This window comes from Streptomyces sp. ISL-96 (assembly GCF_018614035.1).
Classification (GTDB): Bacteria; Actinomycetota; Actinomycetes; order Streptomycetales; family Streptomycetaceae; genus Streptomyces.
Map to the genome: position 1 here is coordinate 1 of NZ_JAGGPA010000015.1, position 115,343 is coordinate 115,343.

At 69.7% G+C, this 115,343-nt stretch carries 98 protein-coding genes, 4 tRNA genes and 2 pseudogenes (1 of these 104 running past the window's edge); 26 read left to right on the forward strand and 78 right to left on the reverse strand.

Going from position 1 to position 115,343, the window contains the following annotated elements:
* Nucleotides 1-72: 72 nt before the first annotated feature.
* From J7E96_RS10450 to J7E96_RS10460, 3 genes are all read right to left on the reverse strand, one after another.
* Nucleotides 73-303: a DUF6243 family protein gene (locus J7E96_RS10450; protein ID WP_215129830.1), complete on the reverse strand. Its 231-nt coding sequence runs from the start codon at nt 301-303 to the stop codon at nt 73-75.
* A gap of 176 nt (nt 304-479) precedes the next feature.
* The gene (locus tag J7E96_RS10455; protein WP_215129832.1) at nt 480-692 is read right to left on the reverse strand and encodes a hypothetical protein; all 213 of its coding nucleotides are present in this window, start codon (nt 690-692) and stop codon (nt 480-482) included.
* A gap of 89 nt (nt 693-781) precedes the next feature.
* On the reverse strand, nt 782-2,167 hold the full coding sequence (locus tag J7E96_RS10460) for a glycine--tRNA ligase (protein ID WP_215129834.1): 1,386 nt from the start codon (nt 2,165-2,167) through the stop codon (nt 782-784).
* 168 nt (nt 2,168-2,335) lie between these two features.
* Here J7E96_RS10460 and J7E96_RS10465 point away from each other — a divergent pair, with 168 nt between their 5' ends.
* The 4 genes from J7E96_RS10465 (at nt 2,336) to J7E96_RS10480 (ending at nt 5,560) form a co-directional block, all read left to right on the forward strand.
* Nucleotides 2,336-3,322: a metal ABC transporter substrate-binding protein gene (locus J7E96_RS10465; RefSeq protein WP_215129836.1), complete on the forward strand. Its 987-nt coding sequence runs from the start codon at nt 2,336-2,338 to the stop codon at nt 3,320-3,322.
* Between the two features lie 47 nt (nt 3,323-3,369).
* Nucleotides 3,370-4,152: a metal ABC transporter ATP-binding protein gene (locus tag J7E96_RS10470; RefSeq protein WP_215129838.1), complete on the forward strand. Its 783-nt coding sequence runs from the start codon at nt 3,370-3,372 to the stop codon at nt 4,150-4,152.
* A complete protein-coding gene (locus tag J7E96_RS10475) occupies nt 4,152-5,072 on the forward strand; it encodes a metal ABC transporter permease (RefSeq protein ID WP_215130021.1) in 921 nt (306 codons plus the stop codon). The genes J7E96_RS10470 and J7E96_RS10475 overlap by 1 nt, the downstream gene beginning before the upstream one ends.
* Before the next feature lie 65 nt (nt 5,073-5,137).
* A complete protein-coding gene (locus tag J7E96_RS10480; protein WP_215129840.1) occupies nt 5,138-5,560 on the forward strand; it encodes a Fur family transcriptional regulator in 423 nt (140 codons plus the stop codon).
* 64 nt (nt 5,561-5,624) lie between these two features.
* Here the strand turns inward: J7E96_RS10480 and J7E96_RS10485 are convergent, their stop codons facing one another.
* The 4 genes from J7E96_RS10485 to J7E96_RS10500 form a co-directional block, all read right to left on the reverse strand.
* On the reverse strand, nt 5,625-6,152 hold the full coding sequence (locus J7E96_RS10485; RefSeq protein WP_215129843.1) for a YcxB family protein: 528 nt from the start codon (nt 6,150-6,152) through the stop codon (nt 5,625-5,627).
* Between the two features lie 44 nt (nt 6,153-6,196).
* The gene (locus J7E96_RS10490; protein ID WP_215129844.1) at nt 6,197-7,024 is read right to left on the reverse strand and encodes an isoprenyl transferase; all 828 of its coding nucleotides are present in this window, start codon (nt 7,022-7,024) and stop codon (nt 6,197-6,199) included.
* Nucleotides 7,025-7,048: 24 nt separating this feature from the next.
* Nucleotides 7,049-7,795, reverse strand: coding sequence for a DNA repair protein RecO (recO, locus tag J7E96_RS10495; RefSeq protein WP_215129846.1), 747 nt, complete (start codon nt 7,793-7,795; stop codon nt 7,049-7,051).
* Nucleotides 7,796-7,859: 64 nt separating this feature from the next.
* Nucleotides 7,860-8,081 (reverse strand): hypothetical protein, encoded by a 222-nt coding sequence (locus J7E96_RS10500; protein ID WP_215129848.1) that lies wholly within the window; start codon nt 8,079-8,081, stop codon nt 7,860-7,862.
* A 129-nt stretch (nt 8,082-8,210) separates the two neighbouring features.
* Between J7E96_RS10500 and J7E96_RS37200 the strand changes: the two are divergent.
* Nucleotides 8,211-8,300: pseudogene (locus J7E96_RS37200) on the forward strand (transcriptional regulator); the annotation flags it as partial.
* A 189-nt stretch (nt 8,301-8,489) separates the two neighbouring features.
* Nucleotides 8,490-9,863 carry an FAD-dependent oxidoreductase gene (locus J7E96_RS10505; protein ID WP_215129850.1) on the forward strand — a complete coding sequence of 458 codons (1,374 nt, stop codon included), beginning with the start codon at nt 8,490-8,492 and terminating at the stop codon, nt 9,861-9,863.
* 12 nt (nt 9,864-9,875) lie between these two features.
* Here the strand turns inward: J7E96_RS10505 and J7E96_RS10510 are convergent, their stop codons facing one another.
* The 4 genes from J7E96_RS10510 to leuA form a co-directional block, all read right to left on the reverse strand.
* On the reverse strand, nt 9,876-10,250 hold the full coding sequence (locus tag J7E96_RS10510; RefSeq protein ID WP_215129852.1) for a DUF6256 family protein: 375 nt from the start codon (nt 10,248-10,250) through the stop codon (nt 9,876-9,878).
* A gap of 31 nt (nt 10,251-10,281) precedes the next feature.
* The gene (locus J7E96_RS37205) at nt 10,282-10,518 is read right to left on the reverse strand and encodes a DUF6186 family protein (protein WP_215129854.1); all 237 of its coding nucleotides are present in this window, start codon (nt 10,516-10,518) and stop codon (nt 10,282-10,284) included.
* Nucleotides 10,519-10,709: 191 nt separating this feature from the next.
* A complete protein-coding gene (locus J7E96_RS10520) occupies nt 10,710-11,405 on the reverse strand; it encodes a TerB family tellurite resistance protein (protein WP_308295901.1) in 696 nt (231 codons plus the stop codon).
* Nucleotides 11,406-11,574: 169 nt separating this feature from the next.
* A complete protein-coding gene (gene leuA, locus J7E96_RS10525) occupies nt 11,575-13,332 on the reverse strand; it encodes a 2-isopropylmalate synthase (RefSeq protein WP_215129856.1) in 1,758 nt (585 codons plus the stop codon).
* Between the two features lie 306 nt (nt 13,333-13,638).
* Between leuA and J7E96_RS10530 the strand changes: the two genes are divergently transcribed.
* The 4 genes from J7E96_RS10530 (at nt 13,639) to J7E96_RS10545 (ending at nt 17,346) form a co-directional block, all read left to right on the forward strand.
* Entirely contained in the window at nt 13,639-14,700 is a 1,062-nt protein-coding gene (locus tag J7E96_RS10530) for a M4 family metallopeptidase (RefSeq protein WP_215129858.1), read from the forward strand.
* A 26-nt stretch (nt 14,701-14,726) separates the two neighbouring features.
* A complete protein-coding gene (locus J7E96_RS10535) occupies nt 14,727-14,993 on the forward strand; it encodes a protealysin inhibitor emfourin (protein ID WP_215129860.1) in 267 nt (88 codons plus the stop codon).
* A gap of 42 nt (nt 14,994-15,035) precedes the next feature.
* The gene (locus J7E96_RS10540) at nt 15,036-15,857 is read left to right on the forward strand and encodes a GNAT family N-acetyltransferase (protein ID WP_215129862.1); all 822 of its coding nucleotides are present in this window, start codon (nt 15,036-15,038) and stop codon (nt 15,855-15,857) included.
* 121 nt (nt 15,858-15,978) lie between these two features.
* A complete protein-coding gene (locus tag J7E96_RS10545) occupies nt 15,979-17,346 on the forward strand; it encodes a GH1 family beta-glucosidase (protein ID WP_215129864.1) in 1,368 nt (455 codons plus the stop codon).
* A gap of 3 nt (nt 17,347-17,349) precedes the next feature.
* On the opposite strand, the gene era is transcribed toward J7E96_RS10545, so the two are convergent.
* The 3 genes from era to J7E96_RS10560 form a co-directional block, all read right to left on the reverse strand.
* The gene (gene era, locus J7E96_RS10550; protein WP_215129866.1) at nt 17,350-18,291 is read right to left on the reverse strand and encodes a GTPase Era; all 942 of its coding nucleotides are present in this window, start codon (nt 18,289-18,291) and stop codon (nt 17,350-17,352) included.
* A 106-nt stretch (nt 18,292-18,397) separates the two neighbouring features.
* Entirely contained in the window at nt 18,398-18,760 is a 363-nt protein-coding gene (locus tag J7E96_RS10555; RefSeq protein ID WP_215129867.1) for a cytidine deaminase, read from the reverse strand.
* Nucleotides 18,761-18,787: 27 nt separating this feature from the next.
* On the reverse strand, nt 18,788-19,609 hold the full coding sequence (locus J7E96_RS10560) for a helix-turn-helix transcriptional regulator (RefSeq protein ID WP_215130026.1): 822 nt from the start codon (nt 19,607-19,609) through the stop codon (nt 18,788-18,790).
* A 150-nt stretch (nt 19,610-19,759) separates the two neighbouring features.
* Between J7E96_RS10560 and J7E96_RS10565 the strand changes: the two genes are divergently transcribed.
* On the forward strand, nt 19,760-21,211 hold the full coding sequence (locus J7E96_RS10565; RefSeq protein ID WP_215129869.1) for an MFS transporter: 1,452 nt from the start codon (nt 19,760-19,762) through the stop codon (nt 21,209-21,211).
* A 3-nt stretch (nt 21,212-21,214) separates the two neighbouring features.
* Here J7E96_RS10565 and J7E96_RS10570 read toward each other — a convergent pair whose 3' ends face one another.
* The 13 genes from J7E96_RS10570 to hrcA form a co-directional block, all read right to left on the reverse strand.
* On the reverse strand, nt 21,215-21,571 hold the full coding sequence (locus J7E96_RS10570; protein WP_215129871.1) for an MmcQ/YjbR family DNA-binding protein: 357 nt from the start codon (nt 21,569-21,571) through the stop codon (nt 21,215-21,217).
* Entirely contained in the window at nt 21,568-22,851 is a 1,284-nt protein-coding gene (locus J7E96_RS10575) for a hemolysin family protein (protein ID WP_215129873.1), read from the reverse strand. Before J7E96_RS10575 ends, J7E96_RS10570 begins: the two co-directional genes overlap by 4 nt.
* Entirely contained in the window at nt 22,848-23,351 is a 504-nt protein-coding gene (ybeY, locus tag J7E96_RS10580; RefSeq protein ID WP_215129875.1) for an rRNA maturation RNase YbeY, read from the reverse strand. Before ybeY ends, J7E96_RS10575 begins: the two co-directional genes overlap by 4 nt.
* A 27-nt stretch (nt 23,352-23,378) precedes the next feature.
* On the reverse strand, nt 23,379-25,463 hold the full coding sequence (locus J7E96_RS10585) for a PhoH family protein (protein WP_215129877.1): 2,085 nt from the start codon (nt 25,461-25,463) through the stop codon (nt 23,379-23,381).
* Between the two features lie 173 nt (nt 25,464-25,636).
* On the reverse strand, nt 25,637-26,764 hold the full coding sequence (locus J7E96_RS10590; RefSeq protein WP_215130028.1) for a carbohydrate kinase family protein: 1,128 nt from the start codon (nt 26,762-26,764) through the stop codon (nt 25,637-25,639).
* Nucleotides 26,765-26,905: 141 nt separating this feature from the next.
* Complete coding sequence (locus J7E96_RS10595) at nt 26,906-28,207, reverse strand: glucarate dehydratase family protein (RefSeq protein ID WP_215129878.1); 1,302 nt, start codon at nt 28,205-28,207, stop codon at nt 26,906-26,908.
* 103 nt (nt 28,208-28,310) lie between these two features.
* Nucleotides 28,311-29,300 (reverse strand): adenosine deaminase, encoded by a 990-nt coding sequence (locus J7E96_RS10600; RefSeq protein ID WP_215129880.1) that lies wholly within the window; start codon nt 29,298-29,300, stop codon nt 28,311-28,313.
* An 18-nt stretch (nt 29,301-29,318) separates the two neighbouring features.
* Nucleotides 29,319-30,224 carry a ribonuclease Z gene (locus tag J7E96_RS10605; RefSeq protein WP_215129882.1) on the reverse strand — a complete coding sequence of 302 codons (906 nt, stop codon included), beginning with the start codon at nt 30,222-30,224 and terminating at the stop codon, nt 29,319-29,321.
* A 10-nt stretch (nt 30,225-30,234) separates the two neighbouring features.
* On the reverse strand, nt 30,235-30,594 hold the full coding sequence (locus tag J7E96_RS10610; protein WP_215129884.1) for a histidine triad nucleotide-binding protein: 360 nt from the start codon (nt 30,592-30,594) through the stop codon (nt 30,235-30,237).
* A 670-nt stretch (nt 30,595-31,264) separates the two neighbouring features.
* On the reverse strand, nt 31,265-32,008 hold the full coding sequence (locus J7E96_RS10615; RefSeq protein ID WP_215129886.1) for a 16S rRNA (uracil(1498)-N(3))-methyltransferase: 744 nt from the start codon (nt 32,006-32,008) through the stop codon (nt 31,265-31,267).
* On the reverse strand, nt 32,005-33,087 hold the full coding sequence (locus tag J7E96_RS10620) for a nitronate monooxygenase (RefSeq protein WP_215129888.1): 1,083 nt from the start codon (nt 33,085-33,087) through the stop codon (nt 32,005-32,007). The genes J7E96_RS10615 and J7E96_RS10620 overlap by 4 nt, the downstream gene beginning before the upstream one ends.
* Nucleotides 33,088-33,133: 46 nt before the next feature.
* On the reverse strand, nt 33,134-34,267 hold the full coding sequence (gene dnaJ, locus J7E96_RS10625; RefSeq protein WP_215129890.1) for a molecular chaperone DnaJ: 1,134 nt from the start codon (nt 34,265-34,267) through the stop codon (nt 33,134-33,136).
* Nucleotides 34,268-35,284 carry a heat-inducible transcriptional repressor HrcA gene (gene hrcA / locus J7E96_RS10630; protein WP_214979493.1) on the reverse strand — a complete coding sequence of 339 codons (1,017 nt, stop codon included), beginning with the start codon at nt 35,282-35,284 and terminating at the stop codon, nt 34,268-34,270. It lies immediately after the preceding gene.
* A 196-nt stretch (nt 35,285-35,480) separates the two neighbouring features.
* Between hrcA and J7E96_RS10635 the strand changes: the two genes are divergently transcribed.
* Nucleotides 35,481-36,209: an MBL fold metallo-hydrolase gene (locus J7E96_RS10635; protein ID WP_215129892.1), complete on the forward strand. Its 729-nt coding sequence runs from the start codon at nt 35,481-35,483 to the stop codon at nt 36,207-36,209.
* Between the two features lie 41 nt (nt 36,210-36,250).
* Entirely contained in the window at nt 36,251-37,081 is an 831-nt protein-coding gene (locus J7E96_RS10640) for a DUF3097 domain-containing protein (protein WP_215129894.1), read from the forward strand.
* A gap of 103 nt (nt 37,082-37,184) precedes the next feature.
* Here J7E96_RS10640 and hemW read toward each other — a convergent pair whose 3' ends face one another.
* The 4 genes from hemW to lepA all read right to left on the reverse strand — a co-directional run bounded on the left by hemW (nt 37,185) and on the right by lepA (nt 44,632).
* Nucleotides 37,185-38,417 (reverse strand): radical SAM family heme chaperone HemW, encoded by a 1,233-nt coding sequence (gene hemW, locus J7E96_RS10645; protein ID WP_215129896.1) that lies wholly within the window; start codon nt 38,415-38,417, stop codon nt 37,185-37,187.
* A 36-nt stretch (nt 38,418-38,453) separates the two neighbouring features.
* Nucleotides 38,454-40,448: a SpoIIE family protein phosphatase gene (locus J7E96_RS10650; RefSeq protein WP_374196654.1), complete on the reverse strand. Its 1,995-nt coding sequence runs from the start codon at nt 40,446-40,448 to the stop codon at nt 38,454-38,456.
* A 193-nt stretch (nt 40,449-40,641) separates the two neighbouring features.
* The gene (locus J7E96_RS10655) at nt 40,642-42,531 is read right to left on the reverse strand and encodes a long-chain fatty acid--CoA ligase (RefSeq protein ID WP_215129898.1); all 1,890 of its coding nucleotides are present in this window, start codon (nt 42,529-42,531) and stop codon (nt 40,642-40,644) included.
* Nucleotides 42,532-42,766: 235 nt separating this feature from the next.
* Nucleotides 42,767-44,632 carry a translation elongation factor 4 gene (gene lepA, locus J7E96_RS10660; protein WP_215129900.1) on the reverse strand — a complete coding sequence of 622 codons (1,866 nt, stop codon included), beginning with the start codon at nt 44,630-44,632 and terminating at the stop codon, nt 42,767-42,769.
* Between the two features lie 182 nt (nt 44,633-44,814).
* Here lepA and rpsT point away from each other — a divergent pair, with 182 nt between their 5' ends.
* Nucleotides 44,815-45,081 carry a 30S ribosomal protein S20 gene (rpsT, locus tag J7E96_RS10665; protein ID WP_214979475.1) on the forward strand — a complete coding sequence of 89 codons (267 nt, stop codon included), beginning with the start codon at nt 44,815-44,817 and terminating at the stop codon, nt 45,079-45,081.
* A 246-nt stretch (nt 45,082-45,327) separates the two neighbouring features.
* On the opposite strand, the gene holA is transcribed toward rpsT, so the two are convergent.
* Nucleotides 45,328-46,311 carry a DNA polymerase III subunit delta gene (holA, locus tag J7E96_RS10670; RefSeq protein ID WP_215129902.1) on the reverse strand — a complete coding sequence of 328 codons (984 nt, stop codon included), beginning with the start codon at nt 46,309-46,311 and terminating at the stop codon, nt 45,328-45,330.
* Between the two features lie 57 nt (nt 46,312-46,368).
* Here holA and J7E96_RS10675 point away from each other — a divergent pair, with 57 nt between their 5' ends.
* Together J7E96_RS10675 and J7E96_RS10680 are read left to right on the forward strand one after the other, a co-directional pair.
* Entirely contained in the window at nt 46,369-46,614 is a 246-nt protein-coding gene (locus J7E96_RS10675) for a hypothetical protein (protein ID WP_215129904.1), read from the forward strand.
* 70 nt (nt 46,615-46,684) lie between these two features.
* Nucleotides 46,685-47,143 (forward strand): pyridoxamine 5'-phosphate oxidase family protein, encoded by a 459-nt coding sequence (locus J7E96_RS10680; protein WP_215129906.1) that lies wholly within the window; start codon nt 46,685-46,687, stop codon nt 47,141-47,143.
* Here the strand turns inward: J7E96_RS10680 and J7E96_RS10685 are convergent.
* The 5 genes from J7E96_RS10685 to leuS form a co-directional block, all read right to left on the reverse strand.
* Nucleotides 47,140-49,647: a ComEC/Rec2 family competence protein gene (locus tag J7E96_RS10685; RefSeq protein ID WP_215129908.1), complete on the reverse strand. Its 2,508-nt coding sequence runs from the start codon at nt 49,645-49,647 to the stop codon at nt 47,140-47,142. The two genes, J7E96_RS10680 and J7E96_RS10685, sit on opposite strands and share 4 nt — an antisense overlap.
* Nucleotides 49,644-50,306: a helix-hairpin-helix domain-containing protein gene (locus J7E96_RS38715; RefSeq protein ID WP_374196655.1), complete on the reverse strand. Its 663-nt coding sequence runs from the start codon at nt 50,304-50,306 to the stop codon at nt 49,644-49,646. Before J7E96_RS38715 ends, J7E96_RS10685 begins: the two co-directional genes overlap by 4 nt.
* Nucleotides 50,307-50,774: 468 nt before the next feature.
* Nucleotides 50,775-51,620: a DegV family protein gene (locus J7E96_RS10695; protein ID WP_215129912.1), complete on the reverse strand. Its 846-nt coding sequence runs from the start codon at nt 51,618-51,620 to the stop codon at nt 50,775-50,777.
* An 88-nt stretch (nt 51,621-51,708) separates the two neighbouring features.
* A complete protein-coding gene (locus J7E96_RS10700; protein ID WP_215129914.1) occupies nt 51,709-52,494 on the reverse strand; it encodes a hypothetical protein in 786 nt (261 codons plus the stop codon).
* Between the two features lie 127 nt (nt 52,495-52,621).
* Nucleotides 52,622-55,486, reverse strand: a complete 2,865-nt coding sequence (gene leuS / locus J7E96_RS10705) for a leucine--tRNA ligase (protein WP_215129916.1) — start codon at nt 55,484-55,486, stop codon at nt 52,622-52,624.
* Between the two features lie 481 nt (nt 55,487-55,967).
* Between leuS and J7E96_RS10710 the strand changes: the two genes are divergently transcribed.
* Both J7E96_RS10710 and J7E96_RS10715 read left to right on the forward strand, forming a co-directional pair.
* Nucleotides 55,968-57,344, forward strand: coding sequence for a hypothetical protein (locus J7E96_RS10710; protein ID WP_215129918.1), 1,377 nt, complete (start codon nt 55,968-55,970; stop codon nt 57,342-57,344).
* The gene (locus tag J7E96_RS10715; protein WP_215129920.1) at nt 57,341-58,918 is read left to right on the forward strand and encodes an NADH-quinone oxidoreductase subunit NuoF family protein; all 1,578 of its coding nucleotides are present in this window, start codon (nt 57,341-57,343) and stop codon (nt 58,916-58,918) included. Before J7E96_RS10710 ends, J7E96_RS10715 begins: the two co-directional genes overlap by 4 nt.
* A 63-nt stretch (nt 58,919-58,981) precedes the next feature.
* Here J7E96_RS10715 and J7E96_RS10720 read toward each other — a convergent pair.
* Nucleotides 58,982-59,054, reverse strand: a tRNA-Ala gene (locus J7E96_RS10720).
* Nucleotides 59,055-59,181: 127 nt separating this feature from the next.
* Here J7E96_RS10720 and J7E96_RS10725 point away from each other — a divergent pair.
* Nucleotides 59,182-60,408: a glycosyltransferase 87 family protein gene (locus J7E96_RS10725; RefSeq protein WP_308295902.1), complete on the forward strand. Its 1,227-nt coding sequence runs from the start codon at nt 59,182-59,184 to the stop codon at nt 60,406-60,408.
* On the opposite strand, the gene J7E96_RS10730 is transcribed toward J7E96_RS10725, so the two are convergent.
* The 7 genes from J7E96_RS10730 to J7E96_RS10760 form a co-directional block, all read right to left on the reverse strand.
* Complete coding sequence (locus J7E96_RS10730; protein ID WP_028813478.1) at nt 60,377-60,610, reverse strand: hypothetical protein; 234 nt, start codon at nt 60,608-60,610, stop codon at nt 60,377-60,379. The two genes, J7E96_RS10725 and J7E96_RS10730, sit on opposite strands and share 32 nt — an antisense overlap.
* Before the next feature lie 538 nt (nt 60,611-61,148).
* A tRNA-Ala gene (locus J7E96_RS10735) sits at nt 61,149-61,221 on the reverse strand.
* A 69-nt stretch (nt 61,222-61,290) separates the two neighbouring features.
* Nucleotides 61,291-61,989: a histidine phosphatase family protein gene (locus J7E96_RS10740; RefSeq protein ID WP_215130036.1), complete on the reverse strand. Its 699-nt coding sequence runs from the start codon at nt 61,987-61,989 to the stop codon at nt 61,291-61,293.
* Nucleotides 61,986-62,423: a ribosome silencing factor gene (gene rsfS, locus J7E96_RS10745; RefSeq protein ID WP_308295903.1), complete on the reverse strand. Its 438-nt coding sequence runs from the start codon at nt 62,421-62,423 to the stop codon at nt 61,986-61,988. Before rsfS ends, J7E96_RS10740 begins: the two co-directional genes overlap by 4 nt.
* A 68-nt stretch (nt 62,424-62,491) precedes the next feature.
* Entirely contained in the window at nt 62,492-64,120 is a 1,629-nt protein-coding gene (locus J7E96_RS10750) for an LCP family protein (RefSeq protein WP_215129922.1), read from the reverse strand.
* 53 nt (nt 64,121-64,173) lie between these two features.
* Nucleotides 64,174-64,788: a nicotinate-nucleotide adenylyltransferase gene (nadD, locus tag J7E96_RS10755; protein ID WP_215129924.1), complete on the reverse strand. Its 615-nt coding sequence runs from the start codon at nt 64,786-64,788 to the stop codon at nt 64,174-64,176.
* Nucleotides 64,789-64,826: 38 nt separating this feature from the next.
* Nucleotides 64,827-64,994: a hypothetical protein gene (locus tag J7E96_RS10760; protein ID WP_215129926.1), complete on the reverse strand. Its 168-nt coding sequence runs from the start codon at nt 64,992-64,994 to the stop codon at nt 64,827-64,829.
* A gap of 218 nt (nt 64,995-65,212) precedes the next feature.
* Between J7E96_RS10760 and J7E96_RS10765 the strand changes: the two genes are divergently transcribed.
* Complete coding sequence (locus J7E96_RS10765; protein WP_215129928.1) at nt 65,213-66,304, forward strand: M48 family metallopeptidase; 1,092 nt, start codon at nt 65,213-65,215, stop codon at nt 66,302-66,304.
* Nucleotides 66,305-66,334: 30 nt separating this feature from the next.
* On the opposite strand, the gene J7E96_RS10770 is transcribed toward J7E96_RS10765, so the two are convergent.
* The 11 genes and pseudogenes from J7E96_RS10770 to rplU form a co-directional block, all read right to left on the reverse strand.
* Nucleotides 66,335-67,438, reverse strand: coding sequence for a hypothetical protein (locus tag J7E96_RS10770; RefSeq protein WP_215129930.1), 1,104 nt, complete (start codon nt 67,436-67,438; stop codon nt 66,335-66,337).
* 78 nt (nt 67,439-67,516) lie between these two features.
* Nucleotides 67,517-68,144, reverse strand: a pseudogene (locus J7E96_RS10775) (hypothetical protein).
* Between the two features lie 68 nt (nt 68,145-68,212).
* Entirely contained in the window at nt 68,213-69,538 is a 1,326-nt protein-coding gene (locus J7E96_RS10780; RefSeq protein ID WP_251069702.1) for a glutamate-5-semialdehyde dehydrogenase, read from the reverse strand.
* A 120-nt stretch (nt 69,539-69,658) separates the two neighbouring features.
* Nucleotides 69,659-70,144 carry a hypothetical protein gene (locus tag J7E96_RS10785; protein ID WP_215129932.1) on the reverse strand — a complete coding sequence of 162 codons (486 nt, stop codon included), beginning with the start codon at nt 70,142-70,144 and terminating at the stop codon, nt 69,659-69,661.
* A gap of 136 nt (nt 70,145-70,280) precedes the next feature.
* Nucleotides 70,281-71,408, reverse strand: coding sequence for a glutamate 5-kinase (proB, locus tag J7E96_RS10790; protein WP_215129934.1), 1,128 nt, complete (start codon nt 71,406-71,408; stop codon nt 70,281-70,283).
* Nucleotides 71,409-71,600: 192 nt separating this feature from the next.
* Entirely contained in the window at nt 71,601-72,839 is a 1,239-nt protein-coding gene (locus J7E96_RS10795; protein WP_215129936.1) for a glycosyltransferase family 2 protein, read from the reverse strand.
* Nucleotides 72,840-73,002: 163 nt separating this feature from the next.
* On the reverse strand, nt 73,003-75,126 hold the full coding sequence (locus J7E96_RS10800) for a hypothetical protein (RefSeq protein WP_308295904.1): 2,124 nt from the start codon (nt 75,124-75,126) through the stop codon (nt 73,003-73,005).
* A gap of 141 nt (nt 75,127-75,267) precedes the next feature.
* Nucleotides 75,268-76,767 carry a bifunctional cytidylyltransferase/SDR family oxidoreductase gene (locus J7E96_RS10805; RefSeq protein WP_215129938.1) on the reverse strand — a complete coding sequence of 500 codons (1,500 nt, stop codon included), beginning with the start codon at nt 76,765-76,767 and terminating at the stop codon, nt 75,268-75,270.
* Nucleotides 76,768-77,189: 422 nt separating this feature from the next.
* Nucleotides 77,190-78,623 carry a GTPase ObgE gene (gene obgE, locus J7E96_RS10810; RefSeq protein ID WP_215129940.1) on the reverse strand — a complete coding sequence of 478 codons (1,434 nt, stop codon included), beginning with the start codon at nt 78,621-78,623 and terminating at the stop codon, nt 77,190-77,192.
* 132 nt (nt 78,624-78,755) lie between these two features.
* The gene (rpmA, locus tag J7E96_RS10815) at nt 78,756-79,013 is read right to left on the reverse strand and encodes a 50S ribosomal protein L27 (protein ID WP_069928781.1); all 258 of its coding nucleotides are present in this window, start codon (nt 79,011-79,013) and stop codon (nt 78,756-78,758) included.
* Nucleotides 79,014-79,025: 12 nt separating this feature from the next.
* Entirely contained in the window at nt 79,026-79,346 is a 321-nt protein-coding gene (gene rplU / locus J7E96_RS10820; protein ID WP_028813461.1) for a 50S ribosomal protein L21, read from the reverse strand.
* A gap of 420 nt (nt 79,347-79,766) precedes the next feature.
* On the opposite strand from rplU, the gene J7E96_RS10825 reads away from it, so the two are divergent.
* Nucleotides 79,767-81,770: a glycosyltransferase gene (locus J7E96_RS10825; protein WP_308295905.1), complete on the forward strand. Its 2,004-nt coding sequence runs from the start codon at nt 79,767-79,769 to the stop codon at nt 81,768-81,770.
* A 95-nt stretch (nt 81,771-81,865) separates the two neighbouring features.
* Here J7E96_RS10825 and J7E96_RS10830 read toward each other — a convergent pair whose 3' ends face one another.
* From J7E96_RS10830 to J7E96_RS10840, 3 genes are all read right to left on the reverse strand, one after another.
* Nucleotides 81,866-85,978: an Rne/Rng family ribonuclease gene (locus tag J7E96_RS10830; RefSeq protein WP_215129942.1), complete on the reverse strand. Its 4,113-nt coding sequence runs from the start codon at nt 85,976-85,978 to the stop codon at nt 81,866-81,868.
* A gap of 231 nt (nt 85,979-86,209) precedes the next feature.
* On the reverse strand, nt 86,210-86,992 hold the full coding sequence (locus J7E96_RS10835) for a TIGR03936 family radical SAM-associated protein (protein ID WP_215129944.1): 783 nt from the start codon (nt 86,990-86,992) through the stop codon (nt 86,210-86,212).
* 212 nt (nt 86,993-87,204) lie between these two features.
* Complete coding sequence (locus J7E96_RS10840; RefSeq protein WP_215129946.1) at nt 87,205-88,506, reverse strand: hypothetical protein; 1,302 nt, start codon at nt 88,504-88,506, stop codon at nt 87,205-87,207.
* A 247-nt stretch (nt 88,507-88,753) separates the two neighbouring features.
* Between J7E96_RS10840 and J7E96_RS10845 the strand changes: the two genes are divergently transcribed.
* On the forward strand, nt 88,754-90,316 hold the full coding sequence (locus J7E96_RS10845; protein WP_215129948.1) for a recombinase family protein: 1,563 nt from the start codon (nt 88,754-88,756) through the stop codon (nt 90,314-90,316).
* A gap of 88 nt (nt 90,317-90,404) precedes the next feature.
* On the opposite strand, the gene J7E96_RS10850 is transcribed toward J7E96_RS10845, so the two are convergent.
* The 10 genes from J7E96_RS10850 to J7E96_RS10895 form a co-directional block, all read right to left on the reverse strand.
* The gene (locus J7E96_RS10850; protein WP_215129950.1) at nt 90,405-92,327 is read right to left on the reverse strand and encodes a TIGR03960 family B12-binding radical SAM protein; all 1,923 of its coding nucleotides are present in this window, start codon (nt 92,325-92,327) and stop codon (nt 90,405-90,407) included.
* 51 nt (nt 92,328-92,378) lie between these two features.
* Nucleotides 92,379-93,908, reverse strand: a complete 1,530-nt coding sequence (locus tag J7E96_RS10855; RefSeq protein ID WP_215129952.1) for a CYTH and CHAD domain-containing protein — start codon at nt 93,906-93,908, stop codon at nt 92,379-92,381.
* 39 nt (nt 93,909-93,947) lie between these two features.
* Complete coding sequence (rodA, locus tag J7E96_RS10860) at nt 93,948-95,147, reverse strand: rod shape-determining protein RodA (RefSeq protein ID WP_215129954.1); 1,200 nt, start codon at nt 95,145-95,147, stop codon at nt 93,948-93,950.
* Entirely contained in the window at nt 95,147-97,315 is a 2,169-nt protein-coding gene (gene mrdA, locus J7E96_RS10865; RefSeq protein WP_215129956.1) for a penicillin-binding protein 2, read from the reverse strand. Before mrdA ends, rodA begins: the two co-directional genes overlap by 1 nt.
* On the reverse strand, nt 97,312-97,983 hold the full coding sequence (mreD, locus tag J7E96_RS10870; protein ID WP_215129958.1) for a rod shape-determining protein MreD: 672 nt from the start codon (nt 97,981-97,983) through the stop codon (nt 97,312-97,314). The genes mrdA and mreD overlap by 4 nt, the downstream gene beginning before the upstream one ends.
* A gap of 12 nt (nt 97,984-97,995) precedes the next feature.
* On the reverse strand, nt 97,996-98,949 hold the full coding sequence (mreC, locus tag J7E96_RS10875; protein WP_215129960.1) for a rod shape-determining protein MreC: 954 nt from the start codon (nt 98,947-98,949) through the stop codon (nt 97,996-97,998).
* A 114-nt stretch (nt 98,950-99,063) separates the two neighbouring features.
* Nucleotides 99,064-100,083 carry a rod shape-determining protein gene (locus J7E96_RS10880; RefSeq protein WP_093800865.1) on the reverse strand — a complete coding sequence of 340 codons (1,020 nt, stop codon included), beginning with the start codon at nt 100,081-100,083 and terminating at the stop codon, nt 99,064-99,066.
* A 290-nt stretch (nt 100,084-100,373) separates the two neighbouring features.
* The gene (gene ndk, locus J7E96_RS10885; protein ID WP_215129962.1) at nt 100,374-100,787 is read right to left on the reverse strand and encodes a nucleoside-diphosphate kinase; all 414 of its coding nucleotides are present in this window, start codon (nt 100,785-100,787) and stop codon (nt 100,374-100,376) included.
* 87 nt (nt 100,788-100,874) lie between these two features.
* On the reverse strand, nt 100,875-101,231 hold the full coding sequence (locus J7E96_RS10890) for a DUF4233 domain-containing protein (RefSeq protein WP_215129964.1): 357 nt from the start codon (nt 101,229-101,231) through the stop codon (nt 100,875-100,877).
* Between the two features lie 5 nt (nt 101,232-101,236).
* Nucleotides 101,237-102,760 carry a folylpolyglutamate synthase/dihydrofolate synthase family protein gene (locus J7E96_RS10895; RefSeq protein ID WP_215129966.1) on the reverse strand — a complete coding sequence of 508 codons (1,524 nt, stop codon included), beginning with the start codon at nt 102,758-102,760 and terminating at the stop codon, nt 101,237-101,239.
* Between the two features lie 161 nt (nt 102,761-102,921).
* Here J7E96_RS10895 and J7E96_RS10900 point away from each other — a divergent pair, with 161 nt between their 5' ends.
* Nucleotides 102,922-103,944 (forward strand): rod shape-determining protein, encoded by a 1,023-nt coding sequence (locus tag J7E96_RS10900; RefSeq protein ID WP_215129968.1) that lies wholly within the window; start codon nt 102,922-102,924, stop codon nt 103,942-103,944.
* A gap of 75 nt (nt 103,945-104,019) precedes the next feature.
* On the opposite strand, the gene J7E96_RS10905 is transcribed toward J7E96_RS10900, so the two are convergent.
* Complete coding sequence (locus J7E96_RS10905) at nt 104,020-106,644, reverse strand: valine--tRNA ligase (RefSeq protein ID WP_215129970.1); 2,625 nt, start codon at nt 106,642-106,644, stop codon at nt 104,020-104,022.
* A gap of 136 nt (nt 106,645-106,780) precedes the next feature.
* Here J7E96_RS10905 and J7E96_RS10910 point away from each other — a divergent pair, with 136 nt between their 5' ends.
* Nucleotides 106,781-107,743 carry a hypothetical protein gene (locus J7E96_RS10910; RefSeq protein ID WP_215129972.1) on the forward strand — a complete coding sequence of 321 codons (963 nt, stop codon included), beginning with the start codon at nt 106,781-106,783 and terminating at the stop codon, nt 107,741-107,743.
* A gap of 75 nt (nt 107,744-107,818) precedes the next feature.
* On the opposite strand, the gene clpX is transcribed toward J7E96_RS10910, so the two are convergent.
* The 5 genes from clpX to J7E96_RS10935 form a co-directional block, all read right to left on the reverse strand.
* Nucleotides 107,819-109,114 (reverse strand): ATP-dependent Clp protease ATP-binding subunit ClpX, encoded by a 1,296-nt coding sequence (clpX, locus tag J7E96_RS10915; protein ID WP_215129974.1) that lies wholly within the window; start codon nt 109,112-109,114, stop codon nt 107,819-107,821.
* A 151-nt stretch (nt 109,115-109,265) separates the two neighbouring features.
* Nucleotides 109,266-109,937: an ATP-dependent Clp protease proteolytic subunit gene (locus J7E96_RS10920; protein WP_285439341.1), complete on the reverse strand. Its 672-nt coding sequence runs from the start codon at nt 109,935-109,937 to the stop codon at nt 109,266-109,268.
* Nucleotides 109,938-109,979: 42 nt separating this feature from the next.
* Nucleotides 109,980-110,585, reverse strand: a complete 606-nt coding sequence (locus tag J7E96_RS10925; protein WP_215130043.1) for an ATP-dependent Clp protease proteolytic subunit — start codon at nt 110,583-110,585, stop codon at nt 109,980-109,982.
* A 258-nt stretch (nt 110,586-110,843) separates the two neighbouring features.
* Nucleotides 110,844-112,256, reverse strand: coding sequence for a trigger factor (tig, locus tag J7E96_RS10930; RefSeq protein WP_215129976.1), 1,413 nt, complete (start codon nt 112,254-112,256; stop codon nt 110,844-110,846).
* 207 nt (nt 112,257-112,463) lie between these two features.
* Nucleotides 112,464-112,540 (reverse strand) — tRNA-Pro (locus tag J7E96_RS10935).
* 138 nt (nt 112,541-112,678) lie between these two features.
* Here J7E96_RS10935 and J7E96_RS10940 point away from each other — a divergent pair.
* A tRNA-Gly gene (locus J7E96_RS10940) sits at nt 112,679-112,752 on the forward strand.
* Between the two features lie 66 nt (nt 112,753-112,818).
* On the opposite strand, the gene J7E96_RS10945 is transcribed toward J7E96_RS10940, so the two are convergent.
* Nucleotides 112,819-113,013 carry a hypothetical protein gene (locus J7E96_RS10945; protein ID WP_215129978.1) on the reverse strand — a complete coding sequence of 65 codons (195 nt, stop codon included), beginning with the start codon at nt 113,011-113,013 and terminating at the stop codon, nt 112,819-112,821.
* Between the two features lie 528 nt (nt 113,014-113,541).
* Here J7E96_RS10945 and J7E96_RS10950 point away from each other — a divergent pair.
* Nucleotides 113,542-114,798: an acyltransferase family protein gene (locus tag J7E96_RS10950; protein WP_215129980.1), complete on the forward strand. Its 1,257-nt coding sequence runs from the start codon at nt 113,542-113,544 to the stop codon at nt 114,796-114,798.
* Here the strand turns inward: J7E96_RS10950 and J7E96_RS10955 are convergent.
* On the reverse strand, nt 114,795-115,262 hold the full coding sequence (locus tag J7E96_RS10955) for an HD domain-containing protein (RefSeq protein WP_215129982.1): 468 nt from the start codon (nt 115,260-115,262) through the stop codon (nt 114,795-114,797). The genes J7E96_RS10950 and J7E96_RS10955 overlap by 4 nt on opposite strands.
* 34 nt (nt 115,263-115,296) lie before the next feature.
* A protein-coding gene (locus J7E96_RS10960) for a PP2C family protein-serine/threonine phosphatase (protein ID WP_215129984.1) crosses the window boundary here: on the reverse strand, nt 115,297-115,343 show its final stretch. Its footprint extends 1,099 nt past the window's final position; only the last 47 of its 1,146 coding nucleotides appear in the window; its start codon lies off the right edge, out of view — the gene reads right to left on this strand; its stop codon occupies nt 115,297-115,299.

The following is a 115,343-nucleotide window of genomic DNA, read 5'->3' on the forward strand; positions in this document are numbered from 1 at the left end:
GAATTAACCAACAGCGTCCGCTGTCTGTGGTCCGGGCCCTGCGGCAGCTGTACGTATAGCCGCCTACGTGCGTCAGCTCTGCGCGTCCTGCGTGTCCTGGGCGTCCTGACCGCCGTCGGCGGCCGCCTCGACGCCCTCTTCCCCGGCGGCGCGCTCACGCATCTTGCGCAGCAGCTCCTCCTTGTGGTCGGACGCGAGCTTGCGGTCGGCGTTGCGCGTGGGGCCGTTGTCCGCGACCTCGGCGCGGGACATCCTCTTGCGCTGCCCGCCTACACCGAGAAGGTTGTTGCGGCTCTTTGCCACGGGGTTCTCCCGAAAGTGATGAGAAGTGATCTGCGGATTCGTCTGGTGGGGGGCGGACGTGGGATCCGCCGCGCGCTCACTCGTAGATCTGGAAGAACATGCATGCGACATTACCGGGCGGTGGGACCGCCGGGCACCAGATTTTTCTTTCGCGGGGGCGGGAGCGGCCCGCCGGCTCAGGTCCGCGAACCCGCCGGGTCCACCGTCGCCTGGTGAGCATCCGCGAGGTGCTCCTCGGCCTTGAGCCACGGCAGGAACTGTACCCCCTTGCGCCAGCCGCACGTCCCGCAGTTCAACGAGCGCTGTATGCCGATGCGTTGGACCTCGACCACATGCTCACGGCCGTGCTGATCCCATTTGCGGACCTTGCTGCCGGTCGTCGGCGACATCACGCCTCCCTGCTGTGCGTCGGCCCCAGTGTGCCCGAAGACCCCGGCTCCGCCGTGCGGAACCGGGGTCTTCGGGACGTACGCCCAGGTCAGCAGCCGAGGAGGCGGCCGCCCAGGTACGACTGGATCTGGTCCAGCGAGACGCGCTCCTGCTTCATGGTGTCGCGCTCGCGCACCGTCACCGCGTTGTCGTCGAGGGTGTCGAAGTCGACGGTCACGCAGAACGGCGTACCGATCTCGTCCTGACGGCGGTAGCGGCGGCCGATGGCGCCGGCGTCGTCGAACTCGATGTTCCAGTTCTTGCGCAGGTCGGTCGCCAGGCCCTTGGCCTTCGGCGACAGCTGCGGGTTGCGGGACAGCGGCAGAACGGCGACCTTGACCGGCGCCAGACGCGGGTCGAGGCGCATCACGGTGCGCTTCTCCATGACGCCCTTGGCGTTCGGCGCCTCGTCCTCGATGTACGCGTCGAGCATGAAGGCGAGCATGGCGCGGTTCACACCGGCTGCCGGCTCGATGACGTACGGAGTCCAGCGCTCGCCGGCCTCCTGGTCGAAGAACGACAGGTCCTGGCCCGAGGCCTTGGAGTGCGCCTTGAGGTCGAAGTCGGTGCGGTTGGCCACACCCTCCAGCTCCGAGAACTCACTGCCGCCGAAGTTGAAGCGGTACTCGATGTCGGCGGTGCGCTTCGAGTAGTGCGACAGCTTCTCCGCCGGGTGCTCGAACCAGCGCATGTTCTCCTCACGGAGACCAAGCTCGCGGTACCAGCTCCAGCGCTGCTCCATCCAGTATTCCTGCCACTGCTCGTCCTCGCCCGGCTTGACGAAGAACTCCATCTCCATCTGCTCGAACTCGCGCGTGCGGAAGATGAAGTTGCCCGGAGTGATCTCGTTCCGGAAGGACTTGCCCATCTGCGCGATGCCGAACGGCGGCTTCTTGCGCGAAGTCTGCTGGACCTGGGCGAAGTTGGTGAAGATGCCCTGCGCGGTCTCGGGACGCAGGAAGGCGCGCGAGCCGGTGTCCTGGGTCGGGCCGAGGTGCGTCTCCAGCATGCCGGAGAACTGCTTGGGCTCGGTGAACTGGCCCTTGGTGCCGCAGTGCGGGCAGTTGATGTCGGCAAGACCGTTCTCGGGGGCACGGCCGTTGTGCTTGGCCTCGTACGCCTCGATCAGGTGGTCCGCGCGGTGACGCTTGTGGCAGGCGGTGCACTCGGTGAGCGGGTCGGAGAACGTCGCGACGTGACCGGACGCCTCCCACACCTCGGGCGCCAGGATCACCGAGGAGTCGAGACCGACGACGTCCTCGCGCGCGATGACCATGGAGCGCCACCACTGGCGCTTGATGTTCTCCTTGAGCTCGACACCCAGCGGTCCGTAGTCCCAGGCGGCCCGGGAGCCGCCGTAGATCTCACTGCACGGGTAGACGAAGCCACGGCGCTTGCTCAGGCTGACGATGGTGTCGATCTTGTCGGCGGCCACGGTGCTCTCTTCATTACGACGACGACGAACGCGAATGATTCAGATTACCGGCGCTCGTACCCCCAGTATCAAATCGATACCCGGGTAAGGGATCACAGCGGCGGTCCGGGCCCAGATCACATCCCACTTTATTGACAATCGTTTCCAGTTTAGTTGAAAATGGGAGTCATGAACGTACGTCGACTCCGCCTCATACCCACCGCCGCGACCGCCGCAGCCGCAGCGCTCGGCCTGCTCTCCGTGAGCGCCTGCTCCTCATCCTCCGGCGCCGCCGACAAGAACGGCGAGGGCAAGCTCGACGTGGTCGCGTCGTTCTACCCCATGCAGTACCTGGCCGAGGAGATAGGCGGCGAACACGTCGACGTATCGACCCTCACGAAGCCCGGCGTGGAGCCGCACGACCTGGAGCTCAGCCCGAAGCAGACCGCCGGGCTCGGCGAAGCCGACTTCATCCTCTACCTCAAGGGCCTCCAGCCCGCCGTCGACGAGGCCGTCGCGCAGTCCGGTGTGAAGAACACCGTCGACGCCGCCGGACTCACCCACCTCGAAGAGCACGGCACCGAGGCCGGCCACGACGAGCACGGCGCGGAAGAAGAGCACGCCGAAGAAGAAGGCCACGAGCACTCCGAAGCCGCCGGCGACCCCCACATCTGGCTCGACCCCGTGAAGTACGCCGAAGTCGCCAAGGGCGTCGGCAAGGCCCTGGAGAAGGCCGACCCCGACAACGCGGCGGCGTACAAGAAGAACACCGACGCCCTGGTCGGCAAGCTCGACGGCCTGCACACGAAGTTCGAGAAGGGCCTGAAGAACGCCGACACCCGGACGTTCATCACGACCCACGCCGCCTTCGGCTACCTCGCCGAGCGCTACGACCTCAAGCAGGAGGGCATCAGCGGCCTCGACCCCGACTCCGAGCCCAGCCTCTCCCGCATGAAGGACCTCCAGAAGATCGCCAAGGACGACAAGGTCACCACGGTCTTCTTCGAGACGCTCGTCAGCGACAAGACCGCCAAGACCCTCGCGGGCGACACCGGCCTCAAGACCGACGTCCTGGACCCGCTGGAGGGAATCACGGACAAGTCCAACGGCGATGACTACATCGAGGTCATGGAGTCGAACCTCGCCGCGCTGGAAAAGGCACTCGGCGCGAAGTGAAGCAGCCCACCCCGGCGGCACCGTCGGCAGCATCGGAGGCACGAGCCATGAAGCCACAGCAGCACCCCACAGCGGACCCCGTCATATCCCTGCGCGGTGCCACGGCGACGCTCGGCTCGCGCCCCGTGCTGCGCGGCATCGACCTCACCGTGCACCGCGGTGAGGTCGTCTCGCTGCTCGGCGCCAACGGCTCCGGGAAGTCGACGGCCGTACGCTCCGTGATCGGCCAGGTGCCGCTCACCGGCGGCTCCGTCGACCTCTTCGGTACGCCGCTGCGCCGCTTCCGCGACTGGTCGCGCGTCGGGTACGTACCGCAGCGCACGACCGCCGCGAGCGGCGTCCCCGCGACCGTGTACGAGGTCGTCTCGTCCGGCCGCCTCTCCCGCGCGAAGCTGCGCTGGCCCTCCAGGGCCGACCGCGCCGCCGTGCACCGCGCGATAGAGCTCGTCGGCCTCGCGGACCGCACCAAGGACTCCGTGAACGCCCTGTCCGGCGGCCAGCACCAGCGCGTCCTCATCGCGCGGGCACTCGCCTCCGAGCCGGAGTTGCTGATCATGGACGAGCCGATGGCGGGCGTCGACCTGGTCAGCCAGGAGGTCCTCGCCGCGACCCTGCGCGAGCAGGTCATCGCGGGTACGACCGTCCTCCTCGTCCTGCACGAACTCGGCGCCCTGGAGCCGCTGATCGACCGCGCGGTGGTCCTGCGCGACGGCTGCGTCACCCACGACGGCCCGCCCCCCGAGTCGCTGGGCCAGCACGCGCTGCCCGGCCACGACCACGTACATCCGCACTCGGATTCCGAGCCTGTCCGGACGGGACTGCTGACGTGATCATCATCGAGATGCTCGAAACGCCCATGATGCAGCGGGCCCTGCTCGCCGCCGTCCTCGTCGGCATCACCGCCCCCGCCGTCGGCATCTACCTGGTGCAGCGCCGTCAGGCCCTGATGGGCGACGGCATCGGCCACGTCGCGATGACCGGCGTAGGCCTCGGCTTCCTCCTCAGCACCAACCCGGTGTGGATGGCCGCGCTCGTCTCGATCGCCGGCGCCGTCGCGATGGAACTGATCCGCTGGTACGGCCGCATGCGCGGCGACATGGCGCTGGCGATGCTGTTCTACGGCGGCATGGCGGGCGGCGTCATGCTGATGCACCTGGCGCCGAACGGCTCCAACTCCAACCTCACCTCGTACCTCTTCGGCTCGCTGGCGACCGTCTCGGCCGAGGACGTCACCGCGATCTGCCTGCTCGCCGGCTTTGTGATGCTGGTCACCATCGGTCTGCGGCGCCATCTCTTCGCGGTCAGCCAGGACGAGGAGTTCGCGCGGGTGACCGGTCTGCCCGTACGCGCCCTGAATCTGCTGATCGCCGTCACGGCGGCCGTCACGGTCACCGTGGCGATGCGCGTCGTCGGACTGCTGCTGGTCAGCGCGCTGATGGTGGTGCCGGTGGCGGCGGCGCAGCAGATCACCCGGTCGTTCAAGGTCACGTTCGTTGTGGCCGTGGCCATCGGCACTCTCGTGACACTCACGGGCACGGCCGCCTCGTACCAGTACGAGGTGCCGCCGGGCGCGACCATCGTGCTGCTGGCCATCGCCGCCTTCTTCGTACTGACGGCACTCGCCGCACCGCTCGCCAGGCGGCGGGCGCGGGCGCTGAGCGCGGCGGAGGAGGCGGCCGCGGCCGGCTGTAGCGTGGAGGCGGGCGGACTGCCGGACGGCTCCCGCCCCGCCAACGGCGTCAAGGTCTGACCGCCGCTCGGCAACGACCTGGCAGAATGGCCCGACATACGTACGGGCGACCAGAGGAGGCACCTGTGACCACTGCGGGAACCCCATCCCCGGTGCGTGGCCGGTCCACCCGGCAGCGGGCCGCCGTAGCGGCGGCGCTCGACGAGGTGGACGAGTTCCGCAGCGCGCAGGACCTTCACGACATGCTCAAGCACCGGGGCGACTCGGTCGGGCTGACCACTGTCTACCGCACCCTGCAGTCCCTCGCCGAGGCCGGTGAGGTCGACGTACTGCGCACCAGCGAGGGCGAGGCGGTGTACCGGCGCTGCTCGACCGGCGAGCACCATCACCACCTGGTGTGCCGGGTCTGCGGCAAGGCCGTCGAGGTCGAGGGCCCCGCGGTGGAGAAGTGGGCCGAGGCGATCGCGGCCCAGCACGGCTACGTGAACGTGGCGCACACCGTGGAGATCTTCGGTACGTGCGTGGAGTGCGCGGCGGCGGCTGCCTGAGGCGATACGAGAGCGGGCCCGCACCGAACCTTCGGTGCGGGCCCGCTCTCGTACCCGAGGCGTCTCAGAGCCGCCGCAGGTTCCGATCGAGGATCGCCAGCAGCCGCTCGGCGTCTTCCGGGGCCCCGAGCCCTCGCTTGGGAAGGACCTCCAGGCAGAGGATGTTCGGATCCCGGCTGAGCAGCACGACGTGGTCGCGGGTCTCCCGGTAGCCCCGGAAGAGCGACCAGCGCACGGTCAGGGTGACGTACTCGTTGGTGGCCGAGACGCCCGCCTCGGTGACGGTCGTACGGTATTCGCCCTGCCATTTCACGATGCGCAGCACCTGGTTGGCCTGGAGGTGCGGAACCGACCAGAGGAACAGGACGAGCAGTCCGCACAGCAGGACGTTCGACGCCTGCGGCCCGCCGGGTGCCACCACCAGCAGCAGGCCGAAGCCCGTGAACAGCGCCATCACCGCCCCCCGGAGCACATTGAGCCGCCGGATGGCGTCGCGCACTCGGATGCCCGCCAGAATGTCGCCGCGCGTCGGCCGGTAGGTCAGCTCGACGATCTCCGCGGCTTGAGTGGTGTCCCGCCCCTGATGATCCATGGGGCGGGATCCTAGCCACGTCCTCCGACAGGCCCTGCGCCGCCCTACATGCTGCCCGCGGCGAGCTGCTCCTCGTTCGGGACGGCGCCGCCGAAGCGGCGGTCGCGGGAGGCGTATTCGGCGCAGGCGCGCCACAGGTCGCGGCGGTCGAAGTCCGGCCACAGGACGTCCTGGAAGACCATCTCGGCGTACGCGCTCTGCCAGATCAGGTAGTTGGACGTGCGCTGCTCGCCACTCGGGCGTACGAAGAGATCCACATCCGGCATGTCCGGGTAGTACATGTACTTGGCGAAGGTCTTCTCATTGACCTTCGACGGGTCCAGCTTGCCCGCCGCGACATCCCGCGCAATCGCCTGCGCCGCGTCCGCGATCTCCGCGCGCCCGCCGTAATTGACGCAGAAGTACAGAGTCATGGCGTCGTTGTTCTTGGTCTGCTCCTGGGCGACCTGGAGCTCCTGGACGACGGACTTCCACATCTTCGGCATCCGCCCGGTCCACCGAATGCGAATCCCGAGCTCGTCCATCTCATCCCGGCGGCGGCGGATGACGTCCCGGTTGAAGTTCATGAGGAAGCGCACCTCGTCGGGCGAGCGCTTCCAGTTCTCAGTGGAGAAGGCATACAGAGACAGGTTCTTGACGCCCATTTCGAGGCAGCCCTTGAGTACGTCGAGAACGACGCCCTCGCCCACCTTGTGGCCCTCCGTGCGCGGCAGCCCGCGCTCCTTCGCCCAGCGGCCGTTGCCGTCCATGACGACCGCCACATGCTCCGGCACCAGCTCGCCGGGGATCTTCGGCGGCCGCGCACCGGACGGGTGCGGCTCCGGCGTCTTGTATTCGCGCCGGTTACGGCCGAGAATCCCGCGTCGTGCCATGAGCTTGTCTCCCTCTACCCGTCTCTACTTCTCTACGTACCGCAGCGAGCGCAGTCCGCGCTCCAAGTGCCAGTGGAGATACGCCGACACCAGCCCGCTCCCCTCCCTGACGTGCCTGGGCTCGCAGGCGTCCGCCGTCGCCCAGTCCCCCGTGAGGAGCGCGCTGAGCAGACCGATGGCCTCGCCCGAGGGTACGACGCTTCCGGGCACCCGGCAGTCGCCGCATATGACGCCGCCGGCGGCGACCGAGAAGAACCGGTTCGCCCCGTCGAGGCCACAGCGCGCGCAGTCGGTGAAGCTGGGCGCGTAGCCGTTGACGGCGAGGGAGCGCAGCAGGAAGGCGTCCAGGATCAGATTGGGGGCGTGCTCGCCGCGCGCGAGGGTGCGCAGGGCGCCGACGAGCAGCAGGTACTGCTGTACGGCCGGTTCGCCCTCGTGGTCGGTGAACCGCTCGGCGGTCTCCAGCATCGCGGTGCCGGCGGTGTACCGGCCGTAGTCGGTGACGATCCCTCCACCGTACGGAGCGATGGTTTCGCTCTGCGTACACAGCGGCAGGCCGCGCCCGACGAGTTCGCTGCCGCGCGAGAAGAACTGCACGTCGACGTGCGAGAAGGGTTCGAGCCGCGCCCCGAATTTCGACTTGGTCCGCCGGACGCCGCGCGCGACGGCGCGTACGCGGCCGTGACCGCGAGTGAGCAGGGTGATGATCCGGTCCGCCTCACCCAGTTTCTGGGTGCGCAGCACGATGCCGTCGTCGCGGAACAGGCTCATGAGCCCATTCTCGCCCACGCCACGCACCCCCTCATCCACGCCCTCCCTGGCTCCGCCATCCCGGTCACCGCCCGCGCCGGCTGAGGGCGTTTGCCGCCGCGACCTTGGCATGCATGATCTCGACGACGGTGGCGGGCCGTGCGTCGTCCGGGTCGCAGCCCCATTCCCGGCCCCCACCGACGGGCCGCAGCTGAAGACAAGGCCCGTCGTGGCCCATGACGCATCCGACACGTCCGGTGCACGTATCGATGACGAAGTCGCCTTCTTCCATTCCTACTGACACCATGCGGCCCCTCTTTCTTCTTTCCTGTACTTCGGCTGTTCCGCTCTCCACATTGAGGCCGCGAATCTAGAATCGGCAGAGCGGAAGTTTCTACAACTCACCAGTAGCCCAAGGGAGTTGCCCCAGGCATAGCTGGGCATGCGGGTGTTTGTGTCGGGGGCGTACATCGGGCAGTTCGAATTGGCGATTCGAAAGCCGCAATTTGACGCGGCGGAACGGATCGCCCTCCTCGCCAGCGCCGCCAGCTGGGCCGCGTTCATCAAGGGAACCTATGAGCGGCCATAAGTACCGCTTATGAGGTCATAGGCCGGGGTCAGGTACCTGAACGGGCATTTCGCTGCCTAGGGTGACGCAGGAGACAGTTGTCCGACTGTCGGTTTGTCCAGTACTCGCCGCTCGAAGGGAACCCCCATGCCCCGCCCCCTCCGGATAGCCATCGTCGGTGCCGGCCCCGCCGGTATCTACGCCGCCGATGCTCTGCTGAAATCCGAGGCGGCCGCCGAGCCGGGCGTGTCCATCGACCTCTTCGAACGGATGCCGGCGCCCTTCGGGCTGATCCGTTACGGCGTCGCACCCGACCACCCCCGCATCAAGGGCATCATCACCGCCCTGCACCAGGTGCTCGACAAGCCGCAGATCCGCCTCTTCGGCAACGTCGACTACCCCTCCGACATCGGCCTGGACGACCTCCGCGCGTTCTACGACGCCGTGATCTTCTCCACCGGCGCCAGCGCCGACCGTGCGATTGACATACCCGGCATCGACCTCGACGGCTCCTACGGCGCCGCCGACTTCGTCTCCTGGTACGACGGCCACCCGGACGTCCCCCGCACCTGGCCGCTGGACGCCGAGAAGGTCGCCGTACTCGGCGTCGGCAATGTCGCCCTCGACGTGGCCCGCATCCTCGCGAAGACGGCCGACGAACTCCTCCCCACCGAGATCCCGCCGAACGTCTACGACGGCCTCGCCGCCAACAAGGCCCGCGAGATCCACGTCTTCGGACGGCGCGGACCGGCGCAGGCGAAGTTCAGTCCGATGGAGCTGCGCGAGCTGGACCACTCCCCCACCATCGAAGTCATCGTCAACCCCGAGGACATCGACTACGACGACGGCAGCATCGCCACCCGCCGCGCCAACAAGCAGGCCGACATGGTCGCGAAAACGCTCGAAAACTGGGCGATCCGTGACGTGGGCGACCGCCCCCACAAGCTCTTCCTGCACTTCTTCGAGTCGCCCACCGAGGTCGTCGGCGAGGACGGCAAGGTGGTCGGACTCCGCACCGAGCGCACCCGGCTCGACGGCACCGGCAACGTCACAGGAACCGGCGAGACCCAGACCTGGGACGTACAGGCCGTCTACCGTGCGGTCGGCTACCTCTCCGACGAGCTCCCGAAGCTCCCCTTCGACTTCACCACCGGCACGGTCCCGCACGAGGGCGGCCGCGTCATCGAGGCGGGCGAGCACCTTCCGTCGACGTACGTCACCGGGTGGATCAAGCGCGGCCCGGTCGGCCTCATCGGCCACACCAAGGGCGATGCGAACGAGACGGTCGCCAACCTGCTGGCGGACCACAACGCGGGCCGTCTGGCGGCCCCCGCCGCGCCCGCCGAGGACGCCGTCGTGGCCTTCCTCGACAGCAGCAGTGTCCAGTACACAACCTGGGACGGCTGGCACCACCTCGACAGCGCCGAGCGCGCGCTGGGCGCCGCAGAGGGCCGCGAGCGCGTGAAGATCGTCGACCGCGAGGCGATGCTGAAGGCGAGCGAGGCCCCGACCGAGGCCTGACACGACCGCAGGTCAAAGCCGCCTTCCGGCTCTCCGGGAGGCGGCTTTGCCGTACCCCCGCCGTACGACCACCCACGACACCACGAAGAACACCGGCAGGCTGATCCCCAGCAGCGTCGCGGCACCAGTGAACGCACTCGTCACAAGGTCACCGTCCAGGTGGGCCACACCCTGGTAGTAGCCGGCCACGACGACCATCAGCAGCACGTATCCGCCGACCGCGGTGCCGACCACCTGACGGACCACGCCGGGCCATCCCCGTCTCCTGGCAGCCCGAGCGGGCCTTACCGACTGTCGGCGCTGCAGGCGCAGGCCGACGGCGAGGTACCCCACGACCAGCAGGTAGCCGATCAGCATGAGGGCGATGTTCAGCGCGAGGGGAAGCACGGGAGGCGCCCTCCGACCCACTGATGAGGTGTCAAGACGGGTCCTGGAGGAGGAAGTGCCAGCCGCGTACGAAGGTGTGCCACCCCCACCACAGCCACAGCGCGAAGAGCGTCCACCGCCCCACGGGATAGCGCATGACGGCGTCAACGGCGTCGCTGAGGGTGGGAAAGCTGTCACCGGCCCGGATCAGACCGATGCCCTCCCAGGCGAAGATGGCGCCGAACAGAACCGCCCAGACGAGATACCCGATCACCGGATGCGCCGCCACCGCCGACCTCCCACGCTCATACGAGTTCGCGCACTGCCAGACCGATCATCCGCCACGACTGGCAGGAACGGCCGGATGCGGCGCGCGATACGTGAGGTGCCCTCCGGGGGGCGTCGTGGCGGGCGGGCGGCTGACGGTACGCGGGCTCCCTTACTCCCTGGGGAGTAAGGAGGGATCGATTCAGGATCGATTCAGGAAGGTGTACGCGCCGTCGCCAGCAGCCGGGCCGTGTCATCCGGGCAGATCAGCAGCGCGCCGCCGACGATCGCCAGTACCTCCCGCTCGGCCGGGCTGTACGGGCCGTCGGCGAGGGCGATCCGGGCACCTTGCAGCAGGATCGATTCGCGGCCGCCGGGGGCGAGGTGCGGGGCCAGCGGTTCCAGGGCCTCGTGCAGTTCGATCGCGAGCGCGGCGCCGCAGGGCTCACTGGTGCCCTCGTACGCCCCGGGAAGGCGGCCGGTGTCGGCGGCGAGGGCGTCGATGAGGGTGGTGAGCTGGTCCTCGGTGCATTCGTCGTACCCGGCGGCGCGCACCGCGGCGACGGCGGTCACCCTGACCGTACGGGAGGACGTGCCGCCCGCGGCGAGGACGGCGAGGGCGACGGTGTGGACGGCGTCGCGGAGCATCGCGGAGAAGCGGACGGTGGTGGGGTGGTCGAGCGCCTCGGTGCCGAAGCGGCCCTGACAGGCGGCGCATTCGATGACCGGGCCGGCGTAACCGCGCGGCAGCAGCGGGATGCCGAGGACGGTGAAGCGTCTGCGCCCGGTCCGGCGGCGGTAGTTGCGGTCACCGCCGCAATCCGGGCAAAAGAAGTCACCGTCGCCGACGGTGTTCCATGCGGTGCGAATGCCCCATACGCATTGTTTCCGCCCTCGGGCTGGCAGCACTTCGCACCTCCGTAACGCTCCGGCAACACTGCCGCGTTGCCGTGATGTTAGCCACATCACCGACGCCGCGTCAGCACCCTCCCGCGCCAAGAGGAACGCAAAACGCCGGGCGTGGCCGAAAATCGACCCGCCCGGCGCTTGAGAACCGGAGCCTGGAAGCCTTAGCCCCTTAGCGCGTGGCCCTGTTCACGGCCGAAACGACCGCCTTCAGCGACGCGCGCGTGGTGTTGGCGTCGATACCGATGCCCCACATGACCTTGCCGTCGATCGCGCACTCGATGTACGACGCGGCCTGGGCGCTCGCGCCCTCGCTCATCGTGTGCTCCTGGTAGTCCAGCAGCCTGGCGTCGACGCCGACCGCGCTCAGCGCCTCGAAGAAGGCCGAGATCGGGCCGTTGCCGGTGCCGGTCAGCACCGTTTCCACGCCGTCCACGACCGCCTCGACGGTCAGCGTGTCCTGGCCGTCCGTGTCGGTCGTGGTCTGGCCGGAACGCAGCTGGATCCGGCCCCACGCGTTCTCGGCGTTCGGCAGGTACTCGTCCTGGAAGACCGACCAGATCGCCTTCGGCGTGACCTCGCCGCCCTCGGCGTCCGTCTTGGCCTGGATGATCCGCGAGAACTCGATCTGCATGCGGCGCGGCAGGTCCAGCTTGTGGTCGTTCTTCAGGACGTACGCGATCCCGCCCTTGCCGGACTGCGAGTTGACCCGGATGACCGCCTCGTACGAGCGGCCCACGTCCTTCGGGTCGATCGGCAGGTACGGCACGGCCCACTCGATGTCGTCGACCGTCTTGCCCGCGGCGGCCGCCTCGGCCTCCATCGCGTCGAAGCCCTTCTTGATGGCGTCCTGGTGGGAGCCGGAGAAGGCGGTGTAGACCAGGTCGCCCGCGTAGGGGTGGCGCGGGTGGACCTCCATCTGGTTGCAGTACTCGGACGTCCGGCGGATGTCGTCGATCTGCGAGAAGTCGATCTGCGGGTCGACGCCCTGGGAGAAGAGGTTCATGCCCAGCGTCACCAGGTCGACGTTGCCCGTCCGCTCGCCCTGCCCGAACAGGCAGCCCTCGATACGGTCGGCGCCCGCCATGATCGCCAGCTCGGCGGCGGCGACGGCGGTGCCCCGGTCGTTGTGCGGGTGCACGGACAGGCAGATGTGCTCACGCCGGGACAGATTCCGCGACATCCACTCGAACCGGTCCGCGTGCGTGGACGGCGTGGAGCGCTCGACGGTGGCCGGCAGGTTCAGGATGATCTCCCGGCCCTCCTCCGGCTGCCATACGTCGCAGACGGCCTCGCAGATCTCCAGGGCGAAGTCCAGCTCGGTGTCGGTGAAGATCTCCGGGCTGTACTGGTAACCGAAGATCGTCTCCGGGCCCAGCAGCTTGTCGGCGTACTCCATGACCAGCCGCGTGCCGTCCACGGCGATCTGCTTGACCTGCTCCTTGGAGCCGCGGAAGACCACGCGGCGGAAGGTCGGCGCGGTGGCGTTGTACAGGTGCACGGTGGCGCGCCGCGCACCGACCAGCGATTCGACGGTCCGCTCGATCAGCTCTTCGCGCGCCTGGGTCAGGACGGAGATCGTCACGTCCTCGGGGATCGCGCCCTCTTCGATGATGGAGCGTACGAAGTTGAAGTCGGTCTCGCCGGACGACGGGAAGCCGACCTCGATCTCCTTGTAGCCAATGCGTACGAGCAGGTCGAACATCTCGCGCTTGCGGGCGGGGCTCATGGGGTCGATCAGGGCCTGGTTGCCGTCGCGCAGGTCGGTGGACAGCCAGCGGGGCGCCTTGGTGATGCGGCGGTCCGGCCAGGTGCGGTCGGGGATGTCCACGGCTTCGTACTTGCCGTACTTGTGGACCGGCATCCCGGACGGCTTCTGCAGCTGCGTCGCGTTGGTGATCGGCGTGGGGCGGCCAACAGGGGCGTTCATCGCGTAGGGCTCCTCGGTGTCCTGCAAAGGGGACGGCCGACGGTGTCGCTGCAGCACCAGACTCCGCGGGGAGGGGGTCGGCCTATAACTACAGACCCTCGCCGCGGCAGCTAAGGAGGAGCAGCCCGTAACGCATGATGTGCCGCAGCCTAGCCGAGGGAAGCCGGAATTGCCGGTCCCGTATCAGTATGCGGGACCGCTTCCCCGATAACGGGCGGGTAACGGGCGAAAGTGATCCATCACTCGATTTCATCAATCATGGTCGCAAGTAGTGACAGTGAGGTGACGCAGTGCCACATTGCGGCCATGAAGGCCACACACCCCGTGTTCTGCACCATCGTGCCGCCCCACGTCCTCGACAAGCTCGCCCAGGCCCAGGACCCCGCGCTCGCGGGCCCCGCCCGCCGGACCCTCGAAGCGGACGCCGCGCAGCGCACCCATCGCCGGCTCACCACGGTGCTCGGCGCGCCGCCGGCCGCCGCGCCGGACGGCGGCGCGGCCGCGAACACACCGCACCGCACGCTCTACGACGCGCAGCACCGCGAGCAGCTGCCAGGGATCAAAGTCCGCGGCGAGGGCGACGAGCCCGGTCAGGACGCGACGGTCAACCGGGCGTACGCGGGGCTGGGTGCGACGTTCGAACTCCTGCTGAAGGCCTTCGAGCGCGACTCCATCGACGGGAACGGGCTGCCGCTCGTCGCGACCGTCCACTACGGCGAGAACTACGGAAACGCCTTCTGGAACGGCGAGCAGATGGTCTTCGGCGACGGCGACGAGATCTTCCGCGACTTCACCCTCCCCGTGGACGTCATCGCCCACGAGCTCGCGCACGGCCTGACGCAGTACACGGCGAACTTCACGTACTTCGGGCAGCCCGGCGCGCTGAACGAATCCGTGTCGGACGTCTTCGGCTCCCTGGTCAAGCAGTACGTCAACGAACAGACCGCCGACCGGGCCGACTGGCTGATCGGCGCGGGCCTGCTGGCCGAGCGCGTCACCGGTGTGGCCCTGCGCTCCATGAAGGCTCCCGGCACGGCGTACGACGACGACGTACTCGGCAAGGACCCGCAGCCCGCGACGATGGACGAGTACGTCCGCACGGGGCGGGACAACGGCGGCGTCCACATCAACTCCGGCATCCCCAACCACGCCTTCTACCTGCTGGCCACCGCCCTCGGCGGCAAGGCGTGGGAGGAGGCCGGCCAGATCTGGTACGACACCCTGACCGCCGGGACCCTCCAGGTCGACGCGAGCTTCGCCGACTTCGCCCGCGCCACGGTGGCCGCCGCGCGCGGCCGTTTCGGTGACGGCAAGGAGCTGGAGGCTCTGCTGAAAGCGTGGTCCACGGTCGGGGTGCCTACCGGCTGAGCCCTATCCGTACTAGAACGGGACGCATGCGAATTGGGGTAAGGCGTACAGGCGGATTCGCCGGCATCGAGCGGTACGCCGAGGTGGACACCTCGGAACGGCCCGACGCGGGCGAGTGGCACGCCCTGGCCGAGGAGGCGGCCGCCGACGGCCGGGGCACGCCGCCCATCGGCGTACCGGACGGATTCAGCTACCAGATCACGATCGACGGGAAGACCGTCTACTGCGCGGATCCACGACTGACCGAGGCGCAGAGCCGGCTCATCTCGCAGGTCTTGAAGGAAGGGGCCTAAAAGGAGGGGCGTGACGGGTCAGCCGGATGATCTGATGCGCGGATGACTTCTGCCACCACCGACCTCCTCACCCGGCTCGAGCGCTACTACGACGCCGTGCCGCGCTCCGTGGCCCGCGCCGAGGACTTCGGGCCGCTGACCCTGTTCGTACGGAACGGGCCGGGCCACCCGTACTACGCCCGGCCGACGCCGGGATGGACCGGCGCTCCGGTGACCGCCACCGATGTGCACAGGGTCCGGGCGCGGCAGCGGGAGCTGGGCGTACCCGAGGCGTTCGAGTGGGTGCCGGAGACGACTCCGGACCTGGGCGCCGCTCTGGAGGAGACCGGCCTGGTGCTGCGGGAGCGCCCGCTGATGCTCCTGGAGGACGAGGGGCTCGCGGCGGCGCCGCACCCGCTGGTACGCGTGCTCGCCGCCGACGATCCGGCACTCCCGGGCGCGCTCGCCGTCCCGCACCTCGCCTTCGCCGACCTCGGTACGGCGGTGGGAGTGGCCGGACCGGACGAACTCGCCGCCATGATCGCAACCCTGAAGGCCGACGACGCCGGCTCGGTGGAGCGCGTCGCGGGGCGAATCCTGGCCGGCGAGTCAGTCGTGGCCGCCGCGGTCGAGGACGGCGTGGTGCTCTGCGCGGGCCAGTACCTTCCGGTGCGTACGGCCACCGAGATAGTCGGCGTGGGCACGCTGCCGTCGGCCCGCCGCCGGGGCCTTGCGGTCGCGGTCACGGCAGCACTGGCCGCGGACGCACGCTCACGCGGCATCGACACGGTTTTCCTGACCGCGACGGACGACGCGGTCGCCCGGATCTACGCCCGGGTGGGCTTCCGGCGCATCGGCACGGCGATGGAGGCGTCGGCCGAATAAGGCCGGACATGGCGAAGCTCTGCGGCGGCCGCGTCCGGCTCATCGCCATCTGACACTTCTCACTCCCCCACTCCCCCCACTCCCCATTGACAGGGTTACCGGCGGTACAGAGCATCTCTGCATGACGACGCCGCCGCGCCAGCTGCCCCGCTTCCCCGTCAACTTCCTCTGGGGAGTGTCGACTTCGGCCCAGCAGATCGAGGGCGCGGTGGACGAGGGCGGGCGGGGGCCGTCCTCGTGGGACGCGTTCGCCGCCGAGCCGGGGCGGTTCAAGGACGGCTCGGACGCGTCCGTGGCGACCGACCACTACCACCGGTATCCCGAGGACGTGGCGCTGCTCAAAGACCTCGGCGTCGGGGCGTACCGCTTCTCCGTGGCCTGGTCGCGGGTGCTGCCGACGGGCGCCGGGGCGGTCAGTAAGGCCGGGCTCGGCTTCTACGACCGGCTCGTCGACGAGCTGTGCGCGGCGGGCGTACGCCCCGTGCCGACCCTCTTCCACTGGGACACCCCGCTCGCGCTGGAGCAGGCCGGTGGCTGGCTGGAGCGGGACACGGCGTACCGGTTCGCGGAGTACGCCGAGGTGGTGGCCGCCAGGCTCGGGGACCGCGTGGAGCGCTGGATCACCCTGAACGAACCGGCCGAGCTGACGCTGCTCGGGTACGGGCTGGGGGAGCACGCCCCCGGCAAGCGGCTGCTCTTCGACGCGCTGCCCGTGGCCCACCACCAGCTCCTGGGGCACGGTCTGGCCGTACAGGCGCTGCGGGCCCGGGGCGGCGGCACGTACAGCATCGGGATCGCGAACTCGCACGGGCCGGTGTGGTCGGCGTCGGAAAGCGACGAGGACAAGGGTGCGGCCGACTTCTACGACCTGCTGCTCAACCGCTTGTTCGCGGATCCGCTGCTGCTCGGACACTATCCGGACGGAATCGACGAGATGCTGCCCGGCCCGGTGGCCGAGGACCTCGGCGTCATCGCGCAGCCGCTCGACCGGTACGGGATCAACTACTACCAGCCGACGCTGGTGGGGGCTCCCGGCCCGGACGCGCCGACCCACTTCGCGGGCATCGGGATACCGCCGGAAATGCCCTTCTCCGTACGGGAGATCGAGGGCCACCCGCGTACCGCCTTCGGCTGGCCGGTCGTCCCCGCCGCGCTGACCGAGCTGCTGACGTCCTTCCGGGACCGGTACGGCGACCGGCTGCCACCCGTGGTCATCACGGAGAACGGCTGCTCGTACGACGGCCTGGACGACCAGGAGCGGATCGCCTTCCTCGACGGCCATCTGCGGGCGCTGCACCGGGCCATGGAGGCGGGCGTCGACGTACGCGGCTACTTCGTCTGGTCGCTGCTGGACAACTTCGAGTGGGCCGAGGGGTACGCCCAGCGCTTCGGCCTCGTCCATATCGACTACGAGACGCTCGCCCGGACGCCGAAGGCGTCGTTCCGCTGGCTGCGGGACGCCTTGCGCGAGCAGCGGGCGCGGGGGTGAGGATCAGAAGCCGAGCTTGCGCAGCTGCTTCGGGTCCCGCTGCCAGTCCTTGGCGACCTTCACGTGCAGGTCGAGGAAGACCGGCGTACCCAGCAGCGCCTCGATGTGCTTGCGCGACTTCGTACCGACGTCCTTCAGGCGCTTGCCCTTGGGGCCGATGATGATGCCCTTCTGGCTGGGGCGCTCGATGTAGACGTTCGCGTGGATGTCGAGGAGCGGCTTGTCGGCCGGGCGGTCCTCGCGGGGCAGCATCTCCTCGACGACGACCGCGATGGAGTGCGGCAGCTCGTCCCGTACGCCTTCGAGGGCGGCCTCGCGGATCAGCTCCGCGACCATCACCATCTCGGGCTCGTCGGTGAGGTCGCCCTCGGGGTAGAGCGGCGGGCTCTCGGGGAGGAGCGGGATGAGCAGGTCGGCTAGGAGCGAGACCTGGCTGCCGGCGACGGCGGACACCGGGACGATCTCCTGCCACTCGAAGCCGAGCTCCTTGGAGAGCTGGTCGATGGCGATGAGCTGTTCGGCGAGCTGCTTGGAGTCGACGAGGTCGGTCTTGGTGACGATCGCGACCTTCGGCGTCTTCTTGATGCCCGCGAGTTCCTTGGCGATGAATTTGTCGCCGGGGCCGAGCTTCTGGTCGGCGGGCAGGCAGAAGCCGATCACGTCGACCTCGGCCCAGGTGGTGCGTACGACGTCGTTGAGGCGCTCGCCCAGCAGCGTGCGCGGCTTGTGCAGGCCCGGGGTGTCGACCAGGATCAGCTGCGCTTCGGGGCGGTGCACGATCCCGCGCACGGTGTGGCGGGTGGTCTGCGGCCGGCTGGAGGTGATGGCGACCTTCTGGCCGACCAGAGCGTTCGTCAGGGTGGACTTGCCCGCGTTCGGGCGGCCGACGAAGCAGGCGAAGCCGGCCCGGTGGGGGGCCTCGGAAGACTGGGTGCGAGCGCTCATGCGTGCCATTCTCCCCGATGTACGCCGTCGGCCCGACCAGTGCCGCCGGGGAGCGCCCCTGCGGGGCCCGCCGGCAGGGCGTCCCGGAGGCTGCTGGGCTCAGAGGTCAGCCCGCCGTCACGCTCACCCGCAGCGCCCCATCCGGCCCCGCCACCAGCACCGGCGTCCCGGGACCGCCAAGGTCACGCACCGCCGCGCGGTCCTCCTCCGACGCCGTGTCCGCGTCCGTCACCACCGCCGCCGCCTCCAGCGACTTCGCCCCGCTCGCGACGGCCATCGCGACCGCCGTCCGCAACGCGCTCAGCTTGAGGGAGTCCAGCTCGACACTCCCGGCGACATACGTCCGCCCCGTCTCGTCCCGCACCGCCGCCCCCTCCGGCACCTCATTACGCGCACGCGCACTGCGCGCCAGCGTGATGATCTTGCGGTCCTCAGGGTCGAGTTCAGTGCTCGGCGTCGTCTCAGTCATGCCCAGAGCATAAGGAAGGAAGCCTGATCAGCCCGCGACCGGGTACAGCGACCCGCGCCGCCCCTCCGGCGATGCCAGCCACTCCAGCTTCGCCGCCGTCTCCGCCTCCGGGAGCGCCGTGTGCAGCACGATCGTCAGGTCGGGGCGGGCCGGCACGCGCAGCTGGGTCGACTCCACGACGAGCGTGCCGACGACCGGATGCTCCATCTCCTTGCGGACCTGCCCGCCGGGCGCGATGTCGCGCCGCTCCCACAGTTCGGCGAACTCCGGCGAGAGTTCCCTCACCTCGTCGACGACCGCGCGAAAGCCCTCGTCGTCCGGCCGGTCCGAGCACGCCGCCCGGTACTGGGCCACGACATTCGCCGCGTTCTGGCTCCAGCTCTTCGCCCTGGAGCGGTAGATCGGGTCGGTGAAGAAAGCGACCAGGCAGTTCTGGGTGATCCCGGGCCGCATGCCCAGGACCGCGCCCGCCGCGTCGTTGTACATGATCGTGTTCCAGTACGCGTCCATGATGTGCGCGGGGTACGGCATCCAGGCCTCGATCAGCCGGCGCAGCCCCGCGCACATGTCGGCATTGCGCGGATCGACCTCCGGCGCGGGCGGGTTCAGCCCGGCCAGGACGTACAGGTGACGGCGCTCCACGCTGCTGAGCCGCAGCACCCGCCCCACCGAGTCGAGCACCTGCGCCGAGACCGTGATGTCCCGGCCCTGCTCCAGCCACTGGTACCAGGAGACGCCGACGCCCGCGAGCACCGCGACCTCCTCCCGGCGCAGTCCGGGCGTACGCCGCCGGGCGCCGCCGTCCGGAAGTCCCGCCTCAGCGGGGCTGACCCTGGCTCGCCTGCTCATGAGGAACTCGCGCAGTTCGCCGAGACGGTGCGCCTTGAGATCGACCGGTGTAGCCACGTACTCCCCCTGTTCTGCGGCTGCCTGGTGGTGGCACCAACAGGATAAGTTCCCGCTCCCCACGGCTATTCCTGCGGCCGCAAGGTGTCGACCATGGCAATCGACACCCCTGTCCCCAGCTCAACTGCCCCCGAAGCGACCGCGACCGCGACGGTGACGGCGACTGCGACCGCGACGCCGCCCAAACTCTCCGGCCGCGCCAAGCTGATCCTTTTCGTGCTGTGCGCCGCCCAGTTCATGGTGGCCCTCGACTTCTCCGTACTGAACGTGGCCCTGCCCGTCCTCGGCAAGGACCTCGGTATGAGCCAGTCCGCGCTCCAGTGGGCAGTAACCGCCTTCGCTCTGCCCTCCGGCGGATTCCTGCTCCTCTTCGGCCGGATCGCCGACCTGTTCGGACGCCGGAAGCTGTTCCTCACCGGCCTCGCCGTCTTCGGCGCGGCCTCCCTCCTCGCCACCTTCGCCTGGGACCCGGCGTCCTTCCTGGCCGGGCGCGCCCTCCAGGGCCTCGGCGCGGCCGCGATCGTGCCGACCGGCATGTCGCTGCTGACCACCACGTTCCCCGAGGGGCCGCAGCGTGACCGCGCGCTGGGCATCAGCGGCACGCTGCTCTCGCTCGGCTTCACCGTCGGCATGGTGCTCGGCGGCGTCATGACCGACACCCTGGGCTGGCGCTCCACGATGGGCCTGCTGGCCGTCGCCGCCGTGATCGTGCTCGTACTCACGCCGGGTCTGCTGTCGGAGTCCCGCCACTCCGAGCGCCCGCGCCTCGACATCCCGGGCGCGGTCACCGTCACGGCCGGTCTGCTGGCACTGATCTACGCCCTGTCGACCGCGGCCGAGCGCGGCTTCGGCGGCGCGGACGTCCTCGTCACCCTGGTCGCCGGCATCGCCCTGCTCACCGCCTTCGTGTACGTCGAGTCCCGTGCCGCAGCGCCCCTCGTCTCGCTGCCGATGCTGCGGCGCCGGACCGTGGCCTGGGGCAACCTCGGCGGCCTGGTCACCTTCTCGATGATGAGCACCGTCGTCTTCGTCCTGACCCTGTACCTCCAGGAAGTGCTCAAGCTCTCCGCCCTTCAGACCGGTCTGATCTTCGGCGTCCAGGGTGTGCTGTCCGCCGTCGCCGGTACGTACGCCCCCAGGCTCATCGGCCGCATCGGCGCCCGCCGCACTCTCGTCGGCTCGCTGCTCGGCCAGGGCCTGTTCGTCGCCGCGCTGCTGGGCATCGGCACCGGGTCGGGGGCGCTGCTGGCGACCGCCGCCGTCTCGCTGGCCAGCATGTGCCACCTGGGCGCGATCATCTCGTACGGCCTGATCGTCACGTCCGGGGTGCCGGACGAGGAGCAGGGGCTGGCGACCGGTCTGGTCACCACGACCCAGCAGGTCGGCCTCACGATCGGCATCCCGCTGCTCGGTGTGCTGGCCACGACGCGGGGCGCGCTCTTCGACGGCGTACGCACGGTCCTCGCCCTGGACGCGGCGCTCGTGGTGGTGGCGGCGGTGCTGGTGGGCGTCGGCCTGCGGACGCGACGGGTGAAGGGCCAGTAGGTGTCAGGCCCGGTCGAGTCGCAGGCGCTCCGCCTTCGGGAGGCCGGCCACCACCAGGTCGTACGAGTCCTCGATCAGCTCCCGGACCATGCGGTCCGGGAGCCGGCCGTCGACGGTGACGGTGTTCCAGTGGCGCTTGTTCATGTGCCAGCCGGGGGCGATCGCGTCGTGGTCGTCGCGGAGTTGGACAGCGATCTCGGGTTCGCACTTGAGGTTGACCTTCAGCGGGCCCGCGTCCAGCGCGCTGAGCGCGAAGAGCTTCCCGAGGACCTTGAAGACCGACATCTCGGGGCCGAAGGGGAATTCCTCCGTCGCCGCGTTGAATTCCAGACAGAACGCCCTGAGCTCTTGCGGCGTCATGCCGCCTCCTTCTCCTCCGGCTCCACCAGGACCGTGACGATCTTGTTCCGGCGGCCGGCCGGGGACTCGGCGGTCAGGCGCAGTGAGCGCCCGTCGGGCAGGTCCACGGTCGCGGACGCGCCCGCGATCGGCACCCGGCCGAGCGCCTTGGCGAGCAGTCCGCCGACGGTCTCGACGTCCTCGTCGTCGTACTCGTCGAAGCCGAAGAGCTCGCCGAGGTCACCGATGTCGAGCCGGGCGGTCACCCGGTAGCAGCCCTCGTCCAGCTCCTCGATCGGCGGCAGTTCACGGTCGTACTCGTCCGTGATCTCACCGACGATCTCTTCGAGGATGTCCTCGATGGTGACGATGCCGGCCGTGCCGCCGTACTCGTCGATGACGACGGCGACGTGATTGCGCTCCTGCTGCATCTCGCGCAGCAGGTCGCCCGCGTTCTTCGTGTCGGGGACGAAGACGGCCGGGCGCATCGCGGTGGAGACCAGGTCGCTCTCCGACTCGCGGTTGATGTGGGTCTTCCTCACCAGGTCCTTGAGGTAGACGATGCCGACGATGTCGTCCTCGTTCTCGCCGGTCACCGGGATACGGGAGAAGCCGGAGCGCAGGGCCAGGGTCAGGGCCTGGCGGATCGTCTTGAAGCGCTCGATCGAGACGAGGTCGGTCCTGGGGACCATGACTTCGCGTACGAGCGTGTCGCCGAGCTCGAAGACGGAGTGCACCATGCGGCGCTCGTCGTCCTCGATCAGGGACTCCTGCTCGGCCAGATCGACCATCGCGCGCAGCTCGGCCTCGCTGGCGAACGGTCCCTTGCGGAAGCCCTTGCCGGGGGTCAGCGCGTTGCCGATGAGGATCAGCAGCTGCGGGATGGGGCCCATGATGCGGGCGAGGGGGAGGAGGACGTACGCGGAGGCGGTGGCCGTGTTCATCGGGTGCTGGCGGCCGATGGTGCGCGGGGAGACGCCTACGGCGACGTACGAGACGAGGACCATCACCCCGATGGCGATGGCCAGCGCCTCCCAGGTCTCGTCGAACTCGCGCAGGCAGGCGTACGTGACGAAGACACCGGCGGCCGTTTCGCAGGCCACCCGTATCAGCAGCGCGACGTTCAGGTAGCGGGTCGGGTCGGAGGCGACCTGCGCCAGCTTGGCGCCGCCGCGCCGGCCGGAGCGTACGGCCTCGGCGGCCCGGAAGGTGGAGACACGGGCGATACCGGCTTCCGCGCAGGCCGCCAGCCAGGCGACCACGACCAGCAGTACGGCGCCGGTGATCAGCTGGGCGGTCATGAAACGGTCGGCGCGGGGGACGGACCGGTCAGGCCCTTCTCCGCTCGCCAGCCGTCGACGATGGCCGCCTGGAGGCCGAACATCTCGGCCTTCTCGTCCGGCTCCTCGTGGTCGTAACCCAGCAGGTGCAGCACGCCGTGGACGGTGAGGAGCTGGAGCTCCTCGTCCATGGAGTGCTGCGTGTCGGCGTCCTCGCCCTGCTTCTTGGCGACTTCGGGGCAGAGCACGATGTCACCGAGGAGCCCCTGCGGGGGCTCCGCGGCGTCATCGTCCCGTGACGGCGGACGCAACTCGTCCATCGGGAAGGACATGACATCGGTCGGGCCCGGGAGGTCCATCCACTGAATGTGGAGCTGCTCCATGGCGGCCGTGTCCACGACGATCACCGAGAGTTCGGAGAGCGGGTGGATCCGCATCCGGGTGAGTGCGTAGCGGGCGATGTCGAGAATCGCCTGCTCGTCGACCTCGGTGCCGGATTCGTTGTTGACGTCGATCGACATGGTGCTGGATCTACCCCTGGTTCAAAGTCACAGCCCGTTTTGGCTGTCGTCGTACTGCTCGTACGCGTCGACGATACGGCCGACCAGCTTGTGCCGTACGACATCCTGCGACGTGAGCCGGGAGAAGTGGACGTCGTCGAGGCCCTCCAGGATGTGCTGGACCTGCCGCAGACCGCTCTTCGTACCGCCCGGCAGGTCGACCTGCGTAACGTCACCCGTGACGACGATCTTCGAGTCGAAGCCGAGCCTCGTCAGGAACATCTTCATCTGCTCGGCGCTGGTGTTCTGCGCCTCGTCCAGGATGATGAACGCGTCGTTCAGGGTGTTGTGGGTCAGCAGGTAGTCCTGGGTGACGTACAGCGAGTCCTCGGCCGCGACCTGGATGCATACCGCCTCCTCACGGCCTGCGGGTTCGATGCTGTCGATGAAGCGCATGGGGCGGCCTCCGCCCCCGGCGGCGTGGTAGGTGTCGCACTTGCGAGCGAGACGGAAGGGCTCGATGCCCTCGGGAAGACGGATATCGACGACGTGGGCGTCGTAGCGGTGCTGGACCTTGCGGCCCTTGGCGAGACCCGGCGTGCGCCCCTCGGCTGCCCGACGGCGGGTGTATGCGACACCGCCCAGCGACTGCACCAGGGAGATGACGTCGTCGCGGAGCACGATCGACGTCGTCGTGTACTGGATGCGGCAGGTGCGGTCCGCCTGCGTGACCGGGCCGCCGTCGGCGTCGAGGAGCCCCTGGAGGACACCCAGCCGTACCTCGGCGGAGTTGTACAGGTACTGATCCGGAACGAACTTGGAGTGCGAACGGGTACGCAGGATGTCCAGCTCACGCAGGATCCGGGTGACCGGGTTTTCCAGAGTTACCACGTCGCCCGGGGCCTTCACGCGGTTCAGGACGTAGTTGGGCCCGCCTCTGTGCCGCACAACGACACCCGTGAGCGAGGCTTCCAGTGCTTCGGCCAGCTCCGCATCCTCCGTGGAGAAGGAGGGTGTGGTGGAGCCCGTCAGGCAGCCGTCGCCCAGCAGCAGGCCCAGCGCGTACGGATCCATGGGGACCTCGCGCTCGGGGAAGCAGACAGGTGCAGTCAGCAGCGGCAGCTCGTACCGGCGTGCGTGTGCCGCGCGGAGGTTGCCGATCATCTCCTTGGTTTCGAGGACCCTCCAGGGCTTGTCGCGGCGACGGTCCGCGGCCGTGCGGACGGTCCAGAGGTGCTCGCCACAACACAGGGTCCAGGAGCCGTCCTGAGCGGTGACGCGGTAGATGTCCTTCTCGCCCTGCGGGAAAACGCCGAGTACCGGGGTCGGCTCACCATTGGAGCCGATGACCAGGTCGCCCACCTGAAGGTCACCGATGGGGCGCCAGCCTTCGGGAGTCAGCACGTTCGTGAAGATCGGCTGCGCCCTACCGCGCATGTATGCCAGCGGCGCGACCTCGATCGTGCCCGCGGCCATCAGGCGCGGGATCGAGTCGGGGTCGAGCATGTCGTGCAGGGCGTCGTAGAGCGGGCGCAGGTACGGGTCGATCTTCTCGTAGAGCGTGCCGGGGAGGAAGCCGAGGCGCTCGCCCGCCTCCACCGCCGGCCTGGTCAGGATGATCCGGGTGACCTGCTTGGACTGCAGGGCCTGGACCGCCTTGGCCATGGCGAGATAGGTCTTGCCCGTACCGGCGGGGCCGATGCCGAAAACGATGGTGTGCTTGTCGATGGCGTCGACGTACCGCTTCTGGTTGAGCGTCTTGGGACGAATGGTGCGACCGCGCGAGGAAAGGATGTTCTGGGTGAGAACTTCCGCCGGGGTCTCGTCCAGGACATCCCCGTTCTCACTCGCTCTGAGCATGGCGATCGAGCGTTCCACTGCGTCCTCCGTCATCGGCAGTCCGGTGCGGAGCACCAGCATCATCTCGGCCAGCAGGCGCTGGATCAGTGCGACCTCCGTCGGGTCGCCGACCGTGCTGACCTCATTCCCCCTGACGTGGATGTCCACATCGGGGAAGGCGTTTTCGATCACGCGCAACAGGGAATCACTGGAACCCAGAACCATCACCATGGGGTGCGTGTCCGGCACGGTGAACTGGGCGCGGGCCTGCGGCTGTGTGGGTGTCTGAGTCATGGGCCGGCACTGTGGCCTGCACATACCTCCCGTTGCAGGGTTCTCGCTGCTCGACAACCTCTGGAACACCAAGCCTACGTCGGTGCACTGACAAGACCGAAGGCTTTTCGGGCGCGGGCCGACAGCCGGTTACCGAGCGGTTGCGTGAGGCCTACGTGGGCCTTACGCAGGCCTCACGCCGGCCTGCGGAAGCCGATCGTGGGCACCGCCCGGCGCAGCGGCCACACGCGGGCGCCCGCCGTGGGCAGCAGTCCGTCGAGGAAGGCGTACCGGCGCAGGGCCTGCGGGTCCTGCCCGTCGACGGCCTGCACCTGCTGCCACCAGGCCGCGATCTCCGACCAGCCGGGCGCCGACAGCGAGCCGCCGAACTCCTGTACCGACAGGGCGGCGGTCAGCCCGGCGAAGGCCAGGCGGTCGGCGAGTGGCCAGCCCGCGAGCGTACCGGTGACGAATCCGGCGACGAAGACGTCACCGGCACCGGTCGGGTCCAGTGCCTCGACTGCGATGGCGGGGACCTCGGCGGTCTCCCCGGTCGAGCCGTCCACGGCGTACGCCCCCTCCGCGCCCAGCGTGACGACGGCGACCGGCACCTTCTCGGCCAGGGCCCGGGCGGCGGCGCGCGGGCATTCGGTGCCGGTGTAGCGCATCGCCTCCTCGGCGTTGGGCAGGAACGCCTCGCAGTGCTCCAGGTCGGTGAGGCCGGCGAGGTCCCAGCGGCCCGTGTCGTCCCAGCCCACGTCGGCGAAGACCTTGGCGCCGCGGCCGGCGGCGGAGGCGATCCACTCCTCGGTCCGGCCGGGGATGAGGGCGGCGATGGCGGCCCGCGCGCGGGGCGGGCAGTCGGGGAAGGGGCCGGGTTCAGCGGGCGGCGGGGCCTCGTGGCCGTGGGAGACCATGGTCCGCTCGCCCTCGTACGCCATGGAGACGGTGACCGGCGAGTGCCAGCCGGGGACTGTCCGTGACATGCGCAGGTCGATGCCTTCGCCGTCGGCCAGCGCGTCCCAGCAGTACTCGCCGTAGTGGTCGTCGCCGAACGCGGCGGCCAGCGACGTACGCAGGCCGAGGCGGGCCAGGGCGGTGGCCATGTTGGCTACGCCGCCTGGGCTGGAGCCCATGCCGCGTGCCCAGGACTCGGTGCCGCGGACGGGGGCGCTGTCAAGGCCGGTGAAGATGATGTCGAGGAAGACCGTTCCGGTGAGGAACACATCGCAGCAGGGTCCGTCGGGCGCGCGGAGCCCGTCCAGGGGGTCGAGGTGCGTGGCCTGGTCCTGCTGCCGGCTGATGTCCGTGGCCGCTGACATGCCCGCCGACGTGCCCGCTGCGTGCTTTCTCACCGTGCTCACCCTGCGCTCCTGTGGTGTGGTGCGGATCCAGGCCAGTGTGCCCGATACGCGTCCATGGGAGCTCGCGGCGATACGACGGCGACTTGCCGGCCGGCGTTGTTACCAGCGGGGCAGCGCGGGCACCTGCCAGTTCTCGTGACCGTCCGCCCTGCGCATCGCGGCGGCGTCGTCGCGGTCACGCATCGCGGCGTACGACGCCTCGTCGAGCCAGCGGCGGTGCAGCCGGTCCAGGGCGTCGCGGTCGATCTCGACACCGAGCCCGGGGGCGTCGGAGACGGGCAGCCGGCCGCCGGTGAAGGTGTGGCGGCGGGTGATGACGTCCTCGGTCTGCCAGGGGTAGTGGCTGTCGCAGGAGTGGTCGAGGTTGGGGACGGTGGCGGCGACGTGGGTCATCGCGGCGAGGCTGATGCCCATGTGGGTGTTGGAGTGCATGGACAGGCCGACGCCGAAGGCGCGGCAGACGGCGGCCAGTTCGCGGGTGGCCCGCAGACCGCCCCAGTAGTGGTGGTCGGAGAGAACGACCTGCACGGCGTCGGTGAGGAACGCCTCGCGGATCTCGGGAACGGTCGTTACGCACATATTGGTGGCGAGCGGAACATCCGTCCCGGCGGACACCTCCGCCATGGCGGCCGTCCCGGGTGCCGGGTCCTCCAGGTATTCGAGGACCCCTGCCAGCTCCCCCGCGACCTTCAGGGAAGTCTGCGGCGTCCAGGCACCGTTGGGGTCCAGCCGCAGGGGCTGTCCCGGGAACGCTTCGGCGAGCGCCCGTACGGCGGCGATCTCCTGGTCGGGCTCGAAGACGCCGCCCTTGAGCTTGAACGAACGAAAGCCGTGCTCGGACACGAACCGCCGCGCCTGCGCGACGATCCCCGCCGGGTCGAGCGCGGCCCCCCAGTCGTCGCTCTCGCCCGCGTTGGCCGGGTGCCGCTCCCAGCGATAGAAGAGATACGCGCTGTACTCGACGTGATCGCGCACCTTGCCGCCCAGGAGTGCGTGCACGGGCAGCCCGTACGCCTTCCCGAGCGCGTCCAGGCAGGCCACCTCGAAGGCGGACACGACGGACAGCCGCAGCTTGTCCGCCGTCTGCACGCCGCGCAGCCCGCCGACGTCGATGGCGTGCTCCACACGCGCGTGGTCGACGCCGACCCGCTGCGCGAGCGTGAACAGCCCGTTCAGATCCGCGACCGAGTGGCCGGGGAGCAAATCGGCGTAAGGACGGGCCAGTTGGAGGTACTTGGTGTCGCCGTACGTCTCGCCGACGCCGGTGATCCCGTCCGCCGTGACCACCTCTACGACCAGGCGGGGCGTGTATGGCTGGTGCACGCCTTGGACGTTGAAGAGCGGTGGGTCGGAGATGAGGACGGGGGTCAGCCGGACGTCGGTGATGGTCAGGTCCGCCACAACAACTCATCTCCGTATGCAGACGACGTCCACGTATGAGAATGCAGCGTAGAGAGGCGCCCGCGAAGGCGTCAACGGCCGTGACGCGGGCGCCTGGAGAAACTCAGAAGACGTACGCGTCCACCTCGGCGAGATACGCCGCCCTGCGCTCCTCGTCGTGGTCGAGGAAGGCCGCCAGGAAGGAGTTGCGGGCGAGCTCGCGCAGCTGCTCCTGCCCGAGACCGAGCGCTTCGTGCACGGCGTAGAAGGTGTCGCCGACGTAGCCCCCGAAGTAGGCGGGGTCGTCCGAATTCACGGTTACCAGCAGCCCGGCTTCCATCATGTCGCGCAAGGGGTGCTGCTCCAGGATGTCGATGGCCCGCAGCCGTACGTTCGACAGCGGACACAGCGTCAGCGGCACCCGGTCGCGCACCAGTCGCTCCACGAGTGCCGGGTCCTCCATGGCACGCAGCCCGTGGTCGACGCGCTCGACGCCGAGGATGTCCAGCGCCTCCCAGATGTACGCCGGCGGCCCCTCCTCCCCCGCGTGCGCGACCTTCCGCAGCCCCAGGGCCTCGGCAGCCTCGTACACCTCGCGGAACTTCGACGGCGGGTGCCCGACCTCCGCCGAGTCCAGGCCGACGGCCGAGATCCGGTGCAGATACGGCTTGGCGGCGTCCAGCGTCTCCAGCGCCGACTCGGCGGACTGGTCACGCAGGAAGCACATGATCAGCTGCGTGGAGATCCCGTGCCGCTCCTCGCTCCGGTCCAGGGCGCGGGAGAGCCCCTCGACGACCGTGCCGATGCCCACACCGCGCGCGGTGTGCGCCTGCGGGTCGAAGAAGATCTCCGCGTGCCGTACGCCCTGTGCGGCGGCCCGCGCCAGGTAGGCGTCGGCGAGCCGGTCGAAGTCGTCCTCGGTGCACAGGACGGCCATCAGCGCGTAGTAGAGGTCGAGGAAGGACTGGAGGTCGTCGAAGAGGTAGGCGCGGCGGAGCTCTTCGGTGGTGGAGTAGGGCAGTACGACGGCGTTGCGGGCGGCGAGCTCGAAGGCCAGCTCGGGTTCGAGGGTGCCTTCGATGTGGAGGTGGAGTTCGGCCTTGGGGAGGTGCATGAGGGGTCGTCTTCTCGTTCAGTGGCGCTTGGGGAGGGGCACCCGCAGCAGGTCGGCGGCGATGGTCAGCTCGCCGTCGAACCCGGCCGCGCGGGCCTGCTGTTCGAAGGCTTCGGGATCGTGGTAGCGCTGCGAGAAGTGGGTGAGGACGAGGTGGCGTACGCCGGCTTCGTGCGCAACGCGGGCGGCCTGGCCGGCCGTCAGGTGGCCGTGCTCGGCCGCGAGTCGTACCTCCTCGTCGAGGAAGGTCGACTCGATGACGAGCATGTCGCAGCCTTCCGCGAGGGCGTACACGCCGTCGCAGAGCCTGGTGTCCATGACGAACGCGAAACGCTGCCCGCGCCGCTCCTCGCTGACCTGGTCGAGCGTGACACCGCCGAGCTGCCCGTCGCGCTGGATGCGGCCGACGTCGGGCCCCTTGATGCCGTGCTCGGCGAGCAGGGAGGGCAGCATGCGGCGGCCGTCGGGCTCGGTGAGCCGGTAGCCGTACGACTCGACGGGATGGGACAGCTTGACCGCGTCGAGGACGTACGAAGAGCCGTTGGCCAGCGGCCCGTCGGCGGCGACCGGCGATTCGTTCAGCAGGACCGTCTCGCGGTAGGCCGTGGCGTACCGCAGCCGGTCGAAGAAGCGCTGCCCGCTCGCCGGGTAGTGCGCGGTGACGGGGTGCGGGACGCGGTCGAGGTTTATCCGCTGGATCACGCCGGCGAGGCCGAGGGAGTGGTCACCGTGGAAGTGGGTGACGCAGATCCGGTTGATGTCATGCGCGGCCACGCCGGCGCGCAGCATCTGGCGCTGGGTGCCCTCGCCGGGATCGAACAGGATGCCCTCGCTGTCCCAGCGCAGGAGGTAGCCGTTGTGGTTGCGGTGCCGGGTGGGGACCTGACTGGCGGTGCCGAGGACGACCAGTTCTCGTGCGGACACTTGGGCTGCCTTATCCGGGGGGCCAGTTGAGGCCGCGTCCGCCGAGGACGTGGGCGTGCGCGTGGAAGACGGTCTGGCCCGCTCCGGAGCCCGTGTTGAAGATGACGCGGTAGCCGGTACGGTCGACCTTCTCGTCGGCGGCGACATTGCCGGCCTCGGTCAGCAGGTCCGCGAGGACCTGCGGCTCGGCGGCCGCCAGTGCGGCGGCGTCCGGGTGGTGCTCCCTGGGGATGACCAGGACGTGCGTCGGCGCCTGGGGGTTGATGTCGCGGAACGCGACGGTCGTGGGCGTCTCACGGACGACGTCCGCGGGCACCTCCCCGGAAGCGATCTTGCAGAACAGGCAGTCTGCCTGCGGTTGTCCCGCCATGGTCCTGGCCTCCTCGAATGCGGCTGGATCAGGATGTACCGATACCGATCAAGTATGGCCGCATGCTATCCGCCGGTGGCGGCGGGCCAGCCGTGGCGGGCTCCGAAGCGGGTCGGCCTTGCGGCCATGGCTGCGCGCATGCCGCGCATGCCGCGCATGCCCCTCGGGCCATTTCCCCACCCCAGCAGCGCCGCCCACGGCCGGGAGGCGGCTCCGGTTGTCCTGGAGCGTTGATCGCGTCTGCGATGGGGGCCGCCCACGGGGAAACTCCGGCAAGTGGCCGTTCATCGTTGCCGGGTGGCAGGCTCGGTGAGTGGGGCGCGGAAGGTTGAGGGGGCGGCTCGGCCCCGGGCTCAGCGACTGCGGCAACGGCCGCTGGTGCGGGCATCCCCATTCCCACGCACACGCGCACCCACGCCGGAGGGCGGCCGAAGTCTCCGGTCGACCTGCGGACTCGTGTCTGCGCGGGTGGGGCGCGCGAAGTTGTTTCCGGGCTTGCGGATGCGATGAACCCAACACATGACGCATGTGGAGGCCTTGCCGATACGTCGAAAGTGGGGCAAATGGTGTGGGCGGGTTCGTCTTTTGGTGGGTTCGTCGCATTCGGCCGGGTCGAGAGGGTCCAGCCGACGCGCGAGCGGGAAAGCCCCGCAGGGCCCCAGCATCCGTCTCAGGACCAGCGGCCCGTGCGCCCCAGGAGCAGCGCCGCCGCCGCGGTACCGGCAGTCGACGTACGCAGCACACTGCTCCCCAGCCGGTACGGCTTCGCCCCCGCCTCGGCGAACACCGCCAACTCCTCCGGTGACACGCCCCCTTCCGGTCCCACGACCAGCACGATGGAACCCGTGTCGGGCAGTCCGGCCGTGGCGAGCGCGGCACTGCCCGCCGACGCGTCCTCGTGGAGGACGGCAGCGAAGTCGGCCGTGGCCAACAGCGCGGCCACCTGCTTCGTCGTCAGCACGTCCGCGACCTCCGGGAAGCGCAGCCTGCGCGACTGCTTGCCCGCCTCCCGCGCCGTCGCCCGCCACTTCGCGAGGGACTTCGCGCCCCGGTCGCCGCGCCACTGCGTGATGCACCGGGACGCCTGCCACGGCACGATCGCGTCGACGCCGGTCTCCGTCATCGTCTCGACGGCCACCTCACCCCGGTCGCCCTTGGGCAGCGCCTGTACGACGGTGATGCGCGGCTCCGGCTCCGGCTCCGCCGTCACGTCCGTCACCTCGACGGTCAGGCGGTCCTTGCCCTCGGCCGCCAGCACCACGGCCGCCGCGCCCCTGCCGAGTCCGTCCGTCAGTACGACGTGCTCCCCCGCGTGCAGCCGCCGCACCGAGACTGCATGCCGCCCCTCGGGACCTTCGAGTACGAACTGGCCCTTCGCCGGTACGGCGTCCACGACGAACACCGGCGCCGTCATGCCGCACCGCCCGGGCCCCGCAGCGCCAGCGCCGCGCGCGCGGCGTCGCTCTCGGCGGCCAGGACCTCGACCAGCTGCCCGGCCGGCATCTCGCGCGCCATCCGGTGCCCCTGCCCCGCCCACAGCGCCATGCCCTGGGCGTCGCCCGCCTTGGCCGCGGCCTTGCGCAGGCCGGAGGTGATGTGGTGCACCTGCGGATAGGCGGCGGGGGCGTACGGCCCGTGCTCGCGCATGAAGCGGTTGACGAGGCCGCGTGCGGGGCGTCCCGAGAACGCCCGGGTGAGTTCGGTGCGTACGAAGAGTGGATTGGTCATGGCTTGCTTGTGGAGAGTGTTCGCGCCGGATTCGGGGCAGACCAGGAACGCCGTGCCGAGCTGCGCGGCGTCGGCGCCCAGCGCGAGGACTGCGGCGATCTGCGCGCCGCGCATCACGCCGCCCGCCGCGATGATCGGCAGCTGCACGGTCTCGCGTACCTGCGCGACGAGGGAGAGAAGGCCGATGCCGGTGCCGTCGTTCTTGGGATCGTCGCGGTGCGTTCCCTGGTGGCCACCGGCCTCTATGCCCTGTACGCACACGGCGTCGGCGCCGGTCCACTGCGCGGCCTGGGCCTCTTCGGGCGTGGTGACGGTCACGACGGTGAGCGTGCCGGCCTTCGCGAAGGCGTCGAGGACGGGGCGCGTGGGGCAGCCGAAGGTGAAGGAGACGACCGGGACGGGGTCGTCGATGAGGATGGCCAGCTTGGCTTCGTAGCCGTCGTCGGCGCAGTTGTCGGGTTCGCCGAGGGGGGTGTCGTACCAGTCGGCCTCGCCGGCGAGCTGGTGACGGTAGACCTCCACGGCGGCCGGGTCGACCTGGCTCGGCTGCGGCATGAAGAGATTGACGCCGAAGGGGCGGCTCGTGAGCCCCCGCAGCTGCTTGATCTCCTCGTACATGCCGTCCGCCGTCTTGTACCCGGCGGCAAGAAACCCGAGACCGCCGGCCTCGGAGACGGCGGCGACGAGCTGAGGACTGGATGCGCCGCCCGCCATGGGGGCCTGCACGATCGGATAACGGCAAAGATCGGTCAGTGCGGAGGACATGAACGCATAGTTTCATGCCCTCCGCACTGCGCCCGAATCGAGTCGCCTAGCGGCCGTTGAAGGCGTCCTTCAGACGCGAGAACAGGCCCTGCTGGCCGGGCTGGAACTGACCCGTCGGGCGCTCCTCGCCGCGCAGCTTCGCGAGCTGGCGCATCAGGTCCTCCTGCTGCGGGTCCAGCTTCGAGGGGGTCAGCACCTCGACGTGCACGATCAGGTCGCCACGGCCGCCGCCCCGCAGGTGCGTGATGCCGCGCCCGTGCAGCGGGATCGACTGACCGGACTGCGTGCCCGGGCGTACGTCGATCTCCTCGATGCCGTCGAGCGTTTCCAGCGGGCACTTCGTGCCCAGCGCGGCCGCCGTCATGGGGATCGTGACCGTGCAGTGCAGGTCGTCGCCGCGCCGCTGGAACACGGAGTGCGGCAGCTCGTGGATCTCTACGTACAGGTCACCGGCGGGGCCGCCACCGGGGCCGACCTCACCCTCGCCCGCGAGCTGGATCCGCGTGCCGTTGTCGACACCGGCCGGGATCTTGACCGTCAGCGTCCGGCGCGAACGCACGCGCCCGTCACCGGCGCACTCCGGGCACGGAGTCGGTACGACCGTGCCGAAGCCCTGGCACTGCGGGCAGGGGCGCGAGGTCATGACCTGGCCCAGGAAGGACCGGGTGACCTGCGAGACCTCGCCGCGTCCGCGGCACATGTCACAGGTCTGGGCGGAGGTGCCGGGTGCGGCGCCCTCGCCCGAGCACGTCGTACACACGACGGCCGTGTCGACCTGGATGTCCTTCGTCGTACCGAAGGCCGCCTCGTTGAGGTCGATCTCCAGCCGGATCATCGCGTCCTGGCCGCGGCGCGTGCGCGAGCGCGGGCCGCGCTGCGACGCCGTACCGAAGAAGGCGTCCATGATGTCCGAGAAGTTCCCGAAGCCACCCTGGCCGAAGCCGCCGGCTCCAGCGCCCGCCTGCGAGAGGGGGTCGCCGCCGAGGTCGTAGACCTGCTTCTTCTGCGGGTCCGACAACACCTCGTACGCGGCGTTGATCTCCTTGAAGCGCTCTTGCGTCTTGGGATCGGGATTCACGTCCGGGTGGAGCTCACGCGCCAGCCGCCGGAATGCCTTCTTGATCTCATCCTGGGAAGCGTCGCGGCGTACGCCTAGTACGGCGTAATAGTCGGTGGCCACTTACGACTCCGCCAGGATCTGTCCGACGTAACGTGCCACTGCGCGTACCGCTCCCATCGTTCCGGGGTAGTCCATGCGGGTCGGTCCGACCACGCCGAGTTTCGCGACTGCTTCGTCGCCCGAACCGTAGCCGACTGCGACGACGGACGTGGAGCTGAGCCCTTCATGGGCGTTCTCGTGACCGATTCGTACAGTCATGCCTGAGTCCGTTGCCTCACCCAGCAGCTTGAGGAGCACGACCTGCTCCTCAAGGGCCTCCAGCACCGGCCGGATGGTGAGGGGGAAATCGTGTCCGAAGCGCGTGAGATTGGCGGTGCCGCCGATCATCAGGCGCTCCTCGGTCTCCTCGACCAGAGTCTCCAGGAGGGTGGACAGGACCGTCGAAACGGTGCCTCGGTCCTCCTTGTCGAAGGAGTCGGGAAGGTCCTGCACCAGCTGCGGTACGTCCGCGAAGCGGCGCCCGACGACCCGGCTGTTGAGCCGGGCGCGCAGGTCCGCGAGCGACGTCTCGCCGAAGGGTGCCGGACAGTCGATCATGCGCTGCTCGACCCGGCCGGTGTCCGTGATGAGCACGAGCATCAGGCGGGCGGGAGCCAGCGCGAGCAGTTCCACGTGCCGCACCGTCGAGCGGGTCAGCGACGGGTACTGCACGACGGCGACCTGCCGGGTCAGCTGCGCGAGCAGCCGGACCGTACGGGCCACGACGTCGTCGAGGTCGACCGCCCCGTCCATGAAGTTCTGGATGGCGCGGCGCTCGGGCGACGACAGGGGCTTGACGCCGGCGAGCTTGTCGACGAAGAGGCGGTAGCCCTTGTCGGTGGGGATGCGGCCCGCGCTCGTGTGCGGCTGGGCGATGAAGCCCTCGTCCTCCAGGGCGGCCATGTCGTTGCGGACGGTGGCCGGTGAGACACCGAGCTTGTGGCGCTCGGTGAGCGCCTTGGAGCCGACGGGCTCCTCGGTGCCCACGTAGTCCTGGACGATGGCGCGCAGCACCTCAAGTCTGCGTTCGCTGAGCATCTCGCACCACCTCCAGATGGTCGGTCGTTCGGTGTCTTCTGGCACTCACCGCGGGGGAGTGCCAGCAGTCCCCGCCCAGTGTACGGCTGGCAGGTACGCCCCTAGCAAGGGCGGCCGGTCACGTTACCGCGCCAGTCGTCGTGCGACGGCCCTGTTCAGCGGGCGCCTGCACCGGGGGTGGGTCTAGCGTCGGGGTATGGACCTCAGTTGGGAAGAGGCAGGCTGGGAGCGGCTCGCACTGGGCGTGGGGCGGCGGCGTATGCCCGTCTGGGACGCCACGGTGGGCCTGGTGGCCGGGGGTGACGGCGGGGCGCTGCTCATCGACACAGGGGCGACGCTGCGCGAGGGCGCGCAGTTGCGCGCCGAGGCGCAGCGCCTTCTGGGCCCCGGCCGAAGAGTGACGCATATCGCGCTCACCCACCCGCACTTCGACCACGTCTTCGGCACGGCGGCGTTCGCGGGAACGGAGGTGTACGGGGCGGTCGGCATCGACGATCTGCTGCGGCGGGGCAGGGAGGCGCTGCGGGACGACGCGGTACGGCACGGTGTCGACCGGGGCGCGGCGGCGGAGGCGGCGGACGTACTGGTCGCGCCGCACCACACGGTGTGCGGCGAGTGGACGCTGGACCTGGGCGGCGGCCGCCAGGTGCTGCTGGCGAACGTCGGCCCGGGGCACAGCGGTCACGACCTGGCGGTGCTGGTGCCGGGCAGTCCCGTGGTCGTCTTCTGCGGCGACCTGGTGGAGGAGTCGGGCGCTCCCCAGGCGGGCCCGGACGCGCACCCCGCCTTCTGGCCGGCGGCCCTGGACCGGCTGCTCGCGCTGGGCGGCGAGAACGCGGCGTACGTGCCGGGGCACGGGGCGGTGGTGGACGCGGCGTATGTGCGGGCGCAGCGTGACGCGTTGGCGGCGCGATTCGAGGTGTGACGCTGGGGCGTGACGCCGTGGTGTGACGTCAGAATGGCCCCATGCGCAGCCGACAGTACGGGCCGGATCTGACTCCGCCCTGGAAGAAGCCCGTCCCCGTTCCCGAAGTCCCCGCCGAGACCGATCTTGTCGTGGAGGAGGTCGGCACCGGATTCTGCGGGGCGGTGATCCGGTGCGAGAAGACGGCGCAGGGGCCGACCGTCACCCTGGAGGACCGCTTCGGGAAGCACCGGGTGTTCCCGATGGAACCCCGCGGCTTCCTCCTGGAGGGCCGCGTGGTCACCCTGGTACGCCCGCCTTCCGCTGCGACGCCCCGGCCGACCCGTACGGCGTCGGGCTCGGTGGCCGTACCGGGGGCGCGGGCGCGGGTCGCGCGTGCGGGGCGTATCTACGTGGAGGGGCGCCACGACGCGGAGCTGGTCGAGCGGGTCTGGGGCGACGACCTCCGCATCGAGGGCGTGGTCGTCGAATACCTGGAGGGCATCGACGACCTTCCCGCGATCGTCGCGGACTTCGCCCCGGCGCCGGACGCACGCCTGGGCGTCCTGGTAGACCACCTGGTCCCCGGCTCGAAGGAGTCCCGCATCGCGGGGCAGGTCTCGGACGCGAACGTCCTGGTCGTCGGCCACCCGTACATCGACGTGTGGGAGGCGGTGAAGCCGTCGGCGGTGGGGATCTCTGCCTGGCCGAGGGTGCCGAGGGGGCAGGACTGGAAGACGGGGGTGTGCGGGGCGCTGGGATGGCCGGGGAACACGGGGGCGGCGTGGCAGCGGATTCTGGCCTCTGTCCACTCGTACAGGGATCTGGAGCCGGCGCTGCTGGGGCGGGTGGAGGAGCTGATCGATTTCGTTACGGCCCCTGAATTCGGCTGAGCCCCCGGGCAACTCCAGCCCCTCCGGCGTTTGAGGAGCGGGGTCTGGGGCAGCGCCCCAGGTGCCCCCGGCGCAGCGGCCCGGCGCACCCCGGCGCCCCTGGTCAGTCCACCAGGTCCCGGACCACCGCATCCGCCAGCAACCGCCCGCGCAGCGTCAGCACTGCCCGCCCAGCGGCGAACGGCTTCCCCGCCAGCAGCCCCTCGTCCAGCGCCTGCTCCGCCGCCGCCAGGCCGGCCGGCGCCAGCAGCGACAGCGGGCAGCCGTCCGCGAGCCTGAGCTCCAGCAGGATGCGCTCCACGCGCCGGTCCTCCGCCGGGAGCACCTCGCGCCCGGCCCCGGGAGAGCGCCCCTCCCCCAGCGCCTGCGCGTACGCCCCCGGGTGCTTCACGTTCCACCACCGCACCCCGCCCACATGGCTGTGGGCGCCAGGCCCCGCGCCCCACCAGTCCGCTCCGCGCCAGTACAACTCGTTGTGCAGGCACCGCGCATCCGCCGAAGTGGCCCAGTTCGACACCTCGTACCACTCAAACCCCGCCGCCGACAGCGCCGACTCCGTCATCAGGTACCGGTCGGCGTGCACGTCGTCGTCCGTCATCGGCACCTCACCGCGCCGGATCCGCCGCGCCAGCTGCGTCCCCTCCTCCACGATGAGGGCGTACGCACTCACATGGTCGGGACCCGCCCCGATCGCCGCGTCCAGCGACGCCTGCCAGTCCGCGTCGGACTCCCCCGGCGTGCCGTAGATCAAGTCGAGGTTTACGTGCTCGAAGCCCGCCGCCCGCGCCTCCGCGACGCACACCTCCGGCCGCCCCGGCGTATGCGTACGGTCCAGAATCTTCAGCACGTGCTGCTTCGCGCTCTGCATGCCGAACGAGACTCGGTTGAAGCCGCCGGCCCGCAGCTCCTCCAAGTACGCCGGATTCACCGACTCCGGATTCGCCTCCGTCGTGATCTCCGCGTCGTCCGCGATCCCGAATTCGTCCCGGATCGCCCCCAGCATCCGTACGAGATCACCCGCCGCCAGCAGCGTCGGCGTACCCCCGCCCACGAAGACCGTCCGTACTTCACGCCGGTCGTCGCCGAGCACCTTCCTCGCCAGGCGCACCTCCTCCACCAGCGTGTCCGCGTAGTTGTCGCGCGAGGCCAGCGCACCGCCCGAACCGCGCAGCTCGGTCGCCGTGTAGGTGTTGAAGTCGCAGTAGCCGCAGCGGGTCGCGCAGTACGGAACGTGCAGGTAGAAGCCGAGCGGCCGCTCGGCCGCGCCGGCCAGGGCGTGCGGTGGCAGCGCCCCGTCTTCGGGCATGGGCTCACCGTCGGGCAGTACAGAAGGCATGCCCCCATTGTCACAGCTCCGGTCACATTGCCGGGGTCACACTGCCTGGAGGACCAGCAGCGCGACGTCGTCGTCCGGCGGCGTCGGCGAGAAATCGTGCACCTCGCGCATGATCCTTTCTGCGACCCCCTGCGCGCTCAGCCCCACGCACCGCCCGAGCGCCGCCGCCAACCCGTCCGCGTCGTCGAACATGCGCCGCCCGGAACGCCGCTCGGTCACGCCGTCCGTGACGCAGAGCAGGGTGTCGCCCGCCTGGAGGACGAAGGTCTCGCTGTCGTACGTCACGTCGTCGAGGACGCCGAGCAGCATCTGGGAGACGGCGGCCGGCCGTACGCTCCCGTCGGGCCGGAGCACGAGCGGCAGCGGATGCCCGGCGCAGGCGAGCGTGCAGCGGACACCGCCGCCGTCCTCGGCCGCGAGCGGCACCAGCTCGCCGTACAGGAGCGAGAGGAAGCGGGGCTGCGGCGGCGCGTCACGCAGGCCGACGAGGCCCCCAGTAGTCCCAGCAGCCCCTGAAGCCCCGGCCACCGCCATCCTGGCCGTCGCCTCCGCGGCCTCCACCGCGTCGTCCAGCAGCAGCCCGTTGAGCCGCCCCAGCACCTCCCCGACCGCCCGGCCCTCGCGCCCCAGCAACCGCAGCCACGGCCTGACGAGGCCGGTGACGACCGCCGCCTCGGGCCCGTTGCCCTGGACGTCGCCGAGCGAGAAGGACCAGCTGCCGCTCGCGCCGGGGAAGACGTCGTAGAAGTCGCCGCCCGCGACGCCCTGCCCGCGCGGCTCGTAGACGAGGGCCTTCTCGATGCCCGGGATGTCGGCCATCTGGCCCGGCAGCAGCGCCCGTTGCAGAACACGGCTGATGGTGGCCTGCCGGGTGTACTGGCGGGCGGCGGCGACAGCCAGCGCGACCCGGCGTACGAAGTCCTCGATCAGGCCGGTCACTTCGTCGGGCATCTGCGCCAGTCCCGCTCGCCCCAGCATCAGCGTCCCGAGCCCGCGCCCGCCCGCGATCAGCCGGTACGCCACGGCGGCGCCGTCACCACCGTCAGCACCCTCAGTACCGGCAGTACCTTCAACGCCCCCCAGATCCTCCACGCCCGGCCACGGCACCGGCACCGGGCCGCCGCGAGCGGAGTCCGGCACGGCGGGCGGCTCCTTCTCGACGCGCCCGCGCAGTTCCTCGATGCTGCACTCGCGCTGGTGCCAGACGCGGGCGAGGCGAGGCACCGCGCCCTCCTCCTCCAGCCACACAGCGCACCAGTCCGCGAGCCTCGGCACCAGGAGCTGGGCGGCGAGCGCCGCGATCATGTCCTCGTCGAACTGGCCCGTCAGCAGGTCGGACGCCTCGGCGAGGAACGAGAGCGCACCCCGGTTGATCCAGTCGCTGTCGTACTCGCGCGCGGCCCGCCGCGGTACGGGCGCGAGGATCTCGACGGCGCGCAGCCCGCGCTGGAGCGCCTGGTCGGCGATGTCGGCCGGTCCTGTAGCCATGGCCGAGTGCACGGCCGGGAGCATGGCCGGGAGTACGCCGTCGATCGCGATCCGGGCCCAGATGGTCTTGAGGCCGGTGCGGTAGGTGACGCCCCAGCACGCGGAGAGGGCGGCGACGAGGTGCAGGCCGCGCCCGAACTCGTGCCCGCCGACCGCGGGCGATCCGCCGGGTTCGTTCCGTACCACGCGGGCGGGATGGTGGTCGGAGACCTCGACGACGAGAGCGGCGGGATCGTCCTCGGTCGCTTCCTCCAGGTGGCACACCAGCTCGACGTTGGTACCCGCGTGGACGACCGCGTTGGTCACCAGCTCGTTGACGAGGATCACGGCGTCGTCCGCGAGCTGGTCGGTGAAACCGCCGGCGGCGGGCAGCCCGAGCCCGGTCCATTCGGCGAGCGCGGCCCGCACGAAGCGCCGCGCGGCGGCGGGCGCGAGCGGGTTCCCCGGCAGGCTGGTCCAGGCGGCCGAGTGCGGGTCGGACAGGCCGCCCGGCAGGTGCGTCGAGCGGTACGTACTCTCCCGCTGCCTAGGAATGGACCCCACTGGCCGGCTCCCCGTCGGTTCTCTGTTGACGCCGCCGCTGGCGACATGGAACAGAGTGACAGACTGAGGCCGCACATAAGCGCGGAGTCACCGAAGTGGTCGAAATGTGCCGGAGTTGTGAACGAACCGCGCGGGCGAAGCCGTTGCCGGCCCCGCCCGCGCCACCGCCCTGTCAGCCGTCAGGCCTCGCGCCTCACGCCTCGCGCGAGCCCGCGTACATCTCCTCGATGAGGTGCTTGTACTCGCGCTCGACGACCGGCCGCTTGAGCTTGAGGCTCGGCGTCAGCTCACCGTGCTCGATGTCCAGGTCGCGCGGCAGCAGCCGGAACTTCTTGATCGTCTGCCAGCGCTGCAGGCCCTCGTTGAGCCGCTGCACGTAGCCCTCGATGAGCTCCTGGGTCTTCTTGTCCGCGACGACCTCGGCGTACGACTTGCCCTCCAGGCCGTTGTCCTTGGCCCAGCCGAGGATCGTCGGCTCGTCGAGCGCGATCAGCGCGGTGCAGTAGTTACGGTCCGCGCCGTGCACCAGGATGTTGGAGACGAACGGGCACACCGCCTTGAACTGGCCCTCGACCTCGGCCGGCGCGATGTACTTGCCGCCCGACGTCTTGATCAGGTCCTTCTTGCGGTCCGTGATGCGCAGGTATCCGTCGGCCGACAGCTCGCCGATGTCCCCGGTGTGCAACCAGCCGTCCGGCTCCAGCACTTCGGCGGTCTTCTCGGGCAGCTGGTGGTAGCCCTGCATGATGCCGGGGCCGCGCAGCAGGATCTCGCCGTCGTCCGCGATGCGCACCTCGGTGCCGGGGAGCGGCTTGCCGACCGTGCCGGTGCGGTAGGCCTCGCCCGGGTTCACGAAGGAGGCGGCGCTGGACTCGGTCAGACCGTAACCCTCCAGGATGTGGATGCCGGCGCCGGAGAAGAAGAAGCCGATGTCGGGCGCGAGCGCCGCCGAGCCGGAGACGCAGGCGCGCAGCCGGCCGCCGAAGGCTTCGCGGATCTTGGAGTAGACGAGCACGTCGGCGATCTTGTGCTTGGCGGTCAGGCCGAAGGGCGCGGAGGCGGTGCCCGTGCGGCGGAAGTTGTCCTGCGTGACCTTGGCGTACTCGCGGGCGACCTCGGCCGCCCACTGGAAGATCTTGTACTTCGCGCCGCCGCCGGCCCGCGCCTTGGCCGCCACGCCGTTGTAGACCTTCTCGAAGATGCGCGGCACGGCTGCCATGTACGTCGGCTGAACCACCGGCAGGTTCTCGATGATCTTGTCGACGCGGCCGTCCACGGCGGTGACGTGCCCGGCTTCGATCTGTCCGGAGGTCAGGACCTTGCCGAAGACGTGCGCGAGAGGCAGCCACAGGTACTGCACATCCGTCGCGCTGATGAGCCCGGTCGCCACCGTGGCCTTCGCCATGTACGACCAGCAGTCGTGCGGCAGCCGTACGCCCTTGGGGCGGCCCGTGGTGCCGGAGGTGTAGATGAGCGTCGCGAGCTGGTCGGAGGTGATTGCCTCCACCCGCTCGGTGACGGCCTGCGGGTGCTTGGCCAGGTACGCCGCCCCGCGCGCCTCCAGCTCGGCGAGTGTGAGCACCCAGCCCTCGGGGTCGTCCTCGGCCGGCTCGACTCCGGTGGCGTCGATGACGACGACGTGGGCGAGGTTCGGCAGGTCGGAGCGCCGCTCGCGTGCCTTGGCGAGCTGCGACGCGTCCTCCGCGATCAGCACCCGGCTCTCGGAGTCGGCCAGGATGTACGCCGACTCCTCGGCGTTGGTCGAGGGGTAGACGGTCGTCGTCGCGGCGCCGGCGCACATCACGCCGAGGTCGGCGAGGATCCACTCGACGCGTGTGTTGGAGGCGAGCGCGACGCGCTCTTCGGGCTGTACGCCGAGGTCGATGAGGCCGGCCGCGATGGCGTACACGCGCTCGGCCGCCTGCCCCCAGCTCAGTGACTTCCAGGCGTCGGGTCCCTGCCCGGCGGGGGCCGGTACGGGGTAGCGGTAGGCCTCGCCATCGGGCGTGGCAGCCACGCGCTCAATGAAGAGGGTCGCCACCGACGGCGGCCGGTTCTCGATCAAGGTCTGTGTGTCGCTCACGACGTCCTCCGGGCCTGCGCATACTGCACGACTGGCTGGTATTTAACTGGCGAGTAACCTTCGAGTGGTGATCAGAGTAAAGCGCGAGTGCCCGGGGCGTAAGGGCCTGCGGCACGCGGCTTCATAACGGAACGGCACCGTCGCGACCAGCATCTCCTCACATGCGAAAGCGCCCGTCCGTGAGTACGGAGGGCGCTTTCGTACGTGCTTTCGCACATGCTGTCGTATGTCGTGACTACTTCTTCTTGCCGCCGGAGTCGTCGCTGGACAGCACCGCGATGAAGGCCTCCTGCGGGACCTCCACGCTGCCGACCATCTTCATCCGCTTCTTGCCTTCCTTCTGCTTCTCCAGCAGCTTCCGCTTACGGGAGATGTCACCGCCGTAACACTTGGCGAGGACGTCCTTGCGGATGGCGCGGATGGTCTCGCGGGCGATGACCCGGGAACCGATGGCCGCCTGGATGGGGATCTCGAAGGCCTGGCGCGGGATGAGCTCACGCAGCTTGGCGACGAGCCGCACGCCGTACGCGTACGCCGCGTCCTTGTGCGTGACCGCGGAGAACGCGTCGACCCGGTCGCCGTGCAGCAGGATGTCGACCTTGACGAGGGAAGCCGCCTGCTCGCCGGTGGGCTCGTAGTCCAGGGAGGCGTAACCGCGCGTCTTGGACTTCAGCTGGTCGAAGAAGTCGAAGACGATCTCCGCGAGCGGGAGGGTGTAGCGGATCTCGACGCGGTCCTCGGAGAGGTAGTCCATGCCGAGCAGCGTGCCGCGGCGGGTCTGGCAGAGCTCCATGATCGCGCCGATGAACTCGCTGGGGGCGAGGATCGTGGCCCGTACGACCGGCTCGTACACCTCCGAGATCTTGCCCTCGGGGAACTCGCTCGGGTTGGTGACCGTGTGCTCGCTGCGGTCCTCCATGACGACGCGGTAGACCACGTTGGGCGCGGTGGCGATCAGGTCGAGCCCGAACTCGCGCTCCAGGCGCTCGCGGATCACGTCGAGGTGCAGGAGGCCGAGGAAGCCGACGCGGAAGCCGAAGCCGAGCGCCGCGGAGGTCTCGGGCTCGTACACCAGGGCGGCGTCGTTGAGCTGGAGCTTGTCGAGCGCCTCGCGCAGGTCGGGGTACTCGGAGCCGTCCAGCGGATACAGACCCGAGAAGACCATCGGCTTCGGGTCCTTGTAACCGCCGAGGGCCTCGGTGGCGCCCTTGTGCAGGGAGGTGATCGTGTCACCGACCTTGGACTGACGGACGTCCTTCACGCCGGTGATGATGTAGCCGACCTCGCCGACGCCGATGCCGTCGGACGGCGTCATCTCCGGGGAGGAGACGCCGATCTCCAGCAGCTCGTGGGTCGCGTTGGTGGACATCATGCGGATGCGCTCGCGCTTGTTGAGCCCACCGTCGATGACACGTACATAGGTGACGACACCGCGGTACGAGTCGTAGACCGAGTCGAAGATCATCGCGCGGGCGGGGGCGTCGGCGTTCCCGACCGGAGCCGGTACGTCCTTGACCACCCGGTCGAGCAGCGCGTCCACGCCGAGGCCGGTCTTCGCCGAGACCTTGAGTACGTCCTCGGGCTGGCAGCCGATGAGGTTGGCCAGCTCCTCGGAGAACTTCTCCGGCTGGGCGGCCGGCAGGTCGATCTTGTTGAGCACCGGGACGATGGTGAGGTTGTTCTCCATCGCCAGGTAGAGGTTGGCGAGGGTCTGCGCCTCGATGCCCTGGGCGGCGTCGACGAGGAGCACCGTGCCTTCGCAGGCGGCGAGCGACCGCGACACCTCGTACGTGAAGTCCACGTGGCCCGGTGTGTCGATCATGTTCAGGATGTGGGTCGTGCCCACGTCCGGGCCCTCGTTGGGGGCCCAGGGCAGCCGGACCGCCTGGGACTTGATCGTGATGCCGCGCTCGCGCTCGATGTCCATCCGGTCGAGATACTGGGCACGCATCTGCCGCTGGTCGACCACGCCGGTCAGCTGGAGCATCCGGTCGGCAAGGGTCGACTTGCCGTGGTCGATGTGCGCGATGATGCAGAAATTGCGGATCAGCGCCGGGTCGGTACGGCTCGGCTCGGGCACGTTGGTAGGAGTCGCGGGCACGCAGGGTCTCGTCTCGGGGCGATGTTGGATCGATACGTAGCTTCCATGGTCCCACGGACGGGCGGCGGGCCTCGGTTTGGGCCGTCGGGCGGGCCGCTGGTACGCTGAGCAGCTGTGTCTCGCATGCCCTCTAAGCGGCGCGGCACTCATCGAAGATCCAACGAACCTGTAGAGGCTCTTTCGTGGCGAACATCAAGTCCCAGATCAAGCGGAACAAGACGAACGAGAAGGCGCGCCTGCGTAACAAGGCCGTCAAGTCTTCGCTCAAGACCGCGATCCGCAAGGCCCGCGAGGCTGTCACTGCGGGCGACCTCGAGAAGGCCACTGTGGCCGTCCGCGAGGCTTCGCAGAAGCTCGACAAGGCAGTCTCCAAGGGTGTCATCCACAAGAACGCCGCCGCCAACAAGAAGTCGGCGCTGGCGCACAAGGTTGCCTCCCTGCAGGGCTGAGCACTCACTTGAATGACCTGCACCACCTGCATGACCGCCGGTAGGGACTCAGCGGGCCCTCTCTTCCGCTCCTGATCCGGCACCTCCGCGCCGCACGCGGCCTGCGTTCGCCACGCGGGTGCGGCGCACCAAGCTTTCACAGGCTTCATGGCTTCATGGCTTGACGCGAAGGCCCCGGTCGCCCGTCCTCCCCAGGACGGCGGCCGGGGCCTTCGTGCTGCTGCGGCCCTTGCCGCTGTTACGCCGCTACTTGTGGCGGGCGGCGCGGGCGACGGTGACGACCGCCTTCTCCAGGGCGTACTCCGGATCGTCCCCGCCGCCCTTGACGCCGGCGTCGGCCTCGGCGACGGCCCGCAGCGCGAGCGCCACGCCGTCCGGTGTCCAGCCGCGCATCTGCTGCCGTACGCGGTCGATCTTCCACGGGGGCATGCCGAGCTCGCGGGCGAGGTCGGCGGGGCGGCCGCCGCGGGCGGAGGACAGCTTGCCGATGGCCCGCACGCCCTGGGCCAGGGCGCTGGTGATCAGGACCGGTGCGACGCCGGTGGACAGCGACCAGCGCAGCGCCTCCAGGGCCTCGGCGGCCCGGCCCTCCACGGCGCGGTCGGCGACCGTGAAGCTGGAGGCCTCGGCGCGGCCCGTGTAGTACCGCCCGACGACAGCCTCGTCGATGGTCCCCTCTACGTCCGCGCAGAGCTGGGCGACGGCGCTGGCCAGCTCGCGCAGGTCGCTGCCGATGGAGTCGACCAGGGCCTGGCCCGCCTCGGGGGTCGCGGAGCGGCCCAGCGCGCGGAATTCGGACCGTACGAACGACAGGCGCTCGGCGGGCTTGGTGGTCTTGGGGCAGGCGACCTCGCGGGCCCCCGCTTTACGCGCCGCGTCGAGCAGCCCCTTCCCCTTCACGCCACCCGCATGGAGCAGTACGAGCGTGATTTCCTCGGCGGGCGCTTCGAGGTAGGACTTCACGTCCTTGATCGTGTCGGCGGAGAGGTCGTGCGCGTTCCGCACGACGACCACCTTGCGCTCGGCGAAGAGCGACGGGCTTGTCAGCTCGGCGAGCGTGCCGGGCTGAAGCTGGTCGGGCGTGAGGTCGCGTACGTCGGTGTCGGCGTCGGCGGCGCGCGCGGCCGCCACCACCTGCTGCACAGCACGGTCGAGCAGCAGGTCCTCCTGCCCCACGGCGAGGGTGAGGGGGGCGAGCGGATCGTCGGTCGAATTCTTCCTGGTGGCCATCGTGGTCCAGCATCCCATGGCGCACTGACAGTCCCGTTCGTGTTGGAGAATGGGCAGGTGAGCGAAGTCAGACACGTACTGGTACTGCCGGATCGGGACGCCGCCGAGGAGGTGGCCCTGGAGCTGGGTGAGCGCTTCGGAGCTGTCGAGGAGCCGCAGCTCGTACGGGACGCGCTGGCCGGTGAGGACGATGCCGAGGACGCGCAGTGGCTGGTCGTCGTGGAGGACCCCGGCCGGCGTCTCGACCCCGGGGCGCTGCACGCACTGGCCGGCGAGTACGAGGGATGGCTCGAACATGCCTGATGTCGTCTGACCTCCGGTCCTAGGCCGTTGGCCGAGGCGCGCGGGGGTGCGCCGTCGATAGCGTGCGGGCATGACGACCACGGAACCGGCGCGCAGCCGGGAGCAGCGCAAGCAGGACGTACTGGAACGGCTGGCGAAGGACGACGACCTGTGGGTCGCCACGGCATCGGCGGACGGGGAGCCGTGCCTGGTCCCGCTGTCGTTCGTCTGGGACCGGGAGACGCTCCTGATGTGCACCCGTCGTACAAACCCCACGGCACGGAACCTGACACCCGCCGGGCAGGTACGGGTCACCCTCGGCCACACCAGGGACGTGGTGCTGATCGAGGGCACCGCCGAGCCCGTGGAGGGAACGGACCTGGCACCGGAGTCGGCCGACGCCTTCGCGGCGAAGCTCAACGGCTGGGACCCGCGGAACCGGAAGCCCTGGGTGTACCTCCGCATCACCCCGCGAGCCGTGAAGGCGTGGCGCGAGGAGAACGAGCTGGCCGAGCGCGAACTGATGCGGGACGGCGACTGGCTCGTCTAGCGCGCGGGCTCCGGCCCCGCGGGCACCGCCCGCAGGCCGGGACCCGAGCCGGTCACCGCGATCGCCCCGTCCGTGTCCGTGCGCAGCACGGTGGCCCCGCCCGTGCGCAGTGCCGTGAGCGTACGCGGCGAGGGGTGGCCGTACGGGTTGTCCCGGCCGCAGGAGACCACAGCCAGCCGGGGGCGGGCGCGGGCGAGCAGGGCGGGGTCCTGGTAGGCCGAGCCGTGGTGCGCGACCTTCAGGACGTCCACGGGCGGGAGTATCGGATGGGCCCTCAGCAAACTGCGCTGTGCCGGGGGTTCAAGGTCGCCGAGGAGCAGCAGGGTGAGCGCGCCGGAGCGGACGAGGAGCGTGACGCTGGCGTCGTTCGGCTCTTCGGGCGTCGGCGCGGGGAAGGGCGGCGGCCACAGCGCCCGCCAGGACAACTGCCCGATCCACCGCCGCTCCCCCGGGGCCGTGGCAAGTAGCGGCACCCCTGCGGCTGCCGCGGTCCTGCGGACGAACGCGCTCTGCTCCAGGGGCTCCTGAAGCGTCGTCGTACGGATCTCGCCCACCGAACGGCCTCGCAGCACCCCCGGCAGCCCCGCCACGTGGTCCGCGTGGAAGTGGGTGAGCAGGACGAGCGGGACCCGGGTGACGCCGAGGTCGCGCAGGCAGCGGTCGACCTGCTGCGGGTCCGGTCCCGCGTCGACGACAACGGCCGTTCCCTCGCCCGCCGCGAGGACGGAGGCGTCTCCCTGGCCGATGTCGCACATCGCGAACCTCCAGCCCGGCGGCGGCCATCCGGTGATGATCCGGGTGAGCGGCGCCGGCCGCAGGATCGCGAGCACCAGGAGCAGCGCGCAGGCCGCGCTCAGCCACGGGTGGCGCAGCAGCCTGCGGGCCACGAACACGGCCACCGCCGTCACGGCGGCCAGCAGCAGCCCGCCGCGCCAGCCGCCCGGCCAGTCGACCTCCGCGCCGGGCAGCGCGGCCCCGGTACGGGCGACAGAGGCGATCCACCCGGCCGGCCACCCCGCGCACCGGGCCAGCAGCTCGGCGAGGGGCATCGCCACCGGAGCCGCGGCCAGGGCCGCGAAGCCGAGCACCGTCGCGGGAGCCACCGCGAATTCCGCGAGCAGGTTGCAGGGGATCGCCACCAGGCTCACCCTGGCCGCCATCATCGCGACGACGGGCGCGCATACCGCCTGAGCGGCGGCTGCCGCGGCCAGTACCTCCGCGAGCCTCGGCGGCACGCCGCGCCGTCGCAGCGCGGCGCTCCAGCGCGGGCCGAGGATGAGGAGGGCGCCGGTGGCCAGTACGGAGAGCAGGAAGCCGTAACTGCGGGCCAGCCACGGGTCGTACAGGACGAGCAGCAGGACGGCGGCCGCCAGGGCGGGGATCAGCTGCCTGCGGCGGCCCGTACCGATGGCGAGCAGCGTGATGAGCCCGCACGCGGCGGCCCGCAGCACGCTCGGTTCCGGCCTGCACACGACGACGAAGGCGAGCGTGAGCGCTCCGCCGAGCAGTGCGGTCGCCCGCAGCGGGATGCCGAGGCGCGGGGCGATCCCTCCCCGTTCGGCGCGCAGGGCCGTGCCGGGCGGTCCGATCAGCAGGATCAGAATGATCGTGAGGTTGCTTCCCGATACGGCGAGAAGGTGCGTGAGGTCGGTGGCCTCGAAGGCCTCGTGCAGCTCGGGCGGCACCCTGGAGGTGTCACCGACGACCAGCCCCGGCAGCAGTGCCCGCGCGTCCGGAGCGAGCCCGTCGGTGGCCTCGCGCAGCCCGGCCCTGAGGCCACCGGCCGTGCGCTGTACGGCGGTTGGTGGGCGGACTGTCTTCGGCGGTTCGCCGTCCGGTACGCGCAGCACCGCGGCGACGGGTTTGCCGCCGCCACTGCCGCCCGCCGGAGGTGCGAGCCGCCCCGTGAGCCGCAGCCCGGTGGACGGCAGCAGCCGCTGCCACCGGGCCGCCGCCGGCCCCCGGGCCGGTGCGATCACCAGGACCGGTGTACGTACGGCGGAGCTGACGGTCGCGCGCGTCACGCGGGTGATGTCGGCGTTGAGCACCAGCGACGTCGGCAACGTGTGGTCGCCGTGCACTCGCGGGCGGGTCGTGCGGGCGTCCGAGGTGACCGTCAGCTCCACCGTGACCTGCGCGTACTGGCGCGCCAGGCCCGGTACGGGGCCTCGGTGGAGGTCGGCGGCGTGCAACCCGGCCGAGGTGGCCCCTGCCGCCGCACACAGCAGCGCGGCGGCGACAGCGGTGACGCTCAGCCCGCGCCGGACCGCGGCCCCGCGCCTTTCCCGCCACGCCCGGACCATCAGCAGCCCGGCCGCCACGCCCACGCACACCACCACGAACCCGGCCGCCCAGCGGCCCGAGGCCCCCACCGTCACGGAAGCAGCGGCCCACGCGGCCAGCGCGGGCGGCACCAGACGCAGATCCGCCGGCCCTTCCTGCCAGGGGTCGGACGCCCCCAGCCGATGTCCGGACGCGACGTGAACCGCCGGGCGGCGCGTCATGGCCGTACGAGGGGCTGTAGATCCGCGAACCGGCGGTCGCCGATCCCCTTGACTTCGCTGAGCTCGTCGACGGAACGGAACCCGCCGTGTTCGGTCCGGTAGTCGATGATGTGCTGCGCCAGCACGGGACCGACACCGGGCAGCGTCTCCAACTGCTCGGCGGTAGCGGCGTTCAGACCGATCGGCCCCGCGGTCCCACCGGCAGCCGCCGCGCCCCCACCCCCGGCACCCCCCACCGGCGCGGGAACCCCCACGACCACCTGCTCGCCGTCCATGAGCAGGCGCGCGCGGTTGAGCCCGGCGGTGTCCGCGTCCGCCTTGATACCGCCGGCGGCCCGCAGCGCGTCGGCGACCCGCGACCCGGCCGGCAGCCGGTGGATGCCCGGCTGCCGTACCTTGCCGCTCACATCGACGACGATGCGCCCCTCGGGGGCCATCGTCGGAGGCGGCCCCGGCGACGGTTCCGGCCGCTCCGCGGCATGCCCCGCACCGACAACCTGCGGCGGCTGTACGGACTGTGGCCGGCCCGCCCAGAAGTGCTGGGCGGCGAAGACCGCACCCACCACAAGAACAACGGCCAGCGCGGCCAGCGTTCTGGGCTCAAGCCCGCACCGCGACTGCACCCAGACCGGCAGCCGCTCCCGCACAGCGGCCCGCACCCGCCCCAGCCTCCCACCCCCGGCCAATACGCCACCCTCCGCACCGCCCGCCCCAGGAGCCACCCCTCGTACCTCTTCGGCCACCGAAGCCGAAGCCCGAGTCGGAGTCGGCGACGGCGACGGCGACGGCGACGGCGGATTGTTCCTTGTCAGGGGTGCCCGGCGCGGCGCGGTTTCGAAGAGTGCCTCCGCGCGGCGGCGCAATGCCGTGGACGCGGCGGATTCGTGAACGCGGCGGCGCCCGCTTCGGCCGTGCCCATGGCGGGCGCGGACAACGGACGACCGGACGTCGGAGGCCGGGGCGCGGCCCGGTCCACTGCTGGTGGAGCGGGCGGCGCGTGAACGTGAGCGTGATCGGAGAGCCATGTCACGAGACGGTAGGCACATCCGCCCGTCCCCGCTGATCATGGTCGATTCCCGTGGAAAACCTGTTAGTTGTGGATATCCGGGTCACCCTCAAGAGGGGTGTTACTGAGGCGCGATCACAACTCCCAGCAGCCCGGGCCCCGTGTGCGCGCCGATCACCGCCCCCACCTCGCTGACATGCAGCACCGCCAGTCCGGGAACCCGGACACGCAGCCGCTCCGCCAGCCGTTCGGCCCGCTCGGGCGCCGCCAGGTGGTGCACCGCGATGTCGACGCGGCGCGTCCCCGCCCGCTCGGCGGCGATCTCCTCCAGCCGCGCGATGGCCTTGGAGGCCGTACGTACCTTCTCCAGCATCTCGATGCGGCCGCCGTCCAGCTCCAGCAGCGGCTTCACCGCCAGCGCCGAGCCCAACAACGCCTGTGCTGCGCCAATGCGGCCCCCGCGACGCAGGTAGTCGAGCGTGTCCACGTAGAAGTACGCCGACATGCCGGCCGCACGCTTTTCCGCGGCGGCCACCGCCTCGTCCACCGTGCCGCCCGCGTCGGCAACCTCCGCCGCCGACAGCGCGCAGAAGCCGAGAGCCATCGCGACCATCCCCGTGTCCACCACCCGCACCGGCACCGGAGCGCCCTGCGCGGCGAGCACGGCGGCGTCGTACGTTCCGGAGAACTCGGAGGACAGGTGCAGCGACACGATGCCGGTGGCGCCGGCCTCGGCCGCCGCCCGGTAGGCCGCGGCGAAGACTTCGGGGCTCGGCCTCGACGTCGTCACGGACCGGCGCTTTTGCAGTGCCAGGGCCAGTGAGCGGGCCGAGATCTCGGTGCCCTCCTCCAGGGCCTGATCGCCGATGACGACGGTCAGCGGCACCGCTGTGATGCCGTGCCGCTCCATCGTCTGCTGCGGCAGGTAGGCCGTTGAATCGGTGACGATAGCGACATGGCGGGACATGAGCGGGAGGTTACCCGGCGGCGGCGCCCAACGGCAGTCCGGCCCCACTCAATGAACCGTCCCGGGTCGGGAACCGACGGCAACCGTCTCAGACGGTGCCCTCCGGGCGGGCCGCCTTCTGCCACGGGTACGTGGCCTGCTGACGAGGGTCACGGGCCGTGATCGCCTCAGGCCCGGCAGCGGCCCGGCGCGCCGTATCGGCCGCGTCGGACGTGTTGGACGCATTGGCCCGGCCCGCCGCCGCACCGGGCGCCCCAGCAGCACCAGCCGCCCCAGCACCCGCACCCGCACCCGCCTCCGGCCAGTCGGCGTCCGCCCCCGGACCGGTGGCCCAATGCCGCAACGCCCCCGACTCCACCTCGATCTGCGCGCTCAGCGACGCGAGGTCGTCGTCCGCGAACCGCTGCGCCCGGTCCCGCGCCGCCCACCGCAGCGAGTCCGCCGCATGCGTCACCCGTTCCGTACGCTCACGCAGTTCCGGCAGCAGCTCCGCGACCCGCGCCTTGTCCGGCTCGCGCTCCAGCCGCTTCAGGTCGTCGTCCAGTTCGTGCCCGTGCGCGCTCAGCCGTTCGAAGAGGCCGATCGACTCCGACAGCGAGGCGTCCTCCGCGGCGCCCGCGTGCAGCGCCTCCTGGGTGGCCTTCATCGACGTACGCAAAGAGAGCCTCAGCTGGGCTAGCTCCCCGGCGACACCCATCTGCCCGAAGCTCTTCGCCCGCAGGGTCGTGTCCTCGACGGTGCGCCGCGCCTGCGTGATCTTCCGGTCCACGCCACGCTTGGCCGCACCGACCGCCTTCACGCTCACGTACACCCCCGTCGCCACGAACGCCACGCAGAGCAGCGCGAGAATGAGGATCAGGGTGACGACATCCATGAGCGCCCCTCCGTTGTCGGTCCAGCCGGCCACTCGGCTTTCGTGGTCTCTCCACCGTAAACGGAACAGGCAGGCCGAGGGTTCCATGGGAACCCCCAACCTGCCCGTAGGGGAAAGTACCTATGCGTTACGCCGGAACGATGTTCACCAGTTTCGGCGCCCGCACGATCACCTTGCGGATCCCCGCCCCGCCCAGCGCCGCGACCACCGCGGGGTCGGCCAGCGCCAGCTCCTCCAGCTCCTCGTCACCGATCGAGGGGGAGATCTCCAGCCGCGCCTTGACCTTGCCCTTGACCTGCACCACGCACGTCACGGTCTCGTCCACGACGTACGCCGGATCAGCGACCGGGAAGTCCTGGTAGACCACGGAGTCCGTGTGCCCCAGCTTCCGCCACAGCTCCTCGGCGATGTGCGGCGCCAGCGGCGCGACCAGCAGCACCAGCCGCTCCGCGACCGACCGCGACAGCGGGCCGCCGGCCTTCGTCAGGTGGTTGTTCAGTTCGGTGACCTTGGCGATGGCGGTGTTGAAGCGCATCCCCGCCATGTCCTGGCCGGCGCCGTCGATCGCCTTGTGCAGCGCCCGCAGCGTGTCCTCGTCGGGCTCGGTGTCGACCACCGTGGCCTCGCCCGTCGCCTCGTCGACGATGTTGCGCCACAGCCGCTGCAGCAGCCGGTACTGGCCGACCACCGCGCGCGTGTCCCACGGCCGCGACACGTCCAGCGGGCCCATCGCCATCTCGTACAGCCGCAGCGTGTCCGCGCCGTACTCGGCGGAGATCTCGTCCGGAGTGACGGCGTTCTTCAGGGACTTGCCCATCTTGCCCAGGACGCGGCTGACCTTCTCGCCCTGGTACCAGAACCCGCCGTCGCGCTCCTCGACCTCGGCCGCCGGCACCGCGATGCCGCGCGAGTCCCGGTAGACGAAGGCCTGGATCATGCCCTGGTTGTACAGCTTGTGGAACGGCTCGGACGACGACACGTGCCCCAGGTCGAACAGCACCTTGGACCAGAAACGCGCGTACAGCAGGTGCAGTACGGCGTGCTCCGCGCCGCCGACATACAGGTCCACGCCGCCGTGCGGCATGCCCTCGCGCGGCCCCATCCAGTACCGCTCGATCTCCGGATCGACCAGCTTCTCGCTGTTGTGCGGGTCCAGGTAGCGCAGCTCGTACCAGCAGGAACCGGCCCAGTTGGGCATGGTGTTGGTCTCGCGCCGGTACTTCTTCGGTCCGTCACCCAGGTCCAGCGTCACATTGACCCAGTCCTCGTTGCGCGACAGCGGCGTCTCGGGCCGGGAGTCGGCGTCGTCCGGGTCGAAGGTGCGCGGCGAGTAGTCCTCGACCTCCGGCAGCTCCAGCGGCAGCATCGACTCGGGCAGCGGGTGCGCGATGCCGTCCTCGTCGTAGACGATCGGGAAGGGCTCGCCCCAGTAACGCTGCCGGCTGAACAGCCAGTCGCGCAGCCGGTAGTTGACGGTCCCCTCGCCGATGCCGCGCGCGGCCAGCCACTCGGTGATCTTCGCCTTGGCGTCGACGACGCCCAGCCCGTCCAGCGAGATGTCCTCGCCCGACGAGTTCACGATCTTCGCGTCGTACGAGGCGAACGCGTCGTCCCACTCCGCCGGGTCCGTGCCCCGCCCGTCCGACGGCTCGACGACGCAGCGCATCGGCAGCTCGAAGGCGCGCGCGAACGCGAAGTCGCGGGAGTCGTGCGCCGGTACGGCCATGATCGCGCCGGTGCCGTAGCCCATCAGCACGTAGTCGGCGATGAAGACGGGCACCTGCTCGCCGCTGACCGGGTTGATCGCGTACGCGCCGGTGAAGACGCCGGTCTTGTCCTTGGCCTCGGCCTGCCGCTCGACGTCGGACTTCGAGGCGGCCTGGGCGCGGTACGCCGAGACGGCGTCGGCCGGGGTGGCGTGACCGCCCGTCCACACGTCGTGCGTGCCCTCGGGCCAGGCGGCCGGGACGATCTTCTCGACCAGCTCGTGCTCGGGCGCCAGCACCATGTACGTCGCGCCGAACAGCGTGTCCTGACGGGTGGTGAAGACGGTGATCGCGTGGCCGTCGACGGGGAAGTCGACGCGCGCGCCCTCGCTGCGCCCGATCCAGTTGCGCTGCTGCAGCTTGATCGCGTCGGGCCAGTCCACGCCGTCCAGGTCGTTCAGCAGGCGGTCCGAGTATGCGGTGATGCGCATGTTCCACTGGCGCAGCTTGGCCTTGAAGACGGGGAAGTTCCCGCGCTCGGAGCGGCCGTCGGCGGTGACTTCCTCGTTGGCCAGTACGGTGCCCAGGCCCGGCGCCCAGTTCACGGGTGCGTCGGAGGCGTACGCCAGGCGGTAGTCGCCCAGGACGTCGGCGCGCTCGGCGGCGCTCAGCTCACTCCAGGGGCGCGCGTCCGGCGTCGTACGCTCCCCGCTCTCGAACTGCGCCACCAGTTCGGCGATCGGCCGGGCGCGGTCCGCCTCCTTGTCGTACCAGGAGTTGAAGATCTGCAGGAAGATCCACTGGGTCCACTTGTAGTAGTCCGGGTCGATCGTCGCGATGGAGCGGCGCTTGTCGTGGCCCAGGCCCAGCCGGCGCAGCTGCTGCTTCATGTTGTCCATGGCGGCCTCGGTCGACACCCGGGGGTGCGTGCCGGTGGCGACCGCGTGCTGCTCGGCGGGCAGGCCGAACGCGTCGAAGCCCAGGGTGTGCAGGACGTTGTGGCCGGTCATGCGCTGGTAGCGGGCGAAGACATCGGTCGCGATGTAGCCCAGCGGGTGGCCGACGTGCAGCCCGGCGCCCGACGGGTACGGGAACATGTCCATGATGAACTTCTTGGGCTTGGCGGCCAGCTCCGCGTCGCCCGCCAGGTCACCGCTGGGATTCGGCGCCTCGTACGTACCCTCGGCGTCCCAGAAGTCCTGCCAGCGTGCCTCGATGTCAGCGGCCATCGCGGCCGTGTAGCGGTGCGGGGCTGCCACCTCGGCCGCAGAATTCGTCTCGCTCATGATCCTCAAAGCTCCATCGATCGTCTCTGCCAGCGGCTGCGACATTCAGGCTGTGACGTTCAGCGAATGAACTGTGACGTTCAGCCAATGAAAAATCCCCTCGCACAGGAGGGGACGCCGCGCCGATTCCGACCGGATCTTTCATCCGCCGGGACTGATCAGCGCGGCTCGCTAAGCAGAAGGCGTACGGCACGCATGGCGTCAGGGTACCGCAGCGCCCGCGAGGGCCGCATCGCGTATCCGGACGGCGGACTCAGCCGACTCAGCAGCCCTTGACCTCAGGGTTACTCCGCGTATCGGCCCTATCCGGGGCAACGCCCGAGCAAGTTTTCCCACAATCTCCGCGCTAAACCTTCAAACGTCGTACTGCCTGGTATGGGGCGACCTAGCATGCGGCAACGGGACCACTTTGCCGAACCATTCGGAGTCGCCCCCCATGAACCCTCGTCGAAAAATAAGTTCCTCCCCCGCTTTCCCCGCATTGAGCCGCCCCGCCCAAGGAGGCCTCACAGCCGCCGCGTTAATCCTCATACCGCTGCTCGCCGTCGCCGGCAGCGACAGTCTGCGCGCCGCGCTCGACTTCACGACCGGCGTCCTCTCACTGGTCTCCCTCACCGCTGCCGTCGCCTGGGGACTGCTGGCAACCGACCGGCTGCTCCTGCGGCCGCGCCACCGCCTCCTCGCCCAGGGCGTCCACCGCGCCACCGCGGTCGCCTCCCTCGGCTTCCTGCTGCTGCACGTGACGGTCAAGGTCTCGCTCGGACATGTCGCGCTCCTGGGAGCCCTGGTCCCCTTCGGCCTCGGAGTCAGCGGTACGTCCGGCCTCATCGGATTCGGCTCGCTGGCCGGGTTCCTCATGGTCGTCGCGGCCTCGACCGGCGCCCTGCGCAGCGCGTTCGCCACGCCGGGGCGCACAGCGGGCCGCTGGCGCTCGCTGCACATGGTGGCCTACCCGGCATGGGGATCGGCGCTGGTGCACGGCCTGTTCGCGGGCCGGCCCGCCGCGGGCTGGGTCGTCACGATGTACGCCCTGTGCCTCGCGGCGGTGGTCGCCGCCCTCTCGCTGCGCCTGCTGCCTCCGCCACTCAAGCGGACCATCACGGACCGGGTGGTGGCGCTGGCCACGTCCGGCTCCCTGGCCCCGGCGCCCGAACCGGCGCCCCGCGACTCCGCCACCTCCCCACTGCCCGGCGGCGGGTTCGCCCCGCCGCAGGAGCCGCCTCGGCCGCAGCGGCGGCCCGAGCAGCTGTTCCGCGACGACACGCAGCCCCCGCCGCACCGCCTCACGGCTCCCGCCCCGCCCCTGTACGAGGCCGGGCGTTCCTCTGAGGGCCTTCGCGGGGCGCCGGACACCGGCATATCGGCGGCGTACCGCGCCGTGTCGGCCGCGACGGCCGCCTCCGCCCCCACCGAACGGATCCCGCTGGCGGAACAGATCCCCCTGACGGAAGAAATCCCCGTCCAGGCGCCGCCTCCGTCTCCCCGCTGGCCCACGCCGTCACCCCCACCACCCGCCCAGGCCCTCCGCCCGCCCTACGACCCGGACCGCGCGGCGTACGGCCCGGGAGCCGTCCCCGCACCGGACCTTCCCGGGTACGGCCCCGACCCCGTACCGAACGTTCCCTGGAACGGCCAGAACCCGGAAACGAACGTTCCCTGGAACAGCCAGAGCTACGAAACCGACCTTCCCTGGAACGGCCAGAACGCCGTCCCCGACCTTCCCGCGTACGCCCCGGACATGCCCACCGGACCGCTCCCCCACCCCCACTCCCTCGACAACACCGAGCCCGCGCCGGGTCCGCCCTACCGGCCCGCCGCCGGAGAGCCCTGGCACGCACCCGCAGGAGACCGACGTTGAACGTCCCCCTTCCCGACGTCCCCGAAGTACGCGTAGTCGGCCTTCCCCAGCTGACGACCGGCTTCGACCTGGTCGAGCGCCTCGACCTCGGCATGCACCTGAAGGTGCACGGCCCGCTGGAGCCGATGGGCGGGGAGCGCCTGGCCGAACTCGCCGACTACATCTCGCTCCGCGGCCGCGGCGGCGCCGGCTTCCCCTTCGGCAAGAAACTGCGGGCGGTCGCACAGGCCTCCATCCGCCGCGGGGTGCGCCCCGTAGTCGTCATCAACGGCAGCGAAGGGGAGCCCGCCTGCCGCAAGGACACCGTCCTGCTCAACCGCGCCCCGCATCTCGCGCTCGACGGCGCCCTGCTCGCCGCCGAGGCGCTCGGCGCCCGCACCCTGATCGTCGGCGTCACCCGCAACTCGACCGAGGCCTCCATACGGGCCGCTTTCGCCGAGCGCGGCCTGTCCGACCGGCGCGGCCAGCAGCTGCGCGCCCGGATCGTGCGTACCCCTGAGCGCATGGTCTCCGGCGAAGCGTCCTCGCTGATCCGCGCCGCGAACGGCGGCCCGGCGCTCCCGCCCGGACGCCGTGAGCGCGCCGCGGAGACAGGAGTGGGAGGCGCACCGACACTGCTGTCCAACACCGAGACCTTCGCGCAGCTCGCCGTAGCCGCCCGCATAGGCGCCCGCCGCTACGGCCACACCGGACTGGAGAAAGAGCCGGGCACCGTCATGCTCACCATCTCCGGCGCCGTCGCGCGCCCCATGGTGGTCGAGGTGCCGACAGGTGTCCCGCTGCGTTACGTCCTCCAGATGGCCGGCGCCCCGCCGCTGCCCCAGGGCGTGCTGACCGGCGGCTACCACGGCAACTGGATCGACGCGGTAGCCGCGCACGACGCGGTGATCTCCCGCGAGTCCCTCGCCTCGTTCGGCGGCGCGCTGGGCGCGGGCGCCATTCTCCCGATCGGCCCGGAGACCTGCCCGCTGGGCGAGTCGCTGCGCGTAGCGAACTGGCTTGCCGCGGAGACAGCGGGCCAGTGCGGCCCGTGCCGCCTGGGTCTGCCCGCCGCCGCCGGTGGCCTCTCCGACGTACTCAACGGTGGAGGTCAGGCCGCCCTGGAGGCGCTGCGCGAAGTGACGCAGGCCGTGAAGGGCCGGGGCGCGTGCAAGCACCCCGACGGTTCGGTGCGCTTCTTCGTCTCCACCCTCAACGCCTTCACCGACGACCTGGCGGCGCACGTCCTGGGCGGCGGCTGCGGCCGCGAGACGATGGGTGTGCTGCCGCTGCCGGGCCCCGGTTACGAGGAAGAGGGCATCCCGAGCGGCGAGAAGTTCGCGGTCGACTGGACCCTGTGCAAGGGCCACGGGCTGTGCGCGGACATCATCCCCGAGCTGATCCGGCTCGGCCCCGACGGTTACCCGGCGCTCGCGGAGGCGTCGATTCCGGTGCACCTGCGGGGTCGCGCCCAGCGTGCCGTGCGCCGCTGCCCCGAGCTGGCGCTGCGCATCGAGCAGGAGGCCCCCGAGAGGCCGGCGCGTCCGGCGCTGCCGCCGGGCGGCAGGAAGGCCCTGGGAAGCGGCAGGGGCTAGCCACCAGCCACCCCGGAAACGAAAGGATCCCCCGGTCGAATCGACCGGGGGATCCTCATTCTGTGGAGCTAAGGAGAATTGAACTCCTGACCTCCTGCATGCCATGCAGGCGCTCTACCAACTGAGCTATAGCCCCGTGTGTTCCGCCGCCCTCCGGGGTTCCCCCGCGGCTCCGCCAACATTACACGGTCCCCCCGGCCCTCCACCAAATCGTTTGTCCGCACACCCGTTCTGTCCCCATACGCCCGGTACTGTCATCCGGCGTGACCGTGACCGCGCAGACCGCCGCCGCCCGCCACACCCTCGCCCGGCGGCCGATACTCGTCGCCGCCTCGGTCTGCCTGATCTCCTTCGCGGCCTTCTGGGCCGCCCAGCGCGCCGCCGGCGTCTCGATGATCGACCTCATGGTCTACCGGGCCGAGGGCGAGACCGTACGGGCAGGCCAGGACCTCTACGCGATGCGCGCCACCCGCGCGAACCTGCCGACCACCTACCCGCCTTTCGCCGCCCTGCTGTTCACCCCGCTGACGCTTCTCGACGTCCCCGAGATGCGCGCCCTCGCCACCGCCGGGAACCTCGTCCTCCTCGTCGCGTTCGTCCGCCTCTCACTGCGTCTGGTGGGCCGCGAGAGCGCCACCGCCGTCCTGTTGACCGCCGCGCTCGCCGTCTGGTGCGAGCCGGTGTGGACGACGCTGCGGTACGGGCAGGTCAATCTGCTGCTCGCGGCCGCCGTGCTCTGGGACCTCACCCGCCGCGACGGCCACCGGTGGGCGGGCGCGGGCATCGGCCTCGCCGCTGCGGTGAAGCTCACACCGGCGCTCTTCGCGGTCTTCCTTCTGATCACCGGTCTGGTACGGGCACGGGGCGCCGTACGCCGCGCCCGGAACCCCTGGCTCCGGCAGGCCGGGACAGCGGCGGCGGTCTTCCTCGCGGCCACCGTGACGGCCGCGGCCGTCCTGCCGCACGACTCGCGCCGCTACTGGACGGGAATGGTCTTCCAGGCGGGCCGGGTGGGCCACGCCGAAGACACCGCCAACCAGTCCCTGCGCGGCGTACTGGCCCGGCTGCTGCACACCGGCGATCCGGGCCCCTGGTGGGCCGCTGCCGCCGCCCTGGCCGCCCTGGCGGGCCTCGCCGTCGCCGTGTCCGCCGAACTGCGCGGGGAGCGGGCCGGCGCGGTGGTCGCGTGCGCGCTGACCGCACTGCTCGTCAGCCCGGTTTCCTGGTCGCACCACTGGGTGTGGTGCGTGCCCGTGGTGCTGTTCCTGGGAACGCGTGGAAGCACAGCAGCGACGGCGGTGACGGCGGGGACAGCGACGGTCTTCTGTTCGTACGCGCTGTGGTGGGTGCCACACGGCGCTGGACGGCTCGAACTCACCCAGAACGCCACGCAGATGGCACTGTCGGCGCTCTACCCGCTCACGGCCCTGGCCGCGCTCGCACTGCTCACGCGGTGGTTCACGCTGTGGCGAACGAATAGAAGCGCTTGAGGGTGCAGTGTTCGTCGAGCAGCCGGCCGTAGATCGGCTCCCCTTCGAGCTCGCGGTACGTCTCGATGGGGTCGCCTTTTATGATCAGCGCCCGGGCGCATTCCTCGCACCAGTACTGGTAGTCGGCGTTGACTGGTTCCATGTCCCTGACGATGGGCGTGCCACTGCCGCACCAGTCGCATTTCCGCCTGTGTGCGCCCATCACTCACTTCCGGCTGTGGCGGCAGGCCGTGCACACGTACGCGATACCTCCGTTGTCGCTGCCGGGCAGACCACGGACCGCATCGAGGCTGCTCGCGGGCATCGCGCTCTCCCTCCCCATCAGGCCGTCGTCCCCCTCCGGCGGTCCGATTCTGCCATGGCTCCGCAAGGGGGTCAGTGGCGTGAGCGCAGGAGGACCGCCACAGCGCCGAAGAGCGACGCTGCAACCGGCGCAAGAGCGCCTGCCCACAGCGCATCCGCGTACGCATGCGCCCCCGGCGCAGTCAGCCGTTTCAAGAAGAGAGTGCCGAATGCGGAGACGCCGGGCAACTGTCCCAACTGGGTGAGCGTGACGAACAGTCGGCGGGCATCCGCCGGCTCGTCGGGCCGTACGGTCGCCGGCGAGGACGAACTGCCCAGTGAGGGTGCGCAGTTGCGCAGGGCGTACTGCCATGGAATCCCTTTGGCCGGCGAAGACCGGTACAACAAGAAATCCCGGCCCCTCCTGTGAGGAGGAACCGGGATCCTGATTGTGTTTGTGGAGCTAAGGAGAATTGAACTCCTGACCTCCTGCATGCCATGCAGGCGCTCTACCAACTGAGCTATAGCCCCGCTGTTCTCCGCGCTGTGCGCTGCGAACAAGAAGAACTTTAGCCTGCGACCTGGGATAAGTGAAATCCGTCAGTCGTCGTCGCCGAGCACCGGTTCCGGGAGCGTCCCGGCGTTGTGCTCCAGCAGCCGCCAGCCGCGGGCGCCTTCGCCCAGCACCGACCAGCAGCAGTTGGAGAGCCCGCCAAGGCCCTCCCAGTGGTACGACTCCAGACCCAGGAGCCGGCCGATGGTGGTGCGGATGGTGCCGCCGTGGCTGACGACTACGAGCGTGCCGTTGTCCGCCAGCTTGTCGGCGTGCGCGAGCACGACAGGAGCCGCCCGGTCGGCGACCTCGGTCTCCAGCTCGCCACCGCCGCGCCGCACCGGCTCGCCGCGCTTCCACGCCGCGTACTGCTCGCCGAACCGCCTGATGATCTCGTCGTGCGTCAGGCCCTGCCAGGCACCCGCGTACGTCTCGCGCAGCGCGGCGTCGTGGGTCACGTCGAGGCCGGTCAGGGCCGACAGCTCGCCGGCCGTGGCCGACGCCCGCTTGAGGTCGGACGCGATCATCGTGTCCGGCTTCAGGGAGGCGAGGAGCCTGGCGGCCCGGCGCGCCTGGGCGACGCCGGTCTCGGTCAGCTCGATGTCGGTGCTGCCCTGAAAGCGGCGCTCCAGGTTCCATGCCGTCTGGCCGTGCCGCCACAGGACGATCCGGCGGCCCCGGCTCTTCTTGACGGGGCCGGTGCCGGTGCCAGTCCCGGTGTCGCTGCCGGTGTCGCCGCCGTTCAGCTCAGGTCTCCGTCCACATCACCGGCCGCACGCGACTTCGCGTGCGCCTCGGCCAGGCCGCGGGTCTTGACGGCGTCCTCGGGCAGGGAGATCTCGGGGCAGTCCTTCCAGAGGCGCTCCAGAGCGTAGAAGACACGCTCCTCGCTGTGCTGGACGTGGACGACGATGTCGACGTAGTCCAGGAGCACCCAGCGGGCCTCGCGGTCGCCCTCGCGACGGACGGGCTTGACGCCGAGGTCCTTGTTCAGCCGCTCCTCGATCTCGTCGACGATCGACTTGACCTGGCGGTCGTTGGGCGCCGAAGCGACCAGGAAGGCGTCGGTGATGGACAGCACATCGCTGACGTCGTACGCGATGATGTCGTGCGCGAGCCGGTCTGCGGCCGCCTGAGCGGCGGCGTTGATGAGCTCGATGGAACGGTCAGTGGCGGTCACTAGCAGGCTTTCGTCGGCGGTCAGAGATACCCCCAGGGTCTCACGGACCGCCGACAGCCCCGACGGGGTTACTTCACCTCGAAATCCTGGCCCAGGACGACCGTCACATCGGCGTTCGCGGCGGCCTTGCCCTTGCGCACCGCTTCCGCCGGCAGACCCAGTGTCTTCGCGACCTCCTGGGCCTCCGCCTTCTGCGCCGCGTCGCCATAGCTGACCTGCGACGATGTGACCACAGCGGTGGCTTTTCCGGTGTCCACGAACGCGTATCCACCGGTGATCAGGGCAATCCTGGCGGTCTCGGTGGCGTCCGTGTTCCCGTGGGCGTTCTTGACGCCGACCCGCACCGCCGCACCCTGCTCCGGGCTGCTGGCCGAGCCGCCGAGGATGTCCTTCACCACACTGCCCGCGGCGGAATCACTCAGCTTTCCGTCGGGCTGGACCGGCAGCTGCACCGTCTTGTACTTGCCGCGCTTGGCGTGCTCGGCGAGCTTGGCGAGGGAGGCACCGAGGTCCTTCTCGGGCAGCGACGGGTCGAGGATCTGCGCCAGCGTGCGGACGGTGGTGGTCGCCGCCTGGGGGTCGTCCGAGATCTTCTTCAGTACGCCCTGCATGACCTGCCCGAACCGCTGGAGCTGCTTGTCCTCGGCCTCGCCCGGCGCCCGGTAGGTGGCGTACGCGACGGCCATCCGGCCACTCAGCGTCTGCTCCTTGCCCTGCCGCACCACGGGCGTCGCGCCCTTCTTGGTGTCGGGCACATCGGTGTCGGTGTCGATGTCGATGTTGCCGACCAGCTCGACGAGGTTTTCCAGGTACGGGGTGTCGAGCCGCCAGGTGCCGCTGATCTTCGTCCCGAGCACGGAACCGATCGCCTCACGCGTGCCCGTCGAACCGTCGTCGTCGACGGACTTGGCGAGCGTGGTCGTGGTGCCGTCGTCGTTCGCGACGGAGAGCGAGTTGGGGAGCAGGACGGTGGTGCCCTGCCCCGTGGTGGTGTTGTCCACGAGCAGCGCGGTCGAGGTGGCCCCCTGCCTGGTGTGCAGGTGCACCGCGATCACATCGCGCTTGTCCGGGCCCGACGCGTTGGCCGGAGCGTCCCCCTTGCCCGCGACGCCGGGCAGCAGTCCCGCGTACCAGAGGTAGCCGACGCCGCCCGCGACGACGAGGGTCAGGGCGACGACCAGGGAGACGACACGGTTACGGCCGCGGCGTCGGGCTTCCTCTCGGCGCTCGGTGCGGCTCTCGGTGAACTTCAGCCAGTCGATGACGTCTTCGGAGTTCTCGTCAGGCTCTTCGACGAAGGAGAACTGCTCGGTCGCGTACTCGGGCTCGGGCCGGCGCTGCTCGGGAACGGGCACACGAGCGGACACGGGAACGGGCTCGGGGGCCGGTTCGGGTTCCGGCTGAGGGGCGGGAGCGGCCTGCTGCGGGATCCACTGCTGCTGCTGAGCGGTGTCGACGTACCCGTACTGCTGCTGTTGCTGCTGCTGCGCGTACGGGTCGTACGACGGCTGCTGCTGCTGGGCGTACGGGTCATAGCCGTACGGCTGCTGTTGCGCGTCGTACTGCTGCGGCGGCTGTTCCTGTGACTGCTGCTGCTGGTACACCGGCTGTCCGTACGCGTCGTAGCCGATGATCTCCAGCTGCTGGGCGTAGGGATCCTGCGCGTACGGGTCGTACGGGTACTGTCGGTCGTTCACCGGTGCCCCTCTCCCTGCTTGTCTGTGCTCCCCGTACTGCCGGGCCGGCCCGCTCAGTCGCGGTACAGCGCGCGCTTGTCGATGTAGCGGACCACACCGTCCGGAACCAGATACCAGACAGGCTCACCCGCCGCGACCCTCGCCCGGCAGTCGGTCGAGGAGATTGCCAGGGCGGGCACCTCGACCAGGGAGACGCCTCCCTTGGGCAGCCCGTCGTCCGTCAGGTCGTGGCCGGGCCTGGTCACACCGATGAAGTGGGAGAGCGAGAACAGCTCCTCCGCGTCCCGCCAGGTGAGGATCTGAGCGAGCGCGTCGGCGCCGGTGATGAAGAAGAGATCCGAGTCGCTGTTCAGCTCGCGAAGATCCCGCAGTGTGTCGATGGTGTACGTCGGACCGCCACGGTCGATGTCGATCCGGCTCACCGAGAACTGCGGGTTGGACGCCGTCGCGATGACCGTCATCAGATAGCGGTCCTCGGCCGGGGACACGTGCTTGTGGCTCTTCTGCCACGGCTGCCCGGTCGGTACGAACACCACCTCGTCGAGGTGGAACTGGGCGGCCACCTCGCTGGCGGCCACCAGGTGTCCGTGATGGATCGGGTCGAACGTCCCGCCCATCACGCCGAGTCGGCGCTTGCCACGACCGCTCGGCTTTTGCTGCTCTCCCATGCGTGCAGAGCCTACTGGCCCTCTCTCGCGGCCCTTCCTCAGCGGTCGCGGTTGAAGCGCGTGGTGATCCACAGCAGCACCAGGAGCGCGAGGAGCGCGCCGCCACCGGTGAGGTACGGGTTGAGGGATTCGTGGTTCCCGCCGTGCTCGCCGCCGTCACCGGAGGCAAGGGTCACGAGGGAGACAGCGGTGCTGTGGAGGCTCATGTTCGGCAGGACCTATCGGGAGTCGGAGCGGGGCGGAGAACTTCGGAGACTTCCCCGACATCGTATGCGGGCCGCCCGGGCACGCTCACGCCGACTCAGACGTTCACGCATTGTCCGGTTCCGCGAACCGGCCCAGCGCGCCGCACGTGAGCACACACGAGCACATACGCTGAGGCGAGTCCGGGGGACGGGAAACACTCGTAGACAGGGGGCCACCCATGACCGACGGCAATCACGAGAACGTACCGAGCCGCAATCGCCGGCGCTTCCCGGACATCTCCTCCCGGGCGTACGAACATCCGGCGGACCGCTCGGCCCTGGTGGCCTTGCGCAAGCTCACCGGCTTCGACACGGTGTTCAAGGCACTGAGCGGGCTGCTCCCCGAGCGCAGCCTGCGGCTGCTGTTCCTCTCCGACTCGGTGCGCGTGAGCGAGGCCCAGTTCGCGCATCTGCACGCGATGCTGCTGGATGCCTGCTACATCCTGGACCTGAAGAAGGTCCCTCCGATGTACGTCACGCAGGACCCGAAGCCCAATGCCATGTGCATCGGTCTGGACGAGCCGATCATCGTGGTCACCACGGGCCTCGTCGAGCTGCTCGACGAGGAGGAGATGCGGGCGGTCGTCGGCCATGAGGTGGGCCACGCCCTGTCCGGGCACTCCGTGTACCGGACGATCCTGCTCTTCCTCACGAACCTGGCGCTCAAGGTCGCCTGGATCCCGCTCGGCAACATCGCGATCATGGCGATCGTGACGGCACTGCGCGAGTGGTTCCGCAAGTCGGAGCTCTCCGCGGACCGCGCCGGTCTGCTGGTCGGCCAGGACCTCCAGTCGTCGATGCGCGGCCTGATGAAGATCGCCGGAGGCAACCATCTGCACGAGATGAACGTGGACGCGTTCCTGGAGCAGGCCGACGAGTACGAAGCGGGCGGCGACCTCCGCGACTCCGTGCTGAAGATCCTCAATGTCCTGCCGCGCTCGCACCCGTTCACGACGGTACGGGCCGCCGAGCTGAAGAAGTGGGCGGAGAGCCGCGACTACCAGCGGATCATGGACGGCCACTACCCGAAGCGCGACGAGGACGGCGACACCTCCGTCACGGACTCCTTCCGCGAGTCCGCGTCGCACTACGCCGACACGGTACGCACGAGCAAGGACCCGCTGATGAAGCTCGTGGGCGACCTCGCCGGCGGCGCGGGCGACCTGGGCGGCAAGCTGCGGGACAAGTTCACCGGCGGCGGCAGCGGCAGCGGCAGCGGCACCAACAATGGCAGCGACACGGGCAAGGGTCCGGGCCCCGACGCTCCGTAGCGTCTACCTCCCGGGCGCCCCCCGGACGCCCTACGGGCGTGACGCGCTCGGGGCGAGCGCGCCGCACAGCGCCGCCGTGGCCCGGCCCGTCGCGTACGGGTCGGTCCCGGCGGGGCCCTCGGCCGTGGCCCGCTGCCCGGCGAGCACCGGCCGCAGACGGTCCGCCGCGTCGGCGGAGCACGCCTGGGGCCCGGCCTGGACGTACGACACAAGCAGCTCGGCCCGGTGCATCCGCAGGTCGTCGCGGTCGAAGCCGAAGTGCAGTTCGCGGCGGACGGTGAACAGCGACGCGCCGTCGGACCCGGAGGCTCCCGCCGGCCGCACCGCGTACACGAAGGTGTGGTCCGAGGTCACCTCCAGGCGGTGGGACTGCGTCTCCTCGACGCGCAGTATGCCCTGGACGCGCGCCTGCGGGCTCGCGAGCGTCACCTTCGCCGGGTCGAAGCGGACCAGCCATCCCGTGGCCGCGTGCCTGCCGTCGTCGGCCGGGGCGTCGAAGCTGCGGTCGAACTGGGTCAGCTGGTCGGGGTCGAGCAGGGTGCGCACCGGGCGGACCGTGGAGCCGTTCAGTACGTCCGGGTCGAGGGACGACTCGACGAGGTAGTCCTTCGCGATGGTCAGCGCGGCCATCACCTGCCCCTCCGAGAAGTGCGCGGTGCGCCGCGCGGGCGGCAGGGTGACGCCCTCGGCGCCGGTCCGGAACTGCGCGGCCGGACTGCGTGCGAAGAGCTCGGCGGGCTCACCGCCCGTAACCGTGCCCTGCGGAGCCAGCGGTACGACCATCGTCCGCAGCAGCCCCGCGCGGGTGGCGCCCGGTGGCTGGTACGGGTGGCGTACGCCCATGTAGATCGCCGTGCCGAAGGCGATCGCCACGAGCAGGACGAGCACCAGCGCCTGCTTCGCCCCCGAGCCGCCCCTGCGGCCCCCGCCGCCCATGCCGGCGGCCCGGGCCTTCCAGGCAGGCCGGCTGCGTACGGCCTTCTCGTGATCGTCCAGTCGTTCCTGGGCGGAGTACTCCTGGAGGCGGGCAGCCCGCACAAACGATTCGTCGAAGACGACGGACCGGTATTCGTCGTCGCTGCCACCCGGGAGGCCCTCGGGTACCCCCTCAGGTGGCTCTCCGCGCCCTGCCATATCTTCAGGGTAGGTCGGGCGAAGGGGTCGTAAACGCCCTGCTGCTCGACAAGTTGTGACGACTTCACGCAGGCCCCGTCAGGGCGTGGTGCGCGGAACCGCCGACGCGGCGGGCGCGGAGTACTCGGCGGAGGCCGAGGGGCCGCCGGTCCGGGAATTGTCGCTCGTAGCGGGCACCGGCACCTGGTCCTCGCGCCCGCCGGACGCCGCCCCCCGGTAGACCGCGGTGAAAGCGAGCGCCACCATCCCGATGCCCATCAGCAGGGCCAGGATCCAGGCCACGGGCCGGTGCCAGCGCGCATGCCCCCGGTACGGGCGCAGGGCGCCTCCGTGCCGCCCGTACGGGCCCGTACCGTCGCCGTACTCGCCGTCGTACTCCCCGGTACTCGCCGTCGCCGTCCAGCGGCCCGTACGCGCCGTCGTGGCGGGGATCGCGGGCGTCGTGCCCGGAGCCGTACCCGTCGTCGAAGAGATCGTCGTCCGGGGAGACCTTGCCGGCCCTCGCCCTGGTCGCCTCGGCGTCGGCGCGCGCCTGGGCGGCCGACAACAGCCGCTCCACGGCGGTCGGTTCATGGACCTCGGCGGCCCGTACGAAGTCCTCGTCGAACACCACGGAGGCGAAGTCCTCGTCCGCGCCCCCGCGGTCGACAGGGTCCTCAGGGTCCCAGCCGTCCTGGAACGGCTTGCCCCCCACGTCGTCCGGCACTCGTTCAGCGTAGACCTGGACGCTCGTTTTGGGCAGAGAACGTGCGAACGATGCGTGCGCAGGGTTCGCTAACGCGTGTGACCGTCGCCCGTCACGATGTACTTCGTCGAGGTCAGCTCGGGCAGACCCATCGGACCGCGCGCGTGCAGCTTCTGCGTCGAAATCCCGATCTCGGCGCCGAAACCGAACTGACCGCCGTCCGTGAAGCGTGTGGACGCGTTCACCGCGACCGTCGTCGAGTCCACCAGCTGCGTGAAGCGCCGGGCCGCCGCCTGCGACGTTGTGACGATCGCCTCGGTGTGCCCGGAGGTCCAGCGGCGGATGTGGGTGACGGCGCCGTCCAGCGAGTCGACGACGGCGGCGGCGATGTCGTACGACAGGTACTCCCTCTCCCAGTCCTCCTCCGTGGCCGCCACGGCCGACACCTTGGACCCCTCGGCGTACGGCAGCACCCGCTCGTCGCCGTGGACCGTGACGCCCGCCTCGGCGAGCGCGTCCAGGGCGCGCGGCAGGAAGGCGTCCGCGATGTCCCGGTGGACGAGGAGGGTCTCGGCGGCGTTGCAGACGCTGGGCCGCTGCGCCTTGGAGTTGACGAGGATGTCGACGGCCATGTCGATGTCGGCCTCCGCGTCCACGTAGACGTGGCAGTTGCCGGTGCCCGTCTCGATGACGGGGACGGTGGACTCCTCGACGACCGTACGGATCAGGGACGCGCCGCCGCGCGGGATCAGCACGTCGACCAGACCCCGGGCGCGCATCAGCTCCCGTACCGAATCGCGGGACTCCCCCGGCACGAGCTGCACGGCGTCGGCGGGCAGGCCGGCCCCGGCGATCGCGTCGCGCACGACGCCGACGAGCGCGGTGTTGGAGGCGTACGCCGACGACGAGCCGCGCAGCAGCACCGCGTTGCCGGACTTGAGGCAGAGCGCGGCGGCGTCGACGGTCACGTTCGGCCGGGCCTCGTAGATGATCCCGACGACGCCGAGCGGCACGCGGATCTGCCGCAGGTCGATGCCGTTGGGCAGGGTGGAGCCGCGTACGACCTCGCCAACCGGGTCGGGCAGCGCGGCCACGTCCCGTACGTCGGAGGCGATGGCGGCGACCCGCTCGGGGGTCAGCGTCAGCCGGTCGATGACCGTCTCGCTCGTGCTGGCGGCACGCGCCTTGGCGACGTCCTGGGCGTTGGCCTCGACGATCTCGTCCGTACGGGCCACCAGCGCGTCGGCGACCGCCAGCAGCGCGGCGTCCTTGGCGGAGCGCGGAAGTGGCGCGATCGCGTCGGCGGCGGTGCGGGCCCGCCGGGCGGTCAGCGTGACCGGGGACCCGGCCGCGGTCGTGTCGGCGAGGGGCGCGCCGGCGGGGGTCGCGTCGGCGAGAGGAGAGTGCGAGGTCATACCCGCAGGGTAATGCGCTCCCTGTGGGCATCCACCGGGTATCCCGCTCCGCGAGACGACCCGTCCACCGCGCCCGCCGCCCTCAGCCTCAGCTCAGCCCTCAGCCCGTGATCACAGCAGTCAGTACGGATGTACGCCCACCGGGGCCGCGGGCGGCGGGCCGTACCCCTCCGCGATCCGCTGGTGGTAGGTGTCCCGGTCGATGACCTCCAGGCCCACGATCTCCCACGGCGGCAGCTTCGACGTCGACCGGTGCTCCCCCCACAGCCGCAGCGCGACCGCCGCCGCGTCGTGCAGGTCACGCGCCTCTTCCCAGTAGCGGATCTCCGCGTGATCGTTGGCGTATCTGCTGGTCAGCAGGAAGGGATGGTCATTGGCGAGCTGTTCGAGGCCGCGCCTGACCTCCTGCAGCGGAGCCTCGGCGCCCGAGACGCTGAGGGTGATGTGCCAGAGCCTCGATGCCTCCCGCGTACCGTTGACCTCCCGGCCGGGAGCCGGTCCCTGGTCGGTCTCCGTGGCGTCGCCGAAGTCTGCTCCTGCCCCGACACTGGTCAGGGCTCGCTCGGCCGTCCCTCGGGGCAGCGCCCCCGGACGCGCTCGTCTCACCGGCGGCCTCCTGTAATGCGTTGCGTTGCTGTACCCCGCGCTGCCGTGTCCCCCGCAACAAAGTTGACCAGTCCCGGGCCCGGCGCGTGACGGTTTTCCTGAAGGTCTCTGCCACGAGACCGGTCTTTCAGCCGTTTCAGGGGTGGAGAACGACCAGATCGTCCCTGTGTACGACTTCACGCTCGTAGGCGGGCCCCAGCTCCTTCGCCAGGTCCCGGGTGGAGCGGCCGAGCAGCTGCGGGATTTCCTTGGCGTCGTAGTTGACGAGCCCGCGGGCGACGGCCACGCCCGCCGTGTCCCGCAGCTCCACCGGGTCGCCGGCGCTGAACTCGCCCTCGACCCCGGCGATCCCGGCCGGCAGCAGCGACGTACGCCGCTCCACCACGGCCCGTACCGCCCCGTCGTCGAGCGTCAGCGAGCCCTGCGGCGTTGAGGCGTGCGCCAGCCACAGCAGCCGGTCGGCGCTGCGGCGCCCCGTGCTGTGGAAGTGGGTGCCCGTTTCGCGGCCCGCGAGGGCGTCGGCGGCGTGGCTGGCCGAGGTGAGGACGACGGGGATGCCGGCGGCCGCGGCGATACGGGCGGCCTCGACCTTGGTCACCATGCCGCCGGTGCCGACGCCCGCCTTGCCCGCGCTGCCGATGGAGACGTGCGCGATGTCCTCGGGGCCGCGCACCTCGTCGATGCGCGAGGTGCCGGGGAGGCTGGGGTCGCCGTCGTACAGGCCGTCCACGTCCGACAGGAGCACCAGCAGGTCGGCCCGTACGAGATGGGCGACGAGGGCGGCGAGCCGGTCGTTGTCGCCGAAGCGGATCTCGTCCGTGGCGACGGTGTCGTTCTCGTTGACGACCGGGACCGCGCCCATGGCGAGGAGCTGGTCCAGCGTCCGGTAGGCGTTGCGGTAGTGGGCGCGGCGGCTGGTGTCGTCGGTGGTCAGCAGCACCTGCCCGACGCGTACGCCGTAGCGCGCGAAGGAGGCGGTGTAGCGGGCGACGAGCAGGCCCTGGCCGACGCTGGCGGCCGCCTGCTGCCTGGCGAGGTCCTTGGGCCGGCGGGCGAGGCCGAGGGGCGCGAGGCCGGCGGCGATGGCGCCGCTCGACACGAGCACGATCTCCTTCTCACCGCCGCTGCGCGTCTTGGCCAGTACGTCGACAAGGGCGTCGACCCGGTCGGCGTCGAGGCCCCCCGACGCCGTGGTCAGTGAGGAGGAGCCGACCTTGACGACGATCCTGCGGGCCTCTACGACGCTCTGCCTTGCCCCTGACACGTACAGTCCCCACTCTTGCTCGCCCGGTTCTCCCCGTAATTCTCCTCGCAATGTACGTGAGCCGCCGCGGACGCCGCCTCCGAATTCCGCCCGCCGGACGGACCTGGGCCTGCGGGCGGACAGCACCTCTGGTTCATGTCCGTTGATTCCAGGAGGACTCGGGCCACGAACCAGAGGCCGGGAGACCGTTCGTCAGGAACGGACCAAGCCGCGGGCCATCCTGCGCAGCTTGCGCACCACGCGCCGCGCGAAGGACGGCGTGGGCCTGATGGCGGCCTTGGGGGCGGTCACCCGCACCCCGCCGACCATCTCCGAGACCGTGACCGCGAACATGTCGTCGGGTACGCCCGCCTTCTTGTCCCCGAAGTGGGGGTACGCGAGGTACGGCTGCCCCGCGGAACCCTTGCGGATCACCTCGGGCACTTCCTTCGCCTGGAGGAACTTGAGGTGGTCCTCCAGGAGATCGGCCCGCCCCTCGGCGACGTAGTACATCCGCAGCCGCTCGGGCACCTTCAGGCGGCGGGCCACGCCCGGCGTCCAGTACTTCTCCATGAGCGGCCGCGCGAGGTCCAGTTTGTCCGCGCGCGTTTCGGCCTTCGACTTCAGCCAGCGGTGGTCAAACTGCGGGAGCAGCGTGATCACGAAGGGCCGGATCATCAGCTCGTCGCGCTTCTCGCCGGGCGGGAAGAACTGGGCGATCAGGTCCATCAGCGCGGTCGCCGAGTCGAAGCGCATCGCGTAACTGCCGCTCTGCGTGATGTGCTTGCCGTCGTCGCGGCGCACGATGTACAGGCAGACGTAGTCGGCGATGATCGAAACCCCGGCACTCCGCACATATGCCTCAAGGGTGAAACGCGCGTCCTCGCCTGTATACAGCTGCTGGTCGAAGCGCATCTTGTGCTTCTCCAGCAGCTCGCGCCTGAAGAGCTTCTCCGCGCTGAGCGTGAACTTGATGTTGGAGGAGAAGAGGTCCGTACGCTCAAGGGTGCGGCCGAACATGGACTTGGGCGCACCGCGCCCGATGCCCTCGATCTTGCCCAGCACGACGTCCGTGCCGTTGCGGTCGGCCATCGCGACCATCCGCTCCAGCGCCTCGTCCCCGAGGTAGTCGTCGGCGTCGAGGAAGAAGACATAGCGGCCGCGCGCCATGTCGAGTCCTACGTTGCGGGGCTTGCTGGGTCCGCCGGAATTCTCCTGGTGGACCACGCGCGTAGGCACCTTGGTCCTGGCTGCGAACTCGTCGAGATACTCTCCGGTCCCGTCGGTCGAGCCGTCGTTGACGGCCACGATCTCAATGCGGTCGGCGCCCAGCGTCTGAGCTTCGACCGACTCCAAGCAGGGGATCAAGTAAGGCATCGCCTCATACGCCCCGATGATCACCGTCACATCGGGAATACCCGCTACTTCCACACCCGTCTCATTCTCGTTCATCGACATCCAAGACACTCGGCACATCGGTGGGGTTGTTCACCATCGTTACTTTTCCACGTGACGCTCACCACACCGCGCACCAACGGCCCGGCGGAACGTCTCGAAAGACGCCCTACCGGGCCGATTTTCGACCTTTGTCCGAGTATCGACCAGGTGTCGGCGGTCAGCCCGCCACGGTCGAGTCGACCCCGGTCGACTCCGGAGCCGAGTCACTCGGGTCCGCCGCGGTGACGGCGACCTCGACGCCGGTGCGCTGCGCCACCCCGTGGTTGCGGGCCTCGGACTTGGCCGCCAGGGCCCGTACGGCGTCGTTGAACTGCACGATGGACGCCGGCTCGTCGGGACCCAGCAGGTACGCCTTCAGCTCGCGCCGCGCGTCCGCCAGCGTGTCGGCGCTCTCGCCACCCGTGATGGCGGCGAGCAGCTCGTCGAGCTGCTCCGCGCCGTTGTTGAGGATCACGGCGGCGCGTACGGCGGTGTTCTGCTGCTTGAACTCCTCGGCGCCCAGCTCCGCCGAGTCGGTCACGGCGTACGGCTTGCCGCTCGCGATGAAGTCCGACACCACGCTGGAGATGTCGGAGACCATGCCGTCCGACTCGTTGAAGCAGTCGTACAGACGCGGCTCTGCGCCGGTGATGACCCGGTGCTCCCACCACCCGAACGAGCGCCAGTACGCGGCGTTCCACTCGTCCCTGAGCTTCGCCAGCTCGGCCTCGCGCACCGGATCGGGCAGCGCGTCACGCGAGATCTCGGCCTCGTCCTTGCCGCTCTTGGCGCTGCCCTTGCCCCTGGCGCCCAGCTCGCCCAGGCGTGCCTCGATACGGGCCAGCTCGGCCTTCGCCGCGGCCTGCTCCGCCTGGAGCGCGGTGGCGTCCTGCGCCCAGCGGGGGTCGGTGGCGCGCTCGGCGGCCGCCGCTTCCACCATGGCGGTGATACGGGCGTGCACGGCCTTCGCCCTGGGGCTGCGCGTCCCGGTGAAGGGGTGCGGCTTGTAGAGCACCCGGACCGGCTTCTCGGCCTCCAGCAGGCGCCTGACGATGTTTTCGCCGGCCAGCAGGATCGAGGTGTTGCCCGGGTTGTCGTCCCAGCCCTCCCACGTAGGGGCGTAAAGGACGGTGGGGACCGGATTCTTCGGCGTACCGCTCCAGGTCTGGATCGGGGCCAGCTGCGGGCGTCCGACCTCGACGATGTCCTCGTCGCGGACGCCGACGTCGGCGAGGGCGTAGCGGTCGCGGCCGGCCCGGCCCGCGCTCCACACCTCGTCGTACACCTTGCTGAACGGGTTGATGCTCGCGACCTTGTCGCTGTCGCCGTGGCCGATGAAGACGTGCTTCATGGTGGGGATGCGCAGCATGTGGATGTTCTTGCCGACGTTGGCGGCGTAGAGCGCGACCCGCACCGTGGACAGGTCCATGTTCATCAGGTGCGTGGCGCTCGGAACACAGATCACCGGCACCGAGGTCGGGCCGAGCTGCGGCACGATGTGGCGCTCGCGCAGGACGATGAGCGGCCTGCCGTCGAGCTGCTTCATCGTTTCGAGCCACATGTTGACCTGGTACGCCGACTCACGCGAGCCGGAGAAGTACAGGACCGTGGTCGGGCGGTAGTCGCGCAGCCACTCGTCGATGCCTTCCAGGACCGTCTCCGTCGGCGGGACTCGGCGGCCGCGCCGCAGGTAGGGCATCAGCACCACGACGTAGATGACGGCCAGTGCCACGGTGAGCGTGAGGCCCGCGTAACCGAAGGCGTTCTCACCGCTCTCGACGGCGATCAGCACGCCCGCGACCGCGAAGACGTCGAGGTGCAGCATCTTCTCGGCGGACCGGTTCAGCAGCCGCTTGGGCGGGGCCGCCGGGATGCGCAGCTTGCCGAGGTCGATGTTGCGGGTCACCACCGGCATCCTTCGGCGCAGGCGGATCAGCGTGACGAGTGCGCCGTGCGGCGCCTGGAGCGCGTAGAACAGCAGCAGGGAAGCGATCGTCACGTAGAAGATCGTCTGCTCGGCCAGCTGCATACGGGCCAGCAGCAGGATCAGCAGCAGCTGGCGCACCAGGAAGCGGATCGAGAGACCGGCCCGGACCTTGCCGAGGCGATTGATCAAGTAGCTGCCGCGCTGGTGCAGATGCTGATCCGCGAGGTACGTCGCGGCGACTGCGGCCGCGAAGAACCAGAGGCTCGGGATCAGTGCGGCCAGCATCATGCACGGATACCCCAGTGCGATGACGGCGGCGGCGGCCAGCTCGGAGCCGCTGCCCACGCGGGCCAGGCGGATGGCGGTCGAAATCACGAAGAACCTGCTCCAGAGGGGTGCCGGTTATTTACGGTGCAAAGGGAAACGGAAATGTGAAGCCCAGCTCCACGAAGTCGGGCCTCTGCATATCGCTGTTCGGCGACTACAGAGGCCCGGATCTTGGATTGTCAAGCAGTATTACACATCTTCCTGACGGTCCAGGACGGCGGCCAGAGCCTGCTCGAAGCCCGACGCCTCGGACGCGCCACGGGTCGGGTCCACCTGCCGTACGTCGATGACGTGACCGGTGAGCTCCGAGAGCAGCACGTCGAGCGACGTACGCGCCACGGCCTCGGAGGACAGCAGCGAGCCCGCGGGCTCGGCACCGAACGCCTTGGTGCGCATCGGCGTCGCCGTGCGCTCCGGGTTCACGCAGTTCACGCGCACGCCGTCGCCCGCCCACTCGTCCGCGAGGGCCTGGGTGAGGTTCACCATGGCGGCCTTGGTGGAGGAGTAGAGGCTGTACTCGGCGCGGCCGCGGGTGTAGCTGCTGGACGTGTAGAGCAGCAGCTGGCCCTTGGTCTCGGCGAGGTACTTGTACGAGGCGCGGGCGATCTGCACGGGAGCCAGGTAGTTGACGTTCAGCGCTTCCTGGATGGTCGTGTTGTCCGTCTCGGCGAGCTTGCCGATGCGGAGCACGCCTGCCGTGTTGATCACGTAGTCGATACGGCCGGTCTCCGCGTACGCCTTCGACAGTGCGTCGTCGACGTGCTCGGGGTTCTCGACGTGCGTACCGGTGGTGGAGCGGCCCAGTGCGTACACCTTGGCGCCGTAGCTCTCGGCGAGGGCCGCGATGTCCGCGCCGATGCCGTACGAACCACCGAAGACGACCAGCGTCTTGCCGGCCAGCAGCTTCTTGTACGCGGCCTCGTCGGCCTGCTGGGGGGCGGCGGTGGAGGCGAGCTGGAACAGCTTGTCGGCGATGAAGACGTCGACCGGCTGCGTCACCTTCATGTTGTACTCGTCACCCGCGACGACGTAGATCGGCACGTCGGGCAGGTACTTGAGCACGACCGAGCAGTCGTCGGTGGCCTGGAAGTTCGGGTCACCGGCGGCGACTTGGTACGCCCTGCGGATGGTGCTCAGCTTGAAGGCCTGCGGGGTCTGGCCGCGGCGCAGCCGGGACCGGTCCGGGACCTCGGTGATGAACTCGCCGTCGCCGCCGTGCGTGCGCGTCACGATGATCGTGTCCGCGGACGGGATGGCGACGTCGACCGCCTGGTAGCGGTCGAGCGCGTCGACGCAGTCCTGGATCACACGCTGTGACAGCAGGGGGCGCACCGCGTCGTGGAAGAGGACGTTGCGGTCCTCCCCTTCGGCGAGCCCTTCCTCGAGCGCGGAGATGGCGCGCTCGGTGGTCTCGTTGCGCGTCGCACCGCCCTCGATGACCTTGGTGACCTTGGTGAGGCCGGCCTTGGCGACGATCTTCTCGACGTCCGGCACGTAGCCCGGCGCCATCAGAACGATGATGTCGTCGATGCCTTCCGCCTGCTCGAAGATCGACAGCGTGTGCTCGATGACCGCCTTGCCTGCGATCTTCAGCAGCTGCTTGGGGATCGACAGACCCACACGCTGACCGGTACCACCGGCGAGCACGACTGCTGTGGTTCGGGGCTTGGCTATGGGCTGCACAGACACAGACGACCTACCTTGCGAGGGCTGGGAGACAGGGTGATGGTCGCACTCTCCGTGACGGTCTCGCAAGGTGGACGTCCTTCTGCCGACACCTGTACGAAACCCGGGGTATGCCCAGACCCCGCCCCTCAAGCCTCTCCGGCGTTTGAGGAGCGGGGTCTGGGGCGGAGCCCCTCACGCGGCGGAGCCGCAAAGGCTCCCGGGGGTGAGTGATGCCACAGGTGACATCGCTCGCTCCCCGGCGCCCGCGCAAACCCCTAGACCCGTACTTCGCAGGTCACCCGATCGTGAAGATCAACTGGTCACGACCGATCGCCGCTCAGTCCGGTCCGCAACGGCGATCGCAATGCCGGTCCGATCCGGTCGGGTTCGGACGCCGAAGAGCCGCTGCGGCGAACCTTTTCAGCGACCCGCGAAGTCCGGGCCTAGAAGGGCTTGAACTCGTCGTACTCGCGCTGCGGGTCGTCCCGCTCCGCCTCACGGTCCCGCCGCCGCGTAGCCGCCGGACGCGGAACGTCCAGGCGGTGGTCCTCACCACGGCGGCCCAGCATCTCCGCACCCGCCATCACCGTCGGCTCCCAGTCGAAGACAACCGCGTTGTCCTCCGCACCGATCGCCACCGCGTCACCCGCACGCGCACCCGCCTTCATCAGCTTCTCCTCGACGCCGAGGCGCGCGAGACGGTCCGCGAGGTAGCCAACGGCCTCGTCGTTGCTGAAGTCGGTCTGGCGCACCCAGCGTTCCGGCTTCTCGCCGCGCACGTGGTAGACGCCGTCTTCCTCGGTGATCGTGAAGCCCGCGTCGTCGACGGCCTTCGGGCGGATGACGACCCGCGTCGACTCCTCCTTCGGCTTCGCCGCGCGCGCCTTGGAGACGACCTCGGCCAGCGCGAAGGACAGCTCCTTGAGGCCGATGTGCGCGACCGCCGACACCTCGTAGACGCTGTATCCACGCGCCTCCAGGTCCGGACGGATCATCTCCGCGAGTTCCTTGCCGTCCGGGATGTCGACCTTGTTGAGGACCACCACACGCGGCCGGTCGCCCAGACCGCCGTACTGCGCCAGCTCCTCCTCGATGACGTCGAGGTCGGTCAGCGGGTCACGGTCGGACTCAAGAGTCGCCGTGTCCAGTACGTGCACGAGCACCGAGCAGCGCTCCACGTGCCGAAGGAACTCCAGGCCCAGCCCACGCCCTTGGCTCGCACCGGGAATGAGACCGGGGACGTCGGCGATCGTGTAGACGGTCGAACCCGCCGTGACGACACCGAGGTTCGGTACGAGCGTCGTGAACGGGTAGTCCGCGATCTTCGGCTTGGCCGCGCTGAGCACGGAGATCAGCGAGGACTTGCCGGCGCTCGGGTAGCCGACCAGCGCCACATCGGCGACGGTCTTGAGCTCCAGGACGATGTCGCCGCCCTTGCCCGGCTCACCGAGCAGCGCGAAGCCGGGCGCCTTGCGGCGGGCCGAGGCCAGCGCCGCGTTGCCGAGGCCGCCGCGGCCGCCCTCACCGGCGACGTACGTCGTGCCGTGACCGACCATGTCGGCCAGGACGTTGCCGTCCTTGTCCAGCACGACCGTGCCGTCGGGGACGGGCAGGATCAGGTCCTGGCCGTCCTTGCCGGAGCGGTTGTCACCCGCGCCCGGCTGGCCGTTGGTGGCCTTGCGGTGGGGGCTGTGGTGATAGTCCAGCAGGGTGGTCACGGACTGGTCGACGACGAGGGTGACGTCGCCGCCACGCCCGCCGTTACCGCCGTCCGGGCCGCCGAGCGGCTTGAACTTCTCACGGTGTACGGAGGCGCAGCCGTGGCCTCCGTTACCCGCGGCGACATGCAGTTCGACGCGGTCCACGAAGGTGGTCATGGGTGGGTCCTCCAGTACATACGGAAATGTCTACATACGTAACACGCCAAGGGCGGCCGCGCTTCCCCGTTACCCGGGAAAGTGCGTCCGCCCTCGGAAAGTGCTGTGCGTACCGCTCGACGATGGCCGGAATTACTCGGCGATCGGAACGATGTTCACAACCTTGCGGCCACGGTGCGTGCCGAACTCCACCGCACCGGCGGCGAGTGCGAACAGCGTGTCGTCGCCGCCACGGCCGACGCCCGAGCCCGGGTGGAAGTGGGTGCCGCGCTGGCGGACCAGGATCTCACCGGCGTTGACGGCCTGACCGCCGAAGCGCTTCACGCCGAGCCGCTGGGCATTGGAATCGCGACCGTTCCGAGTGGACGATGCGCCCTTCTTGTGTGCCATGTCTCAGTCCCTTTACTTCGCAGCCGTGGGGATACCGGTGACCTTGATCGCCGTGTACTGCTGGCGGTGACCCTGGCGACGGCGGTAGCCGGTCTTGTTCTTGTACCGAAGGATGTCGATCTTGGCACCCTTGTGGTGGTCCACGACCTCGGCGGTGACCTTGATGCCGGCCAGAACCCACGGGTCGCTGGTGACGGAGTCGCCGTCGACAACGAGCAGGGTCGAGAGCTCGACCGTGTCGCCAACCTTGGCCGTGGGAATCTTGTCAACCTCAACGATGTCGTCGACAGCAACCTTGTGCTGGCGACCACCGCTGCGCACGATGGCGTACACGCTGATCTCTCTTTCGCTCGGGACGGGGACCCCTGATGCCAGCCGCTCGCACGGGCCGGGGCCCGCGACGAATCCGAATGGACGAGCGGCCTCTAACAGCACACCGAAGGAATGCCGGAAGGGAGGTGCTCAGGAGATGGCGTGCACAAAAACACGCCGACGGTCAAGAGTACGGGCCCCGTGTTGAGGGGTCAAACCGGCCCCACCGCGCCCGGCCGAGGGCCACGGCGCCGGATTGATTCCGGACTGATTCAGGCAAGTACAAGCGAGTCGGAAGGCTTCACTCCGCCCTCACATGAAGTACCTTCACGTGAAGATATTCATCGCGTCCAGTAGGTCCTGCAAGGGCCGGTAGCACGGCGGCCGGCCCTTCCCGCGTTCGCGGCAGAGCTCAACGAGCCGCCGGAACGGGAATCAGCTGTGACCAACCCTGAAATATCCGTGATCATCGGCGCCTACAACGCCATGCCCTATCTGTCCCGGACCCTCGCTTCGGTCGTCGAGCAGTCGATCGGGCATGACCGGATGGAAATCATCACGGTCAACGACGGCTCCACCGACACCACGGGCAAAGAGCTGGAGCGCTTCGCCGCCGACTACCCGGGGCTCTTCCAGGTCATCCACCAGGAGAACTCCGGCGGCCCCTCCGCCCCGCGCAATGTGGGACTCGACCGCGCCAGGGGCCGGTACGTCTTCTTCCTCGACGCCGACGACTACCTCGGCGAAGAGACGCTTGAGCGGATGATCGCGGCCGCCGAGACGAACAAGACCGATGTGGTGCTCGGCAAGATGGTCGGCGTCAACGGACGCTCCGCGCCCGCCTCGATGTTCGTACGGAATCAGCCACGCACCGACGTCTTCAGCTCGCGGGTGTACTGGGCGCTCAACCCGCTCAAGCTGTTTCGCCGGGACCTCATCGAGCGTCACGGACTGCGCTTCCCCACCGGCTACAAAGTGTGCGAGGACCAGCCCTTCACCGCCCTCGCCTATCTGCACGCCGACGGCATCTCGGTCGTCGCCGACTACGACTGTCTCTTCATCGTCAAGCGGGACGACGGCCAGAACATCACCGTCACCACGCGCGGCGCCGGGCAGCGCATCCGAGTTCTGCGGATGATGGTCGACCTGGTCGAGGAGAACGTCGCCGCGGGACCCGACCGCGACGCACTCATGCACCGTCACCTGACGATCGACATGCACCACGCCGTTGCTCAAATGGAGCGGGAGACCGATCGCGCGGTCCAGGAGAACAACCTCGGCGAACTGCGCGACATGCTGTCGGGCTCGTACCCCGAGTCGCTCAAGACCCGCGTCAACGCCATCACCCGGCTGCGCTGCGAGCTGATCCTGCGCGGCAAGCTCACGGAACTACTGGAGCTGGAGCGCGCCGAGCAGGCCCACAAGAGCGCCGGTACCTCCCCCGATGTCCTGGTGGAGGACGGCAGGGCGTACGCACGTCTGCCGTTCTTCCGCGACACCGGTCTCGGCATCCCCGACGCCTGTTTCGACATCACCCGCGAGCTCCAGGCGCGCCACCGGCTCGACTCCGTATCGCTCGACGGCACCCGGCTGACGCTGACCGGCCACGCCTACCTGCGGCGCGTCCCCGGCGAGCGCACCGGCGTCGAGCTGGTACTGCGCGAGCGGGACAGCACGGCCGAGCACCGCGTGCCGGCGGAGCCGGTGACGACGGCCGGGCTCGGCGCGGACGAGGACGGCGGGGCGTACACCTACGCCGACGCCGGCTTCTCCGTGACCGCCGACCTGCTCTCCGTCGCCGACTGCGGGCGGCTGCCGCGCGGCCTGTGGGACGTCTTCGTCGCACTCGACACCGACGGCGTCACCCGCGAGATCCGCTTCGGCAACAAGCGTCTGCCCCAGGTCGACGCCAAGCCGGCCACGCATGTGGTGGGTCAGGGCGACGACACCATGGCTGTCGCCCTCTACTTCACCAAGCCGTACAGCAACCTCACCGTCGATGTCGGCGAGAACAAGCACCGCGTCGCGGAGAAGCTCCGTATCGACGGTCTCGCCTGGTCGAAGACCGATACGGCGACTCTGGAGATCACCGGCTCGTGGAAGCTGGCCACGCTGCCGCTCGGCGCGCTGAGCGTACGGCTGAGCAGCGAGGACGGCGCATTCGTCGACTTCGCCGTGACCGGCCGCGGGGCCAAGGGATTCACCGCGTACGTCCCCGTCTCCGGCCTCGGCGCCGGCACCTGGACGGCGGCCCTGACGCTGGCGGGGGCGGGCGGTGCCGCCTGGCTCGCGCCCGTGCCCGCGCGGCGGGACATGGAAGCCTGCCGGTGGAGACACTTCGGGCTGCCCTGGTACGCGAGGCCGACGGCCGACGGTGAGCAGTTCACCCTGCGGATCGACCGTGTGCGGGTGGGCAAGGCCATGGCGCAACGCCTGAAGCGCTAACCATCGCGCCGTAGTACGCCCGAGGGCCGCCCCCCGTGATGGGGAGCGGCCCTCAAGCGTCATGCCGTACGACCTGGTGTCGTACGACCTGGCGGTCAGTCCTCGGTGGGAGCGGAGACCGCCGACTGCGACTGCTGGTCAGCGGCCGAGGTCTTCTTCGAAGCCGACGTCTTCTTGGCCGTCGTCTTCTTGGCGGTCGTCTTCTTGGCCGCCGCCTTCTTGGCGGGCGCCGCCTTCTTCGCGGGGGCCTTCTTGGCGGCGGTCTTACGCGCCGCCTTCTTGGCCGGAGCCGCGACCTCGGCTTCGGCACCGGCTTCGGCACCGGCCTCTGCCGCTACGCCCTTGTCCGCCGCCGGTGCCTCGACGACCAGTACGGCCGCCTCTTCGGCGCCCTTGGGCGATCCCGCGGGCGCGGTGGCCTTGCGGGTCGCACGACGGCGCGCACGCGGCGGAGCCGCCGCTGCGGGCTCCTCCACCGCCGGCTCCTCGACCGGCTCCTCGGCCTTCGGCTCCTCGGCCACGGGGGCCGGAGCGACGACCTGGACCGCCTCGTCGGCCGCGATGTCAGCGGCCTTCGGCGCACCGGCCGGAGCCGTCGCCTTACGCGTCGCACGACGGCGCGTACGGGCCGGAGCGGCCTCCTGCACCACGGGCTCGGGCGCGGGCTCGACCACAGGCTCCGGCTCGGGCTCGGGCTCGGCCACGACCGCCGGCTCCTCGGCGTACACCGGCTCGGCGGCCGCCTTCGGCGCACCGGCCGGAGCCGTCGCCTTGCGCGACGCGCGACGACGCGAACGGCCACGGCCGCCCGCAGCCGCCTCGGCCTCCGCCCGGCTGCTGTAGAGCTCCTCGTCCGAAACGAAAGCATCCGACAGCGGCTCCGCCGCGGGGGGCCCGGCGAGCGCCATCGGCTCAGCCACCTCGGCGGCGAGCTCAGCCTCGGTCTCGATCTCCTCGACCTCGATCTCCTCGGCCTCGGCCGGCTCCACGTGCTCGGCCTCCGCACCACGGCCGCGCTTCTTGGCACGCTTGCCGCCGCCACCGACAACCGTCGGCTGCTCCATGTGCACGATCACGCCACGGCCGTTGCACTGCACGCAGGTCTCGGAGAAGGACTCCAGCAGACCCTGGCCCACCCGCTTGCGCGTCATCTGGACCAGGCCCAGCGAGGTGACCTCGGCGACCTGGTGCTTCGTACGGTCGCGTCCCAGGCACTCCAGCAGACGCCGCAGCACCAGATCGCGGTTCGACTCCAGGACCATGTCGATGAAGTCGATGACGACGATGCCGCCCAGGTCGCGCAGCCGCAGCTGACGCACGATCTCCTCGGCCGCCTCCAAGTTGTTCCTGGTGACGGTCTCTTCGAGGTTGCCGCCCTGACCGGTGAACTTGCCGGTGTTGACGTCGACGACGATCATCGCCTCGGTCTTGTCGATGACCAGCGAACCGCCGCTCGGCAGGTAGACCTTGCGGTCAAGCGCCTTCATCAGCTGCTCGTCGATCCGGTACGTCGCGAAGACGTCGACCTCCGACGTCCAGCGCGACAGCCGGTCCGTCAGGTCCGGGGCGACGTGGTTGACGTAACCGTGGATGGTCTCCCACGCCTGGTCACCACTGACGATGACCTTCGAGAAGTCCTCGTTGAAGATGTCGCGCACGACGCGGACGGTCATGTCCGGCTCGCCGTACAGGAGCGTCGGACCGCTGGTCGCGCCGGTGCTCTTCGACTTCTTCTGGATGTCTTCCCACTGCTGCTGCAGACGCTCGACGTCGCGGCGCAGCTCGTCCTCGCTCGCGCCCTCGGCGGCGGTGCGCACGATGACGCCCGCGTCCTCGGGAACGATCTTCTTGAGGATGGTCTTCAGACGCGCGCGCTCGGTGTCGGGCAGCTTGCGGCTGATCCCGGTCATCGAGCCCTCGGGCACGTACACCAGGTAGCGGCCGGGCAGCGATACCTGGCTGGTCAGGCGGGCGCCCTTGTGGCCGATCGGGTCCTTCGTGACCTGCACGAGGACCGACTGGCCGGACTTGAGCGCGGACTCGATGCGGCGGGGGCCGTGGCCCATGCCCAGCGCGTCGAAGTTCACCTCACCGGCATACAGGACGGCGTTGCGGCCCTTGCCGATGTCGACGAAGGCCGCCTCCATCGACGGCAGTACGTTCTGGACCTTGCCCAGGTAGACGTTGCCGACGTACGAGGTCGCCTGCTCCTTGTTCACGTAGTGCTCGACGAGGATGTTGTCCTCGAGCACGCCGATCTGGGTGCGGTCACCGTTCTGGCGTACGACCATCACGCGCTCGACGGCCTCGCGGCGCGCCAGGAACTCGGCCTCGGTGATGATCGGGACGCGACGGCGGCCCTGCTCACGACCCTCGCGGCGGCGCTGCTTCTTCGCCTCCATACGGGTCGAACCCTTGATGGACTGGACCTCGTCGAAGCCGGTGCCGAGCTCGCGCTCCGCCGCTTCCTTCTTGCGCGGCTCGCGGACCTTGACGACCGTACGCTCCGGGTCGTCGACGGCGTTCTCGGCCGCCTCCGGGCCCGTGTCACCGCTGCGACGGCGACGGCGACGGCGGCGACGGCTGGACGCGGAACCCGCGGCCGACTCGTCTTCCTCCTCCTCGGCGCGCTCTTCCTCTTCCTCGGCGCGCTCGGCGGCGGCAGCCTCCTCGGAGGTGTACGGCTCCTCCTCGGCCTCCTCCGCGTCGGCGAGCTCGCCACGACGGCGGCGACGGCCACCGCGGCGACGGCGGCGCGCCCTGCGGTCCTCGGCCTCGTCCGACTCGTCGTGTGCCTCTTCTTCGCGCTCTTCCTCAAGGGCCTCTGCGGGCTCCTCAGGCTCCGGCGCGGTCTCGACGACACGCTCGGGGCGCTCCGCACGGGCGGGCCGCTCGGTACGCTCTTCACGCTCGTCGCGCTCTTCCGCGGCAGGCTCGCCGCGGCGACGGCGACGGCGGCCGCGCTCACGCGGCTGCGGCGCGGGAGGGGCCTCGATGGTGACGATCTCCTCCGCCGCCTCCTCCTCCTCTTCCACGTCCTCGATGTAGTCCGGCTCCGACACCCGCGCGGCAGCGGCAGCCGCGGCCGTCTCGGGGGTCTGGAACATCGGCTCGGTGAAGACCGGGGCCTGGAACACGGCCACGGCGGGGCGCGCGGCACGGCGGCGCGAACGCGCCGGCTCCTCGGCTGCGGGCTTCGGCGCGGCGGACTCGGCGGCAGCGGCCTCGTCGGCGGCCTTACGACCACCGCGACGACGCGGCGTACGGCCACGGGGAGCCTCTTCGGCCTGCGCGGCCACGGGCTCCGCCGGGGCGGCGGGCTCGGCGGCGGCAGGCGCCTCTACGGGCTCGGCCTCGGCCTGGGCCTCGGCCTCGGCTTCCGCGGGCTTCGGCGCACCGGCGGGCGCGGTCGCCTTACGGGTCGCGCGACGACGGCCACGCCCACGCGGCGCCTCTTCGGCAGCCTCGTCGGCGGCGGGGGCCTCGGGGGCCGCAGGGGCCTCCACGGCGGCGGGAGCCTCGGTCACCTCGGCCGCGGGCACGGCCTCGACCTCGGTCTCAGGCTCGGCCTCGGCGGGCTTCGGCGCACCGGCGGGCGCGGTCGCCTTACGGGTGGCACGACGACGCGCACGGGCCGGCGCAGCGGCCTCCTCCACGACCTCGGCCGCAGCGGCGGGCTCGGCCTCGGGCTCGGGGGCCGTCTCTTCGCTCTGCTCGGGCTTCGGCGCACCGGCCGGAGCCGTCGCCTTGCGCGTGGCACGACGACGCGTACGGGCCGGCGGAGCGGCCTCGTCCGCGGCGGGCTCCTCGGCGGCAGCCGCGGGGGCCATGGGCTCGGCCTCGACCTCGGCGGCCTTCGGCGCGCCGGCGGGCGCGGTCGCCTTACGGGTGGCACGACGACGCGCACGGGCCGGCGGCGCGGCCTCTGCGCTCTCCGCACTCTGTGCGGGCTGGGTGTTCTCTGCGGGCTCGCTCACGGCGGCACCCTCTCCGGCCGGTATGGCCGGAGCCGCGGCCTCTACAGTCTCGGCGGTCACTACGGCCTTCGCGTCACCGGACGGAGGTCCGGCAGGACGCGAAGCCGCGCGGCGCCGACGGCGCGGCGGCAGCGTGTCGCTGGGCGAATGGTTGTTGTCGGTCTCCCCGGCGGTCCGCGCGTTACGCGCGGTTCCTTCCGAGGGCTCGGTGGAATCGATCGGCTCAAGCATGCGGGCGGTTCTCCCGTCACGCTCCCGGGCGCCACACCTGATTCCGGTCCGGTCCGGTCCGCGCGATGAGCGCGGTACCGCCGTCCGGGGCGCGGGCGCCGCACGGGAGCTGTTGTCTAGCTCGCCGGTTCCGTACGCGGTATGCGTACGGCCTGGCGAAAGTCTTCGTGGTCAGTGCGCTGCCCGACCCAGGTGGCTCCCGAGTACCAGGGCTGCGCTACAACGACCGCCCTACGCGGAACCTGCACCTTCCGGCGCCTTCGCGGCGGTCAGTCCGGCGGCCGTGGGTGTGGCGGCCGTGACTGCCTCGCGGTCGGGCGCGAGCGGGTCGGTCACCGTGCCGGACTCCTCGTCGAAGAGCCCCTGCGCCAGCCTGGTCACCGCTGCGGGGACCGGCGGCGCCAGGTCGGCCACAGCTCGGAGACCGGACAGGACGTCGTCGGGTCGTACGGCGGGTGTCAAATGCCGAACAACCAGCCGCAGTATCGCACAGGGCTTGTCCTCCGGCCTATCGGACGAGGGACGGACGGCCTGCAGATCAGCGACGGCGCTGCGTGCGTCGAAGGACCGCATGCCGTTCTTGGTCCGGCGCTGAACCTCGACACTCTCGGCGGCGAGGAAGGCCCTGACGGCCTTCTCCGCCTCTTCCGGCGTAACGCCGTCGAGCCGCATCTCCCATACGGAGGCCTGCAGCCGGTCGGCGAGACCCGACGTACGCGCTTCGACCGCGTCCGTGATGTCGAGCCCGTCCGGCAGCGACTCGTTGAGCAGCTCGCGCAGCTCACCGGGGTCGCGCGTGGCGGTCAGTGCGATCTCCAGGTACTCGGCCTCACTGCCCGTGCCGGTGGGTGCGGCATTGGCGTACGAGACCTTCGGGTGCGGGGTGAAACCCGCCGAGTACGCCATGGGTACGTCGGCGCGTCGCAGCGCCCGCTCGAAGGCGCGCTGGAAGTCGCGGTGGCTGGTGAACCGGAGGCGGCCTCGCTTGGTGTAGCGCAGTCGGATGCGCTGCACCGCCGGAGCGGGCGGCGGGCCTTCGGGCTGTCGCTTGCCCAGTGGTTCTTCTCCTCGTGCGGGGCGACGCGCTGTCCGCGCGTCACCCTCCGGCGTGGGGGCGTCCCCTCGCGTCGTCCCGCCGGCCGGCTCACCCCTGCTTGTTTACTGTCTTTCCTCCAAGCAAGGAGATCTCGGACGATGCGGGTGCCGCGCTGGGGGCAGTCGTCTTACTACCCAGAGTACGCGCAGCGGCCCCCGCCGGTTTCCCCGGCCTCGCTGGCCGGGCCCGGCCACACTCCGGGGGCGTGGAGCGAGTGCTCCACGACAGGGGCATGGCCGACCACCGCCTGACCCGCGCGTTCGCCCGCGCCCGGCCCCGCGCCCCACTCGACGGCCCCGCCCCGACGCACCGCCTCGCGCTCCGGCGGCCAGGTGTCCGCAGGCCCCCCGACCAGCGCGCGCCACGCGTCGCGGCGCGCCTGGCGCACCGTTTCCCGGGCGCTCCGCAGCGCCCCGCGCGCCGCCCGGCCCGCTTCGAGGCCCGCACGCTTCACCGGCGCCCAGACGCTGTCACGCACCCAGTGCCCCACCGGCGTACACACGCCGAGCCACACCCAGCGCACCGGCCGCCCCACCAGATTCCACCCGAGCCACTTCAGCGCGCGCCCGACGGCGCGGGAGATGTACCCGGCGATGCGCCACGCGTGTCCGAACGCGGCGGCGACCTCCACTCCCACGGGCACCAGCACCGCGCGCCAAAGCCAAGTGACGGGCGTCACCAGAACGGCCATGACACCCCAGACCACCCCGCGCCAGAGCCCGCCGGCCAGCCACACGACGCCCCGCCCCACCGGAGCAAGCACGTACCCCCACAACGCGACCCACGGCCAGACGAACACCGCCTTGCCCACCCAGGCGAGCCCGCACCCGAGTCCGGCGACCAGCCACGCGATACCCCGCCCCACCGGAGCAAGCACGAACTCCCACAACGCGTTGCCCAGCCAGCCGAGCCCGCGCCCGACCGGCGTGAGGACGTACGCGTACAGCCACACCAGTGGCACCACAACGAACGTCCGGACCACCCAGGCCACTGCCACACCCACCGCACGCACGGCGGCCGCGATCGCATGCCCCACCGTGCGCCCGAGCCAGGCCAGTCCGTGCCCGACCGGGGTCAGCACCTGGCGGTACAGCCACACCGCCGGCACGACGAGCCCGTACCGGACGACCGGCACCACGACGTACTTCCACAGCAGTACCCACGGCATGACGAGCACAGCGTGCGCGACGAACCCCAACGCCTTGGCCACCGGAACGAGGACGTTCCGGTACAGCCACACCACCGGTGTCACGACCAGCACTTGGAACACCGCACCGAGCGCACGGCCGACCGCCTTCCCGCAGACCGTGAGCAAGTCCCACACCATCCGCACCGGGACGACCAGAACCAGCACGACGATGCGCACCGGGATCCTGATGACGGCAGTCAGACAGCCTTCCGCCTGCGGCTGGGGCCGCTTCTCAAAGTCCATACCCGCAAAGACGCGTCAGCTGGCCATCCGGATCCAGAATCTGAGCACACCTTCGCACCGGGCCGGACCCCGCAACCGATGTGCCTGCGCATTTACCGCAGTTGGGGCGTGAGGCGTGAGGCGCGGCATCGCGCCACTGTGCCCGGCACGTACAAAGACCGATCACCCTTGGAGAACGAATCTGCATTCACGTGACCACATATGACCAGATGGACATGTGTGCATATTGACGGCTACCGTCCGTCACATGGGGAAACGTAAGTCGCGCACCGCCACGGCGGAGGCACGGCAGCAGTACGAGGTAGGCACGGAGTGGACCGAGGCAGACCTGGCTCTCCTTGAGGAGTTGCAGAGAGCCGAAGTTCTGCTGCCGGAGGACGCTCCCCGGGCATTGCTCTCCGTACGTCTCTCGGTGCTCACCGACGGCACAACCTCCCCCGTACGCCAGGAGCTGGACCTCCGCATCAAGGCGGGGGAAATGGGCTGCCGGATCGTCGGCATCGCAAGTGATCTCAACGTCTCCGCCACCAAAGTCCCCCCGTGGAAGCGCAAGCAGCTCGGGAACTGGCTCAACCACCGTGCGCCAGAATTCGACGTGCTGATGTTCTGGAAGCTCGACCGCTTCGTTCGTCGGCTCACAGACCTGAGCACGATGATCGATTGGTGCCTCAAGTACGGGAAGAACCTCGTCTCGAAGCACGACGCGATCGACCTGACCACGACGGCCGGAAAGGTGATGGTCTCCATCATCGGCGGAGTCGCCGAGATCGAGGCCATCAATACCAGTACTCGAGTATCAAGCCTCTGGGACTACACCAAGACCCAGTCCGGGTGGCTGGTGGGCAAGCCGACGTACGGCTACAAGACCGATGCAGGCGAGGGCGGCAGGACCGTACTGGTCTTCGATCCCAATGCCCGCAAGGCGCTCCTCTGGTGCCGCAAGGCGGCTCTCAGAAGAGGGGGCGGAGTATCGGCCACTTACATGGTCAAGATCCTCATCAGGTCTGGACTTTGCGGGCCGGGGCTGACGACCACGACCCTGCTCCGCAGGCTCCGGAATCCGGCACTCATGGGCTACAGGGTGGAAGAGGACAAAGAGAGCGGCTCTCGTCGATGCTCGAAGCTCGTCCTCGGCAAGGACGGCCGGCCCATCAGGGTCGCGGACCCGGACCCCATCTTCACTGAGGTGGAGTTCGAAACCCTCCAAGCAGCTGTCAACCGGCGAACGAATGGCAGCTGGCGTCAGCGCGCTTCGGGAGAGGCGTCCGTCTTCATCAAGGTCCTGGTGTGTGTGGACTGCGGCACGAGCATGGCCGTGCACAAGACGGTGACCAACGGCAGGGCGTACGAGTACTTGCGTTGCCAGAAGTGCCCATCGGGCGGCTTGGGCGCACCGAATCCGCAGGTGGTCTACAACGAGCTGGTGACGGACGTGCTGTCCCTCCTCGGCGACTTTCCCGTACAGACGCGGAAGTACGCGAAAGGTGCGGGGACATGCACCAATGAGGACCGTTGGGTGACCGTCGACAACAGCAGGACGTTCCGTGAACGATGGAACTCGGGCGGCATGGAAGCGATGGCCGGCGACCTGCGCAGGGTCGGCGTCAAGTGTCAGGTGACGCGGACAAAGCTTCCGAAGGTCCGTGCGCCCAAGGTTCACCTCACGCTACTGATCCCCCAAGACATGGGCGACCGGCTCGTGATCAAGGAAGACGACTTCAAAGCCAACCGCTCCCGAACAACCAGCGTCGGGATCACCGACATGCACGAACTCCTGCGGCAGGCTCACCACACCCTTTGGAGCACGTAGGCGCTGCCCTCGTCAGGGAACGGCTCGGCCCTCAACTCGGTTTGGGCACCGGGTTGAGGGCCGATCGCGCGTGTTCTCGAAGTCGCTCCTACTTGACGGTCAGAGGCAGAAGCTTCTTGCCCGTCGGACCGACTTGGATCTCGGTCTGCATCGCGGGACACACGCCGCAATCGAAGCACGGGGTCCAGCGGCAGTCCTCGACCTCCGTCTCGTCGAGCGAGTCCTGCCAGTCCTCCCAGAGCCAGTCCTTGTCGAGACCGGAGTCCAGGTGGTCCCAGGGCAGGACCTCCTCGTACGTACGCTCACGCGTGGTGTACCAGTCGACGTCCACGCCGAAGTCCGGCAGCGTCTTCGCGGCGGCGGTCATCCAGCGGTCGTAACTGAAGTACTCGCGCCAGCCGTCGAAGCGGCCGCCGCCCTCGTAGACCGCGCGGATGACGGATCCGATGCGCCGGTCGCCGCGCGAGAGCAGGCCCTCGACGATGCCGGGCTTGCCGTCGTGGTAGCGGAAGCCGATGGAACGGCCGTACTTCTTGTCGCCGCGGATCTTGTCGCGCAGCTTCTCCAGGCGGGCGTCCGTCTCCTCGGCGGAGAGCTGCGGGGCCCACTGGAAGGGGGTGTGCGGCTTGGGCACGAAGCCGCCGATCGACACCGTGCAGCGGATGTCGTTCTGGCCGGACACCTTGCGTCCCTCGGCGATGACCTTGACGGCCATGTCACCGATCTGGAGCACGTCCTCGTCGGTCTCGGTGGGCAGGCCGCACATGAAGTACAGCTTCACCTGGCGCCAGCCGTTGCCGTACGCCGTCGAGACCGTCCGGATGAGGTCCTCTTCCGAGACCATCTTGTTGATGACCTTGCGGATACGCTCCGAACCGCCCTCGGGAGCGAAGGTCAGGCCGGACCGGCGCCCGTTCCTGGTCAGCTCGTTGGCGAGGTCGATGTTGAACGCGTCCACGCGGGTCGACGGGAGCGACAGGCCGATCTTGTCTTCCTCGTAGCGGTCGGCCAGGCCCTTCGCCACGTCGGCGATCTCGGAGTGGTCCGCGGAGGAGAGCGAGAGCAGGCCGACCTCTTCAAAGCCGGTCGCCTTGAGGCCCTTCTCCACCATGTCGCCGATGCCGGTGATGCTTCGCTCCCGCACGGGGCGCGTGATCATGCCGGCCTGGCAGAAACGGCAGCCGCGGGTGCAGCCGCGGAAGATCTCGACGGACATCCGCTCGTGGACGGTCTCGGCGAGGGGAACGAGGGGCTGCTTGGGGTAGGGCCACTCGTCGAGGTCCATGACGGTGTGCTTGCTGACCCGCCACGGCACGCCGGAGCGGTTCGGTACGACGCGGCCGATACGCCCGTCGGGCAGGTACTCGACGTCGTAGAAGCGCGGGACGTAGACGCCGCCCGTCTTGCTCAGCCGGAACAGCACCTCGTCGCGGCCACCCGGACGCCCCTCCGCCTTCCAGGCGCGGACGATCTCGGTGATCTCCAGGACGGCCTGCTCGCCGTCACCGATCACCGCGCAGTCGATGAAGTCCGCGATCGGCTCGGGGTTGAACGCGGCGTGCCCGCCCGCGAGGACGATCGGGTCGTCGAGCGTACGGTCCTTGGACTCCAGGGGGATGCCCGCGAGGTCCAGGGCGGTGAGCATGTTGGTGTAGCCGAGCTCGGTGGAGAAGCTGAGCCCGAAGACGTCGAAGGCCTTGACCGGGCGGTGTGCGTCCACCGTGAACTGCGGGACATTGTGCTCGCGCATGAGCGCTTCGAGGTCCGGCCACACGCTGTAGGTGCGCTCGGCCAGGACCCCCTCGCGCTCGTTCAGTACCTCGTAAAGGATCATGACGCCCTGGTTGGGCAGCCCGACCTCGTACGCGTCGGGGTACATGAGCGCCCACCGGACGTCCGTTGCGTCCCAGTCCTTGACGGTGGAGTTGAGTTCGCCGCCGACGTACTGGATCGGCTTCTGGACATGCGGGAGAAGCGCTTCCAGGCGTGGGAAGACCGACTCGACAGTCATCGTGTGTCTCTCATGAGCTGGCAGGGGTGACCATCAAGCGTACCCCGGCCCTCAGCCGCCCAGATCCGCCCGCGATTTCGCCTTCGACGCCCGCTTCCACGCCGCCGGCAGCCCCCGCTCCCGTGCCTCGGCCGCCGCCTCCTCCTGCCCGTACAGCAGGCCCCAGGTGAACGCCGTCTCGCCCGCCGCGTGGGACTGGACCGCCAGGTCGCGCAGGGCCTCGCGGGCCATGACGCTGTCCTGGTGGTCTCCGAGGAGGGACTGGACCGCCTTCATCCTCTTCGCGAAGCGCTTGGCGGGCTTGCCCAAGGCAGGTCTGGCCGCTTCGGCGGCGTAGCGGGTGCGTTTGGCGGCCTTGCGGGCGTTGTGCATGGCGAGGTCGCGGTCCTTACCGGGCGGCAGGGTGAGGGCGCGCTCCATGCGGGTGGCGAGGCGGGCGTAGTCCTTGCGGATCGCCTTGGGGAGGACCTTCGCCGCGGGCTTTGACGCGGCGGGGAGCAGCGGCGGTTCGGCGAGCAGGGCCTCCAGCGCCGTGAGGAGGTCCAGGTGACGTTCGCTGTCGAGTACGGCGATGATCTTGCGGCGGGAGCCGTGCTGGCGGGCCACCGACCAGATGCGCAGCCGGCTGCGGACCGGGCCGAGCACGAGCGTCCGGGGCAGCGCGGCGATGCGGGTCTGGAGGCGGGCGCCCAGGACTTCCTGGTCGCGGTCGACGCCGAGCTCGCCCGCCAGCCATTTGAGTTCTTCGGCGATCGGGTCGGTGACCGTACGGTCCAGGACCTTGCGGTAGGTGCGGAAGGCGCTGCGCATGCGGCGGGTGGCGACGCGCATGCGGTGTACGGAGTCGGGGAGGTCCCGCCGCACGGCCGGGTCGTACGAGACGAGCGCGTCGTACTGGTGCTGGAGGTACGCCAGGACGTGGTCGCCGGCGGTCCGGGGGGCAGCGGGTGGCTTCTCCGAGGTCCGACGCGGCTCCGTCTCCGACAGTGCCTTCGCCAGCTTGGACGCCGACGCGGCCGGGCGCAGACCGGCCTTGCGGAGCCTCTTCTCGACGGCGTCGAGGAAGGCTGGGTCGCCCCCGTCGGCCAGCTCGACCTCGACCTCCGTCCAGCGCGCCGTGGAGCCGTGCGCGCCGATCCGCTCGGCGGTGACGGTGTCGGTGCTGACCTCGGCGAGCAGCCGGCCCTGCGCGTCGAGGAGGTGGCGGACGTCGCGCGAGGAGAGGAGCCGTACGACGGGGGTGACGACGTCGCCGCGCGTGCGGGAGCGGATCAGCCCGGCCAGTGCGTCCGGTACGGCGTCGGCCAGCGGGGCGCGGATCTCATCGCGTACGTCCGGGGAGACCGGGAGCTTGAGGTGCCAGCCGGCGTCGTCGCCGCCCGTGCGGCGGCGCAGGGTGATGGAGTCGGCGGCGAGCCGCAGATCGTCCGTGTCGTAGTAGACCGCGTCGAGCTCCGCGACGCCTTTGTCCACTACGGACGAGACGCCGGCCACCTTGGTCAGGTCGGGCAGCCGGGTCTCGCCACTGGCATCCGCTGCGGCCTCGTACTTCCGCTCGATCTCACGCTTCGTGTCCGCCATGAATCGAATCTAGACGCGAATCGGAATCATGGGCAGGGGTTATGCCGTTATGGGCCGCTGCACTCTGATCGACTGGAGCAGTCCGATCGCGACCCACACCGCGAACATCGACGAGCCGCCGTACGACACGAACGGCAGCGGCAGTCCCGCCACCGGCATGATGCCGAGCGTCATCCCGATGTTCTCGAAGGACTGGAAGGCGAACCAGGCGATGATGCCGCCCGCGACGATCGTGCCGTACAGCTCGGTCGTCTCGCGGGCGATGCGGCAGGCGCGCCACAGCACCACACCGAGGAGGAGAAGGATCAGGGCTGCGCCCAGGAAGCCGAGTTCCTCCCCCGCGACGGTGAAGACGAAGTCGGTCTGCTGCTCCGGTACGAACTGCCCCGTGGTCTGGCTGCCCTTGAAGAGGCCGGTGCCGGTCAGGCCGCCGGAGCCGATCGCGATGCGCGCCTGGTTGGTGTTGTAGCCGACGCCCGCCGGGTCGAGTTCGGGGTTGGCGAACGCGGCGAAGCGGTTGATCTGGTACTCGTCGAGCACACCGAGCTGCCAGACCACGACGGCGCCGACGGCGCCCGTGCCGATGAGGCCGAGGACCCAGCGGTTGGAGGCCCCGGAGGTGAGCAGCACCCCGAGGATGATCACCGCTATGACCATGACCGAGCCGAGGTCGGGCATCAGCATGATGACGACGATCGGTACGACGGCGAGGCACAGCGCCTTGACCACGGTGCGGTGGTCGGGATGTTCCTGGTCGCCCGCGTCGACGCGGGCGGCGAGCAGCATGGCCATGATCAGAATGATCGTGATCTTGGTGAACTCGGAGGGCTGGAGCGAGAACCCGCCGCCGATCACGATCCAGGCGTGCGCGCCGTTGATGGTCGCGCCGAGGGGCGTGAGGACGAGCAGGACTAGCACCACCGACAGCCCGTACAGCACCGGCACCGCCCCGCGCAGGGTGCGGTGTCCCAGCCAGATCGTGCCGATCATCAGCACGAGGCCGATGCCGGTGTTGAGGATATGGCGCCAGAGGAAGTACTCCGGGTCGCCCTGGTTGAGCTGGTCGCGCGTGCGGGTCGCGGACCAGACGAGCAGCGCGCCGATGACGGACAGCGCGAGCGACGCCCAGAGCAGCGGCCAGTCGAGCCGGCGCACCATGGAGTCGCGTGCGGTGAGCTTGGCGAGGGTGCCGCGCTCGGGGGCGTACCGCTGGACGGAGAAACCGTGCGGGCCGGACATCAGTCGCCACTCCTGCCGATCGCGATCTGCTTGTCCGCAGCCGGGTCCTTGGGCTTCTCGGGTACGTACGGCCGGATCTCCGGGGCGTCGATGGAGCCGTCCGTGCCGATCTTCGGGAGGTCCTTCTGCGGCTTGGGCAACAGGGCCTTCTTCGGGTTGATGTCGCCGTCGTCGCTGACGCCGTAGAGGGCGTCGTAGATGTTGCGTACGGCGGGGCCGGAGGCGCCGGAGCCCGTACCGCCCTGGGAGATCGTCATGACGATGGTGTAGTCGTCGGTGTAGGTCGCGAACCACGAGGTGGTCTGCTTGCCGTAGACCTGGGCGGTGCCGGTCTTGGCCCGCATCGGGATCTTGTCCTGTGGCCAGCCGCCGAACCGCCAGGCGGCGGTGCCGCCGGGCTCGACGACGGAGCGCAGGCCCTTGTCGAGGTCGCTGATGGTCTCGGCGTCGACCGGCAGCTTGCCGTGGGCCTTGGGCTTGATCTCCTCGATCCGCTTGCCGTCGGGGCTGATGACGGCCTTGCCGATGGTGGGGTTGTAGAGGGTGCCGCCGTTGCTGATGGCGGCGTAGGCGGTGGCCAGCTGGATGGGGGTGATGAGGACGTCACCCTGGCCGATGGCGAAGTTGATGCTGTCGAAGGCCTTCAGCTGGTTGCCTTCGAGGCAGCTCTCGTAGGCGATCTGCTCGACGTAGCTGCCGCCCTTCTTGCCCTGCTTGCACCAGGAGTCCTTGTTGGCTTCCCAGAAGTTCTGCTTCCACTGGCGGTCGGGGATGCGGCCCTTGACCTCGTTCGGCAGGTCAATGCCGGTCTCGTCGCCGAATCCGAAGTCGTGGGCGGTCCGGTAGAACCAGTCGTGGGCGCCCTTCTTCGGCTTTATTCCGCCGTCACGCTTCCACTCCTCGTGGCCGAGACGGTAGAAGACGGTGTTGCAGGAGAACTTGAGGGCGTCGCCGAGCGAGATGGGGCCGTGGCCCTTGGACTCGAAGTTCGCGAAGCTCCGGTTGCCCATGCTGTAGGAGCTGCTGCAGTTGTAGCGGCCGTCGAAGGGGTAGCCGGCCCGCACGGCCGCGCTCGCCGACACCACCTTGAAGACGGAGCCGGCCGGTGCCTGGCCCTGGATGGCCCGGTTGAGCAGGGGGTAGTTGGACTTCTTGTCGGTGAGCCGGGCGTACTCCTTGCCGGAGATGCCGCCGATCCAGGCGTTGGGGTCGTAGTCGGGCTGGGAGGCCATCGAGACGACGCGGCCGGTCTTGGACTCCATGACGACGACGGCGCCGGCGTCGGCCTCGTACGGGCGGCCGGTGATCTTGTCGGTCTCTTTCCGGACGGTTTTCATCGCCTGGTGGAGCTCGTACTCGGCGACGGCCTGGACCCTGGCGTCGAGGCTGGTGACGACGCTGGATCCGGGGACCGTCGGGTCGTTCTCCGCCTCACCCATGACGCGGCCGAGGTTGTCGACCTCGTAGCGGGTGACGCCTGCCTTGCCGCGCAGCTCCTTGTCGTACGTACGCTCAAGCCCGGAGCGGCCGACCATGTCGGAGCGCAGGTACGGCGACGGGCCGTCCTTCGCCTTCTCGATCTCCTCGTCGGTGACGGGCGAGAGGTAGCCGAGGACCTGGGAGGTCTTCGCCTTGCCCCGCGCGGGGTAGCGGCGTACGGCCGTCGGCTCGGCGGTGATGCCGGGGAAGTCCTCGGCGCGCTCGCGGATCTGGAGGGCCTGCTTGGTGGTGGCCTCGTCGGTGACGGGGATCGGCTGGTAGGGCGAGCCGTTCCAGCAGGGCTTGGGGGTCTTGGAGTCGCAGAGCCTGACCTTGCCGGCGACTTCTTCGGGCTTCATGCCGAGTACCCCGGCGAGGCGGGCCAGTACGGCCTTGCCGTCGTCCTTCATCTTCAGCAGCTCGGTGCGGCTGGCGGAGACGACGAGGCGGGTCTCGTTGTCGGCGAGCGGCACGCCGCGCGCGTCGAGGATCGAGCCGCGGACGGCGGGCTGGACGACCTGCTGGACGCCGTTGCCGGCGGCTTCGGCGGTGTACTCGTCGCCGTTGCGGATCTGGAGGTACCAGAGGCGGCCGCCGAGGGTGAGCAGGAGGGAGAAGACGAGTACTTGGATGATGATGAGCCGGATCTGGACCCTGGGGGTCCGCCCGGTCTCGGGGATGTTGGTCACAGTCGCTTGACCCCCTTGATACGTCCGGCGCGCGCCGCCCGCGAGCGTGCGGCCTTGACCTTCAGTCCCCCGCGCTGGCTGCCGACGCGCAGGCCGGTGCCGGAGGCGAGCCAGCCGCTGGCCACGTCGGCGCCGTTGTTGCCGCTCTGGCTGTCGGCGAGCGGATCGTTCTCGGCGCGTCTGGCCAGCCACATGATGACCGGGACGACGAACGGGGCGAGCAGCAGGTCGTACAGCGCGGACGTGAACAGCAGGTTCACGATGCCCACATGGCGGGCGGCGGTGTCGCCGACCAGGGCGCCCACTCCGGCGTAAAGGAGGGTGGAGCCGATGGCGGCGGCTACGACCGCGACCATCGGGGCGGTCGCGGACTTGATCTGGCCGTTCTCCGGCTTGGCGAGTCCGGCGAGGTAGCCGATGACGCACAGGACGAGCGCGTAGCGGCCGGCGGCGTGGTCGGCGGGCGGGGCGAGGTCGGCGAGGAGGCCCGCGCCGAAACCGATGAGGGCGCCGCTGGTGTTGCCGTACACGAAGGCGAGACCGAGGACCGTAAGGAGCATCAGGTCCGGTACGGCGCCGGGAAGTTGGAGCCTGGCGAGGACGGTGACCTGGACGACCAGGGCGACGATCAGCAGGGTGGTGGAGAGCAGCATCCGGTTGAAGCGCATGAGGTTCAGCTCCTACTCGGTGCCGTCGGCGGGATCGGTGCCGTCGGCGGGGCGCGCCGAAGGGGTGACCGTGACGGTGACCCTGGGGACGGGCTTGGTGGGTGCGGGCTTGGGCGGCAGGACCATGTCGCGGGGGTCCTCGCGCGGGGCCTGGACGACGACGCCGACGATGTCGAGCTTGGTGAAGCCGACATACGGGCGGACGTAGACGGTGCGGGTGAGGTCGCCGCCGGACGGGTCGACGCGTACGACCTGGCCGACGGGGACGCCGGGCACGAACGGCTTGGCGGCCTGCGAGCCGAAGGTGACGAGCCGGTCGCCCGCCCTGACCTTGGCCTTGCCGTTGAGCATCTGCACGCGCAGCGGGCGGTCGCCCTGGCCGGTGGCGAAGCCGAGTTCGTCGGTCTTCTCCAGGCGGGTGCCGACGGTGAAGTCCGGGTCGTTGGCGAGCAGTACGGTCGCGGTGTCCGGGCCGACGGTGGTGACGCGGCCGACGAGTCCGTCGCCGTTGAGTACGGTCATGTCGCGTTTGATGCCGTCGTTGCTGCCGGAGTCGATGGTGACGGTCCAGGAGAATCCCTGGGCCGCTCCTATCGCGATGACTTCGGCGCCCTTGATGCCGTACTGGCCGGCGCCGGCTCTCTTGAGCATCTTGTCGAGCTGTCGTACGCCGCTGCGGTTGCGGTCGTCGCTGCCGAGCTTCTGCTTGAGTGCGGCGTTCTCGCGCTCAAGGACGGCGAGGCGGTCGTGCCGCTCACCGGAGTCCCGAACGGCACCGACGGCGTTGCCGATCGGGTCGACAGCTGTGGCGACCGCCTTCTCCACCGGCCCGAAGACGGTGGCGGCGGCCTGCCTGGCACCGTCGACCGGCGACTCCTCGCCGCCACGGATGTCCACCGTGATCAGTGCGAATGCGATGGCGATCAGCAGCACCAGGAGCAGCCGGCTCTCTCGTGTGTCCCTCACGTGCGGCGGCCGTGCCTTCCTGTCGGAATTCTTATGTCTCTATAGCAAGGTCTCTATACCAACGATCCGCCGTACGAGAGGGAAGGCCTCGTACGGCGGATTCATCGGAACGGCTCATCGCCGGGGCTGGGCGTCCAGTACCTGCTGGAGCGCCTCGAACTCCTCGACGCACTTTCCCGCTCCGAGCGCGACGGAGTCGAGCGGGTCCTCGGCGATGTGGATCGGCATGCCGGTCTCGCGGCGCAGGCGCTCGTCGAGGCCGCGCAGCAGGGCGCCGCCGCCGGTGAGGACGATGCCGCGGTCCATGACGTCACCGGAGAGCTCGGGCGGGCACTTGTCGAGCGTCGTCTTCACGGCGTCGACGATCGCGTTGACCGGCTCTTCGATGGCCTTGCGGACCTCGGCGGCGGAGATGACGACGGTCTTGGGCAGACCGGAGACGAGGTCGCGGCCGCGGATCTCGGTGTGCTCGTCCTTCTCCAGGTCGAATGCCGAGCCGATCGTGATCTTGATCTGTTCGGCGGTGCGCTCGCCGAGCAGGAGGGAGTACTCCTTCTTGATGTGCTGGATGATCGAGCTGTCCAGCTCGTCGCCGGCGACCCGGATCGACTGTGCTGTGACGATTCCTCCGAGCGAGATGACGGCGACCTCGGTGGTGCCGCCACCGATGTCCACGACCATGTTGCCGGTGGCCTCGTGGACGGGCAGGCCGGAGCCGATGGCCGCGGCCATGGGCTCTTCGATGATGTGCACCTGGCGGGCGCCGGCCTGGGTGGATGCCTCGATGACGGCGCGGCGCTCGACTCCGGTGATGCCGGAGGGCACGCAGACGACGACCCGGGGGCGGGCCAGGTAGCGGCGCTTGTGGATCTTCAGGATGAAGTAGCGGAGCATCCGCTCCGTGATCTCGAAGTCGGCGATGACGCCGTCCTTCAGCGGCCGGACGGCAACGATGTTGCCCGGCGTCCGGCCGATCATCTTCTTGGCCTCGGAACCAACGGCGAGGATGCCGCCGGTGTTCGTGTTGATGGCGACGACGGAGGGCTCGTTGAGCACGATCCCTTTGCCCCTGACGTACACCAGCGTGTTGGCGGTCCCGAGGTCGACAGCCATGTCACGGCCGATGAACGACATTGAGTTCCCCTTGTTCCCCATGAGGATGCGTCGGGCCTTCCCAAGTGGAGCGGTTGGCTTTTAGGACGGCGAAGTGGGTGGTGCGGGCGTGGAGGGTTTCATCGTAGTGCTGCCCGCACGGATGGGCAGTGCGAGGGTCCTTCGCCATTGTGAGTGGAACACGTGCCCGTCCCAGTAATGGTGACGTCGTGTCGGAGGGATGCGTTCCCCGCATCTTCGCGCATATGCCGGGGGGCGGCCGAATTACTTCGGTCGCCCCAGGCCATGACCTCTGTTTGGCTGACGCTACGTCAGGAAATCCCGGGGAAGAAAAGCTTCAGTTCCCGCTCCGCGGACCCCTCGGAGTCCGAGGCGTGGATGAGGTTCTCCCGGACGATGCTTCCGAAATCTCCACGAATGGAGCCAGGCGCTGCCGCGATCGGGTCAGTCGGACCCGCCAACTGGCGTACACCCTCGATGACGCGCTCGCCCTCGACGACCAGAGCGACGACGGGACCGGAGGACATGAACTCGACCAGCGGCTCGTAGAAGGGGCGGCCCTTGTGCTCGCCGTAGTGCTGCTCCAGCGTCTCGTGGTCAAGGCTGCGCATCTCCAGCGCGGTGATCTTCCAGCCGGCCTTGCGCTCGATGCGGCTGATGATCTCACCCACGAGTGCGCGTCGGACCGCGTCCGGCTTGAGAAGGACGAGAGTGCGCTGAGTCATGTACGGCTCCTTGCGGGCATAGCGGATGCAATGCCCAGAGGCTACAAGGACACGCCGCAGGGGCCGCACCCGGCACGGACAGCGGCGCTACCGCGCCCCCGCCTCCTGCGCCTCCGCCTGCGCCGCCCACCGCGCCTTCGCTTCGTCGATCTTGCGGCCGTAGTGGATCGAAGCCCACCACAGGCCCGCGAAGACCACCCCGAGGAAGAACATCGCCGGGACCACGAAGCCGCTGGCGATCATGCCGATCTGGAGTACCCAGCCGAGCTGCACCCCACCCGGCCGGCCGAGCATTCCGCAGAGCAGCACGGACAGCAGCATCGCGATGCCGCAGACCGTCCAGACCGCGGTCATCGACAGGTCGTCGGACTTCATCGCGACCAGGCCGGCGAAGGCCACCACGAAGAACTCGCTGATCAGAGTGGACGCGCAGAGCATACGCACAGGTATCAGCCCCTCCCCAGGAGCAGCCGGGCCTCGCCGACCGTGATCACGGAACCGGTCACCAGGACGCCACCACCCGCGAACTCGCCCTCTGCCTCCGCCAGGGTGATGGCCGCCTCCAGGGCGTCGTCCAGGCGCGGCTCGACCTGGACGCGGTCGCCACCGAAGACCTCGACGGCGATCGCCGCCAGCTCGTCGACGTCCATCGCGCGGTGCGTGGAGTTACGGGTGACGACGACCTCGGCGAAGATCGGCTCGAAGGCTTCCAGGACGCCCCGCACATCCTTGTCGGCGCTCGTGCCGACGACCCCGATCAGGCGGCTGAAGCTGAACGCCTCGGTGACGCCCTCCGCCGCCGCCCGCGCGCCCGCCGGGTTGTGCGCCGCGTCCAGGACGACGGTCGGGCTGCGGCGTACGACCTCCAGGCGGCCGGGCGAGGTGACCGAGGCGAAGGCCTTGCGGACCGTTTCGTTGTCGAGCGTGCGCGTGTGCTCCGCGCCGATGCCGAAGAACGCCTCGACGGCCGCCAGGGCCACCGCCGCGTTGTGCGCCTGGTGCGCGCCGTGCAGTGGCAGGAAGATCTCTTCGTACTCGCCGCCGAGTCCGCGCAGTGTGATCAGCTGGCCGCCGACCGCGATCTCGCGGGAGACGACGCCGAACTCCATGCCCTCGCGGGCGACCGTGGCGTCGACCTCGACGGCCTTCTTCAGCATGACCTGGGCCGCGTCGACCGGCTGCTGCGCCAGGATGACCGTGGCGCCCTGCTTGATGATCCCGGCCTTTTCGACGGCGATCTCGCCGGGCGTGGCGCCGAGCCGCTCGGTGTGGTCCAGGTCGATCGGCGTGACGACGGCGACGGACCCGTCGATCACGTTCGTCGCGTCCCAGCTGCCGCCCATGCCGACCTCGACGACCGCCACATCGACGGGCGCGTCGGCGAACGCGGCGTACGCCATGCCCGTCAGCGTCTCGAAGAACGACAGGCGGTGCTCCTGCATGCCGTCGGTCATCTCGACGTACGGCTGGATGTCCTTGTACGTCTCGATGAAGCGCTCGGGGTCGATCGGGGCGCCGTCGAGGCTGATGCGCTCGGTGATCGACTGCACGTGCGGGCTGGTGTACCGCCCGGTACGCAGCTCGAAGGCGCCGAACAGGGACTCGATCATGCGGGCGGTGCTGGTCTTGCCGTTGGTGCCGGTGATGTGGACCGAGGGGTACGCGCGCTGGGGCTCGCCCAGGACGTCCATCAGGGCTTCCATCCGGACCAGTGACGGGTCCAGCTTGGTCTCCGGCCAGCGGCCAAGGAGCTCCTGCTCGACCGCGCGCAGCGCCTTGTCCACCTCCGGGTCCTGCGGGCGGCCGGCGACGCCGTCGCCCTGCTGCGGGGCGCCTTGGGTGCGCAGCGTACGGCTGCCTGCCTCGATCACCGCCAGGTCGGGGTCCCGGCCAGTCTCGGCCTGGACGATCTCTTCGAAGGCGTCGGGGCCGTCGGGGGTGTCGCTGTCATCGTGCGGGGGGAGCTGGCTCACGGGACCAGTCTACGGAGCACCACCGACAGCGCCCCGCCAGGACCTCCGTGCCGCCCTTCACCTGCCTCTCACCTGCCCTTCGGACGCCTTCGGACGCTCTGCGGCGGCGGATCCGGCGATGTCGTGCCAGCCTGGGAAACCACGATCGGAGGGTTCTCCAGATGGGTGACACGGCCAAGGACATCGGTATAGACCTGGGTACGGCGAACACGATCGTCTACGCCCGGGGCAAAGGCATCGTCCTCAATGAGCCGTCCGTGGTGGCAGTGCAGGCCAGGTCCGGCACCGCCCTCGCGGTCGGCACCGAGGCCAGGAACACCATCGGCCGGACGCCGGGGTCGATCACGGCGATCCGCCCGCTCAAGGGCGGTGTGATCAGCGACTACGCGGCCGCCGAGGAAATGATCCGGCACTTCGTCCGCAAGGCCGTGCCCGGCCGCAAACCACGCCCCCGCATGGTCCTGTGCGTACCGAGCGGTATTACTCCGGTCGAGCAGCGCGCGATCGTCCAGGCGGCCGAACGCGTGGGTGCCCGCACGGTGCATCTCATCGACGAGCCGATGGCGGCGGCGATGGGCGCCGGGCTGCCGGTGTCGAAGGCGCACGGCTCGATGGTGGTCGACATCGGTGGCGGCACGACCGAGGTCGCCGTGATCTCGCTGGGCGGGATCGTCGCGGCGTGGTCGTTGCGAGTGGGCGGCGACCGGCTGGACGCCGCGATAGCCGACCATGTGCGCAAGGAGCACGGGCTGCTGATCGGTGAGCGGACGGCCGAAGCGGTGAAGCTGGCGATCGGTTCGGCGTGGCCGGTGCCGGAGGACCCGGAACTGGAGAACCGTACGTTCGCCGTCGGCGGGCGGGAGAAAATCCACGGCGGGCTGCCGCACGCCATCGAGCTGACCGCGACCGAAGTGCGGGCGGCCCTCGACGACGCGGCGGAAGCCGTCGTCACGGCGGTGAAGTCGACGCTGGAGGAGTGCCCGCCCGAACTCGCCGACGATGTCATGGAGCACGGAATCGTGCTCACAGGCGGCGGGGCACTGCTGCCCGGGATGGATCTGCGGATCTCGGCCGGGGTGGGGATCTCGGTGTTCGTCGCGGACGACCCGCTTGACTGTGTGGCCCTCGGAGCGGGCAAATGCGTCGAGAATTTCGACCTGCTGGAGGAGTTCCTGGCGGACTAGTACGGGCTGATTACGAAGCTGAGGGCCCCCGCGCGAACTGCGCGGGGGCCCTCAGCTTCGTCGTACCGTACGGTCCTACTTCTCCGGCAGGGCCGCGAGCTGGGCGGTGATCCGCTCGATGTCCGCCTCGGCCTTGGCGAGCCGCCCGCGGATCTTGTCGACCACGTTGTCCGGGGCCTTGGCCAGGAACGCCTCGTTGCCGAGCTTTCCGAGCGCCTGGGCCTTCTCCTTCTCGGCCGCCGCCAGGTCCTTCGCCAGGCGCTTGCGCTCCGCCTCGATGTCGATCGCGCCGGACAGGTCCAGCTCGACCTTCGCGCCCGCGACCGGCAGGGACGCGGTGGCGTGGAAGTCCGGGCCGGCCGGCTGGAGGCGCAGCAGCTGACGGATGGCCGCCTCGTGCGGTGCCAGCGCCGTCCCGTCCAGGGTCAGCCGGGCCGGGACCTTCTGGCCTGCCTGAAGGCCCTGGTCGGAGCTGAAGCGGCGGACCTCGGTGACGACCTGCTGGACGAGCGCGATCTCCTTCTCGGCCTCGGCGTCACGGAAGCCCGAGTCCTTGGGCCACTCCGCGATGACGAGCGACTCCTTGCCGGTGAGCGTGGTCCACAGCGTCTCGGTGACGAAGGGGACGACCGGGTGGAGGAGGCGCAGCGTCACGTCGAGGACCTCGCCGAGGACGCGTGCGGACACCTTCGCCTGCTCGCCGCCCGCGAAGAAGGTGGTCTTGGACAGCTCGACGTACCAGTCGAAGACCTCGTCCCACGCGAAGTGGAAGAGCGAGTCCGAGAGCTTCGCGAACTGGTAGTCCTCGTAGTACGCGTCGACCTCGGCCACCGTGGCGTTGAGCCGCGACAGAATCCACCGGTCGGTCGCCGACTGCCGCTCGACGGGCGGCAGTTCACCTTCGACGGTCGCGCCGTTCATCAGCGCGAAGCGGGTGGCGTTCCAGATCTTGTTGGCGAAGTTGCGGGATCCCTGGACCCAGTCCTCACCGATCGGGACGTCGACGCCGGGGTTGGCACCGCGCGCGAGGGTGAAACGGACCGCGTCGGAGCCGTACTTGTCCATCCAGTCCAGCGGGTTGACCGCGTTGCCGAAGGACTTCGACATCTTCTTGCCGAACTGGTCGCGGACCATGCCGTGCAGGGCGATGGTGTGGAACGGCGGGGTGCCGTCCATCGCGTACAGGCCGAACATCATCATCCGGGCGACCCAGAAGAAGAGGATGTCGTAGCCGGTGACCAGAACCGAGTTCGGGTAGAACTTCTCGAGGCTCGGGGTCTGTTCGGGCCAGCCGAGCGTGGAGAACGGCCACAGGCCGGAGGAGAACCAGGTGTCCAGGACGTCCGTGTCCTGGTGCCATCCCTCACCGGTCGGCGCCTCTTCGTCGGGACCGACGCAGACGACCTCACCGTTCGGGCCGTACCAGACGGGGATCCGGTGGCCCCACCACAGCTGACGCGAGATGCACCAGTCGTGGAGGTTGTCGACCCAGCCGAAGTAGCGGGGCTCCATCTCCTTCGGGTGAATCTTCACCCGCCCGTCGCGGACCGCGTCGCCGGCCTCCTTCGCCAGCGGGCCGACCTTGACCCACCACTGGAGGGACAGGCGCGGCTCGATGGTCGTCTTGCAGCGGGAGCAGTGGCCGACGGAGTGGACGTACGGGCGCTTCTCGGCGACGATCCGGCCGTCGGCCCGCAGAGCGGCGACGATGGCGCTGCGCGCCTCGAGGCGGTCGAGCCCTTGGAACGGGCCGTGCGCGGTGATGACCGCGCGCTCGTCCATCACGGCCAGGTTGGGCAGACCGTGGCGCTGGCCGATCTCGAAGTCGTTCGGGTCATGGGCGGGCGTCACCTTGACGACGCCCGTGCCGAACTCGGGGTCGACGTGCTCGTCGGCGACGACCGGGATACGGCGGCCGGTGAGCGGCAGCTCGATCTCGGTGCCGACGAGGTGGGCGTACCGCTCGTCGTCGGGGTGGACGGCGACGGCGGTGTCGCCGAGCATCGTCTCGGCGCGGGTCGTCGCGACGACGATCGAGGCGTCCCCGGAGCCGTACCGGATGGAGACGAGCTCGCCCTCGTCCTCCTGGTACTCCACCTCAATGTCGGAGATGGCGGTCAGGCAGCGGGGGCACCAGTTGATGATGCGCTCGGCGCGGTAGATCAGCTCGTCGTCGTACAGCTTCTTGAAGATGGTCTGGACGGCCTTGGACAGGCCCTCGTCCATGGTGAAGCGCTCGCGCGACCACGCGACACCGTCACCGAGGCGCTTCATCTGGCCGGAGATCTGGCCGCCGGACTCGGACTTCCACTGCCAGACGCGCTCGACGAACGCCTCGCGGCCAAGGTCGTGGCGGGACTTGCCCTCCTTGGCCAGCTCGCGCTCGACGACGTTCTGGGTGGCGATGCCGGCGTGGTCCATGCCCGGCTGCCACAGGGTCTCGTACCCCTGCATGCGCTTGCGGCGGGCGAGGGCATCGATCAGCGTGTGCTCGAAGGCGTGGCCGAGGTGGAGCGATCCCGTCACGTTCGGCGGCGGGATGACGATGGTGTACGGCTCTTTGTCGCTCTTCTCGTCGGCTTCGAAGTAACCGCGTTCTACCCAGCGCTCGTACAGCTTCCCCTCTACCTCGGCCGGCGCGTACTGGGTCGGCAGTTCGGGGGCGTGGGCTGCTGGCTGCTGCTGAGAGTTCTCGGTCACGGGCTCAGTTTACGGGCGTCACAGCCCCGTACCGAAACCGGATTCTTGGTAACGGTGAGCCCCCCGCCGCCCTTGGACGCCGGTGGTTCCGCCAGGATGTTCGTAACGCATAAGTATCTGGAGGGGAACCCAGTCCATGAGCTTCAACCAGCCGGGCCCGTACGGCCAGCCCCAGCAGCCCGGCCCCTACGGCCAGCCGCCGCAGGGCCCGCCGAACCCGTACGGTCAGCCCCAGCAGCCGCCGCAGGGCCAGCCCGGCTACGGCTACCCCCAGCAGGCCCCGCCGCCCCAGGGCTACGGCTACCCGCAGCAGGGTCAGCAGCCGCCCCCGTACGGCCAGCCCCAGCACCCGGCCCCGTACGGCCAGCAGCCCCAGTACCCCGGCGGCATGGTCCCCATGCCCCCACCGGCCCCGAAGAAGAAGACGGGCCTGATCGTGGGCGTGGTGGTCGTGGCGCTGGCCGTGATCGCGGGCGGCGCGTACTTCGCGACGCAGCGCGGCGGCGGCTTGGTCGCCGACGACGGCAAGAAGTACAAGCTGGCGGCGCCGGAAACGTTGCTGGGCGAGTACAAGAAGAACATCGCCGGCGGCAGCAGTGCGAGCGGTGGCCTGCCGGCCAAGGACGCGGCGGAGATGGAAGCACTGGGGATCTCCAACCCCCAGCAGGAAGGCGCCGCCTACAAGTCCGGCGAGGGGGCCGCCGCCAAGCAGATGAACTTCAGCGGCGTCTGGGGCGACATCGAGGACCCGGAAGCCGTCCTCGACGCGATGTTCGCGAAGCAGAAGGAGAGTTCTGAGTCGAGCAACACCCAGGGCCTGAAGGTCGAGCTCATCGGCGAGCCGGAGACGGTCTCCCCCGAGGGGTTCGAGGACGGCGTGATGAAGTGCCGGATGGTGAAGATGTCCGGCCTCGGCGGCTCAGCCTCGGGCGGCGCCGCCGGCTTCACCATGCCGACGTGTATCTGGGCCGACCACAGCACCGTGGGCATCGCCACCCAGGCCGACGCGTCCGCCCTCCTCGGAAAGGGCAAGACGATCGCCGAGGCGGCGGCCACAGCGGCCGACGTACGCAACGAAGTGCGCGTCGAGATCAAGTAGTCCGCACGCACAACGCGAAGGGGCGCCCGGCCAGTTGGACTGGCCGGGCGCCCCTTCTGCCGCTCTGCGTGAGCGCTACGCGGACTTCTCGTGGCGGCCGTCGTTCTTGATGATCCTCGGCTCGCGCGGAACCAGGGTCGGGTTGACGTTGTTGCGGACCACGTCCGGCGTGATGACGACGCGGGCCACGTCCTTGCGGGACGGGACCTCGTACATCACCGACATCAGGACCTCCTCCATGATCGCGCGCAGGCCGCGCGCGCCCGTCTGGCGGAGGATCGCCTGGTCCGCGATCGCTTCCAGCGCCTCGCGCTCGAACTCCAGCTCCACGCCGTCGAGTTCAAAGAGCCGCTCGTACTGCTTGACCAGCGCGTTGCGCGGCTCGACCAGGATCTGGAGGAGCGCCTCGCGGTCAAGGTTGTGGACGGAGGTGAGGACGGGCAGGCGGCCGATGAACTCGGGGATCATCCCGAACTTCACCAGGTCCTCCGGCATGACCTCCTGGAACTGGTCGCTCGCCTCGATCTCCCGCTTGGAGCGGATCGTCGCGCCGAAGCCGATGCCTTTCGCGCCCGCACGCGACTCGATGATCTTCTCAAGGCCGGCGAACGCGCCACCCACGATGAAGAGCACGTTCGTCGTGTCGATCTGGATGAACTCCTGGTGCGGGTGCTTCCGGCCGCCCTGCGGCGGGACCGACGCCGTCGTGCCCTCAAGGATCTTGAGGAGGGCCTGCTGTACGCCTTCGCCCGATACGTCGCGCGTGATCGACGGGTTCTCGCTCTTGCGGGCGACCTTGTCGATCTCGTCGATGTAGATGATCCCGGTCTCGGCCTTCTTGACGTCGTAGTCGGCCGCCTGGATCAGCTTCAGGAGGATGTTCTCGACGTCCTCGCCGACATACCCGGCCTCCGTCAGCGCCGTCGCGTCCGCGATCGCGAACGGGACGTTCAGCATGCGGGCGAGGGTCTGCGCGAGGAGCGTCTTGCCTGAGCCGGTGGGGCCCAGCAGGAGGATGTTGGACTTGGCGAGTTCGATCGCGTCGTCACGGCCCGAGCCGCTGCCCGCGTTCTCGCCGGCCTGCACGCGCTTGTAGTGGTTGTAGACCGCCACCGAGAGCGCCTTCTTGGCGGGCTCCTGGCCGACTACGTACCCCTCGAGGAATTCGTAGATCTCCCGCGGCTTGGGGAGTTCCTCCCACCGCACCTCGGAGGTCTCTGCGAGCTCCTCCTCGATGATCTCGTTGCAGAGGTCGATGCACTCGTCGCAGATGTACACACCGGGACCTGCGATGAGCTTCTTCACCTGCTTCTGGCTCTTGCCACAGAACGAGCACTTGAGCAGGTCGCCGCCATCACCGATGCGTGCCACGAGGTGCTTCCCCTTCGCCTGGGAGACGCCACGTTCAGCGTCTCCTGGTGCCTCATATCCGACGGTACCTTGCCTGGCCCCCCGTTCGGGCCCCCCTCGGCACGGTTCACATTGATGTGCCCGACCGTGCCAAGGGGCGGACTGCCACCCGTCAGGCGCCCACTGGGGCGTTCTTGCGGGTGGACACGATCTGGTCGATCAGACCGTACGCAAGGGAGTCCTCGGCCGTGAGGATCTTGTCGCGCTCGATGTCGTCGCGGATCTTCTCGATCGGCGTCGTGGAGTGCTTCGCGAGCATCTCCTCCAGCTGCGAACGCATCCGGAGGATCTCCTGGGCCGCGATCTCCAGGTCGGAGAGCTGCTCACGGCCGGTCTGCGAGGACGGCTGGTGGATCAGCACACGCGCGTTGGGCAGTGCCATGCGCTTGCCCGGCGTACCGGCGGCGAGCAGCACGGCCGCGGCGGAGGCCGCCTGGCCCATGCAGACCGTCTGGATGTCCGGCTTCACGAACTGCATCGTGTCGTAGATGGCCGTGAGGGCCGTGAACGAGCCGCCGGGGCTGTTGATGTAGATCGAGATGTCGCGGTCCGGGTCCATCGACTCCAGGCACAGCAGCTGCGCCATGACGTCGTTGGCGGAAGCGTCGTCGATCTGCACGCCGAGGAAGATCACGCGCTCCTCGAAGAGCTTCGCGTACGGGTCGTACTCGCGCACGCCCTGCGAGGTGCGCTCGACGAAGCGCGGCACGATGTAGCGGTTGTCCACCTGCGGGCCGGTGTAAAGGCCGCTCGCGGAGAAGTCGTTCATGTGGGTTTTCACCATCCTGGTGGCGTTCGGTGGGCTGGGGAGGCTCGGCTGCGGGGATCAGGCCCCGGTACCGCCGCCGCCCGGAACGCCCGAGGCGGAGCTGATGATCTCGTCGATGAGGCCGTACTCCACGGCCTCTTCCGCCGAGTACCAGCGGTCGCGGTCACCGTCACGGATGATCGTCTCGACGGTCTGGCCGGAGTGCCGGGCGGTGATCTCCGCCATGCGCTTCTTCGTACGCAGCAGCTGCTCCGCCTGGATCTTGATGTCCGAGGCGGTGCCGCCGAGGCCGGCCGACCCCTGGTGCATCAGGATGTCGGTGTTGGGGAGCGCGAAGCGCTTGCCCGCCGCGCCGCCGGTCAGCAGGAACTGGCCCATGGAGGCCGCGAGACCCATGCCGATGGTGACGACGTCGTTCGGGATGTACTGCATGGTGTCGTAGACCGCCATGCCCGCCGTCACCGAGCCACCGGGGCTGTTGATGTAAAGGTAGATGTCCTTGTCCGGGTCTGCGGCAAGGAGGAGCAACTGCGCTGTGATCTTGTTGGCGATGTCATCGTCGACCTGCTGGCCGAGGAAGATGATCCGCTCGCCGAGCAGCCGGTTGTAGACCTGGTCGCCGAGGCCTCCACCGAAGGACGGCTCACCCGCGGCGTACGGCATCAGATTCGTCACGTTTACACCTGCTCGTCTCTGACGGCTTCGGCCGTCTCAGCGTCTTCGTACTGGAGGGCGGGGACTCCCCACTCTCCTCTTCATGGACCCTAACGCGCAGGTAGGACAACGCCATCCCGCTTCCCGAACTGTTCGCTGGGAGCGCAAGGTACGGGGCCCGCACCGACGTACGACGACGGGCCCGGACGCGTGATGCGTCCGGGCCCGTCCCCGCGGATCAGATCAGATCGGATCGACGATCGAAGCTCAGGCCTCGGTCGTCTTCTCCCCGGCCTTGTCGTCAGCCTTGTCGTCAGCGTTGGTCTCGGACTCGGCGGAAGCCTCAGCAGCCTCGGCCGCCTCGTCTTCCTCGTCCTCGAGCTCGACAGCGTCACCGTTGGTGTCGGTGACCTTGGCGGCCTCGACGACAACAGCGAGCGCCTTGCCGCGGGCGACCTCGCCGACGAGCATCGGCACCTGGCCACCCTCGACGACGGCCTGGGCGAACTGGTCGGGGCTCATGCCGGAGGACTGCGCGCGCCGCATGAGGTGCTCGGTGAGCTCCTCCTGGTTGACGTTCAGCTTCTCCTTGTTGACGAGCTCGTCCAGGACGAACTGCGTCTTGATGCCCTTGACCGCCTGCTCGCGCAGCTCGGCGTCGAACTCCTCGGCCGTCTTGCCCTGGATCTCGAGGTACTTCTCGATGTCCAGGCCCATCTGGGCGAGCTGGTGGTTCTCCAGGTTGTGCTTGCGGGTCCTGATCTCGTCCTCGAGCAGCTTCTCGGGGATCGGGACCTCGACCAGCTCCAGCAGCTTCTCCAGGACGCGCTCCTGGGCCTGCGTGGCCTGCTCGTACTGCTTCATGTTCTCGAGGCGCTTGCGGCTGTCGGCCTTGAGCTCGTCAAGAGTGTCGAACTCGCTGGCCATCTGCGCGAAGTCGTCGTCCAGCTCGGGCAGCTCGCGGGCGGCGACCTGGGTGACCTTGACGGTGACCTCGGCCTCCTTGCCCTCGGCGCTGCCGCCCTTGAGCGAGGAGGTGAAGGTGGCCTCGCCACCGGCCTCCAGGCCGGTCACGGCCTCGTCGATGCCTTCGAGGAGCTCGCCGGAACCGATGGTGTACGAGACACCCTCGGCGACGCCGTCCTCAAGGACCTCGCCGTCGACCTTGGCCTCGAGGTCGATCGTCACGACGTCGCCCTCGGCGGCGGGGCGCTCGACCGGGTTCGTGGAGGCGAAGCGCGCGCGCAGCTCCTCCACGGCCTTGTCGACGTCCTCGTCGGTGACCTCGACCGCGTCGACCTCGACCTCGATGCCGGAGTAGTCCGGGATCTCGATCGTCGGGCGGATGTCGACCTCGGCGGTGAAGGAGAGCAGTTCGCCGTCCTTCAGCTCGGTGATGTCGACCTCGGGCTGACCGAGGACATTCAGTTCACCCTCGTTGACAGCCTCGGTGTAGAACTTCGGGAGGGCGTCGTTGACGGCCTCCTCCAGCACAGCACCACGGCCGAACCGCTGGTCGATGACTCGGTTCGGGATCTTGCCCTTACGGAAGCCCTTCACCGTGACCTGCTGGTTGATCTTCTTGTACGCCGCGTCGAGGCTGTCCTTGAGCTCCTCGAAGGGCACCTCAATGCTGAGCCGAACCCGGGTCGGGTTCAGGGTCTCCACGGCGCTCTTCACGGTTCGGTCTCCTTGGGGGCTGACTTCTGGGGTGCTGCTGGGCCGCGCGGGTGGCGGCTTCGCCGATCGAGCCCGGCACATCAGACACACGGGCACGAGTTTGCATAGTAACGGCAAGCAGGAAGACTCCCACAATGCGATCTTGGTCGGGATCGCACGGGATCGCGCTTCTGGTGACGCCGATGGCGGTGCTGATGATGCTGGTGATGGTCGGGGTGGCCGGATTCGAACCGACGACCTTCCGCTCCCAAAGCGGACGCGCTACCAAGCTGCGCCACACCCCGTCGGTGCGACACGTAGGGTACATGCCCGCGGACAGTACGGCCGCCGGTTTACCAGGGGCCGGTCCGGTGTGCACCGACGGCCGGGAACCCGCTACGATGCTCTTCGTGCCGCGGTCACGTGACCGGCGGTGCGTATGTGCGGGCGTAGCTCAATGGTAGAGCCCTAGTCTTCCAAACTAGCTACGCGGGTTCGATTCCCGTCGCCCGCTCCACAGCTTCCGGCCCGGCTCGGTGATACGTCACCGGTCGGGCCGACGGCATTTCGTACGGCCGCTCCCTCAGAAGCTGATCCGGTTGATGGTGTCCGCCAGTGAATTCAGAAAACGATTGATCGACGGCGCCATGCCGGTGGACGCGAGGAAGAAGCCGAAGAGCACGGCCACCACCGCCGGCCCCGCCTTGATCGAACCCCCGCGGATCAACACCACCAGGATGATCGCCAACAGAAGCACCACTGACAGTGAAATGGCCACACTGATCACACCCTTGGTCGGTCCGCCTTGCCGGCCCGGGAGCGCACGGCCCAGCGCACGGCCCAGCACACTCCCGCAGACACCATCGTGCCACCAACTCACCACTGGTGGCTGCGGGGTGACGGAACGTTGGTGACCGCTTCGCGCCGCCGGGAGATCCGGCGCACACCCCGGGGCGCGGGCGGCGCACATACTCGCCGCCAAATTGGAGTGCCCTGCGCCGGAGTTAATAGGCATGATCGTTTCGCTATCCACACATCTCGTTCGCAGGAAATTCGAATTGCGCGGACGACCACATGCCGACGGTCGACAAAGTCGTAATGAACGGGACATATCACCAGAGTCACCCGCTGACGGTATGCACCATTTAATCGTGATGAGTTACCCCATACGGGGGTGAAAATGTGAGCTGCGCCATAAAGACCCATGGCTATGTCGACTTCTCTACCCACGGGGTACTCACACGAATAGCAGAGAGCCGAGAACGAGGTTTTACGGAATCCGTCCGGCGGCGCTAGGGTGCCTCAGATGTTTCACGCTCCGCACGGATATCAGAGGGCCCCGCTCCCCCCGGCCCGGGAGCAGGAGCCCCAAACACCCCTTGCACGGACCGCCGCGACCCCCACCCCCCGGTCCGGGGCCGAAGCAGTCCCCACGCCCGCCCCGCTCGGCAATACCGCCACCCCCGTCCCCGCCCCCGCCCCCGCCCCGAAGCAGCGCGACGCGTTCTTCGACAACGCCAAGTACCTGGCGATCGTCTTCGTGGCGATGGCGCACATGTGGGAGCCCGTGATGGACGGCAGCCGCGCCACCCGCGCGCTGTACATGGTCGTCTACAGCTTCCACATGCCGGCGTTCATCATCATCTCCGGCTACTTCTCACGCGGCTTCGACATGAGCCGCAAGAAGATCCAGCGCCTGATCACGGGCGTCGCCGTACCGTATGTGATCTTTGAAACCGCTTATACCCTCTTCAAACGGTGGGCCGACGATCCCGGCCAGTCCATCAGCCTGCTCGATCCCTGGTACCTGACCTGGTTCCTGATCGCCCTGTTCGTCTGGCGGCTGACCACCCCGCTCTGGCAGTCGCTCCGTCATCCCCTGCCGGTGGCACTCGGCATCGCCGTACTCGCCTGCGTGACCCCCAACATCGGGGACGACCTCAACCTCCAGCGCGTGCTGCAGTTCCTGCCGTACTTCGTGCTGGGTCTGCTGCTGAAGCCGGAGCACTTCCAGATGGTGCGGCGGCGCGAGGTCCGGCTGCTGGCCCTTCCCGTCGTGCTCTGCACCCTGGTCTTCGCGTACTGGGCCGCCCCCCGCCTCGGGCTCGGGTGGTTCTACCACAGCAGCGCCTCACAGCAGATCGGCGCTCCCTGGTGGGCCGGGGTCGTCATGACCTTCGCGCTCTTCGGATGCTCGCTCGTCCTGACGGCCTGCTTCCTGGCCTGGGTACCGGGCCGCACGATGTGGTTCACGGTGCTGGGCGCCGGCACCCTCGGCGGCTACCTCCTGCACGGCTTCCTGGTGAAGGGTGCGGCCTACGCGGACCTGTTCGAGACGTACCCCTGGCTCTCCACTCCGCTCGGCGAGATTTTCGTGACCGTCGCGATCGCCGTCGCGGTCACGCTGCTCTGCACGCCGTTCGTACGGCGGATCTTCCGCTGGGCGATGGAGCCCGAGATGAAGTGGGCCTTCCGCCGCGATCCGGTCGAGAACGCCCGGCAGCGGGAGCGCCGTTTCGCGGGCAAGGTGATCAAGGCGGGCCCGGCGGGCAAGGCCTCCTAGGAGGCAGCAGTTCCGGGCCCGGGTTCCAGTCCCAGGAGACGGTGTACCTCCGCGTATTTGAGCGTGAGACGGACCCTGGTCGCCTCGTCGAGTACGGCGAGACGGCCGGGGTCCGCGTTGTGTGCGAGGTCCGCCTCCTTGACCAGGCGCGCGCCGGGCGTCGCGAGGATGCGCCGGGTGTACGCGCGAAGGTCCTCCCCCGGGCGCTTGGTCACCGCGAGGACCATGTCCTTCGTGGACTGCGGCAGTTCGGCCGCCGCCAGCCACTCCGCCGACAGGGCGCCGTCCTCCACCGAGTCGTGCAGCCAGGCCGCGGCGATCTGCTCTTCGCTGCCGCCCCGCGCGCGTACGCCCTCGGCGACTGCGGACAGGTGCTCGGCGTACGGCCGCCCGGCCTTGTCGGTCTGCGCGGCGTGCGCGGCGCGGGCGATCTCTTCTACCTCGGCAAGAGTCAGGTTCGGCATGGTCCCGACTCTACGGACGCCTTCCCCTTCCCGGTTACGCGTCGTGGCAGATCAGGAGAAGGGCGCGGTCGTCGTTGACGT

Bases quoted from the DNA above. Each gene is read 5' to 3' on its own strand.
- J7E96_RS10455 (WP_215129832.1), bottom strand. From the start codon at position 692: ATGTCGCCGACGACCGGCAGCAAGGTCCGCAAATGGGATCAGCACGGC.
- J7E96_RS10465 (WP_215129836.1), top strand. From the start codon at position 2,336: ATGAACGTACGTCGACTCCGCCTCATACCCACCGCCGCGACCGCCGCA.
- J7E96_RS10470 (WP_215129838.1), top strand. From the start codon at position 3,370: ATGAAGCCACAGCAGCACCCCACAGCGGACCCCGTCATATCCCTGCGC.
- J7E96_RS10485 (WP_215129843.1), bottom strand. From the start codon at position 6,152: ATGGATCATCAGGGGCGGGACACCACTCAAGCCGCGGAGATCGTCGAG.
- J7E96_RS10490 (WP_215129844.1), bottom strand. From the start codon at position 7,024: ATGGCACGACGCGGGATTCTCGGCCGTAACCGGCGCGAATACAAGACG.
- recO (WP_215129846.1), bottom strand. From the start codon at position 7,795: ATGAGCCTGTTCCGCGACGACGGCATCGTGCTGCGCACCCAGAAACTG.
- J7E96_RS10500 (WP_215129848.1), bottom strand. From the start codon at position 8,081: ATGGTGTCAGTAGGAATGGAAGAAGGCGACTTCGTCATCGATACGTGC.
- J7E96_RS10505 (WP_215129850.1), top strand. From the start codon at position 8,490: ATGCCCCGCCCCCTCCGGATAGCCATCGTCGGTGCCGGCCCCGCCGGT.
- leuA (WP_215129856.1), bottom strand. From the start codon at position 13,332: ATGAACGCCCCTGTTGGCCGCCCCACGCCGATCACCAACGCGACGCAG.
- J7E96_RS10530 (WP_215129858.1), top strand. From the start codon at position 13,639: ATGAAGGCCACACACCCCGTGTTCTGCACCATCGTGCCGCCCCACGTC.
- J7E96_RS10535 (WP_215129860.1), top strand. From the start codon at position 14,727: ATGCGAATTGGGGTAAGGCGTACAGGCGGATTCGCCGGCATCGAGCGG.
- J7E96_RS10540 (WP_215129862.1), top strand. From the start codon at position 15,036: ATGACTTCTGCCACCACCGACCTCCTCACCCGGCTCGAGCGCTACTAC.
- J7E96_RS10545 (WP_215129864.1), top strand. From the start codon at position 15,979: ATGACGACGCCGCCGCGCCAGCTGCCCCGCTTCCCCGTCAACTTCCTC.
- era (WP_215129866.1), bottom strand. From the start codon at position 18,291: ATGAGCGCTCGCACCCAGTCTTCCGAGGCCCCCCACCGGGCCGGCTTC.
- J7E96_RS10555 (WP_215129867.1), bottom strand. From the start codon at position 18,760: ATGACTGAGACGACGCCGAGCACTGAACTCGACCCTGAGGACCGCAAG.
- J7E96_RS10560 (WP_215130026.1), bottom strand. From the start codon at position 19,609: ATGAGCAGGCGAGCCAGGGTCAGCCCCGCTGAGGCGGGACTTCCGGAC.
- J7E96_RS10565 (WP_215129869.1), top strand. From the start codon at position 19,760: ATGGCAATCGACACCCCTGTCCCCAGCTCAACTGCCCCCGAAGCGACC.
- J7E96_RS10570 (WP_215129871.1), bottom strand. From the start codon at position 21,571: ATGACGCCGCAAGAGCTCAGGGCGTTCTGTCTGGAATTCAACGCGGCG.
- J7E96_RS10575 (WP_215129873.1), bottom strand. From the start codon at position 22,851: ATGACCGCCCAGCTGATCACCGGCGCCGTACTGCTGGTCGTGGTCGCC.
- ybeY (WP_215129875.1), bottom strand. From the start codon at position 23,351: ATGTCGATCGACGTCAACAACGAATCCGGCACCGAGGTCGACGAGCAG.
- J7E96_RS10585 (WP_215129877.1), bottom strand. From the start codon at position 25,463: ATGACTCAGACACCCACACAGCCGCAGGCCCGCGCCCAGTTCACCGTG.
- J7E96_RS10590 (WP_215130028.1), bottom strand. From the start codon at position 26,764: ATGTCAGCGGCCACGGACATCAGCCGGCAGCAGGACCAGGCCACGCAC.
- J7E96_RS10600 (WP_215129880.1), bottom strand. From the start codon at position 29,300: ATGCACCTCCCCAAGGCCGAACTCCACCTCCACATCGAAGGCACCCTC.
- J7E96_RS10610 (WP_215129884.1), bottom strand. From the start codon at position 30,594: ATGGCGGGACAACCGCAGGCAGACTGCCTGTTCTGCAAGATCGCTTCC.
- J7E96_RS10615 (WP_215129886.1), bottom strand. From the start codon at position 32,008: ATGACGGCGCCGGTGTTCGTCGTGGACGCCGTACCGGCGAAGGGCCAG.
- J7E96_RS10620 (WP_215129888.1), bottom strand. From the start codon at position 33,087: ATGTCCTCCGCACTGACCGATCTTTGCCGTTATCCGATCGTGCAGGCC.
- hrcA (WP_214979493.1), bottom strand. From the start codon at position 35,284: ATGCTCAGCGAACGCAGACTTGAGGTGCTGCGCGCCATCGTCCAGGAC.
- J7E96_RS10635 (WP_215129892.1), top strand. From the start codon at position 35,481: ATGGACCTCAGTTGGGAAGAGGCAGGCTGGGAGCGGCTCGCACTGGGC.
- J7E96_RS10640 (WP_215129894.1), top strand. From the start codon at position 36,251: ATGCGCAGCCGACAGTACGGGCCGGATCTGACTCCGCCCTGGAAGAAG.
- hemW (WP_215129896.1), bottom strand. From the start codon at position 38,417: ATGCCTTCTGTACTGCCCGACGGTGAGCCCATGCCCGAAGACGGGGCG.
- holA (WP_215129902.1), bottom strand. From the start codon at position 46,311: ATGGCCACCAGGAAGAATTCGACCGACGATCCGCTCGCCCCCCTCACC.
- J7E96_RS10680 (WP_215129906.1), top strand. From the start codon at position 46,685: ATGACGACCACGGAACCGGCGCGCAGCCGGGAGCAGCGCAAGCAGGAC.
- J7E96_RS10685 (WP_215129908.1), bottom strand. From the start codon at position 49,647: ATGACGCGCCGCCCGGCGGTTCACGTCGCGTCCGGACATCGGCTGGGG.
- J7E96_RS10695 (WP_215129912.1), bottom strand. From the start codon at position 51,620: ATGTCCCGCCATGTCGCTATCGTCACCGATTCAACGGCCTACCTGCCG.
- J7E96_RS10700 (WP_215129914.1), bottom strand. From the start codon at position 52,494: ATGGATGTCGTCACCCTGATCCTCATTCTCGCGCTGCTCTGCGTGGCG.
- leuS (WP_215129916.1), bottom strand. From the start codon at position 55,486: ATGAGCGAGACGAATTCTGCGGCCGAGGTGGCAGCCCCGCACCGCTAC.
- J7E96_RS10730 (WP_028813478.1), bottom strand. From the start codon at position 60,610: ATGGGCGCACACAGGCGGAAATGCGACTGGTGCGGCAGTGGCACGCCC.
- nadD (WP_215129924.1), bottom strand. From the start codon at position 64,788: ATGGGAGAGCAGCAAAAGCCGAGCGGTCGTGGCAAGCGCCGACTCGGC.
- J7E96_RS10760 (WP_215129926.1), bottom strand. From the start codon at position 64,994: ATGAGCCTCCACAGCACCGCTGTCTCCCTCGTGACCCTTGCCTCCGGT.
- J7E96_RS10765 (WP_215129928.1), top strand. From the start codon at position 65,213: ATGACCGACGGCAATCACGAGAACGTACCGAGCCGCAATCGCCGGCGC.
- J7E96_RS10770 (WP_215129930.1), bottom strand. From the start codon at position 67,438: ATGGCAGGGCGCGGAGAGCCACCTGAGGGGGTACCCGAGGGCCTCCCG.
- J7E96_RS10780 (WP_251069702.1), bottom strand. From the start codon at position 69,538: ATGACCTCGCACTCTCCTCTCGCCGACGCGACCCCCGCCGGCGCGCCC.
- J7E96_RS10795 (WP_215129936.1), bottom strand. From the start codon at position 72,839: ATGAACGAGAATGAGACGGGTGTGGAAGTAGCGGGTATTCCCGATGTG.
- obgE (WP_215129940.1), bottom strand. From the start codon at position 78,623: ATGACCACCTTCGTGGACCGCGTCGAACTGCATGTCGCCGCGGGTAAC.
- rpmA (WP_069928781.1), bottom strand. From the start codon at position 79,013: ATGGCACACAAGAAGGGCGCATCGTCCACTCGGAACGGTCGCGATTCC.
- J7E96_RS10830 (WP_215129942.1), bottom strand. From the start codon at position 85,978: ATGCTTGAGCCGATCGATTCCACCGAGCCCTCGGAAGGAACCGCGCGT.
- J7E96_RS10840 (WP_215129946.1), bottom strand. From the start codon at position 88,506: ATGGACTTTGAGAAGCGGCCCCAGCCGCAGGCGGAAGGCTGTCTGACT.
- J7E96_RS10845 (WP_215129948.1), top strand. From the start codon at position 88,754: ATGGGGAAACGTAAGTCGCGCACCGCCACGGCGGAGGCACGGCAGCAG.
- J7E96_RS10850 (WP_215129950.1), bottom strand. From the start codon at position 92,327: ATGACTGTCGAGTCGGTCTTCCCACGCCTGGAAGCGCTTCTCCCGCAT.
- J7E96_RS10855 (WP_215129952.1), bottom strand. From the start codon at position 93,908: ATGGCGGACACGAAGCGTGAGATCGAGCGGAAGTACGAGGCCGCAGCG.
- rodA (WP_215129954.1), bottom strand. From the start codon at position 95,147: ATGTCCGGCCCGCACGGTTTCTCCGTCCAGCGGTACGCCCCCGAGCGC.
- mreD (WP_215129958.1), bottom strand. From the start codon at position 97,983: ATGCGCTTCAACCGGATGCTGCTCTCCACCACCCTGCTGATCGTCGCC.
- J7E96_RS10880 (WP_093800865.1), bottom strand. From the start codon at position 100,083: ATGTCGTTCATCGGCCGTGACATGGCTGTCGACCTCGGGACCGCCAAC.
- ndk (WP_215129962.1), bottom strand. From the start codon at position 100,787: ATGACTCAGCGCACTCTCGTCCTTCTCAAGCCGGACGCGGTCCGACGC.
- J7E96_RS10900 (WP_215129968.1), top strand. From the start codon at position 102,922: ATGGGTGACACGGCCAAGGACATCGGTATAGACCTGGGTACGGCGAAC.
- J7E96_RS10910 (WP_215129972.1), top strand. From the start codon at position 106,781: ATGAGCTTCAACCAGCCGGGCCCGTACGGCCAGCCCCAGCAGCCCGGC.
- J7E96_RS10920 (WP_285439341.1), bottom strand. From the start codon at position 109,937: ATGGTGAAAACCCACATGAACGACTTCTCCGCGAGCGGCCTTTACACC.
- J7E96_RS10925 (WP_215130043.1), bottom strand. From the start codon at position 110,585: ATGCCGTACGCCGCGGGTGAGCCGTCCTTCGGTGGAGGCCTCGGCGAC.
- J7E96_RS10950 (WP_215129980.1), top strand. From the start codon at position 113,542: ATGTTTCACGCTCCGCACGGATATCAGAGGGCCCCGCTCCCCCCGGCC.
- J7E96_RS10955 (WP_215129982.1), bottom strand. From the start codon at position 115,262: ATGCCGAACCTGACTCTTGCCGAGGTAGAAGAGATCGCCCGCGCCGCG.